Raw genomic sequence first — 113685 nt, forward strand, 5'->3', positions numbered from 1 at the left:
GAACAGGCCGACCCCGCAGTAGAGGTCGAGCGCCCACTCCCCCGGCTCGGGCGCGGCGTAGGCCAGCACCGCGTCGAGCAGCGTCTCGGCCGCCCCCGGGTGGATCTGCCAGAAGCCGCTGCCCGCGACCCGGAACTCGCGGTCGCCCACATGCTCGTGCAGCACGCCGGAGCCGCGGCGCGGCACCGTGCGGCCCTTGCCCTGGTCGAGCAGGATCGAGGCGGGCGCGTCGAGCTCGGGCACGCTCACGCTGCGCCGCGGGCGCGGCGAGACCACCACGGCACGGTCGCCGCCGGCCGAGGCGATGACCTCGATGCTGGCCGCACCGGGCCACGCGTGGTCTTCGGCGGCGACCGCCTCGACCTCGGGGTGGGCGATCAGGCAGGCGTCGACGACCTCGATCTCGTGCGAGCGGTGCCGGCGGAAGCCCAGCTCGCCGGCGGGCGTGGCGGCGAACTGCACGCGGGTACGCCAGCCGAGCCCGTCCTTGGCGCCGGGCACCTCTTCCACGACGACCTCGCGCTCGATGCCCGCCAGCCGGTGCAGCTGCTCGGTCACGACCTGGGCCTTGAGCCGGCGCTGCGCCTCCAGCGTGGCGTGCTGCCAGTCGCAGCCGCCGCAGCGGCCGGGGCCGGCGTACGGGCAGGGCGGGACGACGCGGTCGGGCGAGGGCTCCAGGATCTCCACGGCGTCGGCGCGCAGGAACCGGCTGGTCTCCTCGGTCACGTCGGCGATCACCCGCTCGCCGGGCAGCGCGTGCCGGACGAAGACCACCCGCCCTTCATGGCGTGCCACACACCAGCCGCCATGCGCGACCGGACCGACCGTCAGCTCCAGAGATGCCTGTTCCACACCCCCACCCTATGGTGAGCCGCCACGGGCGACGTCCGCGCGCCCTGCCTCGTGCCCCGCATGCCCACTTGCCGGACTTGAGTCATTACTGTGGGTGACGATGGACAGAAGTCGGGTGGTGCGCCGGCGGCTCGGATTCGGGGGCACGCTGCTGGCCGTGCTGTTCGCCTGCGCCTCGCTGACGCCCTCGCTGCTGCCGCGCACGTGGCTGTTCCAGGGCGTGATGGGCGCGGTCACCGGCATCCTCGGCTACGGCGTGGGGGCCACGGCGGGTGCGCTGGGGCGGGCGGCGATCCCGTACCGGCTGCCGGAGCGGGGGCGGCGGGCCGCCTGGCAGATCATGATCGGCGGCTGCTCGGGGCTGACCGTCGTGGCGCTCTGGTACAGCATCGACTGGCAGCGGGACGTGCGGGCGCTCATGGGCATGGACGTCCGGATCAACTGGTTCCCGCCGGTGATCCTGGCGGTGGCGGTCACGCTCTTCGCGCTGTGCCTGCTGCTGGCCCGGCTCGTCCGGCTGGCCGGGCGCAGGCTGATCGACTGGCTCGACCGGTACGTCCCCGCCTACGTGGGCCACATCGCCGGCGTGCTGATCGTCGCCTCCGTGGTCGCGGTGTTCGCCGACGACGTGTTGTTCTCGGGGTTCCTCAACACGATGAGCGACATCTCCTCGGTCACCAACGAGGGCACCCATCCGGGCGTGCGCAGGCCGGGCTCGGCCAAGGTGTCCGGCGGGCCGGGGTCGCTGGTGGCCTGGGACTCCCTGGGCCGCGAGGGCCGCCGCTTCACCGGCACCGCCTCCACGGTCTCCGAGCTGACCGCCTTCTCCGGCCGCCCGGCGACCGAGCCCATCCGCGTGTACGTCGGACTCGGCGCCACCTCCTCGCCCCGGCAGCAGGCCGCGGTGGCCGTACGGGAGCTGGAACGGACGGGCGGCTTCGGCCGTCCGGTGCTCGCGGTGCTCGGCACCACCGGCACCGGCTGGGTCGACCAGCACATCGCCGACTCGCTGGAGTTCATGTACAACGGCGACACCGCCATGGTCGCGGTGCAGTACTCCTACCTGCCGAGCTGGGTGTCGTTCCTGGCCGACCGGCACAAGGCGGCGGCCGCCGGGCGGGCCCTGTTCGAGGCGGTGCGCGCCAGGTGGGACCGGCTCCCGCCCGGCCACCGGCCCCGGCTGCTGGTCGCCGGCGAGAGCCTGGGCTCCTACGAGCTGGAGAACTCCTTCCGCGACCTGACCGACCTGGTCGCCCGGACCGACGGCGCGCTGTTCGTCGGCCCGCCCAACGCCAACCACATCTGGAACCACCTCACCACCCACCGGGACCCCGGCACCCCCGTCTGGCGGCCGGTCTACCAGGGCGGCAGGACGGCCCGCTTCGCCCAGCACCCGGCCGACCTGTGGCGTCCGCGGAGCCCGTGGCAGCCGCCGCGCGTGGTCTACCTGCAGAACGCCACCGACCCGGTCGTGTGGTGGTCGCCCACGCTGATATACCACCGGCCGGCCTGGCTGGAGGGCCCTCGGGGGCCCGGGGTGAACCCGCAGATGAACTGGTTCCCGCTGGTGACGTTCTGGCAGGTGCTGGTGGACATGACGGCGGCGATGTCCGTGCCGCCCGGCCACGGCCACCGCTACGGCGCCAACATCGTGGACGGGTGGGCCGCCGTCGCCGCGCCGCGGGGCTGGACGGCGTCCGACACCTGGCGGCTGCGGGCGCTGGTCAGCGCGCCTTGATCTGCCCCTCGTCCTTGACGGTCTGGTGCCAGGGACGGCGCACCGCGCCCGGCGCGTACGGCTCGGGCCGGCCCTTGAGCCGGTCGGAGGAGTGGAGCTGCCAGGGCACGCTGGTCACCATGACGCCCGGCTTGAACAGCAGCCTGGCCTTCAGCCGCAGCGCGCTCTGGTTGTGCAGCAGGTGCTCCCACCAGTGGCCGACGACGTACTCGGGGATGAAGACGGTGACCACGTCCCGCGGCGAGCGGCGGCGCAGGCTCTTGACGTAGTCGAGGATGGGCTGGGTGATCTCGCGGTAGGGCGAGTCGAGCATCTTGAGCGGCACCGGGATGCCGCGCCGCTCCCACTCCTCCTGCAGCTGGCGCGCCTCCTCGCCCTCGACGCCGACCGTGATCGCCTCCAGGGAGGACGGGCGGGTGGCGCGGGCGTAGGCGAGCGCCCGCATGGTCGGCTTGTGGATCTTGGAGACCAGCACGATCGCGTGGTTGCGGGCCGGCAGCATGGCGGGCTCGTACTCGTCGGTGATCTCCAGCTCGGCCGCGACCTTGTCGTAGTGGCGGCGGATGCCCTTCATCATGAGGAACAGCACCGGCATCGCGATGACCACGATCCACGCCCCGACCAGGAACTTCGTCAGCAGCACGACGATCAGCACCAGGCCGGTCATGATGGCGCCGAAGAAGTTGATCACGCGCGAGCGGTGCATCTGGTGGCGGACCTGGCGGTCGGTCTCCGTCCTCAGGTGACGGGTCCAGTGGATGACCATGCCGGTCTGGCTGAGCGTGAAGGAGACGAACACGCCGACGATGTAGAGGTTGAGCAGGCGGCTGACGTCGGCCTGGAAGCCCCACAGCAGCAGGCAGGCGCCGAGGGCCAGGATGATGATGCCGTTGGAGAAGGCCAGCCGGTCGCCGCGGGTGTGGAGCTGGCGCGGCAGGTAACGGTCCTGTGCGAGGATCGAGCCGAGCACGGGGAAGCCGTTGAAGGCGGTGTTCGCGGCCAGGAACAGGATGAGCGCGGTCACCGCGGAGATCACCACGAACGGCAGCGAGCCGCCGCCGAACACCGCGTCGGCCACCTGCGAGATGATCGGCTGCTGGTAGTAGCCCTCGCCGACCGGGGTGCCGTCGGGCCTGAGCAGGTCGTGGGCGACGACGCTCGGCTCGGCCACCCGCACGCCGGAGGCCAGCCCCAGCGCGATGATGCCGCCGAACATGGTGATGGCGATCAGGCCCATCATGAGCAGGGTCGTGGCGGCGTTCTTGCTCTTGGGCTTGCGGAAGGCGGGCACGCCGTTGCTGATGGCCTCGACGCCGGTCAGCGCGGCGCAGCCGGAGGAGAAGGCGCGCAGGATCAGGAAGGCGGCGGCGAAGGAGGCCAGGTTCGTCTGCTCGGGCCGGATGGTGAACCCGGCGCTGGGCGCGTGCAGCTCGTCGCCGAACACCAGCAGCCGGATGCCGCCCCAGGCGACCAGGCCGATCACCGCGAACATGAAGGCGTACGTGGGGACGGCGAAGGCCGCGCCGGACTCGCGGATGCCGCGCAGGTTGACCACCGTGAGCAGGATCACGATGATGATGGCGATCGCGGGCCGGTGCTCGGCCACGAACGGGATGGTCGCGCCGACGTAGTCGACGCCGTTGGCCACCGACACGGCGACGGTCAGCACGTAGTCGACCATGAGGGCGCTGGCGACGGTGAGCCCCGCGTTCTTGCCCAGGTTGGTGGTGGCCACCTCGTAGTCGCCGCCGCCGCTCGGATAGGCGTGCACGTTCTGCCGATACGACGCCACGACTGTGAGCATCACCACCACGACGGCGACGGCGATCCACGGGCTGTAGGAATAGAACGAGACGCCGGCCAGCGACAGGATGACCAAAATCTCCTGCGGGGCGTAGGCCACCGAGGACAGCGCGTCACTGGCGAAGACCGGCAGGGCGATGCGTTTGGGCAGGAGTTGCTCGTGGAGCTGCCCGCTTCGCAGGGCACGTCCCACGAGCACGCGTTTGACAAGATCCGTTACCTTCGCCACGTAACGAGATGCTAGCCGCATGCCGATGCCCTAAACGCGGCGCTCCCCCATCGGGCCATACTGGTGTCGAGCAACCGGCCGACCGCGAAGTGCGGGGGAGTATGCATATTGTGATCATGGGATGCGGCAGGGTCGGTTCGACCCTCGCCCACATCCTCGAGGACAGCGGCCATTCCGTCGCCATCATCGACCGTGACCCGCAGGCGTTCCGCCGCCTGCGCGCGGGGTTCCGGGGGCGGCGGGTGACCGGCGTCGGCTTCGATCGCGACGTGCTCACCGAGGCCGGCATCGAGTCGGCGGCCGCCTACGTCGCCGTCTCCAGCGGCGACAACTCCAACATCATCTCCGCGCGCGTGGCCCGCGAGACGTTCGGCGTCGACAACGTCGTCGCCCGCATCTACGACCCCCGGCGGGCCGAGGTCTACCAGCGTCTGGGCATCCCCACGGTGGCCACCGTCCGCTGGACGGCCGACCAGATCCTGCGCCGCATCCTCCCCGAGGGCGCCGAGCCGCTGTGGCGCGACCCCACGGGCACGGTCGTGCTGGCCGAGGTGGCCGCCAACCAGGCCTGGATCGCCACCCGCGTCGTCGACCTGGAGAGCCGGGCCGGCGCCCGGGTGGCCTTCATCAACCGGATGGGCGAGGCCCTGACCATCACGGACGAGACCGTGGTGCAGGAGGGCGACCTGCTCCACGTCATCGCGGCCGAGAACGACATGGACCGGATCAACAAGGTGCTCGCCGCGGCGCCGGAACAGGACGACTGATGCGCATCGCCATCGCCGGCGCGGGCGCCGTGGGCCGTTCCATCGCCTCCGAGCTGCTGGAGAACGGCCACGAGGTGCTGCTCATCGACGTCGACCCGCGCGCGATCAAGATCGACAGCGTGCCGCGCGCCGAGTGGCTGCTCGCCGACGCGTGCGAGATCGCCTCGCTCGACGAGGCCGGGCTCGGCAACTGCCACGTCGTGGTGGCCTCCTCCGGCGACGACAAGGTCAACCTCGTGGTGTCGCTGCTGGCAAAGACCGAGTACGGCGTGCCGCGCGTGGTGGCCCGCATCAACCACCCCAACAACGAGTGGCTGTTCAACGAGTCGTGGGGCGTCGACGTCGCCGTCTCGACGCCGCGGCTGCTGAGCGCGCTGGTGGAGGAGGCGGTCAGCGTCGGCGACCTGGTGCGGCTGATGACGTTCCGCCAGGGCCAGGCCAACCTCGTCGAGCTGACGCTGGCCGAGGACGCCCCGGTGGTGGGCCAGCGCGCCGGCTCGGTGCCGTGGCCGGTCGACTCCGCGCTGGTGGCGATCCTGCGCGAGGGCCGGGTGCTGGTGCCCACCGCCGACGACCCCCTGGAGGCGGGCGACGAGCTGCTGTTCGTGGCCAGCCAGGAGGTCGAGGAGGAGCTGGCCCACCTGCTCTCGCAGCGCTGAGCCCGGTCATGGACGCCGGCCGCGCCCGGTCGCTGTTCGAGGGCGCCCGCGTCGCCCGCCTGGCGACGGCCGACGCGGCCGGGGTGCCGCGCGTGGTGCCCGTCACCTTCGCCGTCCTGGGCGACGACGTGGTCACCGCCGTCGACCACAAGCCGAAGAGCACGTACGAGCTGGCGCGGCTGCGCGACATCCGGGCGAACCCGCGAGTCAGCCTGCTCGCCGACCACTACGAGGACGACTGGGCCAGGCTGTGGTGGGCGCGCGCCGACGGCACGGCGACCGTTTGCGAGGGCGCCCACGACGCCGCCCTGCGGGCGCTGGCCGACAAGTACGACCAGTACCGCCGGCGGCCGCCCGAAGGGCCGGTGATCGTGGTCGCGGTCAGTCGGTGGTCGGGGTGGGCGTACTCGGGATGAGCAGGTCGCGGTGGGCGCCCTGCAGGCCCTCGGGCAGGTCGTCGGCGGTGACCCAGCGGGCTTCGAGGATCTCCAGCGGGTCGATCCTGAGCGTGCCGCCGACGAGCCGGGCCTCGTAGGCCACCTCGGCCCGCAGCCCGAACCCGCTGCGCACGCGCAGCAGCCGGCCGGTGCGCACGCGCAGGCCGGTCTCCTCGAACACCTCGCGCTCGACGGTGCCCTCGAAGGTCTCGTCCCGCCTGGCGAACCCGGTGGGGAAGCCCCACTGCCGCCCTTCCTGCCACAGACGGTGACGCAGCACGAGCACCCGGCCGTCGGGGTCGCGTACGAGGCCGGTGACGCCGACCATGAAGGTGGCATGGGTCAGCCACAACACCCGCCAGCGGACCCGCCCGCCCAGCGCCTTCCACACCCGCGCGACCACCCAGCCCACCGCATTCCCCTTCATCCCCCCCAGACTCCCACGCCCACGAACCTCTCACTCCCCGCGTCCGGGCATCATGGCGGGCCGAGGGTCAGAGGCGGTGGATCCGGCTCAGGTCGACGTCGAGGTCGAAGGGGACGGTCAGCTTGAGCCTGTCGTGGTGGATGCCGGTGAGCGCGTAGGCGCGGGTGGCGGGGTCACGCTCGTGGACGTGGACGACGGGCTCGCCGTCGTCCTCGACCCGCCAGAAGTGCGGAATCCCGGCCGCGGCATAAAGAGCCGCCTTACGCTCCCCGGACTCCGCCGGGACGACCTCGGCGACCAGCAGCAGATCCTGGGCGCGGTAGAAGGTCTCGCCGCCGTCGTCGCGCACCGCGGCCGCTCTGACCACGCTGACGTCCGGCTGCGGGCGCTGGCGGGCGTCCAGGATGACGCTCATCCCCGCCGCACCCGGAACTCCGAGGGGACGGCCCGCCGGAGGCCCTCGACGAGCAGATCGACCACGGTCGAGCGGAAGGACGACTGAGGGCCCGCGAGGACCAGCCTTCCGTCGATCAGCTCCGTACGCGCGGGCAGGTCAGGCAGACGATCGAGGTCTTCCGCGACGAGACCCCCAGGCGGCGGCACGACCCGCCCGTCCTCCGGCACGGGTCAGGCCGGGGCGACCGGGGGCTTGATGGGGGTGCGGCCGCGGCCGAGCAGCCACAACATCGCGGCCAGGGCCGCCACCTGCAGGGGCCAGCCCATCACGATCTTGGCGAAGCCGAGCGCGGCCACCGCCTCGTCGCCGCCGCCGAACAGGTAGACCGGGCCCTGCACGGCCACCCGCACCACGCACGGCACCATGAGCAGCCAGGTCAGCCGCGTGCAGAGCCGGACGACGCCCGCGTCTTTGTGCCAGCCCACCGGGTCGTTGGTGACCGAGCCGATGAGGAACCCGACGACCGGCCAGCGGGTGACGATCGACAGCAACATGCCCACCGAGTACGCGCCGTTCCACAGGATGCCGGGCAGGAAGTAGTCTTTCGCGTTGCCGGTGCGGCTGGCGAAGAAGGCGCCGATCGCGATGCCGATCAGGCTGTTGATCACGAACTGCGGCGTGGACCGCTGGACCACCCTGACCAGCAGGAGCACCACCGAGAGCGAGATGCTGACGATGAGCGACGTCTTCAGGTCTTCGGTGACGATCCACGAGACCGTGAAGGCGATCGTCGGCACCGCGGCCTCGATGATGCCGCGGACGCCGCCGAAGGCCTTGGCGAGCTGGGCTCGCACCGCCGCCTCGACGGTCTCGTGCGCGGCCTCTTCCGCCTCAGCACTCACCTGATCAACTCCCTGGGCGCAGTTCGTATCGCGGATTGAACATCACCTTGCGCCCGTCCTGCATGCTGACCAGGCCCTCGGCCTTGACCGTGCGGCCCGGCTCGATGCCGACGATCTTGCGGCGGCCGAGCCACACCAGGTCGATCACGTCGGACCCGTCGTACAGCTCGGCCTCCAGGGCGGGGGCGCCGCCCCTCGGGCGCAATGTCACCGTACGTAGCGTACCCGCTACACAGAACCTGCGGCGCCCGCCACACGAGACGATGGGCGTCGCGCCGACCTCGTCGGCGTCTTCCCGCAGTTCCTGGGCCTCGATCTCCGACTGGGTCGTGGCCAGCCGGCTGAAGAAGCCGCGCAATCCCCCGCGTTTCGGAGGCTCTGCCGTACTCATGATGGTTCAGCCTATGTGATGGTAAGCCGTCAGCGAATAGCCGATGGGGGGTCTTGGGAATGTCGCCGGGCTGGGCCGGGCGGGGGCCCGGAGATGTAACGCTCAGCGGGTCTCGCTGATTTCCGGGCCGCGCTTGAAGGGGCTGAACGCCGGGCGTTCGTCCTGCTCGACGGCCTGCCGCTCATGCGGACGGCTCAGCGTGATGGGCTCCTCGCGGGCCATCGGCTCGTCGCCGCGCACGACCACGACGTCCTTGACGAAGTCGAGGAACGCCCCGGAGACGCGCTCGTCGAGGGCGCCGGGGCCGGTGATGGCGGCCAGGAGGAACCAGCGCGGCCCGTCGATGCCGATGTAGCGGGCCGCCCGGCTGCCGCCTTCCATGGCGACCTCGCCGGCCAGCTCGACGCCGAACGGGCCCTCCCGCTCCTGCAGGGTCTTGACCTGGGCGACGATCTTGGTCCTGACGTCGTCCCACAGGCCGCCCGAGCGCGGCGCGGCCAGGGCCTGCAGCTGCAGCGAGCTGTCCTCGTACAGGACGACGACACCGACGTGCTGGTCGCCGAGCGAGGCCAGGCGCACGTCGAAGTCGGGGTTGTGCGGCAGCCGCAGGCCGCCGAGGTCGATCCTGTCCGTGTCGGGGTGGGGCTCGTCGGCGTCCCACGGGCCGGACTCGCGGGTGGGGGCCTGGGACTCCTGCTCGGCCACCGTTTCCGGCTGCTCACGACGACGACGTCGGAACACGCTTCCTCACTCTCCCTGTTCGCGGGGCCGGAGCCCCAGGCTTGCTTCGGGCCGGCCGCTTCAGCGGCCCGTCGATCCGAATCCGTTGGCGCCGCGCACCGAGCCGGGCAGGCGTTCGACCTCGTAGAAGGCCGCGCGTTCGACCCGCTGGACCACGAGCTGGGCCACCCGGTCGCCGCGCTGGAGGCGGAACGGCTCCTTGGCGTCGGTGTTGATCAGCGTCACCTTGATCTCACCCCGGTAGCCCGCGTCGACGGTGCCGGGGGCGTTGACGAGCGTGACGCCGTGGCGGGCCGCCAGGCCGGAGCGCGGGTGCACGAACGCGGCGTAGCCGTCGGGCAGCGCGATCGCCACGCCGGTGCCGACCACGGCCCGCTCGCCGGGCAGCAGCTCGACGTCCTCGGCCGCGTAGAGGTCGGCGCCGGCGTCGCCCGGGTGGGCGTAGGACGGCACCGGCAGCCCGGTGTCGAGCCGCTGGATGAGGACCTCCACGTCGCTCACGGGTTCACCTCGAAGTCCTGGTGTTCGGCGGCGATGGCCGCAAGGTCGCCGTGCTCAGCGAAGTGTTCCATGCTCACCTCGATGAACAGCGCCGCCGCGCGGACGGCGACCGGTCCGTCGGGAGCGCCCACGCGCCCCTCAGCCTCAAGGTACGCCTTCCTGCCCGTGATCCCGTTGCACCAGGCGCGCAGGTGGAGTGTCGTGCCCACGGGAACGGGGAGAAGGTAGTCGGTCTCCAGCCGGGCCGTCACGTAGGGCTTGTGGAACAGGTAGACCGACATCCCGATGACCTCGTCCATCGCGGCGGCCAGCACGCCGCCGTGGGCGAGCATCGGCGCGCCCTGGTGGGCCTCCCCCACGGTGAACTCGGCCTCGACCGTGACGCCGTCGGGCGTGGCGGCCTTCAGGTGCAGGCCGGTCGGGTGGTCGCCGCCGCAGCCGAAGCAGCGGCTGTAGTGGGAGCCGAGGGAACTGCCCGGCGCCGGGGCGCCGGGATGGGCCGCGGGCGCCGAGGCGTCCGGCGGCGGGGTGGTGAGGGAGGAACGCGTCACGGGTGACGAGGTTACTCGCTGCGGCCCCTGGACTCGCCCTCGACACCGGATCGGAACCACCGGGGCCGCCCCACGTCACCCCGTCGCGGCGACCGCGCCCCCGGACGGCGGCTCACCGGCGGGAGGGGCGCCTCCCGCCGGCGGTTCCTCCGCCGGTGGCCCGTGGTGGGGCGGTGGCGGCAGGGCGGGCGGTTTGTGGCGCAGCTCCGGCAGTGCCCGGTAGATCACCGCCGCGACCGGCACGGCCACGGCCGCTCCCGCGATGCCCGCCAGGATGCCGCCGACCGACAGCACCAGGATGATCGCCAGCGGGTGGAAGTTGAGCGCCCTGCCCACGATCAGCGGCTGGAGCACGTGGTTCTCCAGCTGCTGCTCGACGATGAGGATGCCGAGGAAGATCAGCGCGTAGACCAGGCCCTTGGCGCCGAGGGTGACGAGGGTGGCGACGGTGCCGGCGAAGAAGATGCCGACGATGGGGATGAAGCTGGCGAAGAAGATCAGCACCGCCAGCGGCGCCCACAGCGGCACCCCCATGCCGGCCAGCACGATGCCCATGATGAGCCCGTGCACGGCGGCCACGGCCACGGTGCCCTGGACGTAGTGGGAGAGCGTGGTCCAGGCCGCCCGGCCCGCCCGGTCGACCCGCGGCGACATCGAGCCGAAGGCGCGCAGGAACCACGACCAGATGCGGTCGCCGTCCTTGAGCAGGAAGAACGTCACGAACAGCAGCAGCACGATGGACGCGAGCACCTCGATCGCGACGGCGCTGGCCGACAACACCGTGCCGGTGATGGCGGTGCGCTGGGTGTTGACCATCGTGGCGAGCTCGTCGACGTAGCCGGTGATCTGGGCCTGCTTCAGGTGCAGCGGGCCGGTGATCAGCCACTCCTGGACCGAACGCGCGGTGGCCTGCACCTGCGTGACCAGGTTGGGGAACTCCTCGCTGGCCCGCGCCCCGACCAGCCAGCCGGTGCCGGCCAGGACGGCCAGCGCGACCAGCATGGTCAGCCAGGTGGCGTAGATGGGCCGCAGGCCCGCCCGCCGCAGGCTCTTGGTCAGCGGGAACAGCAGCGCGGTCAGCAGCAGCGCGATGGCCACGGGCAGCGCCACGAAGGTGAGCCGGGCGATCGCCAGGACGAAGAAGTAGACGACCACGCCGACGAGGATCAGGCACCCGCACCATGCGGCCATCTTGGCCAGCACGGGCGGTACGAGTGTGGTGGGGCGGTCGATCTGCACGTGTTCAAGACTGGCACGTCCGGGCCCGGGATGCGCACCGATAAAACGCCGGGATGCCGGACGGGCGGTGAGGGAGGCGTCCCCCACCGCCCGTGCCGGACGGTCGTGTCTCAGCCCAGGTGCACCTCGACGGTCAGCACGTCGCCGCCGTCGAGGACGAACTCCTCGACGACTCCCGCCGCGCACAGGTCGTCCTGGGCCTGGCGGACGAGGTCGGCCTCGGGCCCCGTGACGGTCAGCCTGGACACCTCGGCCCGCATCGACACCTTGGCCTCCGACTTGGCCTTGCGCACCCGCCGCAGCACCTCCGAGGCCACGGTCAGCACCGCCGGGTCGCCCGGGCCGCGCTCGGGAGCCGGCCAGGCGGCGCGGTGCACCGAGCCCTCACGCCACCAGGACCACACTTCCTCGGTCACGAACGGCAGCACCGGCGCGAACAGCCGCAGCAGCACGTCGAGGGCCTGCCGCAGCGCCGCGTGCGCCGAGGCGGCGCCCGGCCCCGACTCGTACGCCCGCGCCTTGACCAGCTCCAGGTAGTCGTCGCAGAAGGACCAGAAGAACCGCTCGACGGCCTCCAGCGCGCGGGTGTGGTCGTAGGACTCGAACGCCTGCGTGGCCTCGCGGGCCACGTCGGACAGGGCGGCGAGCATCGACAGGTCGACCGGCTCGGTGACCTCGCCGTCGCTGCCGGCCAGCCCGAGCACGAACTTCGAGGCGTTGAGGATCTTGATCGCCAGCCGCCGCCCGATCTTGAGCTGGCCCACGTCGAACGTGGTGTCCACGCCGTAGCGGCCGTTGGCGGCCCAGTAGCGGACGGCGTCGGAGCCGTGCTGCTCCAGCAGGTCGAGCGGGGTGACCACGTTGCCCTTGGACTTGGACATCTTCTTGCGGTCGGGGTCGAGGATCCAGCCGGAGATCGCCACGTCGGTCCACGGCAGCGCGTCGGACTCCAGGTGGGAGCGGACCACCGTGGAGAACAGCCAGGTGCGGATGATCTCGTGCGCCTGCGGCCGCAGGTCGTAGGGGGACACGCGCCGGTAGAGGTCGTCGTCGCTCGCCCAGCGGCCGGCGATCTGCGGCGTCAGGGACGAGGTCGCCCAGGTGTCCATGACGTCGGGGTCGGCCATGAACCCGCCGGGCACCCCCCGCTGCTCCTCGCTGTATCCGGGCGGCACGTCGGAGGACGGGTCGATCGGCAGCGACTCCTCGGCCGGCAGGATCGGCGCGTCGTGGACCGGGTTGCCGGCCTCGTCCAGCGGATACCACACCGGGAACGGCACGCCGAAGAAGCGCTGGCGGGAGATCAGCCAGTCGCTGGTCAGGCCCTCGACCCAGTTGTCGTAGCGCACCCGCATGTGCGGCGGGTGCCAGGCCAGCTCGCTGCCGCGCTCCAGCAGCCGGTCGCGCAGCGCCTGCTCGCGCCCGCCGTTGCGGATGTACCACTGGCGGGTGGTGACGATCTCCAGCGGCTTGTCGCCGCGCTCGTAGAACTTCACCGGCCGCCGCACCGGACGCGGGTCGCCGTCGAGGTCGCCGGACTCGCGCAGCAGCTCGACGATGCGCTCGCGCGCGCTGTGGACGGTCTTGCCGGCCAGCTCCTTGTACGGCTCCGGCTCCACGCCGTCGGGCGGCTCGGGCAGCAGCCGGCCGTCCCAGCCGATGACCGGCCGGGTGGGCAGGTGCAGCTCACGCCACCAGGTGACGTCGGTGACGTCGCCGAACGTGCAGATCATCGCGATGCCGGACCCCTTGTCGGGCTCGGCCAGGTGGTGGGCCAGGATCGGCACCTCGACGCCGAACAGCGGCGTGAGCGCGGACGTGCCGAACAGCGGCTTGTAGCGCTCGTCGTCGGGGTGGGCGACCAGCGCGACGCAGGCCGGGATCAGCTCGGGCCTGGTCGTCTCGATCCAGATCGGGCCGCGCTCGCCGTAGAAGGAGATGCGGTGGAAGGCGCCGGGCCACTCGCGGTCCTCCAGCTCGGCCTGGGCCACCGCGGTGCGGTAGGTGACGTCCCACAGCGTGGGCGCCTCGGCGAGGTAGGCCTCGCCGCGGCGCAGGTTGCGCAGGAACGCCCGCTGGGAGACGGCCTGCGACTCGTCGCTGATCGTGGTGTAGAGCAGGTCCCAGTCGACCGACAGGCCGACCCGGCGCCAGACCTCCTCGAACGCCTTCTCGTCGATGGCGGTGAGCTGGTGACACAGCTCGACGAAGTTGCGCCGCGAAATGGAGATCTCACGTTTGCCCGGCTTGTCCGGTGGAACGAAGTCAGGATCGTACGGCAGCGACGGATCGCAGCGCACCCCGTAGACGTTCTGCACCCGCCGTTCGGTAGGCAGGCCGTTGTCGTCCCAGCCGATGGGGTAGAACACCGACTTGCCGATCATCCGCTGGTAGCGGGCCATGATGTCGCTGTGGGTGTAGGAGAAGACATGACCGACGTGGAGGGAGCCGGACACGGTCGGTGGCGGCGTGTCGATGGAGTAGACCTGCTCGCGCGGCTTGGACCGGTCGAAGCGGTAGGTGCCCTCCTCCTGCCAGCGAGCTACCCATACCTGCTCCAAGCCGTCGAGGGTTGGCTTTTCCGGCATGGATGCATGGCGTAGTCGCTGTTGAGTCATGCCTCCTTATGGTACGGCTTCGGGGGCCCCGCAAGCGTTAGAGACTAGTGTTCGTTACATAGGGGAAGGGAGTTGGCATGGCGGAGGACAAACCCGACATCGCCTGGCGTGTCATCGGTGGTCTGGTGGGCATGGCGACCGCCTGGGGGATGCGGAAGCTCCTCGGGTTCGTCTGGGTCAAGGCGACCGGCAAGGAGCCGCCCCTCGACGACGACTCGCCCGAGGTCAGCATGGGTGAGGCGATCGGTTACGCGATCCTCACCGGCGTCGGGATGTCCGTGGCGCAGATCGTGGTCAACCGGACCGCCAAGAAGCGCTACGACGCGTGGAAGTCTGTGAAGCAGGTGACTCAAGGGCACTGAGGAACTCGCTCGCCCAGCGGTCCACGTCGTAGGTGGCCACCCGGCGGCGCATCGTGCGCATCCGCCGGGCCAGCTCGTGCGGCGTGGCCCGCATGGCGGCGATCATCTGCCGCTTGACGTCCTCGATGTCGTAGGGGTTCACCAGGTACGCCTGCCGCAGCTCGTCGGCCGCGCCGGTGAACTCGCTGAGCACCAGCGCGCCCTGCAGGTCGTGGTGGCAGGAGACGTACTCCTTGGCCACCAGGTTCATCCCGTCGCGCAGGGGCGTGACGACCATGACGTCGGCCGCCAGGTAGAGCGCGGCCAGCTCGTCGTGGCCGTAGGACTGGTGGAAGTACTGGATCGGCTGCACCCCGATCTGGGCGTGCTCGCCGTTGATCCGGCCCACCTGCAGCTCGATGTCGTCGCGCAGCTTGCGGTACTCGTCCACGCGCTCGCGGCTCGGGGTGGCGATCTGCACGAAGACCGCCTCGTTCGGGCGCAGGCTGCCGTCCTTGAGCAGCTCGCCGAACGCCTCCAGACGCTGGCCGATGCCCTTGGTGTAGTCGAGCCGGTCCACGCCGAGCAGCACGTGCTCGGGGTCGCCCAGCTCGCCCCTGATCTCCTTGGCCCGCGCCACGACGTGCGGCTCGCGCACCAGCGAGTCGAGCTGCCCGAAGTCCACCGAGATCGGGAAGGCCTGCGTGGTCACCACCCGGTCGTCGAGGAAGATCTCGTTCCCCTTGTACGGCAGCCCGAGCAGCCGCCGGCACAGCCTGCGGAAGTTCGAGGCGCCCCCGGGCAGCTGGAAGCCCACCAGGTCGGCGCCGAGCAGCCCTTCGACCAGCTCCTTGCGCCAGGGCAGCCGCCAGAACAGCTCGACGGGCGGGAAGGGGATGTGCAGGAAGAAGCCGATCCGCAGGTCGGGCCGGAGCCGCCGGAGCATCGCGGGCACGAGCTGGAGCTGGTAGTCCTGCACCCAGACGACGGCCCCCTCCTCGGCGGCCTCGGCGGCGGCCGCGGCGAAGCGTTCGTTGACCGAGCGGTAGGTCTCCCACATCTCCCGCTCGAACACCGGCGGCGCCACCACGTCGTGGTAGAGCGGCCAGAGCGTGGCGTTGGAGAAACCCTCGTAGTAGAGCTCGACCTCGCGGGCCGACAGCGGGATGGGGATGAGGCTCATGCCGTCCTGCTCGAACGGTTCGAGCTTCTCGTCCGGCGCCCCGTGCCAACCGGCCCAGGCGCCATGGCGGCGCTTCATCACGGGCGCGATGGCCGTCACAAGCCCCCCCGGGCTCCTGCGCCACGAGGCCGTTCCGTCTGGCTCGATCGTGCGATCGACCGGCAAGCGGTTCGCGACGATCAGAAACGAGCTACGGCCGGTCACGCAGTCCTCCTAGGGGCTCAGGTCGAGGAGAGCCGCAGGCGCGGCTCACGGCGGCCGCGACCTCGTCCGGCCCCCCGCGGGGAATGATCGCGGCGATGTGGGCATCTGGCCTGATCACCCATGCTTCATCCGGCCGCGCACCGAGTCTTTCGGCGAGCGAGCCGGTCGCATCCATCTCCGTGAGCTCGCGGACGGCGAGCGGTGCCGTAATGACCTTGCCCAGGACCTGCACAAACAAACTCGAATCGCACATATCACCCAACAGAATGAGGAAACCGTCCCGGCAGAACTCGCGCAGTCTGCCCTTCGCCAGCGGCACGTCCGGCAGGATCACCCCGGGGGCCGGATCGCACAGCGCGCCCTTCGGCGGACGCCCCCCGAACGGGCGGCCCGGCTCGGGCGTGGTGAGCGGCGAGTCCACGTACCAGTAGGGCTCGGCGAAGCGCCCGGAGTCCACCTCGGCGACCAGGCCGCCCTCCAGCACCTCCCGCCGCCTGGCCCGGTCCCGGTCCGTCCTGGGCGCGAGGAAGCGCATGGTGGCGGCGGTCACCTCCAGGTTCTCCCGCGCCGCCGCGTGCCGCTCGGCGTGGTAGGACTCCAGCAGCTCGGGCCCGGCCCAGCCGTTGAGCGCGAAGGCCAGCTTCCAGGCCGCGTTCTCGGCGTCGGGCACGCCGGAGTTGAGGCCCCGGGCCCCGAAGGGCGCCACCAGATGGGCGCAGTCGCCGGCCAGCAGCACCCGTCCGACCCGCATCCGCGAGGCGATGCGCGAGTGGAACCGGTACGTGCTGTGCCAGATCAGCTCATACGGCCGGTCCCCAATGATTTGCTGGATTTTCTGCGAAATATCGGCCTTCGTTGGGATGAAGTCCGGCGCGATCTGCCAGTCGATCCGGTACGTCCCGTTGGGGCAGGGATGGATGAGGACCTGCCGGCCCGGGTTCCACACGGGGTCGAAGTAGAAGCGCCGCTCGTTCTCCCAGCCCGGCAGCTCCGCCCGGATGTCGCAGATCAGGAACTGGTCGTCGAACGCCTCGCCGTCGAAGGAGACGCCGAGCGACCGGCGTACCTGCTGGGCCCGCGCACCCGCGCAGACCAGCACGTAGGGCGCGCGCAGCAGCCGCTGCCCGCACTGGACCTCCACCCCCGCCGGGTCCTGGACCAGCCCGGTGACCTCGTGGCCCCAGCGCACCTCGATGAGCGGCTGGTCGGCGATGACCTCGTCGAGCAGCTGCTCGGTGCGGGCCTGGGAGATGTTCACGCACGGCGGCAGCGGGCCCTGGCCGTCGAAGGACCAGGAGAACAGCTCGCGGTCGCGGTAGTACGTGCGGGCGGTGGTCCAGGCCAGCCCCTCCTCCGCCACCCGGCCCGCGCCCGCCGCGGCCCAGATGTCCAGCACGTCGCGCTGCTGGCAGATCGACTTCGAGCCGCCGCCGTCGCGGGCCTGCCGCCGGTCCAGCACCAGCACCCGGATGCCCCAGCGGGCCAGCAGCAACGCGGCGGTCTGGCCGACCGGTCCCGCGCCGACGACGATGACCTGCGGCCCGGACTCCGCGGGTCTCATGACTGGAGCTCGTCCCACACTTCGCGGTCGCGCTCGGCGGTCCAGACGCGTGGCCGTTCGACGCCGTGGAGCTCGTCCCAGAGGCGGGAGACGTTGAAGGGCAGGCAGTGCTCGAAGATGGGCCAGCCGCCGTAGCGTGGCTTCAGGGCCCGATGGGTGCGCTCGAACGCCTCCTTCAGCCCGCTCGCCGCGCCGACCTCGCGCAGCATCACGGTCAGGAAGTCGCGGCTCTGGGCGATCGCCGCCTCGACCTCGGCCTTGCCGCGGGCCACCGCTCCCCTGCCGCCGACCAGCGTCTCGGCCCCGAACGAGGCGACGCGGTCGAGCGTGCCGGAGGCCCATTCGCGGTGGAAGGCGTCGCCGGTGTAGAGCGCGGCCTGCGACTCGACCAGGTCGCCGGCGAACAGGATGCGCCGGTCGGGCAGCCAGGCCACCAGGTCGCCCTCGGTGTGGCCGCGTCCGCAGTGGGCCAGCACCAGGTCGCCCCTGTCGCCGCCGAGGTCGATGGTGAAGGTGTCGCTGAAGGTGGCGGTGGGCCAGGTCAGGCCGGGGATCGAGCCGGGGTCCTTGAACAGGCGGGGCATCCGGGCGTACTCGCTGGCCCAGTCCTGCTCGCCGCGCTCGGCGATCAGCTCGCGGGTCTTGTCGTGGGCCACGACGACGTCCGCGCCGAACGCCGAGGCGCCCAGCACGCGGACCGCGTGGTAGTGCGAGAGCACGAGGTACCTGACCGGTTTGCGGGTGTGCTCGCGCAGCCTGGCCAGCCATTCGCCGGCGGCCGTGGGCGTGGCCAGGGCCTCGAAGCAGACCAGGAAGTCCTCGCCCTCGATCGCGCCCACGTTGGGGTCGCCCTCGGCGGTGAGCGCGTAGACGCCTTCCGCCAGCACCTCAAGGGACTGCCGCTTCTCACCGAGATCCGCCGACGAGGCGAACGGCTTGATCATCGTCTCTCCTCACGCGCTGAGGCCGACCCGCTGATGAACCAGGACATACCCCACAGACGGCCCTTGCAGCTCCGCTGCGCCGGCCCTCCCTTGACAGTGCTCGGCAGGACGGGGAAGTGTTTACCGAACAATCGGTCAGTAAGCAAGGGAGACCAGTTGGAGAGCGCGCGTCGCATGCTGGACGCCGACACCGCCTCCGCCGCCCTGGGCATCGAGCTGGTGGAGCTGGCCGAGGGGCGCGCGGTGTGCCGGATGACCGTGACCGGCCAGATGATCAACGGACACGCCATCTGCCACGGCGGCTACGTCTTCCTCCTGGCCGACACCGCCTTCGCCTGCGCGTGCAACACGCGGGGCCCGGTGACCGTGGCGGCCGGGGCCGAGATCACCTTCGTCGCCCCCGCGCACGAGGGCGACGTGCTGGTGGCCGAGGCGGCCGAGCGCACCACGTACGGCCGCAGCGGCATCTACGACATCACCGTGCGCGGGACCGGCGGCCGGGTGGTCGCGGAGTTCCGCGGGCGCAGCAGGGAGCTGAGATGAGGCCCTTCCCGCCGCCGTCCCCCGAGGAGCTCGACCCGGTCGAGCGCGTCTCCAGGGACGAGCTCATGGCCCTGCAACTGCAGCGCCTGCGCTGGACGTTGTCCCACGCCTACGACAACGTGCCGCTCTACCGGCGCAAGTTCGACGAGCACGGCGTGCGTCCCGGCGACTGCCGCAGCCTGGACGACCTCGCGCTCTTCCCGTTCACCACCAAGGATGACCTGCGCGAGTCGTACCCGTTCGGCATGTTCGCCGTGCCGCGCGAGCGGGTGGCGCGCGTCCACGCCTCCTCGGGCACCACGGGCAAGCCCACGGTCGTCGGGTACACCAAGGCCGACCTCGACGTCTGGGCGCAGGTGATGGCCCGGTCGATCCGGGCGTCGGGCGGGCGGCCGGGCGACGTGGTGCACGTGGCGTACGGCTACGGGCTGTTCACCGGCGGTCTCGGCGCCCACTACGGGGCCGAGCGGCTGGGCTGCACGGTGGTGCCGGTCTCCGGCGGCATGACGGCCCGGCAGGTCCAGCTCATCACCGACCTGCGGCCCAGGGTCATCATGGTCACGCCGTCGTACCTGCTGGCGCTGCTCGACGAGTTCGCCGCCCAGGGCCTCGACCCACGCGAGAGCTCGCTGGAGATCGGCATCTTCGGCGCCGAGCCCTGGACCGAGCGCATGCGCGCCGAGATCGAGGAGCGCTTCGACCTGCACGCCGTCGACATCTACGGCCTGTCGGAGGTCATGGGCCCCGGCGTGGCCAACGAGTGCGTCGAGACCAAGGACGGCCTGCACGTCTGGGAGGACCACTTCTATCCCGAGACCGTCGACCCGTTCACCGGCGAGCCCGCCCCGGACGGCGGCGAGCTGGTGTTCACCAGCCTCACCAAGGAGGCCATGCCGGTCATCCGTTACCGCACCCGCGACCTGACCCGGCTGCTGCCCGGCACGGCCAGGCCCGCCTTCCGCCGCATGGAGAAGGTCACCGGCCGCACCGACGACATGATCATCCTGCGCGGCGTGAACGTGTTCCCGACCCAGATCGAGGAGCTCGTGCTGCGTGTGCCCGGCCTGTCGCCGCACTTCCAGCTGCACCTGACCCGGCCGGACCGGCTCGACGTGCTCACCGTCAGGGTCGAGGCGCGGCCGGGCGCGACCGGCCGCGAGGAGGCCGGGCGGGCGCTGCGGCACGCGGTCAAGGCGGGCGTCGGCGTGAGCGTCGAGGTCGAGGTGGTGGACCCCGAGACGCTGGAGCGCTCGGTGGGCAAGCTCAAGCGCGTGGTGGACAGCCGGGACGTCTGACCGCACGGCCGTCCGGCTACGGCGTCAGCTCGTCACGGGGGTCGGGCGGCGGCAACGACGGGCCCTTGAGGCGCAGGTCGGCGCGGATGGCCTTGCCGAGCTTGCCGGTCGCGCCGCGGTTGAGCGCGCCGCCCGCGACGGCTCCGGTGAGGAACGGGCCGAACGTGGTCAGATGGCGCCCGAGCGTGCGCATGAGACGGTTGCGAAGAGCGGCCTTGGACGCCGCGCCGAGCGCGAGCGAGACGGACGCGGGGGCGAGGGGGTCGATCCCGCGCTGCCTGGCCCAGGCGGAGGCGAAGGCGAAGGCACGCTGCGTGCCGTTGCCCTGGACGCGCACGCCGTAGACCTCGTGCAGCTCGGCCAGGAGCTTGACCTCGATCGCGGCGACGACGATGGTCTCCGCGACGAGCTGCGCGGGCGCGGAGAGCAGGAGGGGTGGTGCGGCGAACTGGGCCGCCGCCAGTGCTCCGCCGATGGCGCCGACCGTCATCGTGGCCTTCTGGGCGGTGCGCACCAGGTCGTCGGCGAGCTCCTCGCCGGTGAGGCCGTGATGATGCTCCGACAGCGTCGACAGGTCGCGGATGGGGATGCGGGGCGCGATGTTGAGGAAGACGTCGGCCAGCCAGCGGCCGCGGCCGGCGCCGCTCTCGCGGGCCTTCTTCGCCCCTGCGGCCAGGGACCTGGCTAGTCGGCCGAGCAGCCTGCGCCGCTCGGCCGGCTCCAGCTCACCGGGCTCGGTGAGCCGCACAACGAGCTCGCCGACCTCCTTGTCGGGGTCGGCGATCCCGTCGTCCGCCTGTTGCTTGTCCTTCTCGGGTTCGGCCACGCGATGCCTCCGTCCTCTTGGTCGCGACCGCTCAGGGTCAGCGGGCTCGGTCGTGCCTTGGGTCCCGCACCCTGAGCTCCTTCGCTCCAGCGGTCAGGCGGCGCACTCCCGGCAGATCTGCTGGCCGTTCTTCTCGGAGGCCAGCTGGCTGCGGTGGTGCACCAGGAAGCAGCGCGAGCAGGTGAACTCGTCGGCCTGACGGGGAATGACCCGCAGGGAGAGCTCTTCGTTCGACAGATCCGCGCCGGGCAGCTCCAGCGACTCGGCGAGGTCGGTCTCGTCGATGTCGATGCTGCCGGACGACTTGTCGGTACGCCGTGCCTGGAGTTCTTGGAGGCTGTCCTCCCCCAGGTCGTCGTCTGTCTTTCGCGGGCTGTCGTAGTCGGTAGCCATTGTGCTTACTCCATCCCCCTCATCTATATGTCTTCGCGCTCATCGCGCGTCTTCTAACGTCCGGGAGGCCCATCTTGTGCCCGTTCCGTCGGGGAGATTTTCCATCGGTACCCCGCGCGAACGGACAACGAACCTCCCAACACGACAGGGCCTGCTGCCGACGGCAATGGTTAGCCAAATATGGCGAAACCCACAGCCTTGGCGTCATGCACGACCGTGTTCGACGGCACATCCAACCACATGTACGGCGAGAACGAGACGCCCCCACTACATCAACACGCGGACGAACACCCCGGAACGTCACCCGCCGACGCCCCATGGCCCACTCAAGGACGCTCGTTCAACGTGTCGGAAGCCGAATCGTCACCACAAGTCCTCCGCCGTCACGCGGCACCGCGGTCACGTTTCCGCCGTGTGCCTGCACCACCGCACGGACGATGGACAACCCCAGACCCGATCCCTTGGCCGATTCCACGCGGTCGGCGTGGAGCCTCCTGAACGGCTCGAACAGGCTGTTCACCTCGTACGCCGGGACGTGCTGCCCCGTGTTGGCCACCTGAACAACCAGCCCCCCGTCCGCCATTCCCGTCCGGATCCAGACTTTTCCGTTTTCGGGAAGGTTGTACTTCACGGCGTTCTCCAGCAGGTTGCTGACCGACCGCTCCAGAAGCACCGGGTCGCCCACGGTAGGCGCGCTGACCAGTTCGGCCACAACGGTCACGCCGTGTTCGGCGGCGAAGGGCGCGAGCTGTTCCACGGCCGTCTGCGCGACTTCCTGAACGTCGAGCGGTTTGCGCACCGCGAGTTCTCGTTCGCTCCTGGCGAGCAACAGCAGTCCCTCGATGAGCTTCTCGTTACGCGCGTTGACTTCCAGCAGCGTGCGGCCGAGCGCTTTGAGGTCCTCGGACGCCTCCGGATCCGACAACGCGATCTCCAGGACGGTCCGGTTAATCGTCAACGGCGTGCGCAATTCGTGGGAGGCGTTGGCCACGAATCTGCGCTGGGTGTCGAAGGCGATGTTGAGCCGGGTGAGCATGGCGTCGAAGGTGTCGGCCAGCTCCTTCAGCTCGTCGTTGGGGCCGCGCAGGGCGATGCGCTGGTGGGCCAGCGTGCTCTCCGACAGCTTGCGGGCCGCGCTGGTCATCTGGGTGACCGGCCGCAGCGCCCGGTCGGCCACGAAGTAGCCGATGATGAGCGCGAGGATGCCGACCCCGGCCAGCGCCATGAAGGAGCTGGTGAACAGCGCGTCGCGCGCGCTGCTGACGGCCCGCCCCTTGGCCAGGGTCCACCGGTTCTGCATGATGGCGGCGTCGAGCGGGTCGAGGTCGTCGGTGATCAGGTCGGGCCAGGCGTCCTCGATCGATTTGCCGACGATCGAGTAGACGACGAACAGCAGCACCGCCGCGGCGGCGAACACCAGAGCGCTGTAGGTGAGCGTGAGCCGCCACCGGATGCTCACCTTGGCCGGCAGCCCCCTGACCCGTTCCAGGGTGCTGCGGGCGGGTGTCTCGGACTCGGGCGGGGGCGGGCCGTCCCAGGCCGGCGGGCCGGTCGGCGGTGGCGCCTCCTGCACGCGCGTCGCCTTCCTGGCCGTATGGGGGCTGATCATCGGATGCGTCGGCCCCGCCCCGCGCTCTGGCCGTTCACTCACAACTTGTACCCAACCCCGGGCACGGTCTCGATCACCTGAGGCTCGCCCAGCTTCTTCCGCAGCGTCATCATGGTCACCCGGACGACGTTCGTGAACGGGTCGATGTTCTCGTCCCACGCCTTGTCCAGCAGGTCCTCCTGGCTGACCACCGCGCCCTCGGCGCGCATCAGCTCCTCCAGGACCGCGAACTCCTTCTTGGTGAGCACGATCTCCTTGCCCTCGCGCTCGACCAGCCGCTTGCCCGGGTCGAGGCGGATCCCGGCCCGCTCCAGCACGGGCGGCAGGGCGGGCGCCGAACGCCGGCCGAGCGCGCGCACCCGGGCCACCAGCTCGATGAACACGAACGGCTTGGCCAGGTAGTCGTCGGCCCCGAGGCCGAGGCCCTCCACCTTGTCGTCCACGTCGCCGGAGGCGGTCAGCATGAGGATCCGCGAGGCCGAGCGCTGCTCGACCAGCCGGCGGCACACCTCGTCGCCGTGCACGACCGGCAGGTCGCGGTCGAGCACGATCACGTCGTAGTCGATGTAGGAGGTGCGCTCAAGGGCGCCGCCGCCGTCGTAGGCGACGTCGACGGCCATGGCCTCACGCCGCAGCCCGGTCGCGATCGCGTCGGCGAGCACCCGCTCATCCTCGACAACCAGCACTCGCACGCCTGGTACACCCTCTTTCCGGTTCCGGTGTCTCATTCTGCCTACAGGCTCGATAAGCGCACGGTAAGGCATGTCCAGGGGTGTGCCGGGCAGGGGCCGCACAAATTCATGTTTCAGAGGGCGATAACCCGGGGTATGCCGTCGGGACACCCATTGCCCGGACATCCACTGGCAATGGTTCCCTTCGCCCCGCACGGATCGAACCCCTGAGAGAGTAGGTGAGATGGGCGAGTTCACCACCACGATCGAACGCCGCCTCGACCAGGCTTACAAGAGCCTCTCCGAGGCCCGCAGCACCGGCGACGACTACCTCGCCGACACCCTCACCGCCGAGATCGAGGACCTGCGCCGCCTGGCCGACGATCACGGCGTCCCGCTGCCGCGCTAGACATACGCGTGCGACGGCCGGGGCCCGATGGGCCCCGGCCGTCCTGTCATGCCCGCGGCCCGGTCAGGAGTCGCGTTCGGGGTCCAGCGGCACGAGCAGGTCGTGCAGCTCCTCGAACAGGCCGGGCGCCGCGCACAGCGCGAACGCCGGGCCGACCGGCCGGCCGTGCAGGCCGCCGAGCCGGGCGCCCGCCTCGGTCGCCACCAGCCCGGCCGCGGCGTGGTCCCACGCGTTGGTGCCGCGCTCGTAGTACGCGTCCACCCGGCCCGCCGCCACCGAGCACAGGTCGATGGCGCACGAGCCGCCGCGCCGGATGTCGCGCACCCGCGGCAGCACCGCCGCCACGACCTGTCCCTGCACCTCGCGGCGCGGCGCCGAGTAGCCGAACCCGGTCGCGACCAGCGCCCGGGCCAGCGGCACCCCGCTGTTGCAGCGCAGCCGCGCGCCGCCCAGCCAGGCGCCCTCGCCGAGCGCGGCGGTGAACACCTCGCCGCGCGCCGGCACGTTGACCACCCCGGCCACGACCCGACCGGCGACCTCGACGGCGATGGACACCGCCCAGTCGGGCAGGCCGTACAGGAAGTTGACGGTGCCGTCGACGGGATCGACGATCCACCGCACGTCGGACGCGCCCGGCGCCTCGCCGCCCTCCTCGCCCAGGAACCGGTCGTCCGGACGGACCACCAGGACGCGCTCGCGGATCAGCTCCTCCGACGCCTTGTCCAGGATGGTGACGACGTCGGTGGGGCTGGACTTGGTCTCGACGTCCTCCGACATCGTGGGCCGCTTGGCCAGGAGCATGTCCCCGGCCTCGCGGGCGACGTCCTCGGCCAGCCGCAGGAAGTCGGTCATCAGGCCACCGAGTCCGGGCGCTTCCACTCCTCGCCGAGCACGTGCTGGGCGAGGAAGGCGAGCACGGTCTCGTACCAGGCGACGATGTTGCCCGGCTTGAGGATCCAGTGGTTCTCGTCGGGGAAGTACAGGAACTTCGACTCGACGTCGGTGCGCTGCAGGTCCCACCACAGGCGCAGGGACTCGCCGATCGGCACCCGGTAGTCCTTGTCGCCGTGGATGACGAGCATCGGGGTGGTGATCTTGCCGAGCCCCAGGTGCGGGGAGAGCTGGTCGTAGCGCTCCGAGCCGGGCTCGCCGAACTCGCGCTGCCAGTACAGGGAGGAGTCGGTGGTGCCGGCGAACTGGTCGAGGTTCCACAGCGCGGCGTGGGTGACGATGGCCTGGTAGCGGTCGGTGTGCCCGGCCAGCCAGTTGGCCATGTAGCCGCCGAACGAGCCGCCCATCGCCGCCACGCGCTCGTCGTCGATGTCGTCCCTGGCCAGGGCGACGTCCACGATGGCGTCGAGGTCGGCCTGGGTGCGCGGGCCCCAGGCGCCCCAGCCGCGGTCGATCATCTCCTGGCCGTAGCCGGTGGACAGGCAGGGGTCGGGCATGAGGACGGCGTACCCGCGCTGCGCCATGATCCACGACTGCCAGCGCCACTGCCAGTCGTTCCAGGACGCGACCGGGCCGCCGTGGATCCACAGCAGGAACGGCGCCGGGTTGTCGGCCGAGGCGCCCTCGGGCAGCACGAGCCAGCCGCGCACGGTCGCGCCGTCGTCGGCGGTGGCCGAGATCTCGGTCAGCGTGCCCGGCACCTCGGGGCGCGGGGCCGGCGAGGGCAGGTCGGTGATCTCGCCGGTGACCGCGTCGATCCTGGCCGGGGCGGGGGCGAGGGCGATGTTGCTGCGCAGGGCGTAGACGTACGCGCCGTCGGCGCTCGCGTTGACCCCGAGGTAGGCGGCGTCGTCGCCGGTGAGCCTGGTGTGCTCGCCGTCCAGCGGGACGCGGAAGACCGGGCGGCGGCCCTGGTGGTCGGCGACGAGGTAGAGGGCCGCGGAGTCGGGGGCCCAGGCGAGGTCCGTCGGGAACAGGTCGGAGGCGTAGGCCCGGCCCTCGCCGGTGGCCAGGTCGGCGATCCACAGCTCCACGCGGACGGAGACGTCCGTGCTCGTGATGCGCTCGCGCGCGCAGGCCACCCGCGTGCCGTCGGGCGAGACGGCGATCGGGCCGCCGAAGTCGTGCGCCTCGTCGGTGAGCAGGGTGCGCCGCCGGCCGGTGGCCACGTCGATGGCGACCAGGTCCGTACGGCTGTCGCCGCCGGACAGGAACCTGCGCCAGGTGACGATCACGGTGGAGCCGTCGGGGGTGAGCTCGAAGGCGGCGTCGCGCAGCGCCTCGCCCGCGTCGGGCGTCAGCTCGCGCACGTCCTCCAGGCGGTCGGCGCCGAGCCGGCCGGTGAACAGCCGGGTGCGGGCCGGGCCGAGGTCGTGGTCCCAGTAGCGGACCGGGTAGCCCTCGTGCAGGATCGCGCTGGTCCCGGCGTCCTTGCGGGCCTTGCGCCGCTCCTCCTCGGTCGACTCGTCGCCGTCGAGCACGTCGGAGGCGAACACCACCACGTCGCCCGCCGTGCGCGCGGCGCCGATGCCGCCGGGGCGGGTGGCGATCTGGCGGGCCTCGCCGCCGGCGCGCGGCAGCAGCCACAGCGCGGGCACCTCGTCGGTCGCGTCCTTGACGGTGGTGTCGGGACGCGCCGAGGTGAACAGCACGTCCCCGGCGTCGGTGAAGACGGCCGCCGTCTCGCCCTTGGCCGACCGGGTCAGACGGTACGGCTCACCGTCGAGGGGGATCGCCCAGAGCGCGGTGCCGTACGACTTGCCGTCGGGATTGAGGGCCTGCACGGCCGAGATCAGACGGGAGCCGTCAGGCGAGAGCTTCAGGGAGAGGACCCGGGGGATGGCCACATAGTCACGAATGTCATCGAATGCGCTCACTCGATCGAACCTACCTGGTCACCGGCGCTCCGCGGGCGACACCGCGCACCGCGCCCCCGCCGCGCCTCTCCCGTGCTCCCCCGTGCTCCCCCGCCCTCCCTCGGGCCGGACCGCCCGGCCCCCTGACTAGGCTTGACACGTGGCTGATTACGACGCTCTGCTCGTCCTGTCGTTCGGCGGCCCCGAGGGGCCCGACGACGTGCTGCCGTTCCTGGAGAACGTCGTGCGGGGGCGCGGCGTGCCGCGCGAGCGGCTGCTCGCGGTGGCCGAGCACTACCAGGGCTTCGGCGGCGTCAGCCCGATCAACCAGCAGAACCGCGAGCTGGTCGAGGCGCTGGGCCCGGTCGCGGGCGTGCCGGTCTACTGGGGCAACCGCAACTGGCACCCCTTCGGCGAGGACACCGTGCGGCAGATGGCGGCCGACGGCGTGCGCCGGGCCGCCGTCTTCGCCACCTCGGCGTTCGCCGGATATTCGAGCTGCCGCCAGTACTACGAGGACATCGCCAGGATCTCCGTCGAGGGCGGCCCCGAGCTGATCAAGATGCGGCACTTCGGCGACCATCCGGGGTTCGTCGCGGCGATGGCCGACCACACGCGCCAGGCGCTGGAGCGGCTGGGCCGCCAGGACGCCCGGCTGGTGTTCACCGCCCACAGCATCCCGGTCTCGATGGCCGAGACCGCCGGCCCCGCGGGCGGCCTGTACGAGTCCCAGCTCCGGCGCAGCGCCGAGCTGGTCAACCAGGCGCTGGGCCGCGACGAGCCGTGGCACCTGGTGTGGCAGTCACGCAGCGGCCCCCCGCAGGTGCCGTGGCTGGAGCCCGACGTGTGCGACTTCCTGCGCAAGACGGACGCCGGCTCGGTCGTGCTGGTGCCGATCGGCTTCGTCTCCGACCACATGGAGGTCGTCTACGACCTCGACACCGAGGCCCGGCAGGTGGCCGCCGAGCTGGGCCTGCCGATGGAGCGCGCGGCGACGGCCGGCACCCATCCGGCGTTCGTGCGCATGGTCAGGGAGCTGATGGACGAGCCGGAGCCCGTCCCCTGCCCGCTCACCTGCTGCCCGCGTCCGGTCCGGCCCGGCGGGCGGCCTCAGGCGTAGGTGCGGGCGTACGCCTCGGCGATGCTCATGACCTTGTCCACGTAGTCCCACGAGTGGTTGTAGAACCAGATCGACTTGCGCAGCTTCGCGCCGCCCTTGCCCGCGCCGTTGGCGCACAGGTAGTTGGCGGCGCCGGGCACCGCGTCGTAGGGACTCCAGATGTCGGCCTTGCCGTCGCCGTCGCCGTCCACGCCGTAGTGCTTCCAGGTGGCGGGCATGAACTGCATCGGCCCCAGGGCGCCCGCGCTGGAGGGGCCGTTGTTGCGGCCGTGGCTGCTCTCGACCTGGCCGATGGCCGCCAGCACCGTCCAGGACAGGCCGGGGCAGCGGGTGGCGGCGGCCTTGTAGAGGTCGAGGTAGCTGGTGGGGCGGCCCACGGTGACCGGCTGCTGCTGTTGCTGTTGCTGTTGCGGCTGTTGCCGCTGGGTACGGCTGGCCGCGTCGAGCACGACGACCTGCGCGCCCTTGCCGAGCAGCCGCCGCACCCCGGCCTCGCCGATCGTGCCCGGCTTGCCGTGCAGCAGCACCGCGACGCCCTTCGCGAAGCCGAGCGACCTGCCCACCTCCACGCTGACCAGGCCGTCCACGCCGGCGAGCCCGAGCGTGGCCGAGGCCGCGACCCGGAGCCTCGGACCGCCGTCCACCTGGTACATCGCGCCGAGGATCATGCCGTACTTGCGGGCCGTGCCGGCCTCGGTGACCAGCTCGCCCCTGGCCAGCGCGCTCCAGACGGCGGGCTGGTCGGCGACGGGCTGAGGCGTCCAGGAGCGGAAGTCGGCCGGGTCGACGGCCAGCAGGTTCAGCGACGTGCCGGCGACCTTGACCGCGCCGGCGTCCACGACGGCGGCCTTCTGCACGTGCTTGAGCGCGCCCAGAGCGAGCCTGGTCCGCCTGGAGACCGTGGCGGGCGCGATCGCCAGCACGCGCGGCGGCGTCACGGTGACGCCCGGACCGCCCTGGCCGAAATCCTTGACCGGCGCCGTCGTGGGTACGAGCTGGTCGAGGCGGGGAGCGGCCTCCGGAACCGCGCGGGTGATCGGCCTGCGCACCGGCTCCTGGGCCGTTCTGACCAGGTCATCGCCCATGAGCACGACGACTCCCCCGGCCACGGCGGTGACCACGAGCACGCCGAGGGCCATGAGCAGGACCGCGCGGAGAGAGGGAAGACCGGACATCAGGCACACGTTAACCCACTCACCGGAGATATCACTTGCCATCCGGACAGACGGTGCGCCATCGTGGGGTCGCAAAGTAAGGGGGAAACAGCGTGGTCGGGCCTTACCGGGGGTTGTTCAAAGGGCCCGGCGTCAAAGGATTCGTGCTGGCCGGGTTCGTCGGCCGGATGCCGATGTCCATGCTCGGCATCGGCGTCGTGCTGCTGATCTCCACCGTCACCGGGTCCTTCGCCACCGCCGGCGCGGTCGGCGCCACCACCAACGTGGCCTTCGCGATCGCGGCGCCGCTGTCGGGGCGGCTGGTGGACAGGTTCGGGCAGAACCGGGTGATCGCCCCGTTCTCCGTGGTCAACGCGCTGGCGATGGCCGCGCTGATGCTCAGCGCCGCGCTCGGCCTGCCCGAGTGGACCCTGTACGTCTCCGGCCTGCTGATCGGCGCGTCCTCGCTGTCCATCGGGTCGATGGTGCGGGCCCGCTGGTCCACGATCCACGGCGGCACCGGGACACTGCACACCGCCTTCGCCTTCGAGTCCGTGGCCGACGAGGTCGTCTTCGTCACCGGGCCCGCGCTCGTCACGGTGCTGGCCACCGCGATCAACCCGTACGCGGGGCTGGTGGTGGCGCTGGTGTGCATGCTCGGCGGCTGCCTGGCCCTGGCGGCGCAGCGGCGTACGCAGCCGCCCGTGCAACCGGTCAGGACGGGCGGCGGCACGCCCATCCTGATCCCCGGCATCGCCCTGCTGGCATGCGTCTACCTCGGGCTCGGCGCGGTGTTCGGCTCGGTGGACCTGATCATGGTCGCCTTCGCCGAGGAGCACGGCGTGAAGGGCGCCTCGGGATTCCTGCTGGCGGCGTTCGCGGGCGGGTCGATGGTGTCGGGGCTGTGGTTCGGCTCGCGGGAATGGCGGATCTCGCTGCGCGCCCGGTTCATCCGCGCGCTGGGCGTGTTCGTGGTGGGCCTGCTGCCGATCCTGCTCGTGAACGACCCCTGGGTCATGGCCGCCGTGGCGTTCGTGGCCGGTCTGGCCATCTCCCCCACGCTCATCACCGGGTTCTCGCTCACCGAACGGCTGGTCCCGCCGTCCCTGCTCACCGAGGGCATGGCCTGGATCTCCACCTCGATCGGGTTCGGCGTGGCGATCGGCGCGTGGGCGGGCGGGCAGCTCACCGACGCCTTCGGCGCGTCCAGCGCGTTCGGCTTCGCGGTGGGCGCGGCGCTCCTGGCGGCGGTCGTGGGCGTCGGAGGTTCGGGTTTGCTGAGACTTCCGGACGCGCCTTCACCCCTGCAGACCTGATCCGCTACGGTCGGGAGTTATCCCTCGCAACACCAATCACACCGGAAGCTTTGCTATGTCCCGACAAATCACTTCACTTCTAGCTATCGCGGCAGTTTGCGTCACTCTGGCTCCCGCGCCCGCGTTCGCCCAGACGCCGAAGAAGGCCGAGGTCGATTGCCAGCAGGTCAAGTGCATCGCGCTGACCTTCGACGACGGGCCCGGCCAGTACGCGGGAACCCTGCTCGACACCCTCAAGAAGTACGGCGCCAAGGCGACGTTCTTCCTGGAGGGCCAGTACGTGAACAGCCGCCCGGCCTTCGTCAAGCGCATGGTCGCCGAGGGCCACGAGGTGGGCAACCACAGCTACAGGCACCCCGACTTCACCAAGATCGACGCCGGGGCCATCAGGACCGAGATCAAGAAGACCCAGGACGCGGTCAAGAAGGCGGCGGGCGTCGAGCCCAAGCTGCTGCGCCCGCCGTACGGGCTGGCCGACGTCCAGGTGTCGGACGTCGCGACCGAGTTCGGCATGCCGATGATCCTCTGGACGGCCGGCTCGCACGACTGGGACAGCAAGAACGTCGAGGCCATCAAGAAGAAGACCCTCGAGGTGGCCGAGCGCGACGGCATCATCCTCATGCACGACTGGGTCAAGCAGACCGTGGACGCCATGCCCGCGATCGTCAAGTCGTTGCAGGCCAAGGGATACCAGCTGGTCACGGTCTCCGACGTGATCAAGCAGCAGAACCTGCAGCCCGGTCAGGTTTTCCCGGTTCCCGAAGGCTGGGAGAAGTGAGTATCGTTCACGTTTAATCGGAACGACGCTCGGAGGGGCGCCTCATGGTCTTCACTAACTGGGCCGGGAATCAGACGGGCGCCCCTGCCGAGGTGCGCACCCCCGCGAGCGTGGCGGACGTCGTCCAAGCCGTGCGGGACGCCTCGGCCGCCGGGCGCCGCCTGCGCATGGTCGGCACGGGCCACTCCTTCACCGGGGTGGCCCTCACCGACGGGATCATGCTGCGCCCCGAGGGGCTGAGCGGCATCAGGTCCGCCGGCGAGGACCGCGTCACGGTGCTGGCCGGCACGCCGCTCAAGGTGCTGAACGAGCTGCTCGACCAGCGCGGGCTGGCCCTGGCCAACATGGGCGACATCACCGAGCAGACCGTCGCCGGCGCGATTCAGACCGGCACCCACGGCACCGGCCGCGACAGCGGCGGCCTGGCCGACCAGGTCGCCGAGCTGGAGCTGGTGCTCGCCGACGGCTCGGTCGTCACGGCCGTGCCCGGCGAGGACCTGTTCGACGCGGCCCGGGTCGGCCTCGGGGCGCTGGGCGTGCTGACGGCCGTGACGTTCCGGGTGGAGCCCGCGTTCCTGCTGCGCAACCGGCGGCGCAGGATGACGCTCACCGACATCCTCGCCTCGCTCGACTCGCTGACCTCGGCCAACGAGCACCTCGACTTCTTCTGGCTGCCGCACACCGACGCCTGCCTGGTCAAGACCAACAACAGGGACGCAGGCCCGGCCAGGCCGCCGAGCCCGTTCAAGCACTGGCTGGACAACGTGTTCCTGGAGAACACCGTCTTCGGCGCCGCCTGCGCGGTCGGCGGGCGGCGTCCGGCGCTGATCCCGCGGATCAACGCGATCAGCGCGGCGGCGCTCGGCGACTCGGAGGCGGTGGACACCTCGTACAAGGTGTTCACGGCCCGCCGCGACGTGCGGTTCCTGGAGATGGAGTACGCCGTGCCGCGCCAGTTCCTGGCCCAGGCGCTGCGCGAGACCCGCGACCTGATCGACAGGATGGACTGGAAGATCACCTTCCCGGTGGAGGTCCGCGTCACGCCGCCCAGCGACGCCTGGCTGTCCACCGCGTACGGCCGCGACTCGGCCTACGTCGCCTGCCACATCTACCGGCCCACGCCCAACCCCGCCTACTTCGAGGGCGTCGAGGAGATCATGAACCGGCTGGACGGCCGGCCGCACTGGGGCAAGATGCACACCCGCGACGCCGCGTACCTGCGCAAGGTCTACCCCCGCTTCGACGACTTCGTCGCGCTGCGCGACCGGCTGGACCCGCGCCGGGTGTTCACCAACGACTATCTCGACGTGGTGCTCGGCTAGCGGCCCTGCTGCTGCGCGGGCGGCTCGTCCGGCTGCGTGGTGGCCGGGGGCGCGCTGGACTGCTGCTCGCCCGGGTCGGGACGCTCCTGCTCCTCCTCGCCGGGCCCGGGCGTCTCGGGGACGGGCTCGACCGTGTCCGTGGGCGTGGGCGTCGGCGTGCTGGTCGGCCTCGGCTCGCCGGTCTCCGACGGCGGCGGGGTGCGCGGCGTGTCCGTGGGCGTCGGGGTGGGGGTCGGGGTCGGCGACTGCGTCACGCCGGCCGGCCGGTCGTCGTGGTCCTGGCGGTCGCGCCCCTGATCCTGGACGGGGGCGCGCTGCCGCTCCTTCACCGGCGTCTGCCCGCCGGTGACGCGCTCGTGCAGCGTCCGGTGGTCGAGGGCCTGGAAGGCGAGGATGCCGCCCATGCTGACCGCGAACACCAGCGCGGCCGCCACCGCCATCTTCAGCCACGGCAGCCCCCTGCGCCCGGCGGGGACGGCGACCGGCATGACCAGCGTGTCACGCCCCTGGTCGCCGCCCGCCTGGTCGCCACCCCCCTGGACGGCGTGCGCCCGGGTGGCGTGCGCGGCGGTCACCTCACCCGCGGACCGGGTGGCGTTCGCGGCGGTCACCTCACCCGCGGTCGGGGTGGCGTTGGCGGCGGCGGCGAGCAGGCCCTGCCCCTCCTCCTGCTCCTCGCGCCACGCGGACAGCGTGTGCTGCTTGACCCGGTCGCCGGTGCGCTTGAGATAGTGCGTATAGACGGCGCTGGCCACCGTGCTTGCGACGCTGACCACGGCGGCGCCGATCACGGTGCCCGCCACCCCGAGGTAGGAGGCGGCCACCGCGGCGGTGACGGCGGCGAGGGCGCTCCCGAGGATCTGTGGCACGCTCAGCTCGAACTTCCGCTGCTCGCCGGTCATCCCCCGGATCAGTCCCCTCTGGTCATGCGTACGGTAAAGAGCTTCCTCGTGAATAGACGCGAGCGCGTGTCCCGTTGTTCCTGTGACCTGCGTGACAGGCATCCTCGTAACTCGTGCCCCGACGATTCGGCCTACCCTCCGTCTACCTCGCCGCGGCCGTGGCGACGGCCGCGACGACCGCTGTCCCGCTCGCCATGACGCCCGCCTCCGGACTCGCCCTGCGCCCCTCGGCCTCCGAGCCCACCCGGCCCTACATCGTCACCGCGCGCAGCCGCGCGGACGCCCGGGATCTCGTCGCGGAGGTGAGATGGCGGGTACGGCGTTACTACACCGAGGCCCTGCCCGGTTTCGCCACCTTCCTCACCGCCGGCGAGCTGGCCGAGCTCAGATCCGATCCCCGGGTCCTGGCCGTCGAGCCCGACCGCGAGATCCACGCCATGCCCGGCGACGCGTCCGCCCCCGCCTCCGACACGGACGCCGACTCGGGCACGGGCACGGGCACGGGCACGACCGTGTTCGTCGTGGACACCGGCGTCGACGTCACCCGGGCCGAGTTCGGCGACCGGGCCTGGCGTGCCTTCGACGCCACCGGCGGCACCGGGCGCGACTGCGGCGGGCACGGCACGCGGGTGGCCAGGGTCGTCGCCTCGCGGGCGCCGGAGGCCAGGATCGCCTCGGTGCGGGTGCTCGGCTGCGCGGGGTCGGGCTCGCTGGCCGACGTGCTGGCCGGGCTCGACTGGATCCGGCGGCACGCGCGCGGACCGTCCGTCGTCACGCTCGCCGCCGACGGGGCCGACTCGCCCGCGCTCGGCGCCGCCGTACGGTCGCTGGTGCGCTCGGGGGTGTTCGTCGTGGGCGCGGCCGACTCGGGCTGGTGCCAGGTTTCCTCCGGCGGGCAGGCGTTCTCGGCGGGCGCCCCGTACCTCGCCGCCGCCGCGGCGCGTCTGCTCGAACGCCGTCCCGACGCCGGTCCCTCCCTTGTCGCGAGTTCGCTGAAGTGCACAACAGCACGCGCCGCGATTCGCCAGAATCCGTCGAGGAGCCCTAACCTCCTCATGCACAGCGGCGGGCATTAGAGGAAATGGAATCCACAAATGTGACCGGCGTCACATCGCCCCCGGGGCTTCCCAGGAAGGCGATGTTCGGACATGCCGGGTACGGTGCTGGCAGGCAACCGGCACACGCGAGAGACTCAAGGGTCCGGGGGAAGAATGGCGACGCTGACGAAGGGACTCGCATGCAGGAGCTCCGACTCGTCGCGGTGAGTGAGGACGGCACCTATCTCGTGCTGGCTACTGCCGGGCGAGGTACGCGCTTCACCCTTCCCGTGGACGACCGGCTCCGTGCTGCCGTCCGCGGCAACTTCTCCCGTCTCGGCCAGTACGAGATCGAAGTGGAGAGCCCGTTGCGCCCCAAGGAGATCCAGGCACGCATCCGCGCCGGAGAGACAGCGGAAGAGATCGCCGCGACCGCCGGGATCCCGGTCGAACGAGTCCGCTGGTTCGAGGGCCCGGTGCTGCAGGAGCGGGAGTACGTCGCCCAGCAGGCGCAACGCGTCGCCGTCCGCATGCCCGGGGAGACCGCGCCCGGTCCCACCCTCGGCGAGCTGGTCGCCGAGCGGCTGACCAGGCGCGGCGTGCCCACCGACGAGATCGACTGGGACTCGGCCAAGCGCGACGACGGCCTGTGGCGGGTCAAGCTCGGCTACGTCTGGAACGGTCACACGCGCCACGCCGAATGGCTCTTCGACCCGCGCAAGCGCCACGTCTCCCCGCACGACGACGAGGCCATGCGCCTGTCGTCGGCCGACTTCGATCCCGAGCCCGCCGTGGTGGAGGACACCACGGTCACGCCGTTCGCGCCGCGGGTGGCCAAGCTGCAGCCGGTGCCGCCGCTCGCCTCCGACCCGCTGCCGTTCCCTTCGGTCGTGCGCCGCGAGCCGGAGGAGCCGGCCGTCGGCTACACCCCGCCGCCCAGGCCCGCCGACACCGGCGGCTACGGCCGCGGCCCCGACCTGCCCGGCCGTGACGTGCCCGGCCGTGACGTGTCGTTCGATCGGCCGTCCCCGGGGCAGGAGAGCGCGTCGGACAGTTCGTCGTCCCTGCCCGAGACCGCCCGCGCCCCCTTCCGGGGTGAGGGCTTCCACCCGGAACCGTCGCGCGCCGAGGGGCAGCGCGGGGATCGCGGGGATCGCGCTGAGGGCCAGCGCGGGGAGACCGCGGGCCGCGAGACCGGCTTCGGCCGCTCCACGGACGCCTCCTCCCGCCGCGGCGGCACGTCACCGTGGCTGCCCGACTTCGGCTCCGGCCGCTCGGGCGAGCGCGACGACTCCATCTACGCGCCCGCCACCCCGCCCTCCCGCCCGCTCACGTCCCACCCCTCACCCGCCGGACCGACGACCTCCTCCCAGCCACCCGCTGCCTCGGACCTCCGCACGCAGCCGCCTGCCGACTCGGCACCTGGCACACAGCCGCCGGCCAGCCCGTCGCCGGATGGGCAACCGTCGGTCAGCCCGTCGCCGGGTACGCAGCCGCCCGCCGCTCCGGAGGCCGGCACCCAGTCGCCCACTGCTCCAGAGGCCGACGTCCAGTCGCCCGCCGCTCCAGAGGCGGGCACTCAGCCGGCCGCCGCTCCGGAGGCCGGCGCTCAGTCGTCCACTGCTCCAGAGGTCCGCGCTCAGTCGCACGCCGCTCCGGAGGCCGTCGGTCAGCAGGCGGCGGTGGCCGCTCCCGAGGTCGCCGCTGCGTCCGCGGTTCCTGAGGTCCTGCCCTCGGCGGCCGCTCCTGAAGGGCCGGTGACGCGGCCGTCGGAGCAGCCGTCCTCGCCGACGTCCGCCGACGAGCGCACGGGCCAGCCTGACGCTTCCGTCCCGGCCCCGGCGCAGCCCGCCAACTCGACACCCGCGGTCGCGACGCCCGTCCAGCCGGAGCCCTCCGCCCCGGCCGACGTGCAGCAGGAGACCGCGGCCACCACCACGGCCGAGCCGACGGCCTCGGCCGTGGACGCTCAGCTCTCCACGACGCCCGAGGCCGACACCACCGGTTCTCCCGCGCCCGAAGACGCCGCCACCACCTCCGACACCGGCAGCGCCCAGGCCGCCATGCCCGAGGCAAACGACTCCACCGCGCCCTCGACGGCCGGTGCGACGGACGTCCCGGACGCCGCTGCGGAGGCTTCCTCCTCCGCACCCACCGAAACCGTCACGGTGGCCACCACCGAGGCGACGGCCCCGGACGTGACGCCGAACGCGCCGACCGCCGCGGAGCCCGCGCCCAAGACGCCCGAATCCGCCGAGCCGGAGGACGCGGCGACCGCAGCGCAGGACCAGGCCACCACACCACAGGCGACCACCGAAAGCGCACCGGCGACCCCGGCAGCAGCCGAGGACGACTCCGAACCCCCCACGACCGCCGAGACCGACGCCACAACCCAGGCCGAGCCCGCCCCGACCGAGACGGCCACGACGGATGCACCGGTCCCCGATGAGACGTCTGCCACCAAGGACGCCCCGGCCGACGAGCCCTCAGCCGCCACCTCGCAGGACGTCCCGGCCGACGAGCCCGGCCAAGAGCCCGCGGCCGCTCCGGAGGCGGCCACGGAGAAGTCCCCGGACGCCGAGCAGGAGCGCCCGGCGACGGCATCGGCGCCCGCCGCCCAGGACGTGGCCACCCAGGACGTGGCTGCTGAGGACGTGGCTGCCGAGGACGTGGCTGCCGAGGACGTGGCCGTGCCGGAGCCTTCCGAGGAGGTGGCCGAGAAGGTCGAGGTGGCCGAGAAGAAGGCGCCCGCGCCCAGGCCCAAGCCGGGCCCAGGCGCGCCCAAGGGCACCCCGCCGGTCCCGGCCGCGCGTCCCGGCAAGGACGACGCCAAGGGCCCCGGCAAGGACGACGTCCCGGTGCCCTCTCCGCCGCCCGCCCCGGCCGCGCGTCAGGCGCGCAAGGGTTCGCGGGGCCGCCGAGCCTCCGTGCCGACGTGGGACGAGATCATGTTTGGCGCCCGCCGCCAGGACTGACCCGTACCCGATCAAGCGACCACAGGCCGCGCCCACCCCGACAGGAGGGCGCGGCCTCGCTCGTTCAAGGCGGCCTCGGTCGTTCAAGGCGGCCTCGGTCGTTCAAGGAGGAAGTACCGCGGTGTTCGGCGGGCGCGTTCAGTTCTGTGGCGGGACGGTGTGCGGCTGCATGAACGGAGCCACCCACTCCGGCGTCACCTCGGCGGGGAACGCCGCCCCCTGAGCCTCCGAGACGTCCAGCGCGTCGTAGCCGCCCTTGCCCGCCCCGACCCCCGCGATCAGCGTCAGCACCCCGGCCCGTCGCTGGAACCAGGTCTGGCGCAGCCGCCAGCCCACCACGGCCCGGCGTTCGATCACCGCCTCGGCGCGGCGCAACGAGCCCGAACGGACCACCAGCCGGGCGCCGTCGTAGCCGTGCCCCAGGGAGGCGTACCGGTCGAGGCCCAGGAACACCCCAGCGCCCGCCAGGAGCAACGCCAGGACGGCCAGGATCCACCAGAGCATCATTCCTGTGGCCCACGCCCCGGCGGCGCTCAGCGTGGCCAGGAGGAGCCACGGGAAGACCGCCCGGAACAGCCGGCGGTTGCGGGCGACGGGCGGATGGGCGCGCAGCGTGGACCGGAAGGGGCCCACCGCGTCGGCGGTGACGCCGACGGCGACCTGGCGCGGCACGTCGGGCAGGAGCTGCCCGCGCGTCTCGGAGTCACCGAGCCCGGTCACGATCGCCCAGACGCGTACGACGCCGGCCAGGCGTTCGGCCAGACCGTCGACGATCTCGTAACCGCGCACCCGCCGGGACTCCAGCGACACGCTGCGCCGGTTGATCAGCCCGCGTTCGGCCACGAGGTAGCCGTCGCGGCGGGTGAGCCTGAAGTCCCAGTTGAAGACCGCGTACATCACGCCGCCCACGAACGGCATGGCGACGACCAGCAGCAGCGCCACGACGAGCAGCAGGTAGGGGTGCTCCCACAGCCACTCCCCCGCGCTCCAGGCGGCGTCCTGGCCGAAGCCCAGGTCGTCGCCCCATTGGAAGGCCAGCCCCACCGCGCCGCCGGCGAGCGCGAACGGCGTGAGCAGGTACGCCCCGGACAACGGCCCGTACAGGAGCCACCGGCGCGGGACGGCGATGATCGGCCGGTCCACGGGGGCGGGACCCGGCCCGGGGAGGTGCTCGGCCTCCCTGACCTGGACGGCACGGCGCAGCAGCACCGCCTTGAGGCGTTCGGCCTCGCCGAGCGTGACGCCGTCGAGCGCGGCCTCCTCGTCGTCGCCGCTCGCGCCCGTGTCGACCTTGAGCACGGCGAGCCCGAGAATCCGGTGCATGGGCGGCGTGGAGACGTCGACGCCGCGCACCCGTTCCAGCGGGATGGTGCGGATGGAGCGGCTGATGAGCGACCGTTTGGTCTCCAGGCGGTCGCCGACGATCTCGTACGTGAAGGTGGCCCAGCGGATGACCGCGAACACGACGGTGCCGACGACGCCGAACGCCGCCCACGCATAGGACCTGGCCGAGAAGCCGCCCACGAACAGCACGCCGACCAGGGGCAGCAGCAGCGAGGGCAGCATGCGTACCGGGTCGATGAGCAGCACCTTGGGGCTCAGCCGCCTGGGCGCGGAGGGCGGGGGTGGCGGAGGAGACGGAGAGGGTGGCGGTGGCGGCGGCTGCGTCACGTGGCGTCGTCCCTGAGCTCTTCGGCGCGGTGGGCGAGCCGTTCGGCGAGCCCGGCCGCCACCTCGAAGTCGAGGCCCTTGATCGTGGACGAGCCCGCGTGCGAGGCGGTGCGGATCTCCAGCGTGGCCAGGCCGAGCAGCCGTTCCATCCATCCCTGGCCCTTGTCGACCGTCTGGATGCGGCTCACCGGCACGAACACCCACTCCCTGGTCAGGAACCCCGACCTGGCGTAGACGACGTCGCCCGACAACTCCCAGCGGTGGACGGCGTACCGGATGAACGGCTCCGCCGCCAGGAACGGCGTCAGCACGACCCCGACCACCAGCGGCAACAACCACGAACGCGCGGCGAACCAGGACGGAACCCACGGCCAGCCGCTGCCGCCCACCCACCCGGCCACCACGGCCGAACCGCCCACGAAGAGCACGAACCCGATCGCCGCCTGCAGCAACCACAGGCTGCGGGCCTTGGGCGAGACGCGGTGCGCGGGGTCACGCAGTGGGCCTTTTGACGTCACAAGAACCAGCTTAGGGCGCACGCCCCGAAAGACGATCTGACCCCGCCACCCAAGATCTCTTCCATCCCCGGGCATGGCTGGGCGGGGCCGGTCGGCGGGACCGGTGAGCGGGACCCAGCCGGGAGGTTCGGGGAGGAAGGGGCCGGGGGCTCGGGGGCTCGCGTACACCGGGGCACAGCCGCTTGGGCTGCTCGCTGGGTTATGGGGCAGCGTTCAAGGGGAGTCCGGCCCGCAAGGGGGGTCCGACCCGGCCGACAAAGGGAGTCCGGCCCGGCCGACGAGCGCCGCTGGCTGCCATGACGGCATTGCGTAGAATCCCGCACGCCCTGCGGCGGCAGGTAAAGATCGGGCGGGCGGCGCGGCGTGTCGGACGGCCGGCCGGGCGCGGCGGGTGCATGCTCGGTGGCGGCCGGCCGCAGGCTGTCGAGCTGGGCCACGTCGGCGGCGCCACGTTCGTGCCATCCAGGCCCGGCGGCGCGTTACCGCACCACGCGCGAAACGCCCTCACGAAGCGTGGCAGCCGCCGTCCGCCCGCAAGCCACACCGCCGCGGCGGCCGCCGCCCTCCCGCAAGACGCAGAGACCCGGGCCGCCACACCCCCGCGCAACCCACAGAGACCCGGGCAGTCGCACCCCGCGCAACCCCACAGAGACCCGGGCCGCCACACCCCGTACAACCCACAGAGACCCGGGCAGTCGCACCCCCGTACAAGGCGCAGAGACCTGGGCGGCCGCATCCTCCGCACGGAGCACATCTGCCTCGTTCGGCGCATCTGAATTTTGCGTGCTGGGCGCCGTCCGAAACCATGCCCGTTTTGTCCTTTGACCCCGCGCGCCGCGACCGCGTCGCGCGCCCCACCGAACGGGCAGGCCAGGAAGGTCATCGCATCGTCACCCGCGGCCCTTCGCCGACGGCGTCCCTGTGGCCAACTTCACCCCCGAGATCCCCGCATTCTGGCCGGTTTCGGCTCCTTTACCGACGACCGACCATCGGGAAACGGTCTGCGCACCGCCGAGAGCCGCGTAGCATCATCCGGCATGGGGCTGTGTAACACGGCATCACGTGTGAGGCGGGCCGCTGTCAGTGTGACAGTGGTGGCTTTCGCGCTCACCCTGTCCGGTTGCGCCGCCCTGGGCATCGGAAGATCACAGGCGAAGGAGATCGCGGAGATCAACGTCTCGAGCCCGGAGTTGCGCGACGGCATGCCGCTGCCGAGCGAGTTCTCCTGCCGAGGCCGCCAGGGCAGCCCGCCGCTGCGCTGGTCCAGCGAACCCTTGCCGAAGGCGAAGTCGATCGCGATCGTGGTCGATTCCCATACTCCTTCCGAATCGGCCGTGCACTGGGTGCTCTACAACATCCCGGCGACCACGACCGAGCTGGGGCCGGGTGCCGCCGAGAGTCCCCCCGAGGGCTCCGGTCAGGCCACGGTGACCAGTGGGAAGGCGGGCTACGAACCGCCCTGCAACACTCCGGGCAGTTACCGGTTCACCGTCTACACGCTGAACGACAAGGTCGAGGCGAAAGAGGGCGGCCTCCCCGAGATCTTGAAGGAGATCGCCGACCACACGATCGCCCGGGGCCGGCTGACGGCGGTGAACATCCAGTGACAGATCGATCACCGCAGGTAGACGGGATGGACCAATTCTCTACGTAGGGTGTGACAACTCTCATAGTGGTCCGACAGAATCAGATCCAATTGTTAGGCATTGGTGATCAAAGGGGGCAGATCGCGTCGATGGCCGCGCGATCTCACCGATGCCACAGGGAGGCCATGGCTTTGAGGGTGGTGCAATGATCGCGGTCGTCGTGAGCTTGGTCGCTGTCGTGCTCCTCGTGCTCGTCGTCGTGGCACTGGGCATGCGTTCCATGAACCGCCGGGAGAGCTCTCTCCCTCCGGAACGGCTGAAGGAGATGGCCGAGAAGGAGGAGATGACGCACGCCCGGTCCACCGACGAGTTCGCCGCGCACGAACCGCGCATGGCCAATTTCAGCCCTGACTTCTCCCCGATCGACGAGGTGAAGCCCAAGCCCGTCCGCACCGGCCAGCGTGGCAGGCGTGGCGTCGACGAGTGGGGCAACCCGACCACCGACCACGAGGACGAGGAGTTCTGGGCGAACATCCGCAGCGACGCCGAGGAGGGCGGTTTCGGCGCCGGCGGCACCGTGGCGGCCAGGAAGGGCGCCGCCCGTCCCGTCGAGCGTGAGCAGCCCGCCGAGCACCGTGAACGTCCCGCGAAGCCCAAGCCCGTGGCCGCCGCGGCCGACCCCAACGCCGCGACCGTCCAGGCCCCGCTGCCCCAGCGCCAGCCCGCCGCCGCCGCGGCCAACCTCGCCGACCTGGTGGAGCCCGCCAAGCGGCCCACCCCCTCCGCCTCCGACATGGCCGACCAGCGCACGGTGACGTTCGCGGCGCCCACGCCCGACGTGCTCAGCCTCCTCGGCGGCGGCGCCCAGCCGGTCGTGCCGGCCTCCCGCCCCGAGCCCCTGCCCGCGAGCGGCGCCCACCCGGCCGTCCCGGCAGCGGGCGGCGGCTCGTTCCCCGCCCACCCGGTCGCCGGCGGCGGGTCCTACGCAGGCGTCACCTCCAGCGGGTCCTTCCCGGTCGCGCCCGTCGCGCCGATCCACGGCGCACCGACCAGCGACCCGTTCCCCGCCTACAACAACGCGGCCGGCACCGCCGCCAACACCGCCGCCAACAACGCCGCCAACAACGGTGCGCACACCGCGGCCGACGCTCTTGAGACCACCTGGACGGGCGCGCCCGCCGCAGCCACCTCCGGCTCCTGGCCCGCCGCCTCGCCCGACATCCTCGACGACCCCTCCCCCGCCTCCTACGGCGGCCCGGCGAGCTCCTGGCCCGCCTTCGTGGAGCAGCCCGCCGCCGCCTCGCCGGCCGCCGCGTTCCCGGCCTCGTACGAGGTGCGCGCCGGCTGGGCCGTGGCCGACGACTCCGGCTCACCCATCACGGGCCCCTCTCCGGCCACCGGCACGCCCACCGTCCCCGCCCGCGCGGTCTCGGCCTACGACGACGTCCTGTCGGCTCCGCCGGTGCCGCCCGCGCCGTCCTCCATCGCGTACGAGACCGGCGACTTCACCGCCGCCGGGCCCGGCCCCGCCTGGCCCGAGCCGCCGTCCGGCACGGCCAACTGGCCGACGTACGGCGGGCAGTCGCAGGGCGCGGCCGCTCCCGGCCAGGCCGACAAGGGCAGCGGCCGTCGCCGCGCCCCCGAGCAGGACTACAACGACTACTACCGGTGATCCCCGGCCCCTTACCGAATGAGTAAAACCCCCGCGACGACCCCCTAAAGCGGGGGTGGCGCACCACTAGGGTTTCCGACATGATCGGCGATACCCTCAGTAGCTGGTTGCGTACGCTACGGCATGATCTACCCGCTTCGCTCGTGGTCTTCCTCGTCGCAGTCCCCTTCTCCCTGGGCATCGCGGCGGCCTCGGGCGCCCCGCCGGCCGCCGGGCTCATCGCCGCCGTCGTGGGCGGGGTCGTGGCCGGCTCGCTGGGCGGGTCGGCCGTCCAGGTGAGCGGGCCAGCGGCAGGGGTGTCCGTGGTGGTCGTGGAGCTGGTGCGGATCCACGGCTGGCGGGCCACGTGCATGATCACGCTGCTGGCGGGGGTCGTCCAGCTGGTGCTCGGCGTGGTGAAGGTGGCCCGGATCGTCCCGGCCGTCTCCCCCGCGGTGGTGCGCGGCCTGCTGGCCGCGGTCGGCGTGATCCTCGCGCTCTCCCAGCTCCACGTGGTCCTCGGCGGGCAGCCGCAGCTGTCGGCCCTGGCCAACCTCGCCGCACTGCCCGGCCAGATCGCCGGCCTCCACGGGCACAAGGTCGCGCTGGGCCTGTTCACGATCGCGGTGCTGGCGTCGTGGACGCGGCTGCCGGCCCGGGTCAGGGTGGTGCCCGCGCCGCTGGTCGCGCTGCCGGCCACGGCGGGCGTCGCCTGGCTGGCCGGCTGGGACGTCACCCACGTCGACCTGGCGGGCAGCTTCTCCGGGTGGGGCTTCCCCGTGCTGCCGTCCGCCGACTGGCACACGATCGTGGGCGCGGTGCTGCTCGTGGCGCTGCTGGGCAGCGTCGAGTCGTTGTTGTGCGCGTCCGCCGCCGACGGGACGCACCCCGGCCGCCGCGCCGACCTCGACCAGGAGCTGACCGGCCAGGGCGTGGCCAACATGGTGTCGGGGGCGCTGGGCGGCCTGCCGATCGCCGGCGGCGTCGTCCGTACGGAGGCGAACGTGCGGGCGGGCGGGCGCACCCGGTCGGCGGCGATCCTGCACGGGGTGTGGGTGCTGGCCTTCGCGGTGGGTCTGGGCTGGTCGGTGCGGTTGATCCCGCTGGAGGCGCTGGCGGCGCTGCTGGTGTTCACCGGCGTGCGGATGGTGGGGCTGGCGCGCGTCAGGAAGGGCCGCGGGCACGGCGAGGTGCCGGTCTACGTGGTGACGGCGGCGACCGGGATCGTGCTGGGCCTGGCCGAGGGGGTGCTGGCCGGGGCGGCGCTGGCCGCGCTGCTGGCGCTGCGCCGGCTGACCTGGGTGAGCGTGCGCAGGCGCGAGGAGCCGGACGGCCGGCTGCACGTGACGATCAGCGGCTCGCTGACGTTCCTCGGCGTGCCCAGGCTCACGCACGAGCTGCGGTCGATCCCCGCCGGCACGCCGGTCGACCTCGACCTCACCATCGACTTCATGGACAACGCGGCCTTCGAGGCCATCCACTCCTGGCGGCTGGACCACGAGCAGGCGGGCGGCACGGTCGACCTCGACGAGCCGCACGACGAGTGGTACACGCTGGCGGCCGGCGGGGCCCGCGCGTATCCCGGCAGGTCGCCGGACCGGCGGTGGGTGCCGTGGGCGCAGCGGCGGACGCGCCCGCAGCGCCGGGCCATCCCCGACGACGGCGGCTCCACCCCGGTGACCTGCACCGAAGGGGCGCGCGACTTCCACCGCACCACGGCGCCGCTGGTCCGGCCCATCTTCACCGAGCTGGCGCGCAAGCAGCAGCCGACCCACCTGTTCATCACGTGCGCCGACTCCAGGATCGTGCCCAGCCTGATCACCGCGAGCGGTCCCGGCGACCTGTTCACCGTGCGCAACATCGGCAACCTGGTGCCGCGCCGCGGCTCCGAGCCGCACGACGACTCGGTGGTGGCCGCGATCGAGTACGCCACGCAGGTGCTGGGCGTGCGCACGATCACCGTGTGCGGGCACTCGGGGTGCGGGGCCATGGCCGGGGTGCTCAGCGCCGGGGTGCAGGCCGGCAGCCTGCCGGGGCTGCGGCGGTGGTTGCGGCACGGGAACCACAGCCTGGCCAGGTTCATCGAGACCGAGGGCGACCGGCTGCACAAGGGGGCCCTCGACGTGTTGTGCCGGGTGAACGTCCAGCAGCAGCTGGAGAACCTGCGCACCTACCGGAAGGTGGACGAGCAGGTCAGGGCGGGCAAGCTGGAGCTGGTGGGCCTGTACTTCGACATCGGGTCGGCGCGGGTGCACCTGGTGCCGCCGCTGCGGTCTTCGCTCTCCGTGAAGTTGTGAGCCCGCGCCCCGCCGGGCGCGGAAGATGGGTTCATGAAGATTTTGCTCATCGGCGGCACAGGGTTCCTGGGGCGCGCCATCGCGGAGGAGGCGTTGGCGCGTGGCCATGAGGTCACGACGTTCAACAGAGGGCAGAGCGGCGGCGATGTGCCGGGCGTCGAGGCCGTGCGCGGCGACCGGGAGTCCGTCGCCGATCTGGAGCGGCTGGCCGACGGCCGGTCGTGGGACTTTGTGGTGGACACGTCCGGGTATGTGCCGCGGGTGGTGGGCGAGTCGGTGCGGGCGCTGTCGGGCCGGGCGGCGACGTACGCGTTCATCTCCAGCGTCTCGGCCCTCGACGGGTTCCCCGCCAAGGCCGCGACCGAGGACACCGGCGGATGGCCGTGCGAGCCCGACGCCGGTCCCGACGACGGCGACTACGGCGTGCTGAAGGCCGGGTGCGAGCGGGCGGTCGAGCAGGGTTTCGACGGCAACGCGCTGATCATCCAGCCTGGGCTGATCCTCGGCCCCTACGAGAACGTGGCCCGGCTGCCCTGGTGGCTGACCCGCATCTCGCGGGGTGGCCGGGTGCTGGCGCCGGGCGATCCCGCCGCGCCGATGCAGCTCATCGACGCCCGCGACGTCGCCATCTTCACCCTCGACCAGGCCGAGCGGGGCGTCGCCGGCCGGTTCGCGGTGACCGGCCCGGCGGGCAACACCACCTACGGCGAGTGGCTGGAGCTGTGCAAGCAGGTCACCGGGTCCGACGCGGAGTTCGTGTGGATGGACGCGGAGTTCCTGGTCGAGCAGGGGGCCGGGGCGTTCGTGGAGCTGCCGCTGTGGGGCGGGCCGCCGTCTGAGGAGAACGACAACTTCTGGAGCGTGCCGACGGGCAAGGCCGAGGCGGCGGGGCTGCGGGCGCGTCCGGTCGCGGAGACCGTGCGTGACACGTGGGCGTGGTTGAGGGAGATCCCGGAGGAGCAGCGTTCCTACGGGCGAAGGATGGTCCACGGGATGGCCCCGGAGAAGGAGGCCGCCATCCTCGCCGCCTGGGACGCCCGCTCCTCCTGAGCCCGCAAGCGCCGCCAGGGCCCCGGTGAAAGCATCGCCGTGCCCGGTGGAAGCGCCGCCGGGCCCGGTGGAAGCGCCGCCGGGCCCGGTGGAAGCGCCGCCGGGCCCGGTGGAAGCGCCGCCGGGCCCGGTAGGAGCGCCGCCGGGACTTGGCGGAAGCGCCGCCGAGTTTCGGCGGAAGCGCCGCCAGGGCCCCGGCGGAGGCCGTCAGGCGGCGTCGGAGGCGGCTGGGCTTCCGGCGCTCGCCGTCGGCCTCCTGGCGCGTCGTCGAAACCTCGTGAGCTGGGAAGACGCATACAGCTCAGTTCGACGGGCAGGTGACTGCCGGTGTACGTGAACTCACGGGGGAGGGTTCGACATGACGTACCAGAGCAGGCCCGTCACGGGCTGGGTGGGCTGGGTATGGTTCGCCGGCATGCTCATGATCATGGCCGGGGTGTTCAACATCATCACCGGTCTCTACGCGGTGATCAACAGCGGGCTGTTCGTCCGCACACCATCCCGCCTGCTGTTCTTCAACGTCGGCACTTGGGGCTGGATCCACCTGTTGTTCGGGATCGTCCTGCTCCTGACCGGTATCGCGGTGAGCGTGGGGCAGACCTGGGCCCGCGTCGTGGCGGTGGTTCTCGTCATGATCAACGCGATGACGCAGCTGACCTGGATCGCGGTCAACCCGTGGTGGTCGCTCGCGGTCATCGCGGTGGACGTACTGGTGCTGTACGCCCTGATCGTGCACGGCCGCGAGGCCCAGGAACTGGGAGGTGAGAGACGAGCCGGCCTGTAGGCCGGGTTCTGTCCTTCGCGAACGAAGGGGCGACCATCCATCTAGGGCCGCCGTTGCCGGCGGCCTCAAGCGGTCTACCCGCGCGGCTCGGGCGGGCAGCCCTCGAACGTCGCGCGCGGAACGCTCCGGAGAGCGTCCCTTCTTGACCTTGCTCCGGGTGGGGTTTACCTAGCCGCCCACGTCACCGTGGGCGCTGGTGGTCTCTTACACCACCCTTTCACCCTCACCTTCCACCGAGGTGGGAGGCGGTCTGCTTTCTGTGGCACTGTCCCGCGGGTCACCCCGGGTCGGCGTTACCGACCACCCTGCCCTGTGGAGCCCGGACCTTCCTCGGCGGGCCCGAAGACCCGACGCGGCCGCCCGGCCGACTCGTCTCAAGCGAGGTTATCAAACCTCAAGCCGTTCCCAACCGAGTCGCAAGATCGATTGGGTGGGATGGGCATGTCACCGCCTGAGGGGGGCGGAGGCAGCAGCGGCCGCGCCGGGATGTTCTGGCGGCTCCCGGCGCGGCCGCGCTCAACGCATCCGCGTCGGCCGAAGCACAGCTTCACCGCCATCACCCACGCGGGCCGCTTGAAGCACAGCTTCACCACCACCACGCGCAACCCACGCGAGCCAGCCGAAGCACGCCTTCGCCACCGTCGTACTAAAGCGGATGGGTCGTGGCATCGGCGGTGCTCAGCGTAGGTGGGAGGTGTCGTTGAAGGACTTCACCACGGCGGGGCCGTCGGCGTAGTACTCGATCAGCGACAGGCAGGCCAGGTCGAGGTGCATCCGGTAGAGCGCGCTCAGAGGCGCCGTGAGGGCCTCGCGCAGCAACATCTTGATCGGGGTCACGTGGGAGACGACGAGGACGGTCTTGCCCTCGTAGCGCTCCACCAGCCGCTCCCCCACCGCCTGGACGCGACGGGCCGCCGTGGCGAAGCTCTCGCCCCCGGGCGGCGCGGCGTCGGGGCCGGCCAGCCAGGCGGCCAGCTCGGCGGGCCACTCCCGCTGCACCTCGGTGAACGTGTGCCCCTCCCAGGCGCCGAAGTCGGCCTCCCTGAGGTCTTCGTCGATCTCGACGTCGAGCCCGGTGCGCCGGGCCACGGCCTCGGCCGTCTGCCTGGCCCGCTTGAGCGGCGAGGAGACGATGACGTCCGGCCGGTACGGCTCGCGCGACAACCGGTCGGCGGCGGCCGCCGCCTGGGCCAGCCCGTTGGCGGTGAGCTCGGCGTCGCCGAGGCCGGAGAACCTGCGTTCGACCGACAGCGGCGTCTCGCCGTGCCTGAGCAGCAGCAACGAGGTGGCCACACGGGTGGGCGGGGCCCAGCCGGTGCCCTTGGAACGCTGCTGGGCGGCCGCCACGGACGCCGTGGGGGCCGACATCTCGGCGATGGCGCCCGCGTCGAGGAGGTCGGTCTGCTCGACGACCGGCGCCGGCGTGCGGGCCGCGGGCACGGCGGCAGCCGGGACGGCCGCGGCCCCCGGCGCGCCGGTGTCGTGGGTGCCGCCCGCCTTCCAGGTCAGGCCCTTGGCGGCGGCGTCCATGGCCTCGTTGGCCAGCCGGTCGGCGTGTTTGTTGTGCTCGCGCGGGATCCAGGTCCACTCGACCACCCGCAGCCGCCTGGCCAGCGCCCCGGCCTCGAGGGCGAGCGGACGCAGCCCCTCGTTCTTGATCTTCCAGCGGCCCGCCATCTGCTCGATGACCAGCTTGGAGTCCATCCGCACGGCCACCTCGGCGCCCTCGCCGCCCACCCCCAGCACGGCGGTCAGCCCGGCGATCAGCCCCCGGTACTCGGCCACGTTGTTGGTCGTGACGCCGATCGCCTCGGCGGCCTCGGCCAGCACCTGGCCGTCGGCGGCGTCCCGGACGACCGCGCCGTAGCCGGCCGGGCCCGGGTTGCCGCGCGAGCCGCCGTCGGCCTCGATGACGTAGGACGTCACAGGCCGGACTCCGGGGTGCGGACCAGGATCCGCCGGCACTCCTCGCAGCGCAGCACCTCGTCGTGGGGGGCGGCCTTGATGGAGTTCATCTCGGCGATGGACAGGGCCACCTTGCAACCCTGGCAACGGCCGCCGTGCAGCATGGCGGCGCCCACGACGTACTGCTCCTTGAGCTTGTCGTAGAGCTTCAGCAGGTCGGCGGGGATCTCGCCGGCGACGGCGGCGCGGCGGGCCCGGACCTCGCCCGCCTCCTTGTCGATCTCGGCCAGCGCGGCGTCACGGCGGTCTTCGGCGGCGGCGCGGGTGGCGGCCAGTTCGTCGCGCTGGGCGACCAGGTCGGTGACCTTGCCGTCGGCCGCCTCCCTGCGCTCCATGATCTCCAGCACGACCTCCTCCAGGTCGCCCTGGCGCTTCTGCAGCGAGGCGATCTCGGACTGCAGGCTCGCCAGGTCGCGGGGCGAGGTCACGGCGCCGGAGTCGAGGCGCTTCTGGTCGCGGTCGGCGCGGGTGCGCACGGCGTCGACGTCGTTCTCCGCCTTGGCCTGCTCGCGCGCGAGGTCGCCGGCCTCGGTCTCGGCCTCGATGACCTGGGTGACGAGCCGGGCCAGGCGCTTGGACTGCTCGTCGATCTCGGCCAGCTCGGGCAGGGTGCGCCGGCGGTGCGCCAGCCGGTCGATCACGGAGTCGAGCTCTGCCAGGTCGAGCAGTCGCTTCTGGGCCTCAGGGGCTGCTTTCATGATCAATATCCTCTTGTCCAAGCATCGGTGACCGTGGCGGAGACGCGCGTTTCAACGGTAACGCCACTGGAGCGCAGGATGGACGCCGCGCTGTCGAGCCAGGGCCACTCGGTGGCCCAGTGGGCGGCGTCGATCAGGGCGGGGCCCCCGGCCTCGACGAACTCGCCGGCCGGATGGTGCCGTAGGTCTGCCGTGAGGAACACGTCGACGCCGGCCGCCCTGGCCGCGCCGAGCAGGGAGTCGCCCGCGCCGCCGCTGACCGCGACGCGCGAGACCGGACGGGCCAGGTCGCCCGCCACCCGCAGGCCGCCGGCGGTGCGCGGCAGCCCCTTGGCGGCCCGCGCGGCGAACTCGCCCAGCGTCGCGGGCTCGGGCAGCTCGCCGATGCGGCCCAGGCCGCGCCAGGGGTCGTCGGGGAAGGGCTGGAGCGGCACGAGGTCGCCGGTCAGGCCCACGGCCCTGGCCAGGGCGTCGGAGACGCCGGGATTGGCGGTGTCGGCGTTGGTGTGGGCGGTGTAGAGGGCGACCTCGTGCTTGATCAGGCGGTGGATCAGGCGGCCCTTGGGCGTGGTGGCGGCCACGCTGGTGGTGCCGCGCAGGTAGAGCGGGTGGTGGGTGACGATCAGGTCGGCGCCCCAGTCGAGGGCCTCCTCGCCCACGACCGCCACCGGATCGACGGCGAACAGCACCTTGTGCACCCGCCGGGCGGGGTCGCCGCAGACCAGCCCCACCGCGTCCCACGACTCGGCCCGGGCGGGCGGGTAGGCCGCCTCGAGCACCTCGATCACCTCAGTCAGCGTCACAGCAGCCACCTGCGCAGACTACCGGCCCGCGGAAGGGTCGCGCGGGGCGTGGCGGAGGGTGTCGCCAGAACGCGGTTCGGCGTACTGTAAGTGGATCCTGACTTCGCGGAGGACGGCATGGCACCCAGCGTCGCGATCATCGGAGCGGGCTTCGGCGGCCTGTGCATGGCGATCCGGCTGCGGCGTGCCGGGATCGGCTCCTTCACGGTCTTCGAGAAGGCCGCCGACCTCGGCGGCACGTGGCGGGACAACAGTTACCCGGGCGCGGGCTGCGACATCCCCTCGCACCTGTATTCGTACTCGTTCGAGAAGTACGCGAGCTGGACCCGCCGCTACCCAGCCCAACCCGAAATCCTGGCCTACCTAGAGCATTGCGCTGATAAATACGACGTCAGGCGAAAAATCCGCTTCGGTGCGGAAGTGCGGCGAGCGGCCTTCGACGGCCGCCGCTGGCAGGTCACCAGCATCCACGACGGCGGCGAGCGCACCGAGGCGTTCGACGTGGTCGTCATGAGCGTGGGCCAGCTCAACCGCCCCCACCTGCCCGAGATCCCCGGCATGTCCGACTTCGAGGGCGTCTCCTTCCACTCGGCCCGCTGGAACCACGACCACGACCTCACCGGCCGCCGCGTCGCCGTGATCGGCAGCGGCTCGTCGGCGGCCCAGCTCGTCCCGGCCGCCGCCGAGCGGGCCGCGCACCTCGACGTCTTCCAGCGCACGCCCAACTGGGTGATCCCCAAGCCCGACGCCACCTTCGGCCCGCTCGCCCGGCTGGCCTTCCACTACGTCCCCGGCCTCCAGCGGGCCTACCGCGAGTGGATCTACCGGTACGCCGAGGCGACGCTCTACCCGGCCCTGGCCGAGGGCTGGAGCGCCGGCCTGCTGAAGAAGCGCGCCCTGGACCATCTGCGCGCCCAGGTCCCCGACCCCGTCCTGCGGGCGAAGCTGACGCCCGGCTATCCGCCCGGCTGCAAGCGCGTCGTCATCGACAGCGCCTTCTACCCGGCACTGACCAGGCCGGACGTCGACGTCGTCACCGATCCGATCGTCCGGATCGGGCCGAAGGGCGTGGAGACCGCCGAGGGGCTGCGCGAGGCCGACACGATCGTGTACGCCACCGGCTTCCTGAGCACCGAGTTCCTGGCCCCGATGGAGGTCACCGGGCTCGGCGGGCGGTCGCTGGCCGAGCAGTGGCGCGACGGCGCGCACGCCTACCTCGGCATCTCGGTGCCCGGCTTCCCCAGCCTGTTCCTGCTCTACGGCCCGAACACGAACCTCGGGCACAACTCGATCATCTACATGATCGAGTGCCAGGTGCGGCACGTCATGGCCTGCCTGGCGCGGGTGGCCGAGGAGGGGCCGATCGAGGTGCGTCCCGAGGCGATGGCCGCCTGGGCCAGGCAGCTCGACGCGGCGATGGCCCGCATGGTGTGGGGCGAGGGGTGCCGGAGCTGGTACAAGACGGCCGAGGGGCGGGTCACCAACAACTGGCCCGGCCCGACGACGCTCTACCGGCGGCTCACCGCCCGGCCGCCGCGCGCGGCGTACCGGACGGTCGAGGAGGTCCCGTCTTCGGTGCCGTGAACAAGATATGGGCGAAAAATCGGACTTGAGGCGCATTGGAGCAGGTCGGGGGCGCGCGGTAACGTCCTTCGCATGACGCTTCCCCTGCATCGGCGTGCCGTCGTGGCCGACACCCACAATGATCTGCTCATGGCGGTCGCCGCCCGGCCGCCCCAGCAGTGGGCCTCCTTCTTCCGCCGGCAGTGGCTGCCGCAGCTCGTCGAGGGCGGGGTCGACCTGCAGATCCTGCCGGTCTTCATCGACGACCAGTACCGGCCCGAGGGCGCGCTGCGGCAGACGCTGCGCATGATCGAGTGCGCCCACGTGATCGCGGAGGGCAACCCCGACACCGTACGGCTCTGCCTCGACGCCTCGGCGATCGACGCGGCACTGGAGGAGGGCAAGATCGCCCTGGTGCTCGCGCTGGAGAGCATGCCGGGGCTCGACGAGAGCGTCGAGCTGATCTCGACCGTCCACCGGCTGGGCGTGCGGGTGGCCTCGATCGCGCACTTCGGGCGTACGCCGCTGGCCGACGGCAGCGCCGAGGACGCCACCGGCAGCGGCCTGACCAGCCGCGGCGTGGCCGCCCTGAGCGAGATGGAGCGCCTCGGCATGGTGTTCGACGTCTCGCACCTGGGCGCGTCGGGCGTGGCCCACGTGCTGGAGCTGGCGACCAAGCCCGTCATGGCCACTCACTCCGCGGCCCGCGCGCTGCGCGACCACCACCGCAACCTCACCGACGACCAGCTCCGCGGGGTCGCCGCCACGGGCGGCGTGGTCTGCGTGAACTTCTTCGCCCCCTTCCTGGCCGAGCGCAGGGAGGAAATGACGCTCGACCGCCTGCTCGACCACATCGAGCACGTCGCGCAGGTGGCCGGGATCGACCACGTCGGCCTCGGCCCCGACTTCATCCGCGAGGTCATGGACGACCTGACGCCCCCGTGCTGCGAGGGCCTGGAGCCCGACGACCTCGACTCCAAGGCGTCGATCCCCGGTCTGGAGGGGCCCACCGGGCTGCCCATGGTGACCGAGGGGCTGCTCGCCCGCGGCCTGCCGGAGAAGGACGTCGCCAAGATCATCGGTGGGAACGTCCACCGGTTCCTCGGAGAGCGGCTGGCATGATCGAGGATCTGGAGGAGCTGGTCCTGTGCGAGTCGTTCTCGCGTGACCTCGCGGCCGTGGCCCGCAGCGCCGAGGTCGTGGCCGCGATGGGGGCCCGTCACCTGGGGGCCCGGCCGGAGTTCCTGGTGATCGACGGCGTCACCCATCTGCGCTGGTCGTTCGGCACGCCAAGGGTGCTGCTGCTCGGCCACCACGACACCGTCTGGCCGATCGGCACGCTGGCGACCCATCCCTGGTCGGTCGTCGACGGGGTGGCCCGCGGGCCGGGCGTGTTCGACATGAAGGCGGGACTGGTGCAGACGTTCCACGCGCTCGCCGGGCTCGGCTCGCTCGACGGCGTCACGCTGCTGATCACCGGTGACGAGGAGCTCGGCTCGATCACGTCCGCGCCGCTGATCGCGGACACCGCGCGGGGGCTGGCCGCCGCGTTCGTCATGGAGGCCAGCGCGGACGGCGGCGCGCTGAAGACGTCCCGCAAGGGCACGTCGATGTACACGCTGCGGGTGCGCGGCAAGGCGGCGCACGCCGGGCTGGAGCCGGAGAAGGGCGCGAACGCGGGCGTCGAGCTGGCGCACCAGATCCTGGCCATCGCCGCACTCGGAGCCGGTGACACGACGGTCACCCCGACCGTGCTGCGCGGCGGGACGACGCTCAACACCGTCCCGGCCGAGGCGACGGTGGGGGTCGACGTGCGGGCGAGCACGGTGGCCGAGCAGCTGCGGGTGGACGCCGCGATGCGCGCGCTGGCCCCCGTGGTGCCCGGCACGCGGCTGGAGGTCGAAGGGGGCCCCAACCGGCCGCCGCTCGAAGCCGCGATGTCGGCCTCGCTCTACGCCCTGGCCCAGGACCTGGCCGCGGGGCTGGACGTGGGCCCGCTGCCCAGCGCGGCGGTGGGCGGCGCCTCCGACGGGAACTTCACCGCCGGGGCCGGCTGCCCGACGCTCGACGGGCTGGGCGCGGTGGGCGGCGGCGCGCACGCCGACCACGAGCACGTGGTGGTGGCCGAGATGCCACGCCGCGCGGTCCTCCTCCGCGCCCTGATCGAGGCCGTGCGCTGAGACAACCAGGCCCGCGGCGGGAGCGGGGGGTGATCGGCGGGGACAGCATTCTGTCACTCCTTCACCAGTGGTATCGATATGGTGACTGCCTGTAGTCATTTGACGTGCGCCGCCGCTCTCGGGGCGCACGTTGACCAGGGAGGTTCCATGAAATCCGTGCTGACCGCCGCTCGCAGGACGGCCGCCCTAGCCCTGTGCGCGTCCGCCGCGCTCGTCGTCCCGTTCGGGGCGAGCCCGGCCGGGGCCGCCGCCGCCGACGAGCCGGGCGTGCTGCTGTTCATCACCGTCACCCCGAGCAACGGCGGCGGCGCGTACTCGATGCGGCTCACCTGCGACCCCGACGGCGGCACCCACCCGCGCCCGCGCACGGCCTGCGCGGAGTTGCACGAGGTCGACGGCGTGGTCAAGGATCTCAACGTCGATCCGGGCGCGTGCCCGCGCAACTACTCCCCCGTCTCCGTGCGCGTCAGGGGCCACTGGTACGGCCGCACGACGACTTACGACAGGAAGTTCGAGAACGACTGCGTCATGGAACGCACGCTCGGGCCGCTGGTGAAGTGATCTCCGGCAGCCTCTGACATGCCCGTCCGCGGTCCGCGGGCGGGCATGTCGCCGTCCGGCGGGCATAGTGGGGGGCATGACGAGCCGGGAGGAGGCCGCCGAGGCGGCGGCCAAGAGTGGTGTGACGATCCGCGAGTTGCACGAGATGGGCGAGTTCGCGCAGGTCTTCCGGCTTTTCGATGACATCTGGCGGCCCGATCCGGGCAACGCGCCGGTCAGCGTCGAGTTGATGGTCGGGTTCGCGCACACCGGCAACTACGTGGCCGGCGCGTACGAGGACGACGTGCTCGTGGGCGCGTCGGTGGGCTTCCGGGCGGCGGACGGCGCGCTGCACTCCCACGTGACGGGCGCCTCGATCGGCAGGGGCATCGGCTACGCGCTCAAGCTGCACCAGCGGGCGTGGTGCCTGGAACGCGGCCTGGACCGCATCAGCTGGACCTTCGACCCGCTCGTCCGCCGCAACGCCCGGTTCAACCTGGTCAAGCTGGGCGCCCGCCCGCAGGCGTACCTGCGGGACTTCTACGGCGTCATGGCCGACGCGATCAACGAGGGCGACTCCTCCGACCGCCTGCTGGCGGTGTGGCCGCTGGACGAGCGGCCGCTGCGGCCACGGCCGGCACCGGCGGAAGGCCGCGCCCGGGTGCTGGCCGAGGACGGCTCCGGCCCGGTCGTGCGCCCGGCGGACTCGGACGTCGTGCTGGTGGGCACGCCGCACGACGTCGAACATTTGCGCGTGCACGACCCGGCGGCGGCCAGGGCCTGGCGGACGGCGATGCGCGAGGTGCTGGGCGGCCTGATGGAGTCCGGCGGGCGGGTGGACGGGCTCACGGACCTCGGGGACTACGTGGTGACCCTGACCGGATAGTTCACCGGCGTGAGCGATCTGCGTAAGGTGACGGTACGGGAAGCCGTAACGAGGAGATCCGCATGACGGACTTCACCCCCACCGTCCCCGCGCGAGTCCTGCCGTCCGTCGCCGTCCGCGACCTGCCCGACCCTCCCCGCTCGACCTGGCGCGTCATCGGCCCGGGGCTGGTCGGGGCGGGGGTGGGGCTGGCGTCGGGCGAGTTCATCCTCTGGCCCTACATCGCCTCCCAGGTGGGGCTGGTGTTCGTCTGGGGGGCCGCGGTCGGCATCGTCACCCAGTGGTTCCTGAACATGGAGATCGAGCGGTACACGCTGGCCACCGGCGAGACCGCGCTGACCGGGTTCAGCCGGATGTGGCGGCACTGGGGGCTGGTCTTCGTCGTGCTGACGCTGGCCTCGAACCTGTGGCCGGGGTGGGTGACGACGTCCGCGACCATGGTGACGTACCTGACCGGGGCCGGGGCGGGCGGGGTGCGGTGGATCGCGATCGGCATGCTCGTCGTCATCGCGCTGGGCCTGACGCTGGCGCCGGTGATCTACACGGCCCTCGAACGGGTGATCTTCGTGAAGATCGCCCTGGTGGCCACGCTGGCCGTGGTCGCGATCCTGTTCGCCGTCAACGCCGACAGCTGGGTCGAGCTGGGCAAGGGGCTCACCGTCGGCGCCCGCTTCCCGGCCGGGGAGCTCGGGATCGCCGTGCTCATGGGCGCCGTCGCCTACGCCGGCGCGGGCGGCGGCCAGAACCTGTGCCAGAGCAACTGGATCCGCGACAAGGGCTTCGGCATGGGTTCGTACGTTCCGCGCCTGGTCAGCCCGGTCACCGGCGAGGAGGAGGCGGCCGCCTCGACCGGCTTCCAGTTCCCGCCGACCGACGACAACCTGGCGCGCTGGCGCCGGTGGTGGCGCTTCGCCAACGCCGAGCAGGGCGCCACGTTCGCGCTGGTGTCGTTCCTGACGATCGGGCTGATGTCGATGCTGGCCTACTCGACCGTCTTCGGCCGGCCGGAGGTGACGGGCAGGAACGACATCGGCTTCCTGAAGGTCGAGGGCGAGGTGCTGCAGGGCACGGTCGGCACGTGGTTCGGGATCCTGTTCTGGCTGATCGGCGCGCTGGCCCTGTTCGCCTCGGCCATGGGCATCGTCGACTACACCTCGCGGCTGGCCTCGGACACGATCAAGACGGTCTACCTGCGCGACCGGCCCGTCTCGGTGAACCGGGTGTACTTCGTCACCGTCTGGGCGATGACGCTGGTCGGCATCGCGATCCTGCTGCTCGGGCTCGACCAGCCGCTGATCCTGCTGGTGTTCTCGGCCTGCTTCGCGGCGGTGATGATGTTCGTGTACTCGATCCTGCTGATCGTGCTGAACCGGCGGGCGCTGCCGGAGGCGATCAAGGTCAGGTCGTACCGGCTGGGGGCGCTGGTCTGGTCGGTGGCGTTCTTCGGGACGCTGACCGTCCTGGTGGTCGTCCAGCAGGTGGGGAAACTGACCGGCTGATCGTCTCGCGGGCGGGCGGTCAGCCGACGGTAGGAGCCCGGTCAGCGGGCGGCGGCACCATCGGCGGCATGACCTACATGACCTGCGTGGCCGGCGGCAATGACGACTTCCAGCTCGTCACGCACCTCACCGTCACCGGCAGCCAGTTCGAGATCGGCCGGGTGCTCACCGAGGAGGCCCGCCGGCTCGGCTGGTCGCCCAGGACCGCCGACCCGGCGGTGATCAGAGCAAGGATGTCCTGGTTCGAACGGAACTGGCCGCAGCACCACGCCCGCATGGGACGGCGCCGCGGCGGCGCTCGGCCTCGACCCCGACCAGGACGAGCTGGCCCTGGACGGCTGGGACTACGTGCCCGCGGACGCCGCCTGCTCGGCCCTGTGGTGCCCGCCGTCCGCGTCCACCGACGGGCACGGCCGGGTGGGCCGCAACTACGACTTCTTCCTGCACACCGCCGGCCGGCTCATGGGCGAGCCGGCCCGCCCCGGCGAGCTGCCCATGGCCGCCCGCCCGTACGTGATCAGCACCGTGCCCGACGACGGGCTCGCCTCGACCGTCATCACCATGAACGGCCTCGACGGCTGCATCGACGGCATCAACGAGGCCGGCCTGGCCGTCATGCTGCTGATCGCCGACGCCGAGACGGCCACCGTGCCGCGGCAGGACGCCCCGCAGGTCGGGCTCGGCAGCCTGCAACTGCCCCGGTTCCTCATGGACACCTGCGAGACCGCGGCCCAGGCCAAGCAGGCGCTGCTGGGGGCCAAGCAGTACGACCTCGGCCTGCCCCTGCACTACCTGGTCGCCGACGCCCACGGCCAGGCGTTCGTGTGGGAGCGCGGCACGGACGGCACCGAGCACGCCGTCGAGTTCGGCGACGGCCCGCTGTGCGTCACCAACCACCTGCTGCACCGCCATCCCGACCCGACGGCCCTGCCCGCCGACACCCCGGCGAGCCTGGGCACCTACGGCCGGCTGCGCACCCTGTACGAGCGCAGCAAGGGCGCCACCATGTCCGCCGGAGACCTGCGGGACAGCCTGCGCGCGGTGCGGCCGGCGGAGGATGCCGCCGAGCCGATCCGCACGCTGTGGACCACGATCTTCGACACCGCCGACCGCACCCTCGCCACCCGCTTCTACCTCGGCGACGGCCGCGACTACAGCGAGGAGCTGGTGTTCCCCGCCTCGGCCAGGTAACCCTCGCGCACCTTCGAGCGCGACAACTTGCCCGTGGGGGTGCGCGGGAGCCGGTCGCGGTACTCGACGACCTTCGGGTGCTTGAACCGGGCGAGCCGGGGCCCGCAGTGTTCGAGCAGCTCGGCGGTGAGCGCGGGGCCCGGCTCGACGCCCTCGGCGGGCTGGACGAGCGCGACCACGTTGTGGCCCCACTCCTCGTCGGGCACGCCGATGACCGCGACGTCGGCCACCGCGGGGTGCTCCAGCAGCGCGGCCTCGATCTCGGCGGGGTAGATGTTCACCCCGCCGGAGACGATCAGGTCGGTGCGCCGGTCGCACAGGAACAGGAACCCGTCGTCGTCGAGGTAGCCGATGTCGCCGGGGGCGTACCATTCGCCCAGCATGCTGGCGGCGGTCTTGGCCGGGTCCTTGCGGTACTCGAAGGAGCCCGTCGAGGACTTGACGTAGATCATGCCGGGCTCGCCGGGCGGCAGCTCCTCGCCCTTCTCGTCGCAGATCTTGGCCTCGAACGTCGGCGCCGGGCGGCCCACCGTGCCGGGCCTGGCCAGCCAGTCGTGCGGCTTGACGGAGAAAGCGATCGCGGACTCGGTGGAGCCGTAGTACTCGTACAGCACCGGGCCCCACCAGTCCATGATCGCCTGCTTGACGGCGACCGGGCAGGCCGCGGCCGTGTGGATGACCTGGCGCAGGCTCGACACGTCGTACTTGGCCCTGACGTCCTCGGGGAGCTGCAGCATGCGGTGGAACATGGTCGGCACCATCATGGCGTTGGAGACGTGGTGGCGCTGGATCAGCTCCAGGATGTCGACCGGGTCGAACCTGGGCGTGATCACCACCGTGTGCCCGAGGTGCAGCGCGAACTGGGTGTGCGCGCAGGGCGCCGAGTGGTACATCGGCGAGGTCACCAGGTGCACGGCGTCGCCCGGCGTGAGGTCGACGACCTCGCCGAGGAACCAGGTGTACAGCGGCACGACGGCCTCCGGCTCGGCGTCGGGCAGCGGGCGCTGCACGCCCTTGGGGAAGCCGGTGGTGCCGGAGGTGTACCACATGACCGCCCCGGCCGTACGCCCGTCGGGGGCGTCCGCGGGCTGCCCCTCGGCCAGCCCGGACGTGCCGATCTCCGCGCCCGGCACGGCGTGCGCGGCGTCGGTGACGACGACCTTGGCGTCGCAGTCGGCCAGGATGTAGGACACCTCGGACTCGGTGAGGTGCCAGTTGACCGGCACGTAGTAGAGCCCGATCTGGCCGGTCGCCATGAGCATGACGACGGCGTCGAGGCCGTTGGTCAGCACGCCGGCGACCACGTCGCCCTTGCCGAGGCCGCGGGCCCGCAGGCCGTGGGAGACCTGGTTGACCCGGGCGAGCAGCTCGCCGTACGTGGTGCGCGTGCCGTCGGTGTCGATCACGGCCAGGCGGCCGGGGTCGGCGGCGGCGATGGCGTAGAAGCCGGGAAGGCCGCTGATGTCCATCTACAGCTCCAGGAGTTCCGCGAGACGGGCCCGGTGGATGCGGGGCGGGCCGAGCAGCACCTCGTCGGCCTTGGCCCGCTTGTAGAACAGGTGCGCGTCGTGCTCCCAGGTGAAACCTATGCCGCCGTGCAGGAGCAGGTGGTCGCGGGCGACCTCGAAGCAGGCGCGGCCCACGTACGCCTGGGCCAGGGCGGCGGCGCCGGGCAGCTCGGCGGGCGACTCGTCGGCGGCCCAGGCGGCGTACCTGACGATCGACTCGGCCTGTTCGAGCTTGCCGTGCATGTCGGCGAGCTTGTGCTTGACGCCCTGGTAGGAGCCGATGTAGCGGCCGAAGGCGACGCGGATCTTGGCGTAGGCGACGATGGCGTCCAGTGCGGCGCGCAGCACGCCGAGCTGCTCGGCGGCGAGCGCGACGCACAGCCGGTCGCCGATGCCGCTGCCGGCGGGCGGGCGGCCGAGCACGCGGGCGGGGGCGCGCTCCAGGGTCACCTGGGCCTGGCCGCGCGTGAGGTCGAGCGTCTCCAGCGGCGTCCGCGTGACGCCGGGGCCGGCCAGCTCGACGGCCACCAGCAGCACGCCGCCGTCGCCGGGCGCGGGGGCGAGCAGCACGTCCGCCTCCATGCCGGACAGCACCCGGGGCAGGACGCCGGTGACGGCCGTGCCGTCGAAGGCGAGGTCGCTCTCGGGCTGGACGAGCGTGGCGGCGACGCGGCCCTCGGCGATGCCGCCCAGCAGCTCCTTGTCGGGCACCTGGGTGAGCGCGAGCGCGGCGAACTGGGTGGCGAGGAAGGGGCCGGGCAGCAGCGCGGCGCCGGTCTCCTCCAGGGCCACCGCGAGGTCGGCGAGCCCGGCCCCGGCGCCGCCGTGCTCCTCCGGAACGACCAGGCCGGACAGGCCGAGCTCGCCGTTGAGCCGGGCGTACACCTGGGGGTCGTAGCCCTCGCGGGCCTTGCGCAGCGGCGAGGCGGCGCGCAGGAAGTCGCGCACGGCCTCGCGGAGCTGCTGCTGTTCCTGGCTCAGTACGAGCTTCACCCCTGCGTCCCCACCTTCAGGTCCTTGAACGGCACGGTCTTGTCCACCCGCGGCTCCGGCGGCAGGCCCAGCACGCGGTCGCCGACGATGTTGCGCATGATCTCGTTGGTGCCGCCGCCCAGCGCCATGCCGGGGGCCAGCGAGATCGACCGGGACAGCGGGTGGTCGCCGACCACGGACTCGGGGCCGACGAGCTGGGTGGCGAGGTCGGCCTGGAACAGGGTCAGCTCGGCCAGCAGCAGCTTGGCGGCGCTGCCGCGGGCGCCGGGGAAGATGCCCGCCCTGGTCTCCTGGGCCAGCCGCTGGTTGAACAGGGCCAGGGCGCGGCTGCGGATGTGCAGCTCGACGAGCTGGTCGCGGACCAGCGGGTCGCTGGTGTCGAGCGTCTCGCGCAGCGCCTCGAAGGTGGCCGGGTTGTCCTTCTGCCCGCCCATGCCGACGCCCGCCGAGATCGACAGCCGCTCGTGCAGCAGGGTGGTGACGGCCACGCTCCAGCCGTCGTTGACCTCGCCGATCCGGTGCTCGTCGGGGATCGTCACGTTGTCGAAGAAGATCTCGTTGAAGTTGGCCCGGCCGGACATGTCCTTGAGCGGCCTGACCGTCACGCCGGGGTGGTGCATGTCGACCACGAACATGGTCAGGCCGCGGTGCTTGGGCACCTCGACGTCGGTGCGGGCCAGCAGCAGCCCCCAGTCGGCGTGGTGGGCGACCGAGGTCCAGACCTTCTGGCCGTTGACGACCCAGGTGTCGCCGTCGCGCACGGCGCGGGTCTGCAGGCTGGCCACGTCGCTGCCGGCGCCCGGTTCGGAGAACAGCTGGCACCAGACCTCCTCGCCGCGCAGCAGCGGCCGGACGAACCGCTCGCGCTGCGCGTCGGTGCCCCGGTCCACCAGCGTCGGGCCGGTCATGCCGAGCCCGATGGAGAAGACGTACGTGGGGAGGGTGTAGTCACGTGCCTCGGCGGCGAAGGCGCGCTCCTCGGCCTGCGTCAGCCCCTGGCCGCCCCACTGCCGCGGCCAGGTGATGCCGGAGTAGCCGGCGTCGTAGAGCCTGGCCATGAACTCCTTGGCGCGGGCGAGGGCGTCGGCCCCTGACTGATCGTCGGCCGGGACGTTGTCGCGCAGCCACTCCGCGGCGGCACGCCGATACTCTGCAAGGTCCACATCGACTCCTTGGCATCAGTGTTCACTTACTCTAGTCAGGTCGCGGCGGCACGCATAGAGCAATGCTCTGGAGGGCCTTTCGGTGGCATTTGTCGCCGAAACTCCGCTAATTAGGACCACCCCCGCCTTCTGTGATCGTCTGGTCATCGGAGGGGTGCGTGCGCATGTTCAGACGCTGGTCCGTGCAACGGCGGCTGACGCTGGCCGCCCTGCTGTGCGCACTGGCGGGTTACGGCGTCACCGCGCTCCTCGTCACGCCGATCGTGCACACGATGGCCACCGGCTTCCTCACCGAGCAGACCGCCGGCGCCGCGCGCCGCATCGCCTTCGTCGTCGAGCGGGACGCCCCCGGCCGCCTGCGGCCCGTGGCCGTCACCGAGGGCACCGACCTCATCCAGGTCGTCGACGCCGACGGCCGGATCCGGCAGGCCAGCCCGCGCCTGAGCGGGCAGCCGCCGCTCAGCACCAGCACCGCCACCGGCACCGACGCCCGCCTCGACACCACGACCTGCACCAACCGGCTGCGCGGCGTCCACTGCCTGATCACCGTCGGCTTCCGGGCGCACGTCGGCGGCAAGCCCTGGATGATCTACGCCTACACCCCCGAGCTCCCCTGGTACATCAGCCCCTGGTACCTGCCGGTCACCGGGCTCAGCGTGCTGCTGCTGGCCGCCGTCACGGCCTGCGTGGCCTGGCTGACCGCGCGCAACGCGCTGACCCCGGTCTCGGCGATCAGGGACGAACTGGCCGAGATCACCGCCACCGACCTCGGCCGCCGGGTGCCCAGGGGACGGCACCGCGACGAGCTCGACGACCTCGCCCGTACCGTGAACGAGACCCTCGACCGGCTCGAACGCGCGGTGGAGCAGCAGCGCAGGTTCGCCTCCGACGCCTCCCACGACCTGCGCAGCCCGATCGCGGCGATGCGCACGCAGGTCGAGGAGGCGATGCTCGCCCCCGAGGAGACCGACTGGCCCCGCACCGGCCGGCGCGTGATCGAGGGCCTGGACCGCCTGCAGAACATCGTCGGCGACCTGCTGACCCTGACCCGGCTGGAGGCCGGCGGGCCCGGCCGCCGCGAGCCGGTGGACCTGGCCAGGCTGGTGCGCGAGGAGCTGCTGCGCCGTCCGGAGCGCAAGCCGGTGGAGACGCGGCTGCGCTCCGGCGTGGTCGTCGAGGGCGACGCGCTGCGACTGTCCCGCCTGCTGGCGAACCTGCTCGACAACGCCGAGCGGCACGCCGATACCATGATCACTGTGACTGTGGGTGAACAGGAGGGGCAGGCGGTGCTGCAAGTGCTCGACGACGGCGCCGGCATCGCCCCCGACCAGCGCGAAGTCGTCTTCCGGCGGTTCACCCGCCTGGCCGACTCGCGCCGCCGCGACGCCGGCGGCACCGGGCTCGGCCTGGCCATCGCCCGCGAGATCGCCGAGGCCCACGAGGGCACGCTCACCATCGAGCCCTCCGAACGCGGCGCCCGGTTTGTCCTACAAATACCGTTGATCAGTAGTTAGAGTTACTCGCTGTGACACCCAGTTTCAGCCGATTAAGGCGCGAAGACCTCCTCAAGACGGCCTGCGAAGTGATCGCCGAGCAGGGGTTCGGTCGCACCCGGACCCTCGACATCGCCCGCGCGGCGGGCGTCAGCCAGGCGTTGCTCTTCTACCACTTCGACACCAAGGACCGGCTGTTCGCGCAGGCGTTCGGCTACGCGGCCAGGCTGCAACTGGACGCGCTGTCCGACATCGAGGAGTCCCCCGCCGGCCCGCTGGAACGACTGCGCGCCCTGCTGCGGCGCTGTTCCCCGGCGATCCCCTCCGACGAGTGGCGGTTGTGGATCGACGCCTGGGCCGAGGCGATGCGCAGCCCGGAACTGGAGGAGATCTCCCGCAGGATCGACGCGCGCAGCCGTTCGCTGCTGCGGTCGATCATCGAGGACGGCGTGCGCTCGGGCGCGTTCGCCTGCGGCGATCCGGAGGAGGCGGCCTGGCGGATCTTCGCGCTCATCGACGGGCTGGCGGTCCAGACGCACGTGCATCCCCATGTGCTCTCGCGTCGCCGGGCCGCCGTCCTGCTGCGTACGGCGGTCGCCGGCGAACTGGGGCTGCCCGTCGAGAACCTGTGACCCGGACCCCTCTTCCGCGCCTATTGGATCCTTCGTACAATTACAAGGGCGAGGAGAGGAGCACCCGCGATGACATCCGCACCGAGCTCTGCCGCCGCCAGGGAGAACGACGAGAGGGTCGCCGGCCGCACCGCCTACGAGGCGGTCGTCGAACGCCTGTCGAAGGCGTCGGTCGACAGACACTGGGAGCCCTACCGCGACATCCCGTGGGACGACCCGGAGTTCCGCGTCGACCAGGCCGACCCTCGCTGGGAGCTGCCCGAGGTCGACAAGCTGGGCGGCCACCCCTGGTACCGCAGCCGTCCCCCCGAGGTCCGCGCCAGGATCGGCCTGTGGCGGGTCGCCACCGCCATGAAGATCGGCCTGCAGTTCGAGAACCTGCTCAAGCGCGGCCTGCTCAACTACGCCTACCGCCTGCCGAACGGCTCCCCCGAGTTCCGGTACGTCTACCACGAGACCATCGAAGAGGGACATCACGGGATGATGTTCCAGGAGTTCGTGAACCGCACAAAGCTCCCCATACGCGGCATGCCGCGGCCGCTGTCCCTGGTCGCCCAGATCGCGCCCTGGATCCCGCTGATCTCCACCGAGCTGTTCTTCGTCTTCGTCCTGGGTGGCGAGGACCCGATCGACCACGTGCAGCGTAAGGTTCTGAAGGACGGCCGGGCCCACCATCCGCTGGAAGAGACGATCATGCGCATCCACATCGCGGAGGAGGCCAGGCACATCTCCTTCGCCCGCCACTACCTCCGCAACCGGGTGCCGCGCATGCCCCGCCACCGGCGCATGTTGCTGAGCGTGATCTCGCCGGTCGTGCTCGGCGTGATGGCCCGCATCATGCTCGCGCCGCCCGGCCCGCTGATCAGGCACTTCCGCGTCCCGCCGCACGTCGTGGCGGAGATCTACCGCGACAACCCGGCCGCCCGGCGGGAGATCCGCGACTCGGTGAGCCGCACGCGCGAGCTGTGCGCCGAGATCGGGCTCGTCAACGTCGTCAGCAGGAAGGTCTGGCAGGCCATGGGGATATGGGCGGAGCCGCGCCGGTGAAGGTCGCGGTGGTGACCGGGGGCGCCTCCGGGATCGGCCGCGCGGTGGCGCGGGAGCTGCGGCGCAGGGGCGTGACGGTGGTGATCGCCGACGTCGACGAGCAGGCGGGCAAGCAGGTCGCCGCCGACTTCGGGCTGGAGTTCGCCCGGCTCGACGTCACCGACGCCGAGGCCGTGGCCGCGCTGCTCACGCGGGTGAAGGCCGAACGCGGGCGGCTCGACTTCCTGTTCAACAACGCCGGCATCGCGGTCGGCGGCCGCACCCGCGAGCTGACGCTCGACCACTGGAACCGCACGCTCGACGTGAACCTGCGCGGCGTCGTCCACGGCGTGCACGCGGCCTATCCGATCATGGTGGACCAGGGCTTCGGGCACATCGTCAACACCGCCTCGCTGGCCGGGCTGGTGCCCGCGCCGCTGATGCTGCCGTACACCACGAGCAAGCACGCCGTGGTCGGGCTCTCGCTGGGGCTGCGGGCCGAGGCGGCCGCGTACGGGGTGCGGGTGAGCGTGGTCTGCCCGGGGTTCGTCGACACGCCGCTGCTCGACCACGCCAACCCCGGGCTGCCGCAGAACGACGTCGCCGCCCATGCCAGGAGCGCGGCGGTGCGGGCGCAGGGGCGGCTCTATCCCGTCGACGCGCTGGCCGCGGACATCCTGCGCGGGGTGGCCAGGAACAAGGCGCTGATCGTGGCGCCCGCCTCGGGGCGGATCGCCTGGCGCGCCGCCCGGCTGTGGCCGTCGGCGGCGGTGCGGGTGGCGGGCCTCGCGGTCCGGCGGCTCACCCGGCGCTGAGCCCCGGCCGCCGGACTACGCCGGACGCCGGGCGAGGAGGACCTCGGTGGTCGCCGTCAGCTCCCAGCGGCCCGACGGCTCGGCGGCCAGCAGGGCGGCCCTGGCCGCCTCGACGAACGCCTGCAGGCGGTCGCCGAGCCTGGCCGGGGCCGTGTAGGAGTAGGACAGCTGCAGGCCGAGCACGGCGTCGAGGTCGTAGGCGAGGCGGTGTTCGTACCGGCCGGACTCCAGGTCGGAGAAGGGCGAGGCGGCCAGCACGTCGTGGTGGTGCTCGCCGGTCTGCTGGAAGGAGCCGGCGGCCGTCCAGGTGGTCAGCCCGAACTGCTCGCGCACCCGGCGCATGACCGGCTCCCACGGCTCCTCCGCGGGGTCGCGGGTGGGGCCGACGAGGGCGACGACGCCGCCGGGCGGCAGCAGCGCGTCGAGGTCGGCCAGCACCGCGCGGCGGTCCATCCAGTGGAACGACCGGCCCATCACGACGTGACCGAACGGCGGCAGCTCCCGCAGCCTCGTCGAGTCGCCGCGCAACCAGCGGACGCCGGGCGCGCCCGCCGCCAGCCGCCGCCCCTCGGCCAGCATCTCCTCGTCGGGGTCCACGGCCAGCACCTTGCGCACCCGCCCGGCCAGCGGGATCGCGATCGTCCCCGGGCCGCAGCCGAGGTCGAGCACGACGCCGTCCGGGCCGAACGCGCGGGCCAGCCGGTCGATGGCCGGATCGCCGTGACCGGGCCGGTACTTGGCGTAGTAGGGCGCCGCGCCGCCGAAGAGGTCCGTCATGGGTGGGACCATATACGGGTTCGAGACTCGTTCGATGGAAGGTTTTGATCGGTGAGGCGGCTACTCACGGTCCTGTTGCTCGCGTGCGCCGCGGTCGGGTTCGCCCTGCCCGCGCAGGCGCACAACGTGCTGGTCGGCAGCGATCCGAAGGACGGCGCCACGCTGTCCTCCTCGCCCGCGCGGGTGACGCTGGTGTTCGACCAGGCGGTGCGCCAGGGCTACGCGCAGGTGGGCGTGACGGGGGCGGACGGCTCCTCGTGGGCCGACGGCGCGGCGGAGGTGGCCGCCGAGCGGGTCTCCGTCAAGGTCAGGCCGCTGCCCGCGGGCGGCTCGTACGTGGTGGGCTACCGGATCCTGTCCTCCGACGGCCATCCGGTGACCGGCAAGATCAGCTTCACCATGGCCGCCTCGGCCACCGGCGTCTCGGCCGGGCAGGCCGAGCAGGGCGACAGCGCGGAGGCGGCCGAGGCGGCGGCCAACGGCGGGGCCGGCATGGCGGTCGTGTGGATCGTGGCCGCGCTGCTGCTGCTGGCCGCGGGCACCGCCGTCGCCCTCCGCCGCGCCGCCCCGGCCACCGCGGACACCGCGGCCAGCTCGAACACCCAGGACACCGCGGCTACCTCCGCCGCCGGGACCGCTGAGGGCGGCCCTTCGTCCGAGGGCGGGACACGGGCGTGACCGCGACCGTCTCCTCCCGTTCCGGGCGGCAGGTGGTGGGCGGGCGGCTCGTCGCCGGCGCCTTCGTCGTGTGCGGGATCGTCGCCGCCGTGGCGGCGTCCACGTTCACCGCGCAGGAGTCCGTGCCGGGCATCCCCATGCCGGGGCCGGTCGTGGCCTACGGCCTGCCGGTCGTCCGGGTGCTGCTCGACCTGGCCGCCGTCGCCGTGGTCGGCCTGAGCCTGGTGCCCAAGCTGCTCGGCTTCGACGACCCCGACGCCACCGAGCCGGTGCTGCGCCGGGTGCGTCCGCTCGCCGTGCTGGCGGCCTGGGCGTGGGCGATCTGCGCGCTGCTCACCATCGTGTTCCAGACGGCCGAGCTCAATCCGGGCCGGGTGCCCACGTTCGGGCTGATCGCCTCCTACGTCGAGGAGGTCGGCACCGGGCAGGGGCTGCTGTTCAGCGCGGCGTGCGCGCTGGCGGCGGCGGGCATCGGGCTGATGGCGGTCAGGTTCGGCGAGAAGGTGCCCGCGGAGCTGCGGATCATCGTGGCGCTGTTCGGGCTGCTGCCCATCCCGGTCACCGGGCACGCGGTCAACTCCGTCTGGCACGACCCCATCATGATCTCGATGGAGATCCACGTGATGGGCGCGGCGGCCTGGGCGGGCGGCCTGGCCGCCACGGCCGTGTTCGTCGCCCCCCACCGGCGGCTGCTGGCCGTGGCGCTGCCGAAGTTCTCCAGGATGGCCACCGTCTGCCTGCTCCTGGTCTCGCTGTCCGGGCTGGTCACGGGGCTCGGCACGATGGCGCTCACACCCGGCGTCGAGCTGCCCGGCGCGATCGTGACCAGCCACTACGGCGTGCTCGTCGTGATCAAGACGGCGCTGGTGGCGCTGCTGGTGCCGCTGGCCGCACACATCCGCTTCCGCCTGCTGCCGGTGATCCGCCGTGGCGGGGCCACCGCCCTGGTGAGCTGGGCGGCGGCCGAGGTCGGCGTGATGGGGCTGGCCTACGGGGTGGCGGTCGCGATCACCCGGGCCTCGATCGGCTGAGCCGGCCGGTGGCGCCGCCCGGCGAGCCACTCGGCGGCCAGCCAGGCGGCCAGCAGCCCGAGCCCGGCCCACAGGGCCGACGAGGTGACCAGGGGCGGGGCTCCGTACAGGCCGGTCTGGCCCTTGATCGCGCCGTAGACCGGGCCCAGGGCCGCGTTCTGCACGACCAGCGCGCCGTAGGCGCCGGCGGTCACCGCGACCGCCCCCACGACGGCGCGCACGGCCGGGACGCGCACCAGGAACGCCAGGTCCACCAGCAGCCCGGCCGCCACGAAGAAGAACGGCACCGCCGACGGCGGGAAGCCGCCGAAGGTGAGCAGCGGCCAGATCAGCGTGCGGAACCCGACGTACGCGCCGGCCACCAGCGTCGCCGCGCCGAACCTGCCGATCAGCAGCCTGGCCGCGACCAGCACCGACAGCCCGCCGACGACGGCGTAGACCGCGTAGAGGTAGTCGGGCACGGGCAGGGTGAACCCGGCCATCATGATCCGGTCGACCGGACGGCCCATCTGGTCGGCGGCGAAGCGCAGCAGGATCGGCTCGGCGTAGGTGGCGTGGTTGTCCCAGGCGCCGAGCGACAGGATGCCGTACTCCTGGTGCTGCTCGGGGAAGTGCACGTTCTCCAGGAAGAACGCGAGGAAGGCGCCCAGCACGACCGTGCGCTCCCGGCCGGGGGGCGCGCCCATGAACCAGCCCCTGATCACGCCCATGATCATGAAGAACGTTCCAACGTAGAGCATGATGTGCGACGGGCTCCACGAGGTGATGTCGAGCCCGTTGACGCGGTGGTTGATCAGGTCGAGCGGCACCGCGACGAGGAAGATCCCGGTTCCCCACTGGATGAGCCGCAGCGCCGCCTTGTCGACGCCGTAGCCGGTGTAGCCGTGGACGACGGTCAGGACGACGACGAGGGCGGTGCCGGCGGAGTTGAGCAGGTGCGGCGGGGCGAGGTCGTCGCGCAGCCATTTGAAGTGCCACGAGACGTCCCAGGCCGAGCCGAGGAGCTTGAGCGTGAGCGCCACCAGCCATCCGAAGTAGAGCACCCGGAACAGGTCTTGCGGCGTCTCGCGCCCCGCCTGGCCTCTGGTCCAGTACGGCAAGGCCCACGCTGCGGCCTTCTTGAACGATGCTGGTGACTTCACGGCGCAAATCTTACGGTCATCCGGCCCATCGGTCTCAGATGTCTTATTTGTCTGGATGGCAGGCGGTCTTCAGGCCGGGCGGCGGGTCAGGCGTACCGGGAGGTGTTTGAGGCCGTTCTGGAAGTTGGAGGTGAGGCGTACCGGGGGGCCGGCGGGTTCGACGTCCCAGGCGAGCAGCTCGGTGAAGACCGCGCGGAGCTGGACGCGGGCCAGGTGGGCGCCGAGGCAGAAGTGCGGGCCGAACCCGAAGCTGACGTGGTCGTTGGGGGTGCGGGCGACGTCGAAGCGGTCGGGGTCGGCGAAGACGGCCGGGTCGCGGTTGGCCGAGGCGTGGTAGACGACCACCTTCTCGCCCGCCTGGATGCGCCGGCCGCCGAGCGTCAGGTCGCGGGTGGCCGTCCGGCGGAAGTCCATCACCGGCGGCCAGTGGCGCAGCATCTCCTCGACCGCGGACTCCAGCAGCGACGGGTCGGCGCGCAGGCGGGCCAGCTCGGCGGGGTGGCTCAGCAGGCTGAGCAGGCCGCCGGGGATGCCGTTGCGCAGGGTCTCGTTCCCGGCGACGGCGAACAGGAAGAACATGTTCTCGAACTCGGCCCCGGTCAGGCCGCCCTTCCTCATGGCGGACATGACGGACTCGTGCGGGGTGTCGGCCAGGGCGTGGGCGTAGGCGAACATGTCCGTCAGCGCGGCCCTGGACCTGGGGTTCCTCCCCGGTTCGAGCTCGGGACGGGCGGCCACCGCCAGGCGGCCCACGGGGGTCAGGGACTCGACCTCGGCCGTGGACAGGCCGGCGTAGTCGTCGTCCTGGTAGCCGATGACGCGGGAGGCCCAGTCGTACAGCAGCCGCCTGTCCTGCTCGGGCACGCCCATCACGTGGGCCAGCGTCCAGACCGGCAGGTCGGCGGCCACCTCGACGAAGTCGCACTCGCCGGGCGCGAGCAGCGCCGCCACCCGGTCCTTGATCGTGCGTTCCAGGGCGCGGACGGCGCGCGGCGTGAAGGCGGCCGCCACGATCCGGCGCAGCCTGGAGTGCTCGGGCGGGTCCATGTTGAGCATCATCGACCGGACGAACTCCAGGTCGGCAGGGGTGTCGGGGTCGCGGATCTGGGTGGCGCCGAGGTGGGAGGAGAAGTCGTCGGGGCTGCGCAGCACCCGCTTGACGTCGGCGTGCCGGAACACGCCCCAGTAGCCGGGCCCCTCGCGCCACGGGCCGACGGCCGGCTCGGGGATCCAGCAGACCGGGCTCTCCCGGCGGAGCCGGGCGTACAGGTCGTAGGGGACGCCCGCCGCATAGGTGGACGGCAGGAACACCTCGGCCAGGTCGCGCTCCTCCCCCTGCCCGGGGTTGTCCACAGGACGCTCCCCCCGCTCTGGGTTGTCCACAGGACGCTCGCTCCGCTCCTCCCCCTGCTCGGAGTTATCCACAGGACGCTCGCTCCGCTCCTCCGCCATGCCCTACAGCGTGCATGATGAGCGCGTGACTCCAGAAGACGCACAGGCGATTCTCCGGCAATACTTCGCTCCCTGGATCCAGGAGCTCGGGCTGCGGGTGGAGGAGGTGGGCGAGCGCCACGCCGTCGTCCGGCTCCCCTGGTCCGACTCTCTGGCCAGGGAAGGCGGCGGGTTGTGCGGCCAGGCGATGATGGCCGCCGCCGACACCGCCACGGTCGTCGCGATCTCCTCCGCCAGGGGCGGGTTCGTGCCGATGACCACCGTGCAGCAGTCGACCACGTTCCAGCGGCCGGTGGTGGGCCGCGACGTACTGCTCGACGTGCGCGTCACCAAGCTGGGGCGCTCGCTGGCCTTCTCGGAGGTCACGCTGACGCCCGACGGCGACGGCGACCCGGCCGCGCACGCCTCCACCGTCTACGCGATCCTCGGCTGAGGGCCGTCTCAGGGATCTCTCAGGTGCGGAAAGTAGGCTCACCGCCATGAAACGTGTGGCCGCGCTGGTCGCGGTGCTCGCCGTCGTCGGGGTGACGACGTGGCTGGTGTGGCCGTCCACCGCGGAGGCGCGCGGCCTGGACCAGCGGATCACGGTCGTCGACGGGCCCGCCGACGACCAGCGGGTGGAGCTCGACGCCACGTTCTTCCCGCCCGCCGGCGGCGGGAAGGCGCCCGCCGTGCTGGTCGCCCACGGGTTCGGCGGCAGCAAGCAGAGCGTCCGCCAGCAGGCCGCCCGTCTGGCCCAGGACGGCTACGCCGTGCTGACCTGGTCCGCGCGCGGTTTCGGCCGTTCCACGGGCGAGATCGCGCTCAACTCGCCCGACTACGAGGTCAAAGACGTCAAGCAGCTCGTCGACTGGCTGGCCAGGCGCCCCGAGGTGCAACTCGACGCCGCCGGCGACCCCCGCGTGGGCATCACGGGCGGCTCGTACGGCGGGGCCATCGCCCTGATGACCGCCGCCTACGACCAGCGGGTCGACGCCATCGTCCCGCAGATCACCTGGGCCGACCTGGCCGACGCCCTCTTCCCCAACGCCGCCGCCGGATCCGCCACGGGTCCGCAGGCCGCCATCGGGCAGGGCGTGGCCGACGGCGTGTTCAAGCGCATGTGGGCGGGCATCTTCTTCGGCCAGGGCGTCTCCCTCGACACCTTCGCCGCCCAGTCCCGCCGCGAGGCCGCCGCGCCGCTCACCGTCGAGCAGGCCAGGTGCGGCCGCTTCCTGCCGGCGATCTGCGCGATCTACCAGCAGGTCGCCGAAGACGGCCGGGCCACGCCCGAGGCCGTCGCGCTGCTGCGCAGATCCAGCCCGGTCACCGTGGCCGGCCGGATCAAGGCGCCCACCCTGCTCCTCCAGGGCCAGCGCGACTCCCTGTTCCCGCTCGCCCACGCCGACGCCAACGCCCGGGCCATCGCCGCCGCCGGCACGCCGGTGAGCATGGCCTGGTTCGACGGCGGCCACGACGGCGGCAACGGCGAGGCCGACTGGCTCTACGACGAGTCCGCGGCCTGGTTCGCCCGCCATCTCAAGCGCGAGGCCGCGCCCGCGGTGAGCGCGTTCACCGTCACCCGCGACGGCGGCCGCGACCCCGGCACCCGCCAGCGCATCAGGCTCCACCCCGAGGCCGCCGCCTACCCCGGCCTGGCCGGCACCGACACCGCCACGGTGCAGCTCGCCGGCCCCGAGCAGAACGTCGTCAACCCGCCCGGCGGCGCCCCCGCCTCGATCTCGACCGTTCCCGGCGTCGGAGGGCTGCTCAGCGGCCAGGGCGGCGGCGCGGGCGTGTCCATCGACATGCCCGGCCAGAGCGCGGCGTTCGAGTCGCCGCCGCTCACCGCCCCGCTCCAGCTCACCGGCAGCCCCACGGTCAAGGTCAAGGTGTCCGGCAAGGGCCAGGCGACCCTGTTCGCCAAGCTCTACGACGTCGCCGACGCCGTCCAGCCGCCCGCGCTGCCTGCCGGGCTGGTGGCGCCGTTCCGGGTCACGATCCCCGAGGGGGCCGGCTCGGCCGAGGCCACGGTCACCCTGCCGGCCGTCGACCACCGGTTCGCCGTGGGCCACCGGCTGCGGCTGGTCGTGACCACGACGGACATGGGGTTCGCGACCCCGGCCGAGCCCGCCGCGTTCGGCGTCTCCCTGGCCTCGCCCGCATTGGCCGTCCCCACGGTCCGCACGCTCGCCGCGCCGCCGGCCGGGGTGGCCTGGTGGGTGTGGGCGATGCCCCTGGCCGCCGTGCTCGCCGCCGCCGTCCTCCTGGCCACCGGCCGTCCCTCGGGCCGCGGCTCGACGGCGAAGGCCGGCGTGAGCGCGAACGGCGACCGGCCGTCGGAGGCGCCGGGCGGTGCCGCTGGGCGAGAGGCGCCGGGCGGTGACGGCGGGCGTGAGGCGCCGGGCGGTGCCGCTGGGCGTGAGGCGCCGGGCGGTGACGGCGGGCGTGAGGTGCCGTTGGAGATCGTCGGGCTGACCAAGGCGTACCGCAACGGCGAGCGGGCCGTCGACGGGCTGTCGTTCCGGGTCGAGCAGGGCCAGGTCCTCGGCCTCCTCGGCCCCAACGGCGCCGGCAAGACGACCACGATGCGGATGATGATGGGCCTGATCCGCCCCGACTCCGGCGAGATCCGGATCTTCGGCGACCCCGTCACCCCCGGTGCGCCCGTGTTGTCCCGGTTGGGCTCGTTCGTGGAGGGCCCCGGCTTCCTGCCCCACCTGTCCGGCCGCGACAACATCGAGCTCTACTGGGCAGCCACCGGCCGGCCCGCCGCCGACGCCCATTTCGAGGAGGCGCTGGAGATCGCGGGCCTGGGCAAGGCGCTCGACCGCGCGGTGCGCACCTACTCCCAGGGCATGCGCCAGCGGCTGGCCATCGCCCAGGCCATGCTCGGCCTGCCCGACCTGCTGGTGCTCGACGAGCCCACCAACGGTCTCGACCCGCCCCAGATCCGGGAGATGCGCGAGGTGCTCAAGCGCTACGCGCGCGACGGCCGTACCGTCATCGTCTCCAGCCACATGCTGGCCGAGGTGGAGCAGACGTGCAGCCACGTGGTCGTCATGCACCGCGGCCGGCTGGTCTCCACCGGGCCGGTGGAGTGGCTGCTGAGCTCGGCGGCGGGCAACGGCAACGGGCACGGCGGTCCGCGCCTGGAAGACGTGTTCCTCGACCTCATCGGAGACAGATCATGACCGCCGCGCCGGGCTACGCGCCGCGCCGCACGCTGCCGCTGCGCGTGGAGATCGTCAGGCAGTTCAAGCGGCGGCGGACGCTGGTCATGTTCGGGCTGCTGCTGGCCTTGCCGTGGGTGCTGGTGATCGCGTTCCAGTTCGGGCCGCAGTCCGGCAACCAGGGGCAGTCGTCGCTGCGGATCAGCGACCTGGCCACCGCGAGCGGCCTGAACTTCGCGGCGTTCGCCCTGTCGGTGTCGGCGAGCTTCCTGCTGGTGGTGGCGGTCGCCCTGTTCTGCGGCGACACGGTGGCCGCCGAGGCCAACTGGTCGTCGTTGCGTTACCTGCTGGCCGCGCCCGTCCCCCGCGACCGCCTGCTGCGCCAGAAGCTGATCGTGGCGCTCGGCTTCTCGGCGGCGGCGGTGATCTGCCTGCCGCTGATGGCGCTGCTGGCCGGCACGGTCGCGTTCGGCTGGCACGACATCCAGGTGCCCGGCACCGGCGAGACCATCCCGGCGCTCGACGTGCTGCCCCGGTTCGGCATCGTGATCGGTTACGCGCTGGTCAGCCAGCTCGTGGTGGCGGCCCTGGCGTTCCTGGTCTCCACGGTGACCGACTCGCCGCTCGGCGCGGTGGGCGGGGCGGTGGGCCTGTGGATCGTGTGCACCATCCTGCAGGCGGTCGAGGCGCTGGGGACGCTGCGCGAGTTCCTGCCGACGTTCTGGAACAACGCGTGGCTGGACGCCCTGGCCCCCGAGCTCGACTGGAGCGGGATGGCCAAGGGCGCCTCGGTGTCGATCACCTATGCCGCGATCCTGATCGCCGTGGCCTTCCGCAGGTTCCGGCGCAAGGACGTGGTCAGCTGACGCCCCTGGCGGCGTCCTCCAGGCCCTTGATCTCGATCTTCCGCATACCCAGCATGGCCTGCACGACCCGCTGGGCGGCGGCCGGGTCCGGCACGCTCATCAGTTCCTGCAGCGCCCTCGGGACGATCTGCCACGACAGGCCGTACCGGTCCTTCAGCCAGCCGCACTGCGACTCCTCGCCGCCGTCGGTGAGCCTGGCCCACAGGTCGTCGACCTCCTCCTGGGAGACGCAGTCGACGTAGAGGGAGATCGCCTCGGTGAAGGTGAAGCGCGGGCCGCCGTTCAGGGCGAGGAAACGCTGCCCGGCCAGCTCGAAGGAGACCACCATGGCCTGCCCGGCGGGCCCGGGGCCGCCCTCGGAGTAGCGCTGGACCTCCAGGATGCGGGAGTCGGCGAAGATCGAGGTGTAGAACTCGGCCGCCTCTTCGGCCTGGTTGTCGAACCACAGGTAGGTCGTGATCTTCTGCATGTCGCCGGTCGTCCTTTCGAGACGTGTCGCGGGGGCCGGATCCGTGCCCGTCCCCTTCTTTTCATCGACGCGTCGAACGGGACGGGGGCGGATCGACACGCGTCCCCAAGAATCTTGAAAAAGATCTGGGAAGGCCGGTCGCGCCGGTTGGAACGGCGTCAGGCAGAGGGGTCCGCCGTCCTGAAGAAGCGGGCGGTGTCGTCGTCGGCGGGAAAGTACGCCTCGACGACGATCTCCTCGAGCGTGACGTCGAAGGCCGCGCCGAACGTCGTGATGGTGTTGACGAAGCACAACTCCGCGCCGCGATGGCGGATGCGGATGGGCAGCGCGATCTCGGCCGGATCCGGTGGCCGCGGATCGCCCGCGGGACCGTAGGACAGCACCTCCTCGTACAGTGCGCTGAGTTCGGCGTCACCGCTCTGCGCGACCTGGCGGGCGAGCCGGGGCAGCAGGAATCCGCGCACCTGCCCGAGGTTGAGCAGCCGCGACGCGAACCCGCCCGGGTGCAGGCCGAGCCGCATCATGGGTGCACGTCCCGCTCGCCGACGCCGTCTTCGTCGGGGACGCCCTGACCACCCGGCACGTCCTCACCGGGCGCGAAGGGCCGCAGCCGGCCCCCTTCACCGACGACCCGGCCGAAGCGCTCGCCTCCCTCGACCGGATCTCCGGCCTGCCGGCGTCCTGGGTGCTCCCCGGCCACGGCACACCCTGGCGCACCTCGCCGGTCCGGGTGAGCGAGGCGGTCCGGGTGAGCGAGGCGGTCCGCGCGGGTGGCGTCGGCGGGTGGCCTGGCGCTGCTCGGGTCCGGTGCGAGGGGATGATCGGTGATGTCTCGTCCGCACACCGGCATGCCGGCGAGCGCGCATGGCATCGACCGGCTCGAACGCCGTGGCGACATCGACCGGCTCGAACGCCGTGGCGACATCGACCGGCTCGAACGCCGTCGCGGCAGCGCCGTCCGGTACGGCGAACCCGCCGTCCGATCCTCGAAAAACTGGGGCGAGCGGGATTCGGCGCGCCAGAAAGTGGCGTACCGGGATAGGGCGGGCTCGATCCCGATGGGCCGGAAAAGGGGATCAGGCCGGCCGATTCAGGAACGGCCGGGGCCCAGGAAGGCGGGCGCCCGGCCCGGCGACGGCACGGGCGGCCAGGTCAGCCCCAGTGCGGAGGCTTGTTGTCGAGGTAGAAGGCGTCGGGGTCGGCTTCACGCCAGTCGCCCCAGCCGAGGTCGGTGTCGTCCGAAGTCTGCTCCGGGAGAAATTCGTCCACGGAAAACATGCTACCGAGACGTACAAACCCACACCGGTCGTCTTCCCGGCTCCACGGACAGCCCTCGCGCCCGGCGGTACGATGCCAGGGCAGGTGTCGCCGATCCCCCGTGAGGCTGCGCATGGCCACCCCTACAGGCTGGCGGAGAGAAGGCAATCTACCGGCGGAGCTCACCAGCTTCGTGGGGCGGACCCGGTTACTCGCCAACCTCAAGCGGCATCTCGCCGAGTCCCGGCTGGTGACCGTCACCGGCATCGGCGGGGTGGGCAAGTCGCGCACGGTGCTGCGGCTGGCGCACCAGGTCCGCACGCAGTACCCCGACGGCGTGTGGTTCGCCGACCTGGCCCGGCTGCAGGACGCGGGCATGGTCAAGCACACGATCGCCTCGGCGCTCGGCATCGCCGACCAGTCCTCGCGGGCGGAGTCGGAGTCGTTGTCGGAGTGGGTCGGCGAACGCGACATGCTGCTCATCATCGACACCTGCGAACACCTGGTTCAGGGCTGCGCCGAGCTGGTCCACGAGCTGCTGGAGGCCGCGCCCAACCTGAAGGTGCTGGCCACCAGCAGGCAGTCGCTCCACCTGCCGTACGAGCAGGTGGTGCCGGTGCCGCCGCTGGTGGTGCCCGGCGACGACCCGACGGAGAACCTGTTCACCAACGAGTCGGTGCAGTTGTTCGCGCTGCGGGCCGGGGCGGTCGTGCCCGACTTCCAGCTCGACGAGGACAACATCGGCGCGGTGGCCGAGCTGTGCCGCAGGCTCGACGGCATCCCGCTGGCGATCGAGCTGGCGGCGGTGCGGCTGCGCGCCCTGTCGGTGGAGCAGATCCTCGGGCTGCTGGCCGACCGGTTCAGCCTGCTGGCCGGCGCGAGCCGTACGGCGCTGCCGCGCCACGCGACGCTGCGGGCGGCGATCGGCTGGAGTCACGAGCTGTGCGAGCCCGCCGAGCGGTTGTTGTGGGCGCGGCTGTCGGTGTTCGCCGGCGACTTCGAGCTCGACGCGGCCAGGTTCGTCTGCTCCGACGGGCGCCTGCCCTCGGAGGACATCACCGATCTGGTCACCGGGCTGGTGGAGAAGTCGATCCTGATGATCAGGAGCCACCACTCCGGCGTCCGCTACAAGCTGATCGACACGCTGGCCGAGTACGGCGAGGAGTGGCTGGACAAGCTGGGCCAGGCCCAGCAGATGCGGCAGCGCCACCTGGAGTACTACCTGAGCCTGGCCCAGCGCAGCGAGGACGCGTGGTCGGGTCCGCGGCAGATCTACTGGTTCGTGCGCATGCGTCAGGAGCACGACAACGTGCGGGTGGCGCTGGAGCACGCCTTGTCCTCGCCCATGCGCAGCGGTTCGGCGCTCACGCTGCTGTCGTCGTTGTGGTTCATGTGGGTGTGCTGCGGTTTCGTCCGGGAGGGGCGGCTCTACCTCGAACGCGCGCTGGAGGCCAACCCCTCGCCGAGCAAGGAGCGCTGCAAGGCCCTGTGGGTGCTGTCCTACGTGCGCAGCGCGCAGGGTGACAGCGATGGCGCGCTGGCGGCGGCCGAGCAGTGCAGCACGGAGGCCGTCCGGGTGGGCGACTCGCGGGCGGTGATCCTGGCCTCGAAGATGCAGGGCACGGCCGCGCTGCTCCAGGGCGACCTGCAGAAGGCCAGCGCGCTGCTGGGCGTGGCGATCGAGTTCAACACCGACAACAAGGAGCTCAACCCGGGTCTGCTGCCCGCGATCGTCGAGCTGTCGCTGGTGTTGTCGGCGCAGGGCGAGCTGTTCGAGGCCGAGTCGCTGCTCCAGGACTGCCTTCAGGTGTGCCGGGAGCGCGGCGAGCTGTGGGTCAGCTCGTACGCGCAGTGGGCGATGTCGCGCACGAGGCTCGCCACCGGCAGGCCGGGAGAGGCGCTGCACAACGCCCGCGAGGGCCTGCGGATCAAGCGGCACTTCCACGACACGCTGGGCACGCTGCTGGTGCTGGAGACGACCGCGCGCATCCTCATCGCGCTCAAGCAGGCGCCGACGGCGGCCAAGCTGCTGGGCGCGTTGCAGCAGAACTGGCGGACGGCCGGCCTGCCGCAGATGGGCGCCCCGTTCCTGACCGACGACCACGACGCGTGCGTCGAGGACTGCAAGTCGATGATGGGCGAGCTGGCCTACAAGAACGCCTTCGAGAACGGCGCCCGCCTCGACCTCGACGAGGCGTCCACGCTCGCGCTCGGCGACCTGGACGCCCCGGCCGAGGACTGATCCCGGGCCCTCACACGGCCTGGGGCCAGCGAGTTCCCTCCGGCCACGCGTGCACGTAACGCGCGCTGCCCAGCGAGAACTCGATGTGCCCGCGTACCCAGTGCTCAAGGCCGCGGACGTACGTCCGGACGGGCGGCGTGGCCCACTTCTCCAGCGCCGCGCGCCGGTCGAGGAAGGCGGCGAGGGCCTCGTTGTGCATGTCGGAGACCTCCAGGAGGGCGTCCTGGAGGGTGAGGTTCCGGTGGGTGGCCAGCACGGTGACGAGGTTGTGCCGGGCCTTGTCGTTGTCGCACTCCTTGGCGTAGGAGAGCAGGTCGTTGTCCCAGCCGATGAGGTCGCAGGCCAGGTCCGACAACATCCGCACGTCCGGATGGTGCCACTCCTCGGCCTCCAGGCGGTAGCCGCCGCCGGCGTCGATGAGGGCGAAGCAGGTATAGGTGGCTCCGGTGATGCGGCGCATCAGGATGTAGTCCTGTGGGGTGGGGATCAGGTCGGCCTCGCGGTTGGCCGCCTCCCAGATCTGGGCGAACAGATATTCCTTGACGGTGATGCGCCACCGGTCCACCTGCGCCGGGGTGGAGGTGGCGACGATGCGGTGCAGGAGTTCGTTGAGGGCGAGGCCGAAGGGGTCGTCGTCGTCGGGCTTCCTGCGGTCGTCCAGGATCTCCAGGAGCGGCGGCAGGGCGCGGGCGAGCGCGGAGGCCCGGTGTCCCATCAGCTCGCCCTCGCAGAAGGCGTCGTCGAACGCGAAGAGCCAGTTGTACCAGTCGTTGATCAGCCGGAGGCTGTCGCGCGGGACCTCGGGGTTGGTACGGGCGGCGAGCAGGCCGATCTTGGAACGCCGGAAGTGCTCGATGGTGTCGGCGTCCTTGAGCATGTTGGAGGCGGCCAGCCACGTGTGGCTCTCCGCGTCGACCTCCGCGGCATGCACGTTGATCTGGTTGGGGAACGGGCACGGGAGCGGAGGGATGTGGAGCGGTCGCCTACTGAAGGAATGCGCAGAAGTTGCCACGCCCTTCAGCATGACGATCGGCTGCTCAAAAGGCCACACTCGACAACTTGGAGCCCTTTAATGCCTTTTTCACACTATGGATACCTCCAAGGGAACTGGTGGATAAACTGGGCATTTGCCAATATTCAGGCCGGGCCATTGCCGGCGGAGCGCCGTCCCGCTGCTCGGCTTCCGTCACCGGCAGCGCTCTGACCACGGCCGACTCCCGCGTGAACCCGCCCCCGGAAAACGACCCACGCCCACGGCCCCGGACGCGGCCGGACCCGGATCCAGACGCGACGATCATTCACCGGACTCCACGCCACCATGATCGGCCATCACCATCAGCAAAATGTCACCTTTGCTGATGGCGAGATTGACCGGAACGGCAGCCTCCGGAGCCGGCGGGCGACATCCTGGACCCGCCGCGCCGGCCAGGGCGGACCCCCACCTCCGACCGGATGCCGGATTGTGCCTCGATAGGGTGCCTTGCGCGGAATCGATCCGACTCGCCATAGGTTCTGGGGAAGAGTACCTAGGGAAAGGCTGTCCAACCGTGTTCGACCCGAAGGATCTCTACAGGCTCGCAGACGACGCGCCCGAGCTGACTGATCCGGTGTTGCTGTACCACTTCGACGGTTTCGTCGACGCGGGCGGCGCCGGACGCCTCGCGCTGGGCCACCTGCTGGCCGAGCTGGAGCACCGGGTCGTGGCGACGTTCGACGTGGACCGGTTGCTCGACTACCGGTCCCGGCGGCCCATCATGACCTTCGACACCGACCGCTGGGTCGAGTGTGAGAGCCCCGAGCTCGCCGTCCATGTCGCCCATGACGCCACGGGCACGCCGTTCCTGTTGATGAGCGGCCCGGAGCCGGACCGGGAATGGGAGCTGTTCACCCGCGCGGTGGGAGAGTTGCTGGAACGGCTGAAGGTGAGCAAGATCGTCACGCTGCACGGCATCCCGATGGCGGTGCCGCACACGCGTCCGCTGGGCATCACCATGCACGCCAGCCGCCCCGAGCTGATCAACTCCCAGACCAGCGCCTTCGGCCGCGTCCAGGTCCCGGGGAGCGCGGCCGCGCTGCTGGAGCTGCGGCTGGGCGCGCAGGGGCACGACGCGGTCGGGTACGCGGTGCACGTGCCGCACTACCTGTCGCAGGCGGAGTACCCGACGGCGGCGGTGACCGGGCTGGAGGCGGTGACGCGGGGCACCGGCCTGGTGTTCCCGATGGAGGCGCTGCGCGACGCGGCCCACCGTACGACGGCGGAGATCGAGGAGCAGATCCAGGCGTCCTCGGAGCTGTCGACCGCCATCAGCGGGCTGGAGCAGCAGTACGACGCGTTCGCGGGCGGCGCGGAGCGGCAGAACCTGATGGCCGAGACGACCCCGATGCCCACCGGCGACGAGCTGGCCGCCCAGTTCGAACGTTTCCTGGCCGAACGCGACGACGAGTGACGGGCGGGCCGGGCCGTACCGGCTAACCTGGGCGGATGAGCGAGATCCGGGTCGGCCTGATCGGATACGGCACCGCGGGGGCGTACTTCCACGCGCCGCTCGTCCACGCCACTCCGGGCCTGCGCCTGTCCGCGGTCGTGACGCGCAATCCGGAGCGGCAGGCCGAGGTGGCCCACCGGTACGGCGCGGCCGGCGTGCCGGACGTGCGTGAGCTGTGGGAGCACAGCGACCTCGTGGTGGTCGCCTCCCCCAACCGCACGCACGTGAGCATGGCCGCCGCCGCGCTCGCCGAGGGCCTGCCCGTCGTCGTGGACAAACCGGTCGCCCGTACCGCCGAGGAGGCCCGCGAGCTGGTGCGGCTGGCCGAGCAGGCCGGCGTCATGCTGACCGTGTTCCAGAACCGGCGCTGGGACGGCGACTTCCTCACCGTGCGGCGGCTGATCGCCGAGGGGCGGCTCGGCGAGGTCCTGCGCTACGAGTCGCGGTTCGAGCGCTGGCGGCCGGTGCCCAAGGGCGGCTGGCGGGAGACCGGCGGCGCGGAGGAGATCGGCGGCCTGCTCTACGACCTGGGCAGCCACCTGGTCGACCAGGCGCTGCAGCTGTTCGGCCCGGCGCACGAGGTCTACTGCGAGAGCGATGTCCGGCGGCAGGGCGTGGCCTCCGACGACGACACGTTCATCGCGCTGCGGCACGCGGGCGGGGTGCGTTCCCACCTGTGGGCCAGCTCGGTGGCGGCCCGGCTCGGGCCGCGGCTGCGGGTGCTGGGCTCGGCGGCCGCGTACGTCAAGCACGGCATGGACGTGCAGGAGGAGCGCCTGCGGGCGGGCCTGACCCCGGACTCCCCCGGTTTCGGCGCGGACGAGGAGAGCCGCTGGGGCCTGCTCGGCACCGACGACGACGCCCGGCCCGTTCCCACCGAGCCGGGCGCGTACCTGGACTTCTACCGCGGGGTGGAACGCGCCCTGCGCGAGGGCGCGCCGCCGCCGGTGGACCCGCGCGGCTCGATCGACACGCTGGCCGTCATCGAGGCCGCCCGCCTGTCGGCCGCCCAGCGCATGGTCGTCCACCTGGGTTGACGGCTGGGCTGGCAGCTGGGCTGGCAGCTGGGCTGATCAGTCGCGCAGGCGGGCGCGCAGGGCGGCGTCGTCGGCGTCGGTCCAGCCGTGGCCGCGCAGCCAGCCCATCGGGCCGCCGAAGCGGTCGTCCAGCACCTTGAGGAACTGCTCGATGTAGCGGGCCCGGGGCCGGTGGTCGTCGGCCGGGCGGGAGTCGAGGTCGTCCCGGTAGGTGTCGCTGGCGCGCAGGCGCTTGAGTATCAGCTCCAGGCGCTCGCCCGTGGCCACGTAGTCCTGCACGATGGCCTCGCGGGTGGCCCCGGCGACCTCCAGCGCCAGCGCCGAGAGCACGCCGGTGCGGTCCTTGCCCGCCGCGCAGTGCACCAGCGCGGCGCCGTCGTCGAGGGCCATGGCGCGCAGGGCCGCCACGACGGCGTCCGGACGGTCGCGCAGGTAGCCGAAGTAGAAGCCGGTCACGCGCAGCTCCTCGTCGACCTCCCGTTCCTGCCAGGGCAGCACGCGGTCGCCGTCGATGGAGTCGGCCTCGACGTCGGTGTGCCTGCCGCCCTCGGCGAACAGCGTCAGGTGGTGGTGGGTCACCTCCGGCGCCCGGGTGAGCGGGCCGGGGCCCTCCAGGTTGACCTCGGCGGTCGAGCGCAGGTCCACGACGTGGCGCAGGTTCAGCTCGCCCACCAGGAGCGACACGTCCGCCGGGGTGAGGCCCTGCAGGTTGTCGGCTCGGAAGATCCGGCCGCGGCGGGTGAGCCCGCCGTCACGGGTGGGAAGTTCGCCCAGGTCACGTACGTTGACGGCGCCTTCCAGATCGATCCATCTTGTCATCTCATCCATTACTTCGACCTTATATGTCGGCCAATCATGAGCAGATTCCTAGTTCATAACGCAGCATGAACGTATGGATCCACGCGCGCTGCCTCCCCGGCTGGTGATCGATCCATCGCTGCCCCCGGACGTCTCGGTCGAATTGCGGTCGAGCCCGCACATCCTTCACATGGCCCGTTCCGGCAGGCGGATGGATCCCAGTTTCAGCCCCGCCCTGCTCTTCGCGCTTCCGGCCCTGCTGGTGATGGTCCTGATCGTGACCGGCGAGCCCGAGGCCGTCTTCGTGGCCGGGCTCGGCATGGGGCTGATCGCCCTGATCCGGTGGATGGCGCTGGACAGCTCCCACCGGATCGTCAAACGACGGCTACGTCTCGCCACCACCCACGCCGACCGCTACGTGCTGCCCGAGGACCTCGACCATCCCTGCCAGGTGCTGCTGCGCCGCGCCCAGGACGCGGCCACGGCCGTGCTCAACTCCAAGGTGCACAAGGCCGGTCTGATCGACTCGGTGGAGAACCAGGTGTCGCTGCCCGAGGAGGTCTGGCAGATCGCCCACCGGCTGCGGCGGCTGTCGTCGATGCACGCCGAGCAGGGCAGGCTCATCCCGCGCGAGCTGCCGCCGGGCATGGAGGACGCCTTCAAGCCGTACACCAGCGCCCTCGACGCCGCCTGGACCTCGCTCTCGCACCGCGTACGCCATCTGGAGAAGTACGCCAAGCAGGTGCTCAAGGCCGACAAGGTGTACCACGCGCACCGACGCCTGGAGGCGCTGGCCGCCAAGACCCCCGAGTACCAGCAGCTCCTCGCCGACACCGTACGGGACGAGCTGGCGCACGAGCGCATCAGGGAGCTGTCCGACCAGGCGGCCCACGTGCGCAAGCTGTTCGAGGAGAGCGTGCTGCAGGCCAGGCAGGCGGCGGGCGAGCTGCTGAGAAGCCCCTTCAGCGACGCCTACGGCACCGGCGCGCTCGGCCCCCGCACCGGCGGGCACGACCGCGGCGCCCGCGGCGCGACCGGCCCGCGTGACCGGCACGAGCGCGGCGCGACCGGCCCGCACGACCGGCACGAGCGCGGCGCGACCGGCCCGCAGTGGCATCCCTTGCGCGACTCCTGACCCCCGCGGACGGTCAGGGCCGGGCCTGCCGCAGGAGCTCCAGGGTGCGGCGCATGCCCGCCTCGTTCCCCAGGCTGCGGTAGATCTCCCTGGCCTGCTCCAGGGGCCCGACCGCCGCGTCCGGCCCGCCCGCGTCGAGGTGCGCCTCGCCGAGGTAGCGCAGGCTCCTGGCCATCCACCAGCGGTCCTCCAGCTCCTGGAAGCCGCGTACGGCGCGGCGCAGCTCGTGCTCGGACTCCTCGATCCGGCCCAGCCGGGCCAGCGCGCGCCCGGCCGACACCGCGGTGCGCGCCACCCCCCACGAGTCGCCGAGCGCCACCAGGATCTCCTCGGCCCGCCGGACGTACTCCAGCTCGCGCAGCCCGCCCGCCGGATCGCCCACCTCGCCCGCGGCGCGCAGGCAGCGGGCCTCCTCCCACAGCTCGCCGCGCTGCCGGAACATCTCGGCCGCCCGGTCGAGACTGAACCCGGCCCTGACGAACAGGGCGTCGGAGGCCCGGTGGTCGCCGGCCCGGCGCTCGCCGCGCGCCTGGGCGGCCAGCACCTCGCCGTAGACGCGCAGGGTCTGGGCCTCGGAGTAGCGGTTGCCCGCCCGCTGGAAGATCTCCAGGGCGTCTTCGAGCAGGTCGCGGGCCTCCTCGGGACGGCGTTCCGCCATGCGCATCTCGGCCAGGTTGCGCTGGGTGCGGGCCATCCACCACAGGTCGTCCTCGCCCTTGAACGCGGTGATCGCCCCGATCAGGTAGTCCTGGGCGCGGTCGAGGTGCCCGCCGCTGATCAGGGTCATGCCGACCGTGCGCATGGCCCGCGCCGCCCACCAGGTCTCGCCGAGGTCGCCGAAGATCTCCAGCGCCTGCTCGGCCTCGCGCAGAGCGCGCTCGCGCAGGCCCATGCCGCCGCGCACGATCGCGCTGTTCAGCAGCGCGATGGCCAGCGCGCGCCGGTCACCGGTACGCCGGCCCGCCTCGCAGCCGATGTCGGCGACGTCCGCCCAGTCGGCCCAGTAGGCCCGCAGCGAGTGGCACAACGAGCAGAACGCCCTGGCCAGCCCCCAGGTCAGCTCCCAGAGGCGGAGCTGCGCGGCCAGGTTGATCATGGCGAGCAGCGACAGCCGCTCGGCGTTGAGCCAGTCGCCCGCCCCGAGCTGGCCCTCGGCGTCGGCGCGCCGGCCGCCCTTGCTCCAGTCCTGCGGCCAGCGGTTCTGGGCGGCCTCCTCGGCCCGGCGGCGGTAACCGTGCAGGACGCGCTCGACGGCGGCCCTGCGGCGCTCCTCCTCGTCCTGGCCGGCCAGCTCGGCGCCGAACACCCGGACCAGGTCGTGCAGGCGGTAGCGCATCGCGCCGGTCTGGTCGGTGCCGGAGCACTCGGCGAGCTGGGCGTCGATCAGCGCTTCGAGCTGGTCGGCGCCGTCCAGGCCGGAGATGTCGAGCAGCTCGCCGGCCACCCAGCCGGGCACGTCGGGCGCGGGCAGCGCGCTGAGCAGGCGCAGCAGGCGGCGCTGGATGCCGGTGCAGTCGTCGTAGCTGAGCTGCACCGAGGCCCGCACGCTCTTGTCCACACCCTGCGCCACCTCAAGCTGGTCGAGACGGCGGCGCTCGTCGCTCAGCCGCCCGGCCATCTCGCGCAGGGTCCACTGCTCGCGGGTGGCCAGCCGGCCGCCGCAGATGTTGATCGCCAGCGGCAGGTGGTCGCAGAGCCGGACGATCTCCTTGGCCGACTCCAGGTCGTCCACCACCCGCGCGCCGCCGGCCAGCCGGGCCAGCAGCTCCACGCCTTGCGCCTCGGTGAACACGCCGAGCCGGGTGTCGTGGGTGCCGTCCAGGAACAGCGGGGAGCGCGAGGTGACCAGCACCGCGCAGCCCGGCTCGGCCGGGATCAGCGGTTTGACCTGGGCGGCGTCGTGGGCGTTGTCCAGGCCGATGAGGATCTTGCGGCCCTTGGTCCAGGTCAGCCAGAGGGTGCGCAGCTCGTCGAGGCCGCCGGGGTCGGTGGCCAGGCGCACGCCCAGGCCGCGCAGGAAGCCGATCAGCACCTCCTCGGGGCGTACCGGGGCGTCGACGCCGCCGCGCAGGTCGGCGTGCAGCCGGCCGTCGGGGAACCAGTCGGCGACCTCCTGCCCGAACCGGGTCATCAGCGCCGATTTGCCGACGCCGCCGCGGCCGTACACGGAGACGACCAGGGGCGGGGACAGGTCGGAGGACTTCCGGCGGGCGGCGAAGATCTCGCGCAGGGTGGCGAGGGAGTCGGCGCGCCCGGTGAAGTGCTCGGGCACGGGCGGCCACTGGTCGGGCGGCCGCACGCCGGGCTCGGGCGCGGGCGCGGCGCGCCGCCGGGGCGTGGCCTCGGTGGTGGCCCACGTGGTGACGCCGACGAGCAGCGCCGCCGCGAGCGTCACGCCGATCTTGGCGGTGGGCGGGATGTCCCACTCCAGCGAGGCGGCCAGCACACTGGCGGCGGCGGCCGCGAGCCCCGCCGAGACGGGCGCCGCCCACGTCACCCGCTTACGTCGCGGTTTGTCCGGTAAGTTTCCCGGCACCGAACACCCCCTTCCGGGGGTGATTCAAGCCGATGGGGCACGGCGAGCGCCAGCCGTGCCCCATCGTTCCGCTAAAGGCCGATCACGTGACAGGTGGCCGTGGCGGTCTTGGTCGGGTCGCTCTCCGAGACGGCGGTGAGCTTGACCCGGGCCAGACGGTCGCCGCCGGGCGCGCGCACCGCGTTGACCGTCACCGGCGCCTGCTTGCCGAAGGCGACGGAGGCCAGGGCGTTGGGCACCTGGGCGGTCCAGCCCTTGCCCTGCACCTCGGCCTTGACCCGGTAGACGTCGGAGTTGAGGTAGGCGCTGACGTCCTCGGGGTGCTGCCCCTGGGCGGGGGCCGCCTTGCCGGTGTTGAACACCGGGAACGTGCAGGTGGAGACGTTCTTGCCGGTGGGGACGCCGGCCGCGGGCAGCACCCGCACGCCGCGCTTCTGCGGGCCCGAGCCGTCCAGCGACCGGATGGCGACGGTGTAGGACAGCTCGCCGTTCCGGTTGCGCTTGAGGTCGGTGACGTAGAAGTGCAGGCGGTTGGCCTGGTCCACGTACTCGTACTCGCTGCCGGAGTCGGTCCCGGCGTGGAAGAGGGCGTCGGAGAGCTGGCGGTAGTCGCCGACGGTGATCGGCACCTTGGTCCCGTCGGGCATCACGTAGTCGGTCATGCCGATGTCCTGCGGGTTGGCGTCGATCACCCACTCGAACGGCGCCCGGTCCTCGTTCTTGGTCTTGGCCAGCAGCACGCCGGAGTCGGGGGTGAAGGAGTCGGAGCCCATCCGGTCCACGACCTCGACCGTGTAGTTCTGGTAGCCGCCGCGGTCGCACAGCGGGTCGGTCGCCGAGCAGGTGCTCTTGTCGCCGGGGGCGTCGAAGGAGATGTTGACGCCCGACAGGTCGTCCTGCCCCGGCCGCACGGCGCGGGCCAGGATCTTGGCCGTGACCAGGCCGGACTCGTCGAGCGCCTCACGCGACAGGCGCAGGACGTTCTGCTCGTCCACCATGCCGAGCTTGAGCTTGTTGCGCAGCATGTGCTGGGCGCCCATGGACGCGCCCGCCGTGGGCGGGATCAGCCAGCGGGAGTGCGGCCCGCCGGGGCCGTTGAAGCTGCCGCGGCTGAGCATCTCCCAGACGCCGGTGTACGCCCGGACCGGCGGCACCCCGTACGGGTTGTTGTAGTTGTCCAGCACGCCGAGGATGTGGCTGAACTCGTGGGCGTAGACCGCCATGCCGGAGCTCTCGGCCTGGACGGAGTCGACGCCGATGTTGGCGTTGGGCCAGAAGTTGGAGGCCGCCTGCCAGGAGGACCACTCGACGTAGCGCGTCTTCAGCCAGTTGGGCAGGGCCGGGTCGGGCGGGCCCCACTCGTCGGGCACGTCCTCCTTGGTCGGGAACTTCATCATCCCGAACTCCTGCCAGGTGGACGACTCGTCCTGGCCGGCGCTGAGGTAGAAGACGAAGTCGTACTGCTTGGCGACGTCCTCGCCGACGGCGTTGATCCAGGCGTTGTGGCCGTCGGTGCGCAGGTTCTTGTTGCAGGTGTCGCCCGCCGGGCAGCCCGAGGTGCCGTTGAAGCCGGGCTCCAGCGCGTACTCGTGGTCCTTGCCCGGCATCGTGTACGGGCCGAACCCGGTCAGCTCGACGCCGTACCGGCCGCCGGAGTCCTCCATCCAGTACTCGTGGATGGTGTGGCCCTTGTTGAGGGTGTTCGGGGTGTTGAGGAAGTCCTGGTAGAACTTGGCCACCTGGTCGCGCGGGACGTCATGGGCCTCGGCGCTCGGGTTGGCGTAGATCGTCGAGCCCTTGGGCTGGGTGACGACGAACGCCTGGTTGGGGTAGTCGAGCAGCACCAGCGCGCCCTTGAAGGTGCGCTTGGAGCCCTTGACGGCCGGGTCGTTCCAGTTGGTGCCCGGGGGCTTCTTGTAGTCCGCCCACGTCATGTGGTCGGGGTTCTCCCAGTTCTGCGGGTCGAGAGGCGTGAGGCCGCCGGGAGGACGGGCGCGCAACGTCTGGGCGTCGGCCGATTCGTCCTGCTGCCAGGGCTGGGTCTGCGGCCAGTGGTTCTGCCGCCAGGGGTACTCGGGATCGACGGTGGGGGGTGCTGCGGAAGCAGGGGTCGCCATCAGGCTCACCGGGAACAGCACGATGGCCGCCAGCAAACCCTTCAGCAGCTTCTTCGGGGCATTCACGGATTGACGGTATAGACGTTATTGACGGAGATCACCGATCAGCTGTAGGGAAGACGTGTAGCAACCCTTCCGACATTTGTCGAAATGTCCAGCGTGACCTAGGTGGAGCAGTGGCGGATCTCCAGCGGATCGTGGACGACCTCGCCGTGCGCCTCGGGCGTCCCCTGCTGCTGGAGGACCGCGTGCAGCGCGTGATCGCCTACAGCGAGCAGAACGGTGCCATGGACGACATCCGCCGCGACTCCATCCTGCGCCGGCACACCACCCCGGAGGTGCGCGAGTGGCTGCGGGCGGCCGGCGTGCACGAGGCGCAGGCCCCGCTGCGCACGGCCGGCGCGCCGCACCTCGGGCTGCTGCCGCGCGTGTGCGTCCCGTTGCGGCACGCCGACGGCCTGCTCGGCTTCCTGTGGTTCATCGACGCCGGACCGGCCATGTCCGACGAGAAGGTGGCCGAGGCGGCGGCGGCCGTCCCCGGGCTGGCGCTCGCGCTGTTCCACGAGAGCCTGGCGACCGGGCTGGCCTCCCACCGGGAGCTGGAGGCGGTCACCGGGCTGCTGCGCGGCGAGCGGGACGCGGCCAGGCAGCTCATCGAGGCGGGCGCGTTCCCGCAGGGCCAGCCGGTGACCGTGCTGGTGGCCCGGCCCCGCTCGGCCGAGCCCGACGAGGGGCTGCGCCTGGCACTCGAACAGGGGCTGCTGGCGCTGCGCCGGCGGCTCAGCGGCCACCACCCGCTGCACCTGGTGCGCTACGACCACGCCGTGCTGCTCACCGCCGGGCCTCCGGTCCCGCCCGACGAGTTGCACGCGGCCATGCCGGTGCCCGTGGTGGTGGGGGTCGGGCGTACCCGGCTGGAACTGGCGGAGGCGGCCGGGTCGTACGCGGAGGCCCGGCACGCGGCGGAGGTGACTGCGCGGGTGCCGGGGCTCGGGCGGTCGGCCGAGTGGGCCCGGCTCGGCGTCTACCGGATGCTCACCCAGCTCGCGGACCAGGAGGTGCATCCCGGGCTCGACGGGCTGCTGGCCGACGAGCAGTACCTGCCGCTGCTGGAGACGCTGGAGACGTACCTGGACCTGGCGGGCAGCGCGGTGGCGACGTCCCGGGCGCTGCGGCTGCACCGCACCTCGCTGTACTACCGGCTGCAGCGGGTGGAGGAGCTGGCGCGTACGGACCTCAAGGACGGCGGCGAGCGGCTGGCCCTGCACCTCGGCCTGAAACTGGCCCGGCTGTCCGGCCGCTACCAGCCCCGGGACGCCCGCGGCGACTGATTGCCTTCGCCGCCGCCGCTCGCGTTTAATGCCAAAAGGGCAAATCCGACGGGAGCGCCGATGGCGGGTGCGAAGCGTGCTGCGCGGGTTCCAGGTCCGGGTGCGGGACGGGCTTCGGGGCCGGTTCGCGGGTCGGTTTCGGGGTCGGTTTCGGGGCCGTTTCCGGGCAGGCGTGCGCCCTCGCCGGTCGTGGCGCACTCCGCTCCGCTGGTGCTGCCGGTCTGCGCCGAGCCCGTGCGCGACGGGACGGTGGTGATCAGGGGCGGGCGGGTGCTCCAGGTGGGCTCGCGGGCCGAGTTGCTGTCCCGCTTCCGCGTCGCGGAGGAGGTCCGCTGGCCGGGCATGATCGTGGCCGGGCTGGTGGACGCCTGCTGCGCGCCGCCGCCGCCGGGCCCCGGCGTCGGCCCCGGAGTCAGCCCCGGAGTCACCACGCGGGCCGCCGTGGTGGCCGACCCCGCCGATGTCGCGGGCGTTCCCGGCGTCTCGTACGTCGAGGCGTCCAGCGCCGGCGAGCGGGAGTGGGAGGAGCACGACCGGGACGCACTGATCACGGCCCTGCGCGAGGTGGACCGGCCGTGCCCGGTCGGCATCGCGGCCCGGACCCGCGACCCGCAGGTGCTGGAGGACGTCGCCGTGCTGGCCAGGACGTTCGGCCTGCGGCTGCTGGCCGGGCTGGACCGGCACTCCCCCATGGCCCTGGACGAGGCCGGCGCGCTCGGCCCCCACTGCCACGTGGCCTGCGCCCGGCCGCTCGACCCCGGCGAGCGCAAGCTGCTGCGCCTGCGCCGCAGCGTGGTCGCGATCTGCCCGCCGGGACAGGAGCAGGCCGCCGACGTGCTGACCCTCCTGGAGGAGGGCAACCCCCTCGCCCTGGGCAGCCGCCCCCTGGACGGCCTCGCCCCGGCCGGTGACCTGCTCGGGCTCGCGGCCGGGGTCCGGCGACGGGCCAGGGAGCTGGGACTGCGGGTGCGGGGGCTGGACCGCCGCCTGGTCGAGGCCGCGACGCTGGGCGGGGCGCGGGCACTGGGCCTGGACGCCGGGCCGGGCCGGATCGGCTCGCTCGGGCCGGGCAGCCGGGCCGACTTCGCCGTCTTCGACGCCCGCGGACACTACCCGTACTCGGCCCTGATGACCCAGCCGCCCTGTCTGGCCACGGTCATCGGCGGCGCGCTCACCTGAACCGGCCGCCCTTCCCCGAGCACGGTCATCGACGGCGTGGTCACCGGAACTGGCCGTCCACCGCGCCGAGCAGATCCCTGAGCTGGTCGCGCTGCTCCTGGGACAGCACCGCGAACAGGCCCTCGCCGGCCTCCCTGCGCGCGTCCCTGGCCCGCTCGGCCATGGCCCGGCCCGCGTCCGTGATCACGACGAGCGTCGAGCGGCGGTTGGCCGGATCGACCTCCCTGCGCACCAGCCCGGCCTCCTCCAGCGCGTCCACGACGGGCGTCAGCGAGCGCGGGACGATCCGCAGCTCGTCGGCCAGTTGCACCATCCGCAGCGGCCGGCCGGCCTCGCCCAGCACGCGCAACGCCCGCGCCTGCCCCGGATTGAGCCCGAGCGGCACCAGCCGGTGCACGTATCCGTGCCGCAGACGCCTGCTGACCAGGTGCAAGAGCTCCGCGAGCTCCTTCTCTCCCATACCGACGATTTTAGCCGGAACAATTATGAGTTAACCTCTGTTTGAGTGGACATCCGAAAGGAGGCCTCCTATTGGCCGACGAACCACGCGCGCCGCTGCGGCGCATCATCGGACTCTTCACCCCCTACCGCGGCCGGCTGGTCCTGGTGGGCGCGTTCATCCTGCTGTCGTCCCTGGTCGGGCTGGCCTCGCCGTTCCTGCTGCGCGAGGTGCTGGACGTGGCGATCCCGTCCCGCGACGCGCTGCTGCTCACGCTGCTGGCGCTCGGCATGATCGCGGTCGCGGTCACCACGAGCGTGTTCGACGTGCTGCAGACGCTCATCTCCACCACCGTGGGCCAGCGGGTGATGCACGACCTGCGCATCTCGGTCTACTCCCACCTCCAGCGCATGTCGCTGGCCTTCTTCACCCGCACCAAGACGGGCGAGGTGCAGTCGCGCATCGCCAACGACATCGGCGGCATGCAGTCGGTCGTCACCTCGACCGCGACCTCGATCATCTCCAACCTCACCACCGTGATCGCCACGATCGTGGCGATGCTCGCCCTCGACTGGCGGCTGACGGTCATCTCGCTGCTGCTGCTGCCGGTGTTCGTGTGGATCAGCAGGAAGGTCGGCGCCGAGCGCAAGCGCATCACCAACGAACGGCAGCGCAAGCTCGCCGTGATCTCCTCGATGGTCCAGGAGTCGCTGTCGATCAGCGGCGTCCTGCTGGGCCGGACGATGGGCCGCTCCGCCGAGCTGACCGACCGGTTCGGCCGCGCCTCCGACGAGCTGGCCGAGCTCGGCGTACGGACGAGCATGGCCGGACGCTGGCGGCAGTCGTCGATCCAGATCATCATGGCCGCGATGCCCGCCCTGATCTACTGGGCCGTCGGCTACACCGGCATCATCTCCGTCGGCACCCTCGTGGCCTTCACCACGCTGCAGTCGAGCCTGTTCCGGCCGACCGTGTCGCTGCTGCGGCTGGGCGTCGAGGTGCAGAGCTCGCTGGCGCTGTTCGGCCGCATCTTCGAGTACCTGGACCTGTCGGTGGACATCCACCCCGGCACCCGCACCCTCGACCGGGTACGCGGCGAGGTGCGCTTCGAGCGCGTCGACTTCGCCTACGAGGACGAGCGCACCCTGCACGCCGTCGACGTCACCGTCCCCGCGGGCACGACGCTGGCCGTCGTGGGCGAGACCGGCTCGGGCAAGACCACCCTCAGCTACCTGCTCCCCCGCCTGTACGACGTGACCGGCGGCCGGGTCACCATCGACGGCGTGGACGTGCGCGACCTGACGTTCGAGACGCTGAGCGAGGTGGTCGGGGTGGTCTCGCAGGAGACGTACCTGTTCCACGCCTCGATCGCGGACAACCTGCGCTTCGCCCGTCCGGCGGCCACCGACGAGGAGCTGGAGGCGGCGGCGCGGGCCGCGCGCATCCACGACCACATCGCCTCGCTGCCCGACGGCTACGACACGATGGTGGGCGAGCGCGGCTACCGGTTCTCCGGCGGCGAGAAGCAGCGCCTGGCCATCGCCCGCACGCTGCTGCGCAACCCGCCGGTGCTGATCCTCGACGAGGCCACCAGCGCCCTCGACACCCAGACCGAGCGAGCCGTCCAGGAAGCCCTGGACACGCTGGCGCAGGGGCGGACGACGATCACGATCGCCCACCGCCTGTCGACCGTCCGCGACGCGGACCAGATCGTCGTGCTCGACCACGGGAAGGTCGTCGAGCGCGGCACCCACGACGAGCTGATGGCGCTCGGCGGCCACTACGCGGCCCTGGTGGACAGGGACCGCCCGCTCGAACTGGTCTAATTTTTCACGCTAAACCTATTTTAACCGTGTCTTACCTCACATTTCGGGCAAATCGGAATCGTCGCGATCGTGCCGCGCGTTGACTCCCGCGTTTCCCCGTACCGAGGCTAGGACCAGTCTTGCCACCGCGCTCCTCCACCTTCCGCGCCCTGCGCCACCACAACTACCGGCTCTGGGCGGGAGCCGACATCGTGTCCGTCACCGGCACCTGGATGCAGGTCCTGGGGGTGAACTGGCTGATCCTCACCATGACGGGGTCGGCCACCAGCGTGGGGCTCAGCCTGGTGATGCAGGCGCTGCCGACGTTGCTGCTGGGCATGTGGGGCGGGGCGCTGGCCGACCGGCTGCCCACCCGGCCCGTCGTCGTCGCCGCGCAGCTCGCGCAGGCCGCGCTGGCCGCCGTCCTGGCGGTGATCGCCTTCTCCGGCGGCGACTCCGTCGTGCCGATCTACGCGGTGGCGCTGGCGGGCGGCGTGGTCTCCGCGCTCGGCGGGCCCGCGCTCGGACGGTTCGGGGCCGAGGTGGTGCCGCCGGCCGACCTGCCCAACGCCATGGCGCTCGGCTCGATCCTGAACTCGACAGGACGCATCCTCGGCATGAGCCTGGCCGGCGTGCTGCTGCCGTTGACCGGTAACGGCGGGCTCTTCCTGCTCAATGCGGCCACCTTCTTCGTCGTGATCGCGGCCGTCGCGCTCATGCGGCGCGCCGAGTTCCACCGGCTCGCCGGCTCCGAGCGGCAGCCCGGCGCGGTCGCGGCCGGCCTGCGGTACGTGCTGCGCACCCCCTGGCTGCTCGTGATGCTGGCGCTCTCGCTCGTGCTGGGCAGCCTCGGCCGCAACTACCAGGTCACCATGGCCGCCATGAGCGCGGGCCCGCTGGCGGCCGGCGCCGCCGGGTACGGCCTGCTGTCCAGCGTGTTCGCCGCCGGCACGGTCGTGGGCGGCTTCCTGGCCGCCGCCCGGCCGCACCTGACGATCCGGCTACTGCTGATCACCGCGTTCCTGACCGGGGTCGCGCAGACGCTGAGCGGCCTGATGCCCGCTCTGGGGACGTTCGCCACGATGATGTTGCCGATCGCGGCGGGCGCGGTGATCATCGACACCACGGTCTCGGCGCGGGCGCAGCTCGACAGCCCCGACGCGATGCGCGGGCGGGTCATCGCCGCGCTGGGCATGGTGAGCGCGGGGGCGGGCGCGATCGGCGGGCCGCTGCTCGGGTGGCTGAGCGACGCGTTCGGGCCGCGCCTGTCGCTGGGCATCGGCGGCGTGTCGTGCGTGGCCGCGACGCTGCTCGCGGCGCTCGTGCTGGCCCGCCTGTCCGGCCGGACCGTCCGTCAGGCGGCCTTCCGGCCGCGCCTGGAGCGCCGTCTGGAGCACCGTCTGGCCCCGGAACGGGCTTAGTCTCTTCACGTGCACAACACCAGATACGCCCCGAACGGCATGGTCTGCACCGTCGACCACCTGGCCTCGGCCGCCGGGGTGGGCGCGCTGGACCGCGGCGGTTCGGCGGCCGACGCGGCGATCGCGGCCAACGCCGTGCTCGCCGTGGTCGCGCCGCACATGTGCGGGCTCGGCGGAGACCTGTTCGCGCTCGTCCACGACGGCACGGCCACCGGCACAGTCGCCGACACAGTCACCGGCACAGTTCCCGGCACGGTGACCGCGCTCAACGCCTCCGGCCGCGCCGGGTCCGGCGCCGACCCCGCCCGGCTGCGCGCCGAGGGGCACACCCGCATGCCGCACCTGCACGACATCCGGTCCGTGCCGGTGCCCGGCTGCGTCGACGGGTGGCTCGCCCTGCACGCCAGGCACGGCCGCCTGCCCATGGCCGAGCTGCTGCGGCCCGCGATCGCGCTGGCCCGCGACGGCTTCCCCGCCTCGCCGCTACTGGTCCCGGGCGCCCGTACGGCGGCCGCGCGGCCGGGCGGCGGCGACTTCGCCTCCGTACGCCGGGCCGGCGATCGCGTCACCCGTCCGGGCGTGGCCCGCGCGCTCCAGGCGGTGGCCGACGGCGGCCGCGACGGCTTCTACCTCGGCGAGTTCGGGCAGGGCCTGATCGAGCTCGGCGCGGGCGAGTACACCGCCGCCGACCTGGCCGTCCCCGGCGCGGACTGGGTCGAGCCGCTGCGGGTGCGCGCCTTCGGCCACGACGTGTGGTCGATGCCGCCCAACTCCCAGGGCTACCTGCTGCTGATGTCCCTGGCCGTCCTCGACGGGCTCGACCTGCCCGGCTCGCCGCGCCATCCGGCCTGGGCCCACCTGCTGTCGGAGGCCGCCAGGGCCGCCGGGCACGACCGGCTCGACCTGCTGCACGAAGACGCCAAGGACCTGCTCGACCCCGGCGAGATCGCCCGCCGCCGGGCCCTGGTCGACCCGGTCAGGCGCAGCCGTCTGCGGGCGCCGTCCGCCGACGGTGACACGACGTACCTGTGTGCGGTCGACGGCGACGGCATGGGGGTGTCGCTGATCCAGTCGAACGCGTCGGGGTTCGGCGGCATGCTCTTCGAGCCGCGTACCGGGATCAACCTCCACAACCGCGGCATCGGTTTCTCGCTGCGTCCCGGCCACCCGGCCGAGTACGGCCCCGGCCGCCGTCCGCCGCACACCCTGGCCCCCGCGCTGATCACCCGTCCCGGCGGCGGGCTGCGCACGGTCGTGGGCACGATGGGCGGCGACGCCCAGCCGCAGATCCTGGCCCAGATCATCACCCGCCTGCTGCGCCACGGCGAGGAGCCCGGCCAGGCGCTCGCCGCGCCGCGCTGGCGGCTGGGCGGCGGCAACGGCTTCGACACCTGGGACGCCCCCGACGACGCCGTGCTCGACCTGGAGGAGGGCACGACCTGGGCCGACGGCCTGACCGTGCTCGGCCACCCGGTGCGCACGCTGCCGTACGGCGGCTCCTTCGGCCACGCCCACCTCATCGACGTGCGCCCCGACGGCATGCTGGCCGGCGCCGCCGACCCCCGCTCCCTGGTCGGCGCCGCGATCGGACGTTGACCGGGCGGGCCGAGCTGCGCGCTCTTGCTGACGGCGCACGCCCGCGCCGAGGAGGACCGCGTCTACCCCGGCCTGGACGCCCACCACGGCGTCGAGGAGCACAAGGAGGCCGAGCTGCGCGAGCTGGGCAAGGCGTTCCTGCAGCGCCGGGAGGAGGAGCTGCGGGCCCTGAAGGGCGGCGGCGCGGCCGGGCCCACGAAGGCGGAGCTGTACGAGCAGGCCAAGGAGGCCGACATCCTCGGACGGTCCCAGATGGACAAGGATGAGCTACAGGAGGCCCTAAGCCGGGCCAAGTCGTAGGATTCCGGTCCGTACGGTGGGTAGAGGGCGCAGTATGAGCGAACTACCTCCAGACCGATTCGGCATGGCCGACGAGCAGGACATCGAGGTCAGGGAGTGGACCGACGACCTCGGCCTGCACCACGAGGTCAAAGAGGACGACCCCCAGCACGAGGCCACGCTCGACGAGCGGCTGCGCCAGGAGTTGCCCGACCGCCCGCGCCGCGCCCCGCGCGAGGAGCACCGCCTGACCGAGCCCGACGAGGGCGCCCACCCCGACACCGAGGACGAGGCCATCGGCGTGGACTGGGACGCGGACCGGGAGGACCTGTCGGCCGAGGAGCGCGCCCTGCGCATCGACCCCGACGAGGACCTCACCTGACCCGCGGCAGCCCGCGCGCGGCTCATCTGACCCGCAGAAGCCCACGCGCGGCTCACCTGACCCGCAGAAGCCGCGCGCGGCTCACCTGACCCGCACGGGCGCAGCGCGGCTCACCTGATCCGGATCATCCCCGTGGGCCTCAGGTGAGCCGGCGCAGGGCGGGCAGCAGGGCGTGCAGGTCGTCGACGATCATGTCGGCGGCCTTCGCCTGCGGGCGCTCGGCGTGCAGGAAACCCCAGGGGCCGCGGCGCAGCAACGCCGTGCGCATGCCCGCACGGGCGGCGGGCAGCACGTCGTTGTCGAGCCGGTCGCCGACGTAGAGGATCTCCCCCGGCTCGCGACCGGCCACCGAGGCCACCTTGGCGAAGAACTCGGGGGCGGGCTTGGACAACCCCCAGCCCTCGGAGGTGTGCACCGAGTCGACCGGCAGGTCCATCGCCACCAGGGCGTCGAAGGCCCGGCTGGGCTGGTTGCCGGCGATGATCACCTGGAACCCTGCCGCGCGCAGCGCCGCCAGGGCCTCCCGGACGTCGGGGTAGAGGTCGTCGCCGTCGAAGTGGTTGCGCAGCCCGGCCGGGTCGTCGCGCTCCCAGGCGGCCATCTCCGCCTCCACGTCGAGACCGGGCCGGACGAGCTGGAAGGCCTCCCGGTGGGAGCGGTCGAGCGCCGCCATGCCGCCGAGCACGCCCATGAGCACGAACCTGCTCACCCCCAGCCGCTCGGCCCAGCGCGACCAGATGCGCGTCTCGTCGATCAGCGTCTCGCCGACGTCGAGCACGACGGCCTTGACGGCCTTGACCATCACTCCCCCTGTACGTCCGTGTGCCGCCCCGAGGTTCAGGGCCGCAGCTTCTCCATCGCCTTGGCGATGCGCTTCTCCGACACCGGCGTGGGGGTGCCGAGGGTCTGGGCGAAGAAGCTGACCCGCAGCTCCTCGATCATCCAGCGGATCTCCGTCACGTCGGGGTCGCCCCGGCGGGCCGGGTGCAGGCTCGCCAGCAGGTCGTGGTAATCGTCCTCGATCTTGTGCACGCGGTCCATCCACTCCTCGTCCCGCCAGGGCTCCTCCGGGAGCTTGGTGAGACGCCGCTCGATGGCCCGCAGGTAACGCAGGACGTCGGGCAGGCGGCGGCTGCCGGTGGCGGTGACGAAGCCCTTGAAGACCAGCTTGCCCAGCTGCTCGCGCACGTCGTCGGTGGAGGCGCTCGCGCGCAGGCCGTCGAGGCGGGTGCCGATGGCGTGCCAGACGCTCAGGATCTGCTCGACCTTGGCCAGCACGTCGGCCGCCGTGTCGTGCAGCTCGGCCCGGACGTGCTGGTAGAGGCGGTCGAACGCGGCCGGGTCCCAGGCGGGGCCGCCGAGGTCGAGCATCAGCTTGTCGACGGCCGCGTTGACGACGTCGTCGAACAGCGCGACGGCGCCGCCGTGGGGGCTGCGCGACAGCGCCAGCTTGGCCTGGTTGGACAGGCCGCCGAGCAGCGACCTGGCCGGGTTGGTGACGTTGAGCAGCAGCAGCCGGCGGGTGCCGGGCCAGTGGGCGCGGCGCTGCTCGGCGGCCGTCTCGAAGATCTTGACGGAGACCGACTCGCCCGCGTCGACGAGCGCCGGGTAGCCCTTCATCCGGCCCTGCTCGAACACCTTGGGCAGGGTGCCGAAGCTCCAGGTGCGCAGGCCCGTGCGCTCCAGGTCGTCGCCGGCCTCCGACAGGGTCTTGCGCAGGCGCGGCGCGAGCCGGCGCTTGAGCGCGTCGAGGTCTTTGTCCTCGGCCACCGTGCGCTTGCGCTCGTCGATCACCCGATAGGTGATGCGCAGGTGGTCGGGCACCTGGTCGAGCTGCCAGGCCTCGCGCGGCACCCGGACGCCGGTGAGCCGCAGCAGCTCCCGCTCCACGGCCTCCAGCAGCGGCTCGCCGCCCTGCCTGACCCCGGCCAGCACCTGCCTGGCGTAGTTGGGGGCGGGCACGAAGTTGCGGCGCAGGTGTTTGGGCAGCGACCGGATCAGCGCGGTGATCAGGTCTTCGCGCAGGCCCGGGATCTGCCAGTCGAAGCCGTCGGAGTTGACCTGGTTGAGCACCTGCAACGGCACGTGGACGGTGACGCCGTCGGCGTTGGCGCCCGGCTCGAACTGGTAGGTCAGCTTCATCCGCTGACCGAGCTGCTTCCAGGTGTCGGGATAGTCGCGGGCGCTGATGTCGGCGCCCTCGTTGACCAGCATCTCCGGCGAGAACGTGAGCAGCTCCGGCTGCTCCTTCCCGGCCTTCTTCCACCAGGAGTCGAAGTGCCTGGCCGAGACGACGTCGGCCGGGACGCGCTGGTCGTAGAAGTCGTACAGGACCTCCTCGTCGACCAGGATGTCGCGGCGGCGGGCCCGGTTCTCCAGCTCCTCGACCTCTTCGAGCAGCCGCCGGTTGTCCTTGAGGAAGCGGTGGTGGGTGTCCCAGTCGCCCTCGACCAGGGCGTGCCGGATGAACAGCTCGCGCGACAGGTCGGGGTCGATGCGGCCGTAGTTGACCTTGCGGCCGACCACGAGCGGCACGCCGTACAGGGTGACCTTCTCCAGGGCGATCACCGCGCCCTGGTTCTTCTCCCAGTGGGGCTCGGAGTAGGTGCGCTTGACCAGGTGCTGGGCGAGCGGCTCGACCCAGTCGGGCTCGATCTTGGCGTTGACCCGGGCCCACAGCCGCGAGGTCTCGACCAGCTCGGCCGACATCACCCACTGCGGCTGCTTCTTGGCCAGGGCCGAGCCGGGGAAGATCGCGAAGCGGGCGTTGCGCGCGCCGATGTACTCCTGCATCGGCCGCCGCCCGTCGGCGGCGCGCTGCTTGTCCATGACGTCTTTGACGCCGATGTGCGACAGCAGCCCGACCAGCAGCGACACGTGCACCTGGTAGGGGTCGGCGGGCGCGCTGCCGGGCTGGGCGCCGAGCGCCTGGCGGACCTGGCTGTAGATGTCCTGCCACTCGCGGACCCGCAGGTAGTTGAGGAACTCGGCCTTGCACAACCGCCGGAAGGCGCTGGAGGACAGCTCCTTCTGCTTGTCGCGCAGGTAGTTCCACAGGTTGAGGTAGGTCAGGAAGTCAGAGTCGGGGTCGGCGAAGCGCCGGTGCTTCTCGTCGGCCTGCTGCTGCTTGTCCGACGGCCGCTCGCGCGGGTCCTGGATGGACAGGGCGGCGGCGATCACCATGACCTCGCGCAGGCAGCCGTTCTTCTCGGCCTCCAGCACCATGCGGCCGAGACGCGGGTCGACCGGCAGGCTCGCCAGCTTGCGGCCGATTCCGGTGAGCTTGCCCTGGGCGTCGAACGCGCCGAGCTCGTGGAGCAGGTTGACGCCGTCCTTGACCTGCCTGCGGTCGGGCGGCTCGACGAACGGGAACGCCTCGATGTCGCCCAGCCCGATCGAGGTCATCTGCAGGATGACCGAGGCCAGGTTGGTGCGCAGGATCTCCGGGTCGGTGAACTCCGGCCGGGAGAGGAAGTCCTCCTCCTCGTAGAGCCGGATGCAGATGCCGTCGGAGGTGCGGCCCGAGCGGCCCTTGCGCTGGTTGGCGCTGGCCTGCGAGATGGGCTCGATGGGCAGGCGCTGCACCTTGGTGCGGTGGCTGTAGCGGGAGATGCGGGCGAAACCCGGATCGACCACGTATTTGATGCCGGGCACGGTCAGCGAGGTCTCGGCCACGTTGGTGGCCAGCACGATCCGGCGGCCAGTGTGACGCTGGAAGACGCGGTGCTGCTCGGCGGCGCTGAGCCGGGCGTAGAGCGGCAGGATCTCGGTGTTGCGGAAGTCGGCCTTGGACAGGGCGTCGGCGGCGTCGCGGATCTCCCGCTCGCCGGACAGGAAGACCAGGATGTCGCCGGGGCCCTCGGTGACCAGCTCACGGCAGGCGTCGACGATGCCGCCGGTCTGGTCGTCGTCCTCCGCCAGCGGGCGGTAGCGGACCTCGACCGGGTAGGTGCGGCCGGAGACCTCGATGATCGGCGCGTCGCCGAAGTGGCGGGAGAAGCGCTCGGGATCGATGGTGGCGCTGGTGATGACGACCTTGAGGTCGGGGCGCTGCGGAAGGAGCTGTTTGAGGTAGCCGAGGATGAAGTCGATGTTGAGGCTGCGCTCGTGGGCCTCGTCGATGATCAGGGTGTCGTACTGGTCGAGCATGCGGTCGTTCTGCAGCTCGGCCAGCAGGATGCCGTCGGTCATCAGCTTGACCAGCGTGCGGTCGCTCGCCTGGTCGGTGAAGCGCACCTTGTAGCCGACGACCTCGCCGAGCTCGGTGCCGAGCTCCTCGGCGACGCGCTCGGCGACGGTACGGGCGGCGATGCGGCGCGGCTGGGTGTGGCCGATCAGCCCGCGCACGCCGCGCCCGAGCTCAAGGCAGATCTTGGGGATCTGGGTCGTCTTGCCGGAGCCCGTCTCGCCCGCGATGATCACCACCTGGTGGTCGCGGATGGCGGCCAGGATGTCGTCCTTGCGCTGGGAGACCGGCAGGTTCTCCGGGTAGCGGACCTGCGGCACGGCCTCGCGGCGGCGCGCCAGCCGCTGCTCGGCGCGCTCGACGTCGGCGAGGATCTCGGTGACGATCTTGTCCCGGGCGTCGCGGGAGCGGACCCGGCGCATGCCGTCGAGCCTGCGCCGCAGCCGCCGCTGGTCGCGCGGCATGAGCTCGGGCAGGCGGGACTGGAGGTCGGCGAGCGGAGAGGACAACGAAGGCGTTCCCATACTGCTTTCAGGATATTTGAGCCCCGTGGCCCCGGAGCCAACGGCCCATGGTGCCCGACGCGGCCCGCCTCCCGCATCCCAATATCGCGCCCGGCACCGCCGCCCGCGCTCCCGGCCGCGCCGGGACCGCGGCGGCGGCCCCTACCGCGCCGGCCCGGTGGTGGCGGCGTGGCGGGCGGCGCCGATGATGCCGGCCTCGTTCTGCAGGGCGGCGGGGACCACGGGGGTGTCGAGGGTGACGTGCGGCAGGAACTTGTCGGCCTTCTTGCTCACGCCCCCGCCGATCACGATCAGGCCCGGCGAGAACAACATCTCCACGTGCCTGAGATACTCCTCGACCCGCTCGGCCCACTTCTCCCAGCTCAGGTCGTGCTCCTCGCGGGCCCGTGCCGACGCGCGCTCCTCGGCGTCCTTGCCGCGCAGCTCCAGGTGGCCGAGCTCGGTGTTGCAGACCAGCGTGCCGTCGGCGAACAGGGCGCTGCCGATGCCCGTGCCGAAGGTCAGGATCAGCACCGTGCCCTTCTGGTCGCGGCCCCTGCCGAAGGTCATCTCGGCGATGCCGGCGGCGTCGGCGTCGTTGAGCACCGTCGCGCCGCCGAAGAGCGCGGCGGCGTCGACGCCGATCCACGAGTGGTGGACGTTGGCCGCCGTCTGCACGACCCCGTCGACGACGACGCCGGGGAAGGTGACGCCGACCGGGCCGTCCCAGTCGAAATGCTTGACGATCTCGCCCACCACCTCGGCCACCCCCTCGGGCTTGGCCGGCTGGGGCGTGGCGATGCGCAACCGCTCCTGGACGAGCTCTCCGGCCTCGGTGTCGACCGGGGCGCCCTTGATTCCCGAACCGCCGATGTCGATGCCCAACACGTTCATGACTCTCCTTCTCCCCCGCCCTGGACGGGAAAACTCGCCCGCCGATATTTCCGGGCCGGCTGAACCCGCTGCGCGCCCACCGCGTATCTCGCGTCACAAGCGCTCACTAGGAGGCACGGATGCGGCTCCGCATCATCACGCTCTGCGCTGTCGCCGTCGTGGCGGGGACGACCCTCACCGCCCCCGCGCAGGCGACCACCAGGACCCGTTTCGACGTCATCAACCTTGTGTCGGACGTCAAGGGCAAGGCCCCGGTCACCGACCCCAAGGTCGTCAACCCGTGGGGCCTGGCCATGGGCAAGACCTTGTGGGTCTCCAACGCCGGCACCGGCACCGCCACCGTGTACTCCGGCACGGGCCGCAAGGAGAAGACGGAGGTGTGGATCCCCGGCGGCTCCCCGACCGGCCAGGTGTTCAACCCGGGTGACGGCTTCACCGTGAAGGGGAGACCGGCCACGTTCATCTTCAGCAGCCCGAGCGGCGCCATCACCGGCTGGAACGCCGAGGCCGACCCGGCCAACGCCGTGATCGCCGCGTTCACCCGCGGCGCCGACTACAAGGGCCTGGAGCTCGTACGCACCGACGAGGGCGAGTTCCTGCTGGCCGCCGACTTCGCCCACGGCCGGGTGCACGCCTTCGACGAGAACTTCCGGCGCATCCGCCTGGCCGGCTGGCAGTTCCAGGACTCGCGGGTGCCGCGCGGCTACAACGCCTACAACGTGGCCGTGGTCAACGGCAGCGTGTGGGTGGCGTACGCGCTGCGCGACCGTACCACCGGCAAGCCCGTCTTCGGCGCCGGCAAGGGCTTCGTGAGCCGCTTCGACGCCGACGGCCGCCTGACCGGCCGCATCTCCAGGGTCGGGCTCGACGCCCCCTGGGCCATGACCGCCGCGCCGCGCGGCTGGGGCCAGTACGCCGGCGCCCTGCTGGTCGGCAACTTCGGCGACGGCACCGTGCACGCCTACAAGGGCGACCGGCACCTGGGCGCGATCACCACGTCCGGCGGCCGGCCCGTCAAGCTGCCCGGCCTGTGGGACCTCGAACCCGGCACCGCGGCCACCGGCGGCGTGAACACGCTGTGGTTCTCGGCCGGCATCGAGGGCGCCAAGCACGGCCTGATCGGCGTGATCGCCCCCGCCGGCACGAAGCCGACCTCCACGGCCGCCGCCCCCGCGAGCACGCCGGCCCCCACCCGCTCCGCCGCCCCCAGGACGAAGTCGCCCTACGGCGGCGGCAGCGGCTACTGACCGGCGCCACGACCGCGCCCACGACCGGGCCCACGACCGGGCCCACGACCGGGCCCATGATCGGGGCCGCTTGACGTTTCCGGCGCGGCCGGCGCGGGCCGCGCCGGAAACCCGGATTCCCGGAAAAGCCCGGATTCCCGGAAAACCTGCGGAACACGTATGGACACGGAATGCGACGGAGCAGATACTCAACGTGTCAACACCCTCATCCCTGCTCTCACGTCGCCCCCTTAAGCACCGCATGAGCCGGCGTGTCGCGTGCTGCCCGGAAACCGTGCCTGTCAGGGAACAGGACAAGGAGAGACCATGCCAGTCAAGAAGTCTCTGTTCCTTTCCGTCATCGCCCTCGCCACCGCTGCCTGCGTCACGGCCACCGTCGTGGCCCTCCAGGCGTCCAGTCCCGTCTCGGCGGCCACCCGCGCCGCGCTGCCCCCGGGCTACCAGCTCGTCAGCCTGCCCAACGCCAACGTCCCGAACTTCCAGCGCCGCACCGTCTACTGCCCGGGCTCCAAGCACGTGCTCGGCGGCGGCGGCGAGGCCCGGGGCAACGGCGCGATCCTGGTGGGGTCGTTCCCCACCGACGACGCCCGCGGCTGGATCGCCCTCGGCCGCCAGATCGGTTACAACGACGTCGGCATCAGCGTGTTCGCCATCTGCGCCGACTGACCGCCCGCCGGCCCCGCCCGTTCTCCCGCGGGCGGGGCCGGCGCACGTCCGGCCTCAGAGCCCGCCGAGGACGGCCGCCAGGTCGGCGACGCTGCGGTAGTGGACGCCCGTCATGCCGAGCGCCCTGGCGGCCTCCACGTTCGGCAGCCGGTCGTCGACGAACAGGCAGCGCGCGGGGTCGGCCCCGGCGCGCTCGGCGGCGATCTCGTAGATGCGCGGGTCGGGTTTGATCACGCCGACCCTGGCGCTGCTCACCAGGTCGTCGGCGAAGTAGGTGAGCCCGAGCCGGTCGAGGTGCTCCTCAACGGTGTCCGTGGCGTTGGTCACGATGACCACCGGCACGTGCTGCTGCGCCTTGGCCAGCAGCTCCCTGACCTCCTCGTCCACCCGGAACGGCACCGCCGCGAACTCGGCCACCGCCTGGCGGGCCCGCTCGTCACCGCCGAGGGCGACCGCCACCGCCGCCAGCCATTCACGCTCGCTGATCCGGCCCAGGATGGCCGGCTCGATCAGCTCGGGAGCGAAGGCCGTGGCCATGAGCGGCAGGGCGTACCGGGCCTCGATCTCGGCCTGGGCGGTGTGGTCGAAGAGGCGGAGCACGCCATCAAGATCGGTGAGAACCGCGTCAAAGGGCATCACAGCCATCATTGTGCCGTGAAGTACCGCATCCGCTGGTCCACGAAGGTTTCGCGTGCCGCCAAAGCCCCGGGGCGACCGGCGGCACTACCATCTCCGAGACGGGATTCGGTATCGGAACGGTAGGGCATGGACGATCACCAGCTGCCACCTGAGTTGTGCCAGCTGTTCGCCGACGGCGGCAGGGGGCGCAGACTGCCCCCGGGCCTGCCCGCGGGCGACGTGGTCTGGCCCGACCCCGCCTACACCCGGCAGGCCGTGGCGGCCCGGCCGGCGTTCTGGATGAGCGACGAGCCCGCCGCCGGCGAGGACTGGTCGTTCATGCGGGTCTGGCACGCCCACAGCGGCCTGTGGCCGGTCCTGCTCGACGAGTCGGCCCAGCCGTGGGCGATCGGGCAGATCGTGCCCGACGACCCGATGCTGATCGGCCACTTCACCGCCGAGGGGTTCATGACCGAGGTGTGGCAGGAGTGGGTCGCGCAGATGCCGCGCGACGCGCTGGCGGAGTTAGAGCCGTACGGGGCGCTCTGCCCGGGGCTGGCGCCGCCGGGGGTGCCCCGCGCCGACCCCGGCGACGTGGCCGACTGGCTGGCCCGCGAGCTGGCGCCCAAAGGCATGCCGCTCGGGCTGGTCGCGGCCGGCCGGGGGGCCGACGCGCTGGCGGTCATGGGGTGGCAGGGCGCGCTGCACCACAACGAGTGGATGGTGCCGCTGGCGGCCGTGGTGCGCAGCTGGGAGGACCGGTTCGGGGCCCGCGTGGTGAGCGTCGGGTTCAACACGCTCGATCTCAGCGTGGCCGCGCCGCCGGCCGACCCCGAGCACGCCCTCCACGTCGCCGCCGAGCACTGGGCGTTCTGTCCCGACAACGTCGTGCAAGGGCCGGGCGACCTCCAGGGGTACGCCGAGCAGATCATCGGGCGACACGCCTGGTCGTTCTGGTGGGACTGAATCCCCGGCTTTTACGCTACTTTTAACCGCGACAGGGAGGGCTCGGTCACAGCATGCCACGGGGAGACCTGACTCCGGAGCTACTGCATTCCTCGTCCTGGACGGACTGGCTGGTGCAGTCGGCCGGCATCCCCGTCCACGACGTGCCGCTGGTGTCGGTGGGCGGCGGTCTCGGCTCGTTCACGCTGGTCGACGTGCTGCGCATCAGAGGCGTGCCGATCCCGGCCATGCGGGTGCTCTCCACCAGCGACACCCCCTGGCAGACGTGGGAGTACCTGACCCGCGTCTCGCAGCTGCCCGCGCACGAGCGCATCCGGTCCGACGCGGGGGCGCGTCCCGACAACATCTGGGGCTTCCCCTCCTACGCGGTGCAGGAGGCCTGGCAGGACGGCTCGCTCAAGCCGATCCTCCAGGTGCTCGCCGAGCCGCTGTTCACCGACTTCTACAGTCCGCGCGCCGGGCTGGTCACCCAGACCGTGCGGCGCGAGGCCGACCGCATCGGCTACTGGCACATGCTGGCCAAGGGCCAGGTGCGCATGGTCAGGAAGCGGATGGGCGGCGGCTACTTCACCGTGCTGACGCCGCCGCCGGGCACCTCGCCGACCAAGCGGGTGGTGCTGCGCTCCCAGTACGTGCACCTGGCCGTCGGCTACCCGGGGCTGAAGTTCCTCGACGACCTCCAGGAGTTCCGGCAGGCGCAGGGCGAGCGTTACCGGGTGGTCAACGCCTACGAGCCGCACGAGCACGTCTACGACCAGCTGCGCAAGCGGCCCGGGGTGGTGGTCGTGCGCGGCGCCGGGATCGTGGCCTCGCGGGTGCTCCAGCGCCTGATGGACGACCGCGAGCGGTACGGCCTGCACACCCAGATCGTCCACCTGTTCCGCACGTACGTGGCCGGCCCGCACGGCCCGAGCGTGTTCATGCGGCGCAAGGGCGGCGACGGCTGGGCCTACCAGGCGTTCACGATGCCCAAGTCGGCCTTCGGCGGCCAGCTCAAGGCCCGCTTCAGGAAGGCCACGCCCGAGCAGCGCGCCCTGATCTCCAAGACGGTGGCCGGCACCACCACCCCGAAGCTGGCCCGCTGGCAGGAGCAGATGCGCAGAGGCCGGCAGGGCAACTGGTACCACCCCACGCAGGCCGTCGTCGACCGCATCGAACGCGCCCCCGACGGCCGCCTGATCACCCACACCCGCAGCGTGAACGCCGCCGCCATGCAGTACGTGTCCGACTTCATCATCGACTGCACCGGCCTGGAGGCCGACATGCCGGAGCACCGCGTCCTCGACGACCTGCTGCGGCACGGCGGCGCCCGGCCCAACAAGGCCGGCCGGCTGAGCGTCGGCCAGAACTTCGAGGTGCTCGGCGCCGAGAGCGAGGGCGGCGTCCTGTACGCCTCCGGCGCCGCCACGGCCGGCAACCACTTCCTGGCCGTGGACAGCTTCCTCGGCATGCAGACCGCCGCGCTCGACATCGCCGCCGACCTGACCAGGCGCGGGTTCTGCAAGGGGCTCGGGCCGGTGCGGTCCACGGCCCAGTGGCTGCGGTGGGCGGGAAACAGGAGGCTCCCTTGATCCCGACGCTGGCCGGGCGGCTGCAGACCCGGCTGTTCACGCTGGCCACCGTGGGGGCGGCGCTGACCGCGCTGATCACCCTGGTGCTGCCGATGTCCTTCCGGGACGCTTTCCTCGTGCTGCTGGCCGTCGCCGTCGTGGGCGTCGGGTGGGAGCTGCTGTACCACCTGCTCATGCAGTTCCGCTGGGACAAGGACTGGCCGACGCTGTTCGGGCTGGTCACGGCCGTGCCCGAGGGGCTGCTGATGTGGGTGCTGCTGGACAACGGGCTCGTCCCCGGCGTCGCCGGGCCGGTCAGGGGGTGGGCGTTCGCGGTGATGTTCGCCTTCGTCTGGGTCGGCCAGTGGTTGTTCGTGAACGGGCCGATGCGGGTGTTGTTCGTCGAATGGCGGCTGCGCGGCGGCCGCCTGATCTGATCACGGATCTGCTCACGGTTCTGCCTACGGAGGGGCGATGGGGGGCGTCGAGCTGGCTCGACCGCTGTACTTCTGGCTCGGTTTCCTGGCCACGGTGGCCGGCGTCGTGCTGCATCTGCCGATGTACCTGCACGGCGCCGACATGCACTACCGCCTGGCGGGCATGCCGATGGACCTGCCGATGACGATCGGCATGGCGCTGATCGTGGCGGGGCTGGCGGTCACCGCGTACGGGCTGATCCCGCCCGGCGCGCTGACCGCCAGACCGGCCGCCGAGGTACGCGTCCGCGCCCTGGACGACGCGCGCATGCGTCCGGCGCACATCGGGCTGATCGTGGTCATGTCGGTCGCTGTGATCATCGACGCCATGAAGCCGATCACGCTCGGCTTCGTCGCGCCCGGCATGGCCAAGGAGTACGGGCTGAAGTCCGCGCTCAACCCGGCCGGCGAGCTGCCCGTGGCGCTGCTGCCGCTGGCCGGGCTCACCGGGACGGTGCTCGGCTCGCTGCTGTGGGGCTGGATGGGCGACAAGATCGGGCGCAAGCCGTCGATCCTGTTCGCCGGGGTGCTGTTCATCGGCACCGCGATCTGCGGCGTCATGCCGGACTTCGAGTGGAACCTGGCCATGTGCGTGGCCATGGGGCTGGGCGCGGGCGGCATGTTGCCGATCACGTTCTCGCTGCTGGCCGAGACGATCCCACCGCGGCACAAGGGCTGGGTGATGGTGCTCATCGGCGGCAACCTGGCGGTCGCCTACCTGGCGGCCAGCTGGTTGTCGGCGTCGCTGGCGCCGACGTTCTCCTGGCGGGTGCTGTGGCTGGTGGGGCTGCCGACCGGCGTGTTCCTCATCCTGCTCAACCGGTTCATCCCCGAGTCGCCGCGCTTCCTGCTCGCGCACGGCCGCGACGCCGAGGCCCGCGCGGTCCTGGCCAGGTACGGCGCGGCCGCCACCACCGAGGAGGCCGCCGCCGGCGTCGAGCGGGTGGAGGACGAACACGCGGGCGGCTACTCGCGGCTGTTCCGCCCTCCGTTCACCGGGCTGACGGTGGCCGTCGTGGTGCTCGGGCTGAGCATCGGCCTGGTCACCTACGGCTTCCAGCTGTGGATCCCGTCCAACCTGCAGAAGCTGGGCCTGGACCAGCAGACGGCCGACCGGGCGCTGCGCGACTCGACGCTGCTGGGCCTGCCGCTGATCTTCATCTCGGCCGCCATGTACGGCCTGTGGAGCGCGAAGAAGACGATCGTCACGCTGTCGGCGCTGGTCGGCGTGGCGCTGGCGGTGCTGGCCTTCTCCGGCGAGACGCTGGCGCACGACCGTACCTGGCTGTACCTGCTGCTGGCCGGGCCGATCGTGGGGACGGCGACGATCGCCGCGGTGCTGGCCGCCTACAGCTCGGAGATCTACCCGACCCGGGTGCGCTCGCGCGGCTCCGGGCTGTCGGCGGGGATGGGCAAGGCCGGCGGCGTGGCGGTGACCGCCGTGCTCGTGGCGGGGGCGGCGGCGCCGTCGATCGGCACGACCGCGCTGCTCGGGGCGGTCCCGCTCATCCTGGCGGTGGTGGCGGTGCTGGCGTTCGGGGTCGAGCCGCCCAAGGGCGCGGCCGGTGAGCCGGCCACGCCCGCCGCCGCCTCGACAGGCGCCTGACGGACGGCCGGGCGTTCACAGAGGCTCGACGGACGATCAGGCGTTCACAGAGGCTCGACGGGCGGCCGGCGTTCACGGGAGGCGGGCCACGGCGCCGTACGTGCCCGACGAGCTCGGCCGGGCGGAGCAGGCGGCGCCGTGGTCGTCGGGCCGCCACTCCGGGACCCACACCAGCCCGGGATCGACCAGCACCAGCCCGTCGAGCAGCGCCGCCACCTCCTGCCTGCCGCGGATCGCGTGGCCGGGCAGCGTCATCGCCAGCAGGTCCCGGACCGCCGGCAGCAACTCGCCCGGCACGCCGTCGAAGGTGGTCTGCAGCAGCGACAGGTAACTGCCGTCGGACGCCGCCCGGCGGACCCGCTCGATCACGTAGTGGGCGTACTCGTCGTCGGCCAGGCTGTGGGTGGACAGCAGCAGCACGGCCACGGGACGGTCCCAGTCGAGGAAGGCGCACACCACCCGGTCGCCGAGGATCGCGTCGATCTCGCGCACGTCGCCCTCGACCACCCGGACCAGATCGGTGCCCGGCTCGATGGTGGCCCGCGCGCCCGCCAGCACCATCGGGTCGTTCTCCACGTAGACCACCCGGACGGGCACACCGCCGGGGCCGCCGGGGCCGCCGTGGCAGCCCGCGGCCACGTCGTGCAACCGGCCGCCCGGGGGCAGGCCGCTGGGCACGCCGCTGCCCACGACGACGAACTGGTCCACGCCTTCGGCCGCCAGATGCCGGACCACGCGCACCAGGAACTGCAGCACGGCCCGCGCGGCGGTGGTCGTCACGGACGCGGCCTGGTCATATCGGCGTACCAGGTCGCGGTCAGCCGAGAAGTTGTTCTTCCCGCCCGCGGCCGCGTCGAGCACGCGGGTGGTCATGGGTCGGGTCATCTCCAGCTTCGCCAAGTTTCGGATGGCACGCTGACGCATTGAGTGTTGCCCCTTTCCCCTCGCCCACTATCTCGGGAAAAGCCGGTCCTTTCGGACCCCACTCGATGACCCAGACCTTATGATCCTCGTTGCGCGCTGGAAGACAACAGGAAAAGCATGAATTCTGCGGAAATATGCCTTACCTGAATGGCCGCCGGCCGGAGATCATTTCCCTGTCGAGCGTGACAGGCGTTCGCGGTGGGACTCCAGCACCTCGTACGTCTCCTCGCGGGTGGTGGTCGTCACCGACAACTTCGTGAACGCCTGGTGGTAGGTCTCGACCGCGGCGGCGTCGGTGATCAGCTCGTCGGCCTCGACGCCGTGGGCGCAGGCGACGTCGGGCTCGAACGCCTCGGCGAAGCGCCACAGCGTGAACGGGCCGGTGCGGGGCACGTACGCCGGGTCGTCGATCGGCACGACGTGCAGCGAGACGTTGGGCCGCTTGGCGTGGTCGAGCAGCAGGTCGAGCTGGCGGAGCTGGGCGTGCGGGCCGACGATCGAGCGCAGCAGCACGGCCTCGTCGATCACCGCCCACAACACCGTGTCGCCGGCCCCGGCCAGCGCCTCCTGGCGGGCCATGACCAGCGCCAGGGCCTCCTCCACCGACGACTGCCCGAGCGTGGCCGGCCCGGCCACGGTGATCGCGGCCCGCGCGTAGTCCTCGGTCTGCAACATCGGCGGGACGAACTGGGGATGGTAGGTGCGGATCACCGTGGCCCGCTGCTCCAGCGCGTAGGCCGTGGCCAGCCAGACGGGCACCGACTGGGCGTCGTACCAGGCGGCCTCGCGCTCGCCCCTGGCCAGCGAGAGCACGTACTCGCGGACCGGCGGGGCGGTGACGCCGTAGAGGCCGAGCAGGCGCTCGACCGTGATCGGCGTGGGCGCGAGGCGGCCCTCCTCGATCGCGGGGATCGCGGCGGCGCCCTTGCCGAGCGAGCCCTCGACCTGCTCGACCGAGAGCCGCACGCCCATGCGCAGGCCGTGCAGCCGCTTGCCGAGCGCGCGGCGCTGTGAGTCGTTGAGCGGCGTGGCGGCCTCGGGGATCTCGGCGGCCGGCTCCGGCTCGCCCGGCAGCCCCTCGGCCCGGCGCGCCAGCTCGACCACGCCGCGCAGGACGGCCAGCGACCCCTCCGACAACCCGGAGGCCGACAGGCCGATCGCGGCCGCCCGCAGTTGCAGGTCTTCGACCGCGCCGGACTCGTAGTGCTCGTCGCCCACCAGCCAGCCCACGCTCACCTGGAGGCAGGCGGCCAGCGCCCGCAGCACCTGGAGGGTGGGGTTGGTCTGCTTGCCGGTGCGCAGCTGGCTGACGTAGGCGCGCGTGATGGGTATGCCCGCCTCGGTGAGGGCGGAGGCGACCTGGGCGCCCGTGAAGCCGCGCTTGGTCAGCGCGAGATCGAGCCGTTCGGCGAAGTTCGCCACGGCGCACCTCCTACCGCCCGTGAACTTTTCCCAGCCTAAGGTACGAGACCCCCACTGTCCCCTGCCACGCGAGCCAGCTCTGCCCGGCGGGTAGGTATCAACATATTCGCAAAGTGTGAGTTGACATAGGGCCTCTTTCCAGCACAGTATCGGAGCGCGTGGTAACTGTGGCTTAACAGCCCGGACGATTCGCGAGAGTCTCCGGCAAGGAGGTGGCCGGACGTGACCATGGACTCCCTCGACGGCTCACGCTTCCTGGAGGATCCGGTCTCCCGGGGGCAGCAGCAGGTCGTCCAGCGCATCTGCGCGCGGGTCGCCGGCCCGCTGACGAGCCCCGACGTCCAGGTCGCCGAGCTGCCGCTGGGCGGGGTCGAGATCTGGCTGGACAGCCCGCGGCACCGCTGGCGCCTGCATCACCGCATGGCCCGCGAGCTGCGGCTGGCCGGCTGGCACACCGAACCCGGGCCCGACCGGCTGCTGCTGCTCGGCTGGAGCGCGGTCTGCCTGGGCCACCGCGCCAGGATGCTGGGCGCGGCCCTGTCCGGCCGGCTGGCCCACTTCGACCGCACGTCGTTCGCGGCCGTCATGATCGCCACCCGGCTGCGGCACGAAGGGATGCCCGCCGCCGAGCTGCCCGCCGCGGTGGTCGAGCGCTGCCGCGACGCGCTGCGCTGGCCCGTCCGGCTGGCCGACCTCGACGGGCTCGAACGCCGGTCGTCGCTGGAACCCATCAGGCTCAGGCTGGCCCAGGTGGCCGGGCTGGAGTCGAAGGTGAGCCGGCGCTGCGCCGAGCATCTCGCGCTGGCCGCCAGGGTCGCGCGCACGGTGGCCGGCACCGCGCCGCCCGCCCGCTCGCGCGCCGGCGG

The 113685-nt window shown here is 72.1% G+C and carries 101 protein-coding genes, 1 other RNA gene and 1 pseudogene (2 of these 103 running past the window's edge); 53 read left to right on the top strand and 50 right to left on the bottom strand.

Annotated elements, in window-relative coordinates; all coding sequences use genetic code 11:
- Positions 1-852, bottom strand: the 5' portion of a protein-coding gene (locus AB0J71_RS16160; protein WP_364414703.1) for a class I SAM-dependent RNA methyltransferase. It extends 399 nt beyond the left edge of the window; 852 of the gene's 1251 nt are visible here — the first part of the coding sequence; it begins with the start codon at positions 850-852; its stop codon lies beyond the left edge, outside the window.
- Between the two features lie 100 nt (positions 853-952).
- Between AB0J71_RS16160 and AB0J71_RS16165 the strand changes: the two genes are divergently transcribed.
- On the top strand, positions 953-2590 hold the full coding sequence (locus AB0J71_RS16165; protein WP_352324054.1) for an alpha/beta-hydrolase family protein: 1638 nt from the start codon (positions 953-955) through the stop codon (positions 2588-2590).
- Here AB0J71_RS16165 and AB0J71_RS16170 read toward each other — a convergent pair.
- On the bottom strand, positions 2577-4622 hold the full coding sequence (locus tag AB0J71_RS16170; RefSeq protein WP_352324053.1) for an APC family permease: 2046 nt from the start codon (positions 4620-4622) through the stop codon (positions 2577-2579). The genes AB0J71_RS16165 and AB0J71_RS16170 overlap by 14 nt on opposite strands.
- Before the next feature lie 101 nt (positions 4623-4723).
- Here AB0J71_RS16170 and AB0J71_RS16175 point away from each other — a divergent pair, with 101 nt between their 5' ends.
- From AB0J71_RS16175 to AB0J71_RS16185, 3 genes are read left to right on the top strand one after another with little or no spacing between them, the layout of a single operon-like run.
- Positions 4724-5389: a TrkA family potassium uptake protein gene (locus AB0J71_RS16175; RefSeq protein WP_352324052.1), complete on the top strand. Its 666-nt coding sequence runs from the start codon at positions 4724-4726 to the stop codon at positions 5387-5389.
- Positions 5389-6048: a TrkA family potassium uptake protein gene (locus AB0J71_RS16180; RefSeq protein ID WP_352324051.1), complete on the top strand. Its 660-nt coding sequence runs from the start codon at positions 5389-5391 to the stop codon at positions 6046-6048. The genes AB0J71_RS16175 and AB0J71_RS16180 overlap by 1 nt, the downstream gene beginning before the upstream one ends.
- A gap of 8 nt (positions 6049-6056) precedes the next feature.
- Positions 6057-6464, top strand: coding sequence for a TIGR03668 family PPOX class F420-dependent oxidoreductase (locus AB0J71_RS16185; protein WP_364414705.1), 408 nt, complete (start codon positions 6057-6059; stop codon positions 6462-6464).
- Here the strand turns inward: AB0J71_RS16185 and AB0J71_RS16190 are convergent.
- From AB0J71_RS16190 to valS, 10 genes are all read right to left on the bottom strand, one after another.
- Positions 6430-6912 carry an NUDIX domain-containing protein gene (locus AB0J71_RS16190; RefSeq protein WP_352324049.1) on the bottom strand — a complete coding sequence of 161 codons (483 nt, stop codon included), beginning with the start codon at positions 6910-6912 and terminating at the stop codon, positions 6430-6432. The two genes, AB0J71_RS16185 and AB0J71_RS16190, sit on opposite strands and share 35 nt — an antisense overlap.
- Before the next feature lie 67 nt (positions 6913-6979).
- Positions 6980-7327, bottom strand: a complete 348-nt coding sequence (locus AB0J71_RS16195) for a Uma2 family endonuclease (RefSeq protein ID WP_352324048.1) — start codon at positions 7325-7327, stop codon at positions 6980-6982.
- The gene (locus tag AB0J71_RS16200; RefSeq protein ID WP_352324047.1) at positions 7324-7515 is read right to left on the bottom strand and encodes a hypothetical protein; all 192 of its coding nucleotides are present in this window, start codon (positions 7513-7515) and stop codon (positions 7324-7326) included. The genes AB0J71_RS16195 and AB0J71_RS16200 overlap by 4 nt, the downstream gene beginning before the upstream one ends.
- 24 nt (positions 7516-7539) lie before the next feature.
- A complete protein-coding gene (locus AB0J71_RS16205; RefSeq protein WP_352324046.1) occupies positions 7540-8211 on the bottom strand; it encodes a DUF3159 domain-containing protein in 672 nt (223 codons plus the stop codon).
- A 4-nt stretch (positions 8212-8215) separates the two neighbouring features.
- The gene (locus AB0J71_RS16210) at positions 8216-8602 is read right to left on the bottom strand and encodes an OB-fold nucleic acid binding domain-containing protein (RefSeq protein WP_352324045.1); all 387 of its coding nucleotides are present in this window, start codon (positions 8600-8602) and stop codon (positions 8216-8218) included.
- Positions 8603-8704: 102 nt separating this feature from the next.
- Positions 8705-9343: a DUF3710 domain-containing protein gene (locus AB0J71_RS16215; protein ID WP_364414707.1), complete on the bottom strand. Its 639-nt coding sequence runs from the start codon at positions 9341-9343 to the stop codon at positions 8705-8707.
- Between the two features lie 60 nt (positions 9344-9403).
- Positions 9404-9844, bottom strand: a complete 441-nt coding sequence (dut, locus tag AB0J71_RS16220) for a dUTP diphosphatase (RefSeq protein ID WP_352324043.1) — start codon at positions 9842-9844, stop codon at positions 9404-9406.
- A complete protein-coding gene (locus tag AB0J71_RS16225) occupies positions 9841-10395 on the bottom strand; it encodes a PaaI family thioesterase (RefSeq protein WP_352324042.1) in 555 nt (184 codons plus the stop codon). The genes dut and AB0J71_RS16225 overlap by 4 nt, the downstream gene beginning before the upstream one ends.
- Positions 10396-10470: 75 nt before the next feature.
- Positions 10471-11634, bottom strand: coding sequence for an AI-2E family transporter (locus AB0J71_RS16230; RefSeq protein WP_364414709.1), 1164 nt, complete (start codon positions 11632-11634; stop codon positions 10471-10473).
- 110 nt (positions 11635-11744) lie between these two features.
- Complete coding sequence (gene valS / locus AB0J71_RS16235) at positions 11745-14222, bottom strand: valine--tRNA ligase (protein WP_364414711.1); 2478 nt, start codon at positions 14220-14222, stop codon at positions 11745-11747.
- A gap of 107 nt (positions 14223-14329) precedes the next feature.
- Here valS and AB0J71_RS16240 point away from each other — a divergent pair, with 107 nt between their 5' ends.
- Complete coding sequence (locus tag AB0J71_RS16240; protein ID WP_352324039.1) at positions 14330-14614, top strand: DUF4235 domain-containing protein; 285 nt, start codon at positions 14330-14332, stop codon at positions 14612-14614.
- Here the strand turns inward: AB0J71_RS16240 and AB0J71_RS16245 are convergent.
- The 3 genes from AB0J71_RS16245 to AB0J71_RS16255 are packed head-to-tail and all read right to left on the bottom strand — an operon-like array spanning position 14547 to position 18485.
- Complete coding sequence (locus AB0J71_RS16245) at positions 14547-15980, bottom strand: trehalose-6-phosphate synthase (protein WP_352324038.1); 1434 nt, start codon at positions 15978-15980, stop codon at positions 14547-14549. The genes AB0J71_RS16240 and AB0J71_RS16245 overlap by 68 nt on opposite strands.
- On the bottom strand, positions 15967-17541 hold the full coding sequence (locus AB0J71_RS16250) for an FAD-dependent monooxygenase (protein WP_352324037.1): 1575 nt from the start codon (positions 17539-17541) through the stop codon (positions 15967-15969). The genes AB0J71_RS16245 and AB0J71_RS16250 overlap by 14 nt, the downstream gene beginning before the upstream one ends.
- Entirely contained in the window at positions 17538-18485 is a 948-nt protein-coding gene (locus AB0J71_RS16255; RefSeq protein WP_364414713.1) for an MBL fold metallo-hydrolase, read from the bottom strand. The genes AB0J71_RS16250 and AB0J71_RS16255 overlap by 4 nt, the downstream gene beginning before the upstream one ends.
- 174 nt (positions 18486-18659) lie before the next feature.
- On the opposite strand from AB0J71_RS16255, the gene paaI reads away from it, so the two are divergent.
- Together paaI and paaK are read left to right on the top strand one after the other, a co-directional pair.
- Positions 18660-19028, top strand: a complete 369-nt coding sequence (paaI, locus tag AB0J71_RS16260; protein WP_364414869.1) for a hydroxyphenylacetyl-CoA thioesterase PaaI — start codon at positions 18660-18662, stop codon at positions 19026-19028.
- Positions 19025-20323: a phenylacetate--CoA ligase PaaK gene (gene paaK / locus AB0J71_RS16265; protein WP_352324035.1), complete on the top strand. Its 1299-nt coding sequence runs from the start codon at positions 19025-19027 to the stop codon at positions 20321-20323. Before paaI ends, paaK begins: the two co-directional genes overlap by 4 nt.
- A gap of 16 nt (positions 20324-20339) precedes the next feature.
- Here paaK and AB0J71_RS16270 read toward each other — a convergent pair whose 3' ends face one another.
- From AB0J71_RS16270 to AB0J71_RS16285, 4 genes are all read right to left on the bottom strand, one after another.
- Positions 20340-21149, bottom strand: coding sequence for a hypothetical protein (locus tag AB0J71_RS16270; protein WP_364389911.1), 810 nt, complete (start codon positions 21147-21149; stop codon positions 20340-20342).
- Positions 21150-21242: 93 nt separating this feature from the next.
- Complete coding sequence (locus AB0J71_RS16275; protein WP_352324238.1) at positions 21243-21542, bottom strand: DUF4193 domain-containing protein; 300 nt, start codon at positions 21540-21542, stop codon at positions 21243-21245.
- 340 nt (positions 21543-21882) lie between these two features.
- Positions 21883-23001, bottom strand: a complete 1119-nt coding sequence (locus AB0J71_RS16280; protein WP_352324239.1) for a HAMP domain-containing sensor histidine kinase — start codon at positions 22999-23001, stop codon at positions 21883-21885.
- Positions 23002-23189: 188 nt separating this feature from the next.
- Entirely contained in the window at positions 23190-23843 is a 654-nt protein-coding gene (locus AB0J71_RS16285) for a response regulator transcription factor (protein WP_357697932.1), read from the bottom strand.
- 223 nt (positions 23844-24066) lie between these two features.
- Here AB0J71_RS16285 and AB0J71_RS16290 point away from each other — a divergent pair, with 223 nt between their 5' ends.
- Entirely contained in the window at positions 24067-24231 is a 165-nt protein-coding gene (locus AB0J71_RS16290; protein ID WP_352324241.1) for a hypothetical protein, read from the top strand.
- A gap of 63 nt (positions 24232-24294) precedes the next feature.
- Here AB0J71_RS16290 and AB0J71_RS16295 read toward each other — a convergent pair whose 3' ends face one another.
- Both AB0J71_RS16295 and AB0J71_RS16300 read right to left on the bottom strand, forming a co-directional pair.
- Positions 24295-25083 carry an inositol monophosphatase family protein gene (locus AB0J71_RS16295; protein ID WP_364414715.1) on the bottom strand — a complete coding sequence of 263 codons (789 nt, stop codon included), beginning with the start codon at positions 25081-25083 and terminating at the stop codon, positions 24295-24297.
- Complete coding sequence (locus AB0J71_RS16300) at positions 25083-27059, bottom strand: prolyl oligopeptidase family serine peptidase (protein ID WP_364414717.1); 1977 nt, start codon at positions 27057-27059, stop codon at positions 25083-25085. Before AB0J71_RS16300 ends, AB0J71_RS16295 begins: the two co-directional genes overlap by 1 nt.
- A gap of 139 nt (positions 27060-27198) precedes the next feature.
- Here AB0J71_RS16300 and AB0J71_RS16305 point away from each other — a divergent pair, with 139 nt between their 5' ends.
- Positions 27199-28158 carry a ferrochelatase gene (locus AB0J71_RS16305; protein WP_352324245.1) on the top strand — a complete coding sequence of 320 codons (960 nt, stop codon included), beginning with the start codon at positions 27199-27201 and terminating at the stop codon, positions 28156-28158.
- On the opposite strand, the gene AB0J71_RS16310 is transcribed toward AB0J71_RS16305, so the two are convergent.
- Positions 28149-29333: a lytic transglycosylase domain-containing protein gene (locus AB0J71_RS16310; RefSeq protein ID WP_364414719.1), complete on the bottom strand. Its 1185-nt coding sequence runs from the start codon at positions 29331-29333 to the stop codon at positions 28149-28151. The two genes, AB0J71_RS16305 and AB0J71_RS16310, sit on opposite strands and share 10 nt — an antisense overlap.
- Before the next feature lie 92 nt (positions 29334-29425).
- Between AB0J71_RS16310 and AB0J71_RS16315 the strand changes: the two genes are divergently transcribed.
- Genes AB0J71_RS16315 through AB0J71_RS16325 form a run of 3 tightly spaced genes read left to right on the top strand, consistent with a single transcriptional unit; the run spans position 29426 to position 32728 of the window.
- Positions 29426-30628 (top strand): MFS transporter, encoded by a 1203-nt coding sequence (locus tag AB0J71_RS16315; RefSeq protein ID WP_364414721.1) that lies wholly within the window; start codon positions 29426-29428, stop codon positions 30626-30628.
- A gap of 55 nt (positions 30629-30683) precedes the next feature.
- Positions 30684-31406: a polysaccharide deacetylase family protein gene (locus tag AB0J71_RS16320; protein ID WP_352324248.1), complete on the top strand. Its 723-nt coding sequence runs from the start codon at positions 30684-30686 to the stop codon at positions 31404-31406.
- Positions 31407-31450: 44 nt separating this feature from the next.
- A complete protein-coding gene (locus AB0J71_RS16325) occupies positions 31451-32728 on the top strand; it encodes a D-arabinono-1,4-lactone oxidase (protein WP_364414723.1) in 1278 nt (425 codons plus the stop codon).
- Here the strand turns inward: AB0J71_RS16325 and AB0J71_RS16330 are convergent.
- A complete protein-coding gene (locus AB0J71_RS16330) occupies positions 32725-33630 on the bottom strand; it encodes a hypothetical protein (RefSeq protein ID WP_364414725.1) in 906 nt (301 codons plus the stop codon). The genes AB0J71_RS16325 and AB0J71_RS16330 overlap by 4 nt on opposite strands.
- 113 nt (positions 33631-33743) lie before the next feature.
- On the opposite strand from AB0J71_RS16330, the gene AB0J71_RS16335 reads away from it, so the two are divergent.
- Together AB0J71_RS16335 and sepH are read left to right on the top strand one after the other, a co-directional pair.
- Positions 33744-34706 (top strand): S8 family serine peptidase, encoded by a 963-nt coding sequence (locus AB0J71_RS16335; RefSeq protein ID WP_352324251.1) that lies wholly within the window; start codon positions 33744-33746, stop codon positions 34704-34706.
- Between the two features lie 161 nt (positions 34707-34867).
- Positions 34868-37642 carry a septation protein SepH gene (sepH, locus tag AB0J71_RS16340; protein ID WP_364414727.1) on the top strand — a complete coding sequence of 925 codons (2775 nt, stop codon included), beginning with the start codon at positions 34868-34870 and terminating at the stop codon, positions 37640-37642.
- Between the two features lie 138 nt (positions 37643-37780).
- Here sepH and AB0J71_RS16345 read toward each other — a convergent pair whose 3' ends face one another.
- Positions 37781-39232: a PH domain-containing protein gene (locus AB0J71_RS16345; protein ID WP_364414729.1), complete on the bottom strand. Its 1452-nt coding sequence runs from the start codon at positions 39230-39232 to the stop codon at positions 37781-37783.
- Positions 39233-39309: 77 nt separating this feature from the next.
- Positions 39310-39831 carry a PH domain-containing protein gene (locus AB0J71_RS16350; protein WP_352324254.1) on the bottom strand — a complete coding sequence of 174 codons (522 nt, stop codon included), beginning with the start codon at positions 39829-39831 and terminating at the stop codon, positions 39310-39312.
- Between the two features lie 1094 nt (positions 39832-40925).
- Between AB0J71_RS16350 and AB0J71_RS16355 the strand changes: the two genes are divergently transcribed.
- From AB0J71_RS16355 to AB0J71_RS16370, 4 genes are all read left to right on the top strand, one after another.
- Complete coding sequence (locus AB0J71_RS16355; protein ID WP_352324255.1) at positions 40926-41438, top strand: YbhB/YbcL family Raf kinase inhibitor-like protein; 513 nt, start codon at positions 40926-40928, stop codon at positions 41436-41438.
- 199 nt (positions 41439-41637) lie between these two features.
- Complete coding sequence (locus AB0J71_RS16360; RefSeq protein WP_364414731.1) at positions 41638-43089, top strand: hypothetical protein; 1452 nt, start codon at positions 41638-41640, stop codon at positions 43087-43089.
- An 80-nt stretch (positions 43090-43169) separates the two neighbouring features.
- Complete coding sequence (locus AB0J71_RS16365) at positions 43170-45365, top strand: SulP family inorganic anion transporter (RefSeq protein WP_364414733.1); 2196 nt, start codon at positions 43170-43172, stop codon at positions 45363-45365.
- 33 nt (positions 45366-45398) lie between these two features.
- Positions 45399-46415 carry an NAD-dependent epimerase/dehydratase family protein gene (locus AB0J71_RS16370; RefSeq protein ID WP_352324258.1) on the top strand — a complete coding sequence of 339 codons (1017 nt, stop codon included), beginning with the start codon at positions 45399-45401 and terminating at the stop codon, positions 46413-46415.
- Between the two features lie 459 nt (positions 46416-46874).
- Here the strand turns inward: AB0J71_RS16370 and AB0J71_RS16375 are convergent, their stop codons facing one another.
- The 5 genes from AB0J71_RS16375 to AB0J71_RS16395 all read right to left on the bottom strand — a co-directional run bounded on the left by AB0J71_RS16375 (position 46875) and on the right by AB0J71_RS16395 (position 50665).
- A complete protein-coding gene (locus AB0J71_RS16375) occupies positions 46875-47111 on the bottom strand; it encodes a hypothetical protein (RefSeq protein ID WP_364414735.1) in 237 nt (78 codons plus the stop codon).
- 69 nt (positions 47112-47180) lie between these two features.
- An RNA gene (gene rnpB, locus AB0J71_RS16380) (RNase P RNA component class A) lies at positions 47181-47571 on the bottom strand.
- 306 nt (positions 47572-47877) lie between these two features.
- A complete protein-coding gene (locus tag AB0J71_RS16385) occupies positions 47878-49125 on the bottom strand; it encodes a bifunctional RNase H/acid phosphatase (protein WP_364414737.1) in 1248 nt (415 codons plus the stop codon).
- Complete coding sequence (locus tag AB0J71_RS16390) at positions 49122-49862, bottom strand: C4-type zinc ribbon domain-containing protein (RefSeq protein ID WP_352321489.1); 741 nt, start codon at positions 49860-49862, stop codon at positions 49122-49124. The genes AB0J71_RS16385 and AB0J71_RS16390 overlap by 4 nt, the downstream gene beginning before the upstream one ends.
- A gap of 2 nt (positions 49863-49864) precedes the next feature.
- A complete protein-coding gene (locus AB0J71_RS16395) occupies positions 49865-50665 on the bottom strand; it encodes a Nif3-like dinuclear metal center hexameric protein (protein WP_352321491.1) in 801 nt (266 codons plus the stop codon).
- Positions 50666-50782: 117 nt separating this feature from the next.
- On the opposite strand from AB0J71_RS16395, the gene AB0J71_RS16400 reads away from it, so the two are divergent.
- The 6 genes from AB0J71_RS16400 to AB0J71_RS16425 all read left to right on the top strand — a co-directional run bounded on the left by AB0J71_RS16400 (position 50783) and on the right by AB0J71_RS16425 (position 57333).
- Positions 50783-52249 carry an NAD(P)/FAD-dependent oxidoreductase gene (locus tag AB0J71_RS16400; RefSeq protein ID WP_364414739.1) on the top strand — a complete coding sequence of 489 codons (1467 nt, stop codon included), beginning with the start codon at positions 50783-50785 and terminating at the stop codon, positions 52247-52249.
- 72 nt (positions 52250-52321) lie between these two features.
- Positions 52322-53350 (top strand): membrane dipeptidase, encoded by a 1029-nt coding sequence (locus tag AB0J71_RS16405; protein WP_352321495.1) that lies wholly within the window; start codon positions 52322-52324, stop codon positions 53348-53350.
- Positions 53347-54408 carry a M20 family metallopeptidase gene (locus tag AB0J71_RS16410; protein WP_352321497.1) on the top strand — a complete coding sequence of 354 codons (1062 nt, stop codon included), beginning with the start codon at positions 53347-53349 and terminating at the stop codon, positions 54406-54408. Before AB0J71_RS16405 ends, AB0J71_RS16410 begins: the two co-directional genes overlap by 4 nt.
- A 147-nt stretch (positions 54409-54555) precedes the next feature.
- Positions 54556-54969 carry an SSI family serine proteinase inhibitor gene (locus AB0J71_RS16415; protein ID WP_352321499.1) on the top strand — a complete coding sequence of 138 codons (414 nt, stop codon included), beginning with the start codon at positions 54556-54558 and terminating at the stop codon, positions 54967-54969.
- 76 nt (positions 54970-55045) lie between these two features.
- On the top strand, positions 55046-55834 hold the full coding sequence (locus AB0J71_RS16420) for a GNAT family N-acetyltransferase (RefSeq protein WP_352321500.1): 789 nt from the start codon (positions 55046-55048) through the stop codon (positions 55832-55834).
- Between the two features lie 62 nt (positions 55835-55896).
- Positions 55897-57333, top strand: coding sequence for an Nramp family divalent metal transporter (locus AB0J71_RS16425; protein WP_352321501.1), 1437 nt, complete (start codon positions 55897-55899; stop codon positions 57331-57333).
- Between the two features lie 73 nt (positions 57334-57406).
- Here AB0J71_RS16425 and AB0J71_RS16430 read toward each other — a convergent pair whose 3' ends face one another.
- Positions 57407-57610: a hypothetical protein gene (locus AB0J71_RS16430; protein WP_364414741.1), complete on the bottom strand. Its 204-nt coding sequence runs from the start codon at positions 57608-57610 to the stop codon at positions 57407-57409.
- 17 nt (positions 57611-57627) lie between these two features.
- Between AB0J71_RS16430 and AB0J71_RS16435 the strand changes: the two are divergent.
- Positions 57628-58524: pseudogene (locus AB0J71_RS16435) on the top strand (C45 family autoproteolytic acyltransferase/hydolase); the annotation flags it as partial.
- On the opposite strand, the gene AB0J71_RS16440 reads toward AB0J71_RS16435, so the two are convergent.
- Genes AB0J71_RS16440 through AB0J71_RS16450 form a run of 3 tightly spaced genes read right to left on the bottom strand, consistent with a single transcriptional unit; the run spans position 58485 to position 62188 of the window.
- A complete protein-coding gene (locus tag AB0J71_RS16440; protein WP_352321505.1) occupies positions 58485-59993 on the bottom strand; it encodes an AMP-binding protein in 1509 nt (502 codons plus the stop codon). The pseudogene AB0J71_RS16435 and the gene AB0J71_RS16440 sit on opposite strands and share 40 nt — an antisense overlap.
- Positions 59994-61025, bottom strand: a complete 1032-nt coding sequence (locus AB0J71_RS16445; protein WP_352321507.1) for an acyl-CoA dehydrogenase family protein — start codon at positions 61023-61025, stop codon at positions 59994-59996.
- On the bottom strand, positions 61022-62188 hold the full coding sequence (locus tag AB0J71_RS16450; protein ID WP_352321509.1) for an acyl-CoA dehydrogenase family protein: 1167 nt from the start codon (positions 62186-62188) through the stop codon (positions 61022-61024). The genes AB0J71_RS16445 and AB0J71_RS16450 overlap by 4 nt, the downstream gene beginning before the upstream one ends.
- Positions 62189-62352: 164 nt before the next feature.
- Between AB0J71_RS16450 and AB0J71_RS16455 the strand changes: the two genes are divergently transcribed.
- The 4 genes from AB0J71_RS16455 to AB0J71_RS16470 all read left to right on the top strand — a co-directional run bounded on the left by AB0J71_RS16455 (position 62353) and on the right by AB0J71_RS16470 (position 66154).
- The gene (locus AB0J71_RS16455) at positions 62353-63702 is read left to right on the top strand and encodes a HAMP domain-containing sensor histidine kinase (RefSeq protein WP_364414743.1); all 1350 of its coding nucleotides are present in this window, start codon (positions 62353-62355) and stop codon (positions 63700-63702) included.
- An 11-nt stretch (positions 63703-63713) separates the two neighbouring features.
- Positions 63714-64313 carry a TetR family transcriptional regulator C-terminal domain-containing protein gene (locus AB0J71_RS16460; RefSeq protein WP_364414745.1) on the top strand — a complete coding sequence of 200 codons (600 nt, stop codon included), beginning with the start codon at positions 63714-63716 and terminating at the stop codon, positions 64311-64313.
- Between the two features lie 69 nt (positions 64314-64382).
- Positions 64383-65360, top strand: a complete 978-nt coding sequence (locus AB0J71_RS16465; protein WP_352321515.1) for a diiron oxygenase — start codon at positions 64383-64385, stop codon at positions 65358-65360.
- On the top strand, positions 65357-66154 hold the full coding sequence (locus AB0J71_RS16470; protein WP_364414747.1) for an SDR family oxidoreductase: 798 nt from the start codon (positions 65357-65359) through the stop codon (positions 66152-66154). Before AB0J71_RS16465 ends, AB0J71_RS16470 begins: the two co-directional genes overlap by 4 nt.
- A 15-nt stretch (positions 66155-66169) precedes the next feature.
- On the opposite strand, the gene AB0J71_RS16475 is transcribed toward AB0J71_RS16470, so the two are convergent.
- Positions 66170-66931, bottom strand: coding sequence for a class I SAM-dependent methyltransferase (locus AB0J71_RS16475; RefSeq protein WP_364414749.1), 762 nt, complete (start codon positions 66929-66931; stop codon positions 66170-66172).
- 51 nt (positions 66932-66982) lie between these two features.
- On the opposite strand from AB0J71_RS16475, the gene AB0J71_RS16480 reads away from it, so the two are divergent.
- Together AB0J71_RS16480 and AB0J71_RS16485 are read left to right on the top strand one after the other, a co-directional pair.
- On the top strand, positions 66983-67609 hold the full coding sequence (locus AB0J71_RS16480) for a copper resistance CopC family protein (RefSeq protein WP_364414751.1): 627 nt from the start codon (positions 66983-66985) through the stop codon (positions 67607-67609).
- Positions 67606-68640, top strand: coding sequence for a CopD family protein (locus tag AB0J71_RS16485; RefSeq protein ID WP_364414753.1), 1035 nt, complete (start codon positions 67606-67608; stop codon positions 68638-68640). The genes AB0J71_RS16480 and AB0J71_RS16485 overlap by 4 nt, the downstream gene beginning before the upstream one ends.
- On the opposite strand, the gene AB0J71_RS16490 is transcribed toward AB0J71_RS16485, so the two are convergent.
- Both AB0J71_RS16490 and AB0J71_RS16495 read right to left on the bottom strand, forming a co-directional pair.
- Entirely contained in the window at positions 68598-69782 is a 1185-nt protein-coding gene (locus AB0J71_RS16490; RefSeq protein WP_352321525.1) for a hypothetical protein, read from the bottom strand. The two genes, AB0J71_RS16485 and AB0J71_RS16490, sit on opposite strands and share 43 nt — an antisense overlap.
- A gap of 69 nt (positions 69783-69851) precedes the next feature.
- Positions 69852-71135 carry a cytochrome P450 gene (locus tag AB0J71_RS16495; RefSeq protein WP_364414755.1) on the bottom strand — a complete coding sequence of 428 codons (1284 nt, stop codon included), beginning with the start codon at positions 71133-71135 and terminating at the stop codon, positions 69852-69854.
- Positions 71136-71259: 124 nt separating this feature from the next.
- Here AB0J71_RS16495 and AB0J71_RS16500 point away from each other — a divergent pair, with 124 nt between their 5' ends.
- Genes AB0J71_RS16500 through AB0J71_RS16510 form a run of 3 tightly spaced genes read left to right on the top strand, consistent with a single transcriptional unit; the run spans position 71260 to position 75252 of the window.
- Positions 71260-71667, top strand: coding sequence for a PaaI family thioesterase (locus AB0J71_RS16500; RefSeq protein ID WP_352321529.1), 408 nt, complete (start codon positions 71260-71262; stop codon positions 71665-71667).
- A gap of 46 nt (positions 71668-71713) precedes the next feature.
- Positions 71714-74407 (top strand): CocE/NonD family hydrolase, encoded by a 2694-nt coding sequence (locus tag AB0J71_RS16505; protein ID WP_364414757.1) that lies wholly within the window; start codon positions 71714-71716, stop codon positions 74405-74407.
- Positions 74404-75252: an ABC transporter permease subunit gene (locus AB0J71_RS16510; protein ID WP_352321533.1), complete on the top strand. Its 849-nt coding sequence runs from the start codon at positions 74404-74406 to the stop codon at positions 75250-75252. The genes AB0J71_RS16505 and AB0J71_RS16510 overlap by 4 nt, the downstream gene beginning before the upstream one ends.
- Here the strand turns inward: AB0J71_RS16510 and AB0J71_RS16515 are convergent.
- Together AB0J71_RS16515 and AB0J71_RS16520 are read right to left on the bottom strand one after the other, a co-directional pair.
- The gene (locus AB0J71_RS16515) at positions 75245-75721 is read right to left on the bottom strand and encodes a VOC family protein (RefSeq protein ID WP_364414759.1); all 477 of its coding nucleotides are present in this window, start codon (positions 75719-75721) and stop codon (positions 75245-75247) included. The genes AB0J71_RS16510 and AB0J71_RS16515 overlap by 8 nt on opposite strands.
- 158 nt (positions 75722-75879) lie before the next feature.
- Positions 75880-76245: a hypothetical protein gene (locus tag AB0J71_RS16520; RefSeq protein WP_364414761.1), complete on the bottom strand. Its 366-nt coding sequence runs from the start codon at positions 76243-76245 to the stop codon at positions 75880-75882.
- 2 nt (positions 76246-76247) lie between these two features.
- Here AB0J71_RS16520 and AB0J71_RS16525 point away from each other — a divergent pair, with 2 nt between their 5' ends.
- A complete protein-coding gene (locus AB0J71_RS16525; protein WP_364414763.1) occupies positions 76248-76763 on the top strand; it encodes a hypothetical protein in 516 nt (171 codons plus the stop codon).
- 336 nt (positions 76764-77099) lie between these two features.
- A complete protein-coding gene (locus AB0J71_RS16530; RefSeq protein WP_364389897.1) occupies positions 77100-79220 on the top strand; it encodes an ATPase in 2121 nt (706 codons plus the stop codon).
- Between the two features lie 10 nt (positions 79221-79230).
- Here the strand turns inward: AB0J71_RS16530 and AB0J71_RS16535 are convergent, their stop codons facing one another.
- Positions 79231-80151, bottom strand: a complete 921-nt coding sequence (locus tag AB0J71_RS16535; RefSeq protein ID WP_352321540.1) for a hypothetical protein — start codon at positions 80149-80151, stop codon at positions 79231-79233.
- Positions 80152-80767: 616 nt separating this feature from the next.
- Here AB0J71_RS16535 and AB0J71_RS16540 point away from each other — a divergent pair.
- Both AB0J71_RS16540 and AB0J71_RS16545 read left to right on the top strand, forming a co-directional pair.
- Positions 80768-81667 carry a PAC2 family protein gene (locus AB0J71_RS16540; RefSeq protein WP_352321542.1) on the top strand — a complete coding sequence of 300 codons (900 nt, stop codon included), beginning with the start codon at positions 80768-80770 and terminating at the stop codon, positions 81665-81667.
- Positions 81668-81702: 35 nt separating this feature from the next.
- A complete protein-coding gene (locus AB0J71_RS16545) occupies positions 81703-82743 on the top strand; it encodes a Gfo/Idh/MocA family oxidoreductase (protein ID WP_352321543.1) in 1041 nt (346 codons plus the stop codon).
- Between the two features lie 36 nt (positions 82744-82779).
- Here AB0J71_RS16545 and AB0J71_RS16550 read toward each other — a convergent pair whose 3' ends face one another.
- Positions 82780-83562: a tyrosine-protein phosphatase gene (locus tag AB0J71_RS16550; protein WP_352321545.1), complete on the bottom strand. Its 783-nt coding sequence runs from the start codon at positions 83560-83562 to the stop codon at positions 82780-82782.
- Positions 83563-83635: 73 nt separating this feature from the next.
- Between AB0J71_RS16550 and AB0J71_RS16555 the strand changes: the two genes are divergently transcribed.
- On the top strand, positions 83636-84676 hold the full coding sequence (locus AB0J71_RS16555) for a hypothetical protein (protein WP_364414765.1): 1041 nt from the start codon (positions 83636-83638) through the stop codon (positions 84674-84676).
- A 13-nt stretch (positions 84677-84689) separates the two neighbouring features.
- On the opposite strand, the gene AB0J71_RS16560 is transcribed toward AB0J71_RS16555, so the two are convergent.
- Together AB0J71_RS16560 and AB0J71_RS16565 are read right to left on the bottom strand one after the other, a co-directional pair.
- Positions 84690-87173: a tetratricopeptide repeat protein gene (locus tag AB0J71_RS16560; RefSeq protein ID WP_364414767.1), complete on the bottom strand. Its 2484-nt coding sequence runs from the start codon at positions 87171-87173 to the stop codon at positions 84690-84692.
- A gap of 110 nt (positions 87174-87283) precedes the next feature.
- Entirely contained in the window at positions 87284-89395 is a 2112-nt protein-coding gene (locus AB0J71_RS16565) for a M6 family metalloprotease domain-containing protein (RefSeq protein ID WP_352321549.1), read from the bottom strand.
- A 110-nt stretch (positions 89396-89505) separates the two neighbouring features.
- On the opposite strand from AB0J71_RS16565, the gene AB0J71_RS16570 reads away from it, so the two are divergent.
- Together AB0J71_RS16570 and AB0J71_RS16575 are read left to right on the top strand one after the other, a co-directional pair.
- Positions 89506-90660, top strand: coding sequence for a helix-turn-helix domain-containing protein (locus tag AB0J71_RS16570; RefSeq protein WP_352321551.1), 1155 nt, complete (start codon positions 89506-89508; stop codon positions 90658-90660).
- Positions 90661-90849: 189 nt separating this feature from the next.
- On the top strand, positions 90850-91839 hold the full coding sequence (locus tag AB0J71_RS16575; protein ID WP_364414769.1) for an amidohydrolase family protein: 990 nt from the start codon (positions 90850-90852) through the stop codon (positions 91837-91839).
- Between the two features lie 40 nt (positions 91840-91879).
- Here the strand turns inward: AB0J71_RS16575 and AB0J71_RS16580 are convergent, their stop codons facing one another.
- Positions 91880-92299 carry a MarR family transcriptional regulator gene (locus AB0J71_RS16580; protein WP_352321555.1) on the bottom strand — a complete coding sequence of 140 codons (420 nt, stop codon included), beginning with the start codon at positions 92297-92299 and terminating at the stop codon, positions 91880-91882.
- Between the two features lie 71 nt (positions 92300-92370).
- On the opposite strand from AB0J71_RS16580, the gene AB0J71_RS16585 reads away from it, so the two are divergent.
- From AB0J71_RS16585 to AB0J71_RS16605, 5 genes are all read left to right on the top strand, one after another.
- Positions 92371-94104 (top strand): ABC transporter ATP-binding protein, encoded by a 1734-nt coding sequence (locus tag AB0J71_RS16585; RefSeq protein ID WP_364414771.1) that lies wholly within the window; start codon positions 92371-92373, stop codon positions 94102-94104.
- A 119-nt stretch (positions 94105-94223) separates the two neighbouring features.
- Entirely contained in the window at positions 94224-95504 is a 1281-nt protein-coding gene (locus tag AB0J71_RS16590; RefSeq protein ID WP_364414773.1) for an MFS transporter, read from the top strand.
- 9 nt (positions 95505-95513) lie between these two features.
- Positions 95514-97100: a gamma-glutamyltransferase gene (locus AB0J71_RS16595; RefSeq protein WP_352321561.1), complete on the top strand. Its 1587-nt coding sequence runs from the start codon at positions 95514-95516 to the stop codon at positions 97098-97100.
- Between the two features lie 24 nt (positions 97101-97124).
- The gene (locus tag AB0J71_RS16600; protein ID WP_364414775.1) at positions 97125-97400 is read left to right on the top strand and encodes a hypothetical protein; all 276 of its coding nucleotides are present in this window, start codon (positions 97125-97127) and stop codon (positions 97398-97400) included.
- A gap of 64 nt (positions 97401-97464) precedes the next feature.
- Positions 97465-97761 carry a DUF5709 domain-containing protein gene (locus AB0J71_RS16605; RefSeq protein WP_352321564.1) on the top strand — a complete coding sequence of 99 codons (297 nt, stop codon included), beginning with the start codon at positions 97465-97467 and terminating at the stop codon, positions 97759-97761.
- Between the two features lie 139 nt (positions 97762-97900).
- Here AB0J71_RS16605 and AB0J71_RS16610 read toward each other — a convergent pair whose 3' ends face one another.
- From AB0J71_RS16610 to ppgK, 3 genes are all read right to left on the bottom strand, one after another.
- Positions 97901-98563, bottom strand: a complete 663-nt coding sequence (locus tag AB0J71_RS16610; protein ID WP_352321566.1) for an HAD family hydrolase — start codon at positions 98561-98563, stop codon at positions 97901-97903.
- Positions 98564-98598: 35 nt separating this feature from the next.
- The gene (gene hrpA / locus AB0J71_RS16615; protein ID WP_352321568.1) at positions 98599-102471 is read right to left on the bottom strand and encodes an ATP-dependent RNA helicase HrpA; all 3873 of its coding nucleotides are present in this window, start codon (positions 102469-102471) and stop codon (positions 98599-98601) included.
- A gap of 141 nt (positions 102472-102612) precedes the next feature.
- Complete coding sequence (ppgK, locus tag AB0J71_RS16620) at positions 102613-103344, bottom strand: polyphosphate--glucose phosphotransferase (protein ID WP_352331223.1); 732 nt, start codon at positions 103342-103344, stop codon at positions 102613-102615.
- A 119-nt stretch (positions 103345-103463) separates the two neighbouring features.
- Between ppgK and AB0J71_RS16625 the strand changes: the two genes are divergently transcribed.
- The gene (locus AB0J71_RS16625) at positions 103464-104591 is read left to right on the top strand and encodes a TIGR03118 family protein (RefSeq protein WP_352331224.1); all 1128 of its coding nucleotides are present in this window, start codon (positions 103464-103466) and stop codon (positions 104589-104591) included.
- Positions 104592-104897: 306 nt separating this feature from the next.
- Complete coding sequence (locus AB0J71_RS16630; protein ID WP_364389890.1) at positions 104898-105257, top strand: hypothetical protein; 360 nt, start codon at positions 104898-104900, stop codon at positions 105255-105257.
- Between the two features lie 54 nt (positions 105258-105311).
- On the opposite strand, the gene AB0J71_RS16635 is transcribed toward AB0J71_RS16630, so the two are convergent.
- Entirely contained in the window at positions 105312-105905 is a 594-nt protein-coding gene (locus AB0J71_RS16635; RefSeq protein ID WP_364414777.1) for an HAD-IA family hydrolase, read from the bottom strand.
- A 117-nt stretch (positions 105906-106022) separates the two neighbouring features.
- Between AB0J71_RS16635 and AB0J71_RS16640 the strand changes: the two genes are divergently transcribed.
- The 4 genes from AB0J71_RS16640 to AB0J71_RS16655 are packed head-to-tail and all read left to right on the top strand — an operon-like array spanning position 106023 to position 110473.
- Positions 106023-106841 carry a DUF4253 domain-containing protein gene (locus AB0J71_RS16640; RefSeq protein ID WP_352328337.1) on the top strand — a complete coding sequence of 273 codons (819 nt, stop codon included), beginning with the start codon at positions 106023-106025 and terminating at the stop codon, positions 106839-106841.
- Positions 106842-106894: 53 nt separating this feature from the next.
- The gene (locus tag AB0J71_RS16645) at positions 106895-108412 is read left to right on the top strand and encodes a hypothetical protein (RefSeq protein WP_364414779.1); all 1518 of its coding nucleotides are present in this window, start codon (positions 106895-106897) and stop codon (positions 108410-108412) included.
- On the top strand, positions 108409-108828 hold the full coding sequence (locus tag AB0J71_RS16650; RefSeq protein ID WP_364414781.1) for a hypothetical protein: 420 nt from the start codon (positions 108409-108411) through the stop codon (positions 108826-108828). Before AB0J71_RS16645 ends, AB0J71_RS16650 begins: the two co-directional genes overlap by 4 nt.
- Positions 108829-108865: 37 nt before the next feature.
- The gene (locus AB0J71_RS16655; protein WP_364414783.1) at positions 108866-110473 is read left to right on the top strand and encodes an MFS transporter; all 1608 of its coding nucleotides are present in this window, start codon (positions 108866-108868) and stop codon (positions 110471-110473) included.
- A gap of 72 nt (positions 110474-110545) precedes the next feature.
- Here AB0J71_RS16655 and AB0J71_RS16660 read toward each other — a convergent pair whose 3' ends face one another.
- Positions 110546-111358: an SAM-dependent methyltransferase gene (locus AB0J71_RS16660; RefSeq protein ID WP_364414785.1), complete on the bottom strand. Its 813-nt coding sequence runs from the start codon at positions 111356-111358 to the stop codon at positions 110546-110548.
- Between the two features lie 204 nt (positions 111359-111562).
- The gene (locus AB0J71_RS16665; RefSeq protein WP_364414787.1) at positions 111563-112819 is read right to left on the bottom strand and encodes a Scr1 family TA system antitoxin-like transcriptional regulator; all 1257 of its coding nucleotides are present in this window, start codon (positions 112817-112819) and stop codon (positions 111563-111565) included.
- Positions 112820-113041: 222 nt separating this feature from the next.
- On the opposite strand from AB0J71_RS16665, the gene AB0J71_RS16670 reads away from it, so the two are divergent.
- Positions 113042-113685, top strand: the 5' portion of a protein-coding gene (locus tag AB0J71_RS16670; RefSeq protein ID WP_364414789.1) for a hypothetical protein. It continues 124 nt past the right edge of the window; 644 of the gene's 768 nt are visible here — the first part of the coding sequence; its start codon is at positions 113042-113044; its stop codon lies off the right edge, out of view.

Origin of the sequence: Nonomuraea sp. NPDC049637 (assembly GCF_040675235.1) — a bacterium.
Taxonomy (GTDB): Bacteria; Actinomycetota; Actinomycetes; order Streptosporangiales; family Streptosporangiaceae; genus Nonomuraea.

What these genes read in the sequence shown, in the direction of transcription:
- AB0J71_RS16370 (WP_352324258.1), top strand. Translation starts at nt 45,399, where the DNA reads ATGAAGATTTTGCTCATCGGCGGCACAGGGTTCCTGGGGCGCGCCATC.
- AB0J71_RS16185 (WP_364414705.1), top strand. Translation starts at nt 6,057, where the DNA reads ATGGACGCCGGCCGCGCCCGGTCGCTGTTCGAGGGCGCCCGCGTCGCC.
- AB0J71_RS16405 (WP_352321495.1), top strand. Translation starts at nt 52,322, where the DNA reads ATGACGCTTCCCCTGCATCGGCGTGCCGTCGTGGCCGACACCCACAAT.
- AB0J71_RS16625 (WP_352331224.1), top strand. Translation starts at nt 103,464, where the DNA reads ATGCGGCTCCGCATCATCACGCTCTGCGCTGTCGCCGTCGTGGCGGGG.
- AB0J71_RS16645 (WP_364414779.1), top strand. Translation starts at nt 106,895, where the DNA reads ATGCCACGGGGAGACCTGACTCCGGAGCTACTGCATTCCTCGTCCTGG.
- AB0J71_RS16630 (WP_364389890.1), top strand. Translation starts at nt 104,898, where the DNA reads ATGCCAGTCAAGAAGTCTCTGTTCCTTTCCGTCATCGCCCTCGCCACC.
- AB0J71_RS16195 (WP_352324048.1), bottom strand. Translation starts at nt 7,327, where the DNA reads ATGAGCGTCATCCTGGACGCCCGCCAGCGCCCGCAGCCGGACGTCAGC.
- AB0J71_RS16410 (WP_352321497.1), top strand. Translation starts at nt 53,347, where the DNA reads ATGATCGAGGATCTGGAGGAGCTGGTCCTGTGCGAGTCGTTCTCGCGT.
- AB0J71_RS16250 (WP_352324037.1), bottom strand. Translation starts at nt 17,541, where the DNA reads ATGAGACCCGCGGAGTCCGGGCCGCAGGTCATCGTCGTCGGCGCGGGA.
- AB0J71_RS16655 (WP_364414783.1), top strand. Translation starts at nt 108,866, where the DNA reads ATGGGGGGCGTCGAGCTGGCTCGACCGCTGTACTTCTGGCTCGGTTTC.
- AB0J71_RS16375 (WP_364414735.1), bottom strand. Translation starts at nt 47,111, where the DNA reads ATGACCGCGAGCGACCACCACGGGTTGACCGCGATCCAGGTCAGCTGC.
- AB0J71_RS16515 (WP_364414759.1), bottom strand. Translation starts at nt 75,721, where the DNA reads ATGCAGAAGATCACGACCTACCTGTGGTTCGACAACCAGGCCGAAGAG.
- AB0J71_RS16440 (WP_352321505.1), bottom strand. Translation starts at nt 59,993, where the DNA reads ATGGACATCAGCGGCCTTCCCGGCTTCTACGCCATCGCCGCCGCCGAC.
- sepH (WP_364414727.1), top strand. Translation starts at nt 34,868, where the DNA reads ATGCAGGAGCTCCGACTCGTCGCGGTGAGTGAGGACGGCACCTATCTC.
- AB0J71_RS16290 (WP_352324241.1), top strand. Translation starts at nt 24,067, where the DNA reads ATGGGCGAGTTCACCACCACGATCGAACGCCGCCTCGACCAGGCTTAC.
- AB0J71_RS16420 (WP_352321500.1), top strand. Translation starts at nt 55,046, where the DNA reads ATGACGAGCCGGGAGGAGGCCGCCGAGGCGGCGGCCAAGAGTGGTGTG.
- AB0J71_RS16520 (WP_364414761.1), bottom strand. Translation starts at nt 76,245, where the DNA reads ATGATGCGGCTCGGCCTGCACCCGGGCGGGTTCGCGTCGCGGCTGCTC.
- ppgK (WP_352331223.1), bottom strand. Translation starts at nt 103,344, where the DNA reads ATGAACGTGTTGGGCATCGACATCGGCGGTTCGGGAATCAAGGGCGCC.
- AB0J71_RS16430 (WP_364414741.1), bottom strand. Translation starts at nt 57,610, where the DNA reads ATGCGGGCGTGGTGCTGCGGCCAGTTCCGTTCGAACCAGGACATCCTT.
- AB0J71_RS16545 (WP_352321543.1), top strand. Translation starts at nt 81,703, where the DNA reads ATGAGCGAGATCCGGGTCGGCCTGATCGGATACGGCACCGCGGGGGCG.
- AB0J71_RS16505 (WP_364414757.1), top strand. Translation starts at nt 71,714, where the DNA reads ATGAAACGTGTGGCCGCGCTGGTCGCGGTGCTCGCCGTCGTCGGGGTG.
- AB0J71_RS16275 (WP_352324238.1), bottom strand. Translation starts at nt 21,542, where the DNA reads ATGGCTACCGACTACGACAGCCCGCGAAAGACAGACGACGACCTGGGG.
- AB0J71_RS16475 (WP_364414749.1), bottom strand. Translation starts at nt 66,931, where the DNA reads ATGACGGACCTCTTCGGCGGCGCGGCGCCCTACTACGCCAAGTACCGG.
- AB0J71_RS16180 (WP_352324051.1), top strand. Translation starts at nt 5,389, where the DNA reads ATGCGCATCGCCATCGCCGGCGCGGGCGCCGTGGGCCGTTCCATCGCC.
- AB0J71_RS16580 (WP_352321555.1), bottom strand. Translation starts at nt 92,299, where the DNA reads ATGGGAGAGAAGGAGCTCGCGGAGCTCTTGCACCTGGTCAGCAGGCGT.
- AB0J71_RS16310 (WP_364414719.1), bottom strand. Translation starts at nt 29,333, where the DNA reads ATGTCCGGTCTTCCCTCTCTCCGCGCGGTCCTGCTCATGGCCCTCGGC.
- AB0J71_RS16425 (WP_352321501.1), top strand. Translation starts at nt 55,897, where the DNA reads ATGACGGACTTCACCCCCACCGTCCCCGCGCGAGTCCTGCCGTCCGTC.
- AB0J71_RS16455 (WP_364414743.1), top strand. Translation starts at nt 62,353, where the DNA reads ATGTTCAGACGCTGGTCCGTGCAACGGCGGCTGACGCTGGCCGCCCTG.
- AB0J71_RS16415 (WP_352321499.1), top strand. Translation starts at nt 54,556, where the DNA reads ATGAAATCCGTGCTGACCGCCGCTCGCAGGACGGCCGCCCTAGCCCTG.
- AB0J71_RS16210 (WP_352324045.1), bottom strand. Translation starts at nt 8,602, where the DNA reads ATGAGTACGGCAGAGCCTCCGAAACGCGGGGGATTGCGCGGCTTCTTC.
- AB0J71_RS16190 (WP_352324049.1), bottom strand. Translation starts at nt 6,912, where the DNA reads ATGAAGGGGAATGCGGTGGGCTGGGTGGTCGCGCGGGTGTGGAAGGCG.
- paaI (WP_364414869.1), top strand. Translation starts at nt 18,660, where the DNA reads ATGCTGGACGCCGACACCGCCTCCGCCGCCCTGGGCATCGAGCTGGTG.
- AB0J71_RS16400 (WP_364414739.1), top strand. Translation starts at nt 50,783, where the DNA reads ATGGCACCCAGCGTCGCGATCATCGGAGCGGGCTTCGGCGGCCTGTGC.
- AB0J71_RS16365 (WP_364414733.1), top strand. Translation starts at nt 43,170, where the DNA reads ATGATCGGCGATACCCTCAGTAGCTGGTTGCGTACGCTACGGCATGAT.
- AB0J71_RS16555 (WP_364414765.1), top strand. Translation starts at nt 83,636, where the DNA reads ATGGATCCACGCGCGCTGCCTCCCCGGCTGGTGATCGATCCATCGCTG.
- AB0J71_RS16605 (WP_352321564.1), top strand. Translation starts at nt 97,465, where the DNA reads ATGGCCGACGAGCAGGACATCGAGGTCAGGGAGTGGACCGACGACCTC.
- AB0J71_RS16330 (WP_364414725.1), bottom strand. Translation starts at nt 33,630, where the DNA reads ATGACCGGCGAGCAGCGGAAGTTCGAGCTGAGCGTGCCACAGATCCTC.
- hrpA (WP_352321568.1), bottom strand. Translation starts at nt 102,471, where the DNA reads ATGGGAACGCCTTCGTTGTCCTCTCCGCTCGCCGACCTCCAGTCCCGC.
- paaK (WP_352324035.1), top strand. Translation starts at nt 19,025, where the DNA reads ATGAGGCCCTTCCCGCCGCCGTCCCCCGAGGAGCTCGACCCGGTCGAG.
- valS (WP_364414711.1), bottom strand. Translation starts at nt 14,222, where the DNA reads ATGCCGGAAAAGCCAACCCTCGACGGCTTGGAGCAGGTATGGGTAGCT.
- AB0J71_RS16635 (WP_364414777.1), bottom strand. Translation starts at nt 105,905, where the DNA reads ATGATGGCTGTGATGCCCTTTGACGCGGTTCTCACCGATCTTGATGGC.
- AB0J71_RS16465 (WP_352321515.1), top strand. Translation starts at nt 64,383, where the DNA reads ATGACATCCGCACCGAGCTCTGCCGCCGCCAGGGAGAACGACGAGAGG.
- AB0J71_RS16660 (WP_364414785.1), bottom strand. Translation starts at nt 111,358, where the DNA reads ATGACCCGACCCATGACCACCCGCGTGCTCGACGCGGCCGCGGGCGGG.
- AB0J71_RS16175 (WP_352324052.1), top strand. Translation starts at nt 4,724, where the DNA reads ATGCATATTGTGATCATGGGATGCGGCAGGGTCGGTTCGACCCTCGCC.
- AB0J71_RS16295 (WP_364414715.1), bottom strand. Translation starts at nt 25,083, where the DNA reads ATGACCGACTTCCTGCGGCTGGCCGAGGACGTCGCCCGCGAGGCCGGG.
- AB0J71_RS16165 (WP_352324054.1), top strand. Translation starts at nt 953, where the DNA reads ATGGACAGAAGTCGGGTGGTGCGCCGGCGGCTCGGATTCGGGGGCACG.
- AB0J71_RS16240 (WP_352324039.1), top strand. Translation starts at nt 14,330, where the DNA reads ATGGCGGAGGACAAACCCGACATCGCCTGGCGTGTCATCGGTGGTCTG.
- AB0J71_RS16640 (WP_352328337.1), top strand. Translation starts at nt 106,023, where the DNA reads ATGGACGATCACCAGCTGCCACCTGAGTTGTGCCAGCTGTTCGCCGAC.
- AB0J71_RS16550 (WP_352321545.1), bottom strand. Translation starts at nt 83,562, where the DNA reads ATGACAAGATGGATCGATCTGGAAGGCGCCGTCAACGTACGTGACCTG.
- AB0J71_RS16320 (WP_352324248.1), top strand. Translation starts at nt 30,684, where the DNA reads ATGTCCCGACAAATCACTTCACTTCTAGCTATCGCGGCAGTTTGCGTC.
- AB0J71_RS16510 (WP_352321533.1), top strand. Translation starts at nt 74,404, where the DNA reads ATGACCGCCGCGCCGGGCTACGCGCCGCGCCGCACGCTGCCGCTGCGC.
- AB0J71_RS16390 (WP_352321489.1), bottom strand. Translation starts at nt 49,862, where the DNA reads ATGAAAGCAGCCCCTGAGGCCCAGAAGCGACTGCTCGACCTGGCAGAG.
- AB0J71_RS16325 (WP_364414723.1), top strand. Translation starts at nt 31,451, where the DNA reads ATGGTCTTCACTAACTGGGCCGGGAATCAGACGGGCGCCCCTGCCGAG.
- AB0J71_RS16610 (WP_352321566.1), bottom strand. Translation starts at nt 98,563, where the DNA reads ATGGTCAAGGCCGTCAAGGCCGTCGTGCTCGACGTCGGCGAGACGCTG.
- AB0J71_RS16255 (WP_364414713.1), bottom strand. Translation starts at nt 18,485, where the DNA reads ATGATCAAGCCGTTCGCCTCGTCGGCGGATCTCGGTGAGAAGCGGCAG.